The sequence below is a fragment of the Edwardsiella sp. EA181011 genome, assembly GCF_000800725.1.
GTDB classification, from domain to species: Bacteria; Pseudomonadota; Gammaproteobacteria; order Enterobacterales; family Enterobacteriaceae; genus Edwardsiella; species Edwardsiella anguillarum.
Map to the genome: position 1 here is coordinate 2584714 of NZ_CP011364.1, position 115343 is coordinate 2700056.

At 59.6% G+C, this 115343-nt stretch carries 95 protein-coding genes and 8 pseudogenes (2 of these 103 only partly in view); 55 read left to right on the forward strand and 48 right to left on the reverse strand.

The window, feature by feature from the left end:
- Positions 1–375 carry the 3' portion of an MmcQ/YjbR family DNA-binding protein gene (locus QY76_RS17985; protein ID WP_256379298.1) on the forward strand. It extends 30 nt beyond the left edge of the window, so the window shows 375 of its 405 coding nt (coding positions 31–405); its start codon lies off the left edge, out of view; its stop codon occupies positions 373–375.
- Positions 376–588: 213 nt separating this feature from the next.
- Here QY76_RS17985 and agp read toward each other — a convergent pair whose 3' ends face one another.
- The 6 genes from agp to folM form a co-directional block, all read right to left on the reverse strand.
- Positions 589–1827: a bifunctional glucose-1-phosphatase/inositol phosphatase gene (agp, locus tag QY76_RS11350; RefSeq protein ID WP_034163399.1), complete on the reverse strand. Its 1239-nt coding sequence runs from the start codon at positions 1825–1827 to the stop codon at positions 589–591.
- A gap of 259 nt (positions 1828–2086) precedes the next feature.
- Positions 2087–2569 carry a GNAT family N-acetyltransferase gene (locus QY76_RS11355; RefSeq protein ID WP_045428362.1) on the reverse strand — a complete coding sequence of 161 codons (483 nt, stop codon included), beginning with the start codon at positions 2567–2569 and terminating at the stop codon, positions 2087–2089.
- A 387-nt stretch (positions 2570–2956) separates the two neighbouring features.
- Positions 2957–4471 (reverse strand): carboxypeptidase M32, encoded by a 1515-nt coding sequence (locus tag QY76_RS11360; RefSeq protein ID WP_045428359.1) that lies wholly within the window; start codon positions 4469–4471, stop codon positions 2957–2959.
- A gap of 49 nt (positions 4472–4520) precedes the next feature.
- Positions 4521–5831 carry a two-component system sensor histidine kinase RstB gene (rstB, locus tag QY76_RS11365; protein WP_034163402.1) on the reverse strand — a complete coding sequence of 437 codons (1311 nt, stop codon included), beginning with the start codon at positions 5829–5831 and terminating at the stop codon, positions 4521–4523.
- 5 nt (positions 5832–5836) lie between these two features.
- Complete coding sequence (gene rstA, locus QY76_RS11370; protein WP_034163403.1) at positions 5837–6559, reverse strand: two-component system response regulator RstA; 723 nt, start codon at positions 6557–6559, stop codon at positions 5837–5839.
- Between the two features lie 22 nt (positions 6560–6581).
- On the reverse strand, positions 6582–7304 hold the full coding sequence (folM, locus tag QY76_RS11375; RefSeq protein ID WP_034163404.1) for a dihydromonapterin reductase: 723 nt from the start codon (positions 7302–7304) through the stop codon (positions 6582–6584).
- A gap of 655 nt (positions 7305–7959) precedes the next feature.
- Here folM and QY76_RS11380 point away from each other — a divergent pair.
- Positions 7960–8361 (forward strand): hypothetical protein, encoded by a 402-nt coding sequence (locus QY76_RS11380; RefSeq protein WP_034163405.1) that lies wholly within the window; start codon positions 7960–7962, stop codon positions 8359–8361.
- A 268-nt stretch (positions 8362–8629) separates the two neighbouring features.
- Here QY76_RS11380 and QY76_RS11385 read toward each other — a convergent pair whose 3' ends face one another.
- Positions 8630–10021 (reverse strand): amino acid permease, encoded by a 1392-nt coding sequence (locus QY76_RS11385; protein ID WP_034163406.1) that lies wholly within the window; start codon positions 10019–10021, stop codon positions 8630–8632.
- A gap of 242 nt (positions 10022–10263) precedes the next feature.
- Entirely contained in the window at positions 10264–11214 is a 951-nt protein-coding gene (gene ydgH / locus QY76_RS11390; RefSeq protein ID WP_034163407.1) for a DUF1471 family protein YdgH, read from the reverse strand.
- 554 nt (positions 11215–11768) lie between these two features.
- Between ydgH and pntA the strand changes: the two genes are divergently transcribed.
- Positions 11769–13295: a Re/Si-specific NAD(P)(+) transhydrogenase subunit alpha gene (gene pntA, locus QY76_RS11395; protein ID WP_034163408.1), complete on the forward strand. Its 1527-nt coding sequence runs from the start codon at positions 11769–11771 to the stop codon at positions 13293–13295.
- 12 nt (positions 13296–13307) lie between these two features.
- The gene (pntB, locus tag QY76_RS11400; protein WP_034163409.1) at positions 13308–14699 is read left to right on the forward strand and encodes a Re/Si-specific NAD(P)(+) transhydrogenase subunit beta; all 1392 of its coding nucleotides are present in this window, start codon (positions 13308–13310) and stop codon (positions 14697–14699) included.
- A 74-nt stretch (positions 14700–14773) separates the two neighbouring features.
- On the opposite strand, the gene uspE is transcribed toward pntB, so the two are convergent.
- Complete coding sequence (gene uspE, locus QY76_RS11405; protein ID WP_034163410.1) at positions 14774–15733, reverse strand: universal stress protein UspE; 960 nt, start codon at positions 15731–15733, stop codon at positions 14774–14776.
- 188 nt (positions 15734–15921) lie between these two features.
- On the reverse strand, positions 15922–16680 hold the full coding sequence (locus QY76_RS11410; RefSeq protein ID WP_012848584.1) for an FNR family transcription factor: 759 nt from the start codon (positions 16678–16680) through the stop codon (positions 15922–15924).
- 541 nt (positions 16681–17221) lie between these two features.
- Here QY76_RS11410 and QY76_RS11415 point away from each other — a divergent pair.
- The 7 genes and pseudogenes from QY76_RS11415 to QY76_RS11445 all read left to right on the forward strand — a co-directional run bounded on the left by QY76_RS11415 (position 17222) and on the right by QY76_RS11445 (position 23797).
- Positions 17222–19195, forward strand: coding sequence for a U32 family peptidase (locus tag QY76_RS11415; protein WP_045427745.1), 1974 nt, complete (start codon positions 17222–17224; stop codon positions 19193–19195).
- A gap of 274 nt (positions 19196–19469) precedes the next feature.
- Complete coding sequence (gene asrA, locus QY76_RS11420) at positions 19470–20519, forward strand: anaerobic sulfite reductase subunit AsrA (protein WP_045427742.1); 1050 nt, start codon at positions 19470–19472, stop codon at positions 20517–20519.
- Positions 20519–21337 carry an anaerobic sulfite reductase subunit AsrB gene (gene asrB / locus QY76_RS11425; RefSeq protein WP_034163413.1) on the forward strand — a complete coding sequence of 273 codons (819 nt, stop codon included), beginning with the start codon at positions 20519–20521 and terminating at the stop codon, positions 21335–21337. The genes asrA and asrB overlap by 1 nt, the downstream gene beginning before the upstream one ends.
- Positions 21338–21348: 11 nt before the next feature.
- Positions 21349–22355 (forward strand): annotated as a pseudogene (asrC, locus tag QY76_RS11430) (sulfite reductase subunit C).
- Positions 22356–22506: 151 nt separating this feature from the next.
- Positions 22507–22803: a DUF406 domain-containing protein gene (locus QY76_RS11435; RefSeq protein ID WP_045427735.1), complete on the forward strand. Its 297-nt coding sequence runs from the start codon at positions 22507–22509 to the stop codon at positions 22801–22803.
- Between the two features lie 18 nt (positions 22804–22821).
- Positions 22822–23181, forward strand: a complete 360-nt coding sequence (locus tag QY76_RS11440) for a helix-turn-helix transcriptional regulator (protein ID WP_012848578.1) — start codon at positions 22822–22824, stop codon at positions 23179–23181.
- A gap of 37 nt (positions 23182–23218) precedes the next feature.
- Positions 23219–23797: a Slp family lipoprotein gene (locus tag QY76_RS11445; protein WP_181937468.1), complete on the forward strand. Its 579-nt coding sequence runs from the start codon at positions 23219–23221 to the stop codon at positions 23795–23797.
- A gap of 48 nt (positions 23798–23845) precedes the next feature.
- Here the strand turns inward: QY76_RS11445 and QY76_RS18765 are convergent, their stop codons facing one another.
- Positions 23846–24460, reverse strand: a complete 615-nt coding sequence (locus QY76_RS18765; RefSeq protein WP_144418110.1) for a hypothetical protein — start codon at positions 24458–24460, stop codon at positions 23846–23848.
- A 150-nt stretch (positions 24461–24610) separates the two neighbouring features.
- Here QY76_RS18765 and QY76_RS17995 point away from each other — a divergent pair.
- The 3 genes and pseudogenes from QY76_RS17995 to QY76_RS11465 all read left to right on the forward strand — a co-directional run.
- A pseudogene (locus QY76_RS17995) lies at positions 24611–25072 on the forward strand (helix-turn-helix domain-containing protein); the annotation flags it as partial.
- Between the two features lie 461 nt (positions 25073–25533).
- A complete protein-coding gene (locus QY76_RS11460; RefSeq protein ID WP_034163418.1) occupies positions 25534–25845 on the forward strand; it encodes a helix-turn-helix transcriptional regulator in 312 nt (103 codons plus the stop codon).
- Between the two features lie 53 nt (positions 25846–25898).
- The gene (locus QY76_RS11465) at positions 25899–26828 is read left to right on the forward strand and encodes a cation diffusion facilitator family transporter (RefSeq protein ID WP_034163419.1); all 930 of its coding nucleotides are present in this window, start codon (positions 25899–25901) and stop codon (positions 26826–26828) included.
- A 141-nt stretch (positions 26829–26969) separates the two neighbouring features.
- On the opposite strand, the gene QY76_RS11470 is transcribed toward QY76_RS11465, so the two are convergent.
- Complete coding sequence (locus QY76_RS11470; RefSeq protein WP_034163420.1) at positions 26970–28457, reverse strand: C69 family dipeptidase; 1488 nt, start codon at positions 28455–28457, stop codon at positions 26970–26972.
- A gap of 258 nt (positions 28458–28715) precedes the next feature.
- On the opposite strand from QY76_RS11470, the gene QY76_RS11475 reads away from it, so the two are divergent.
- The 3 genes from QY76_RS11475 to QY76_RS11480 all read left to right on the forward strand — a co-directional run bounded on the left by QY76_RS11475 (position 28716) and on the right by QY76_RS11480 (position 32187).
- Positions 28716–29141 carry a universal stress protein gene (locus QY76_RS11475; protein ID WP_034163421.1) on the forward strand — a complete coding sequence of 142 codons (426 nt, stop codon included), beginning with the start codon at positions 28716–28718 and terminating at the stop codon, positions 29139–29141.
- A gap of 86 nt (positions 29142–29227) precedes the next feature.
- Positions 29228–30220 (forward strand): hypothetical protein, encoded by a 993-nt coding sequence (locus QY76_RS19320; RefSeq protein ID WP_235439383.1) that lies wholly within the window; start codon positions 29228–29230, stop codon positions 30218–30220.
- Positions 30220–32187, forward strand: a complete 1968-nt coding sequence (locus QY76_RS11480) for an HD domain-containing phosphohydrolase (protein ID WP_235439384.1) — start codon at positions 30220–30222, stop codon at positions 32185–32187. The genes QY76_RS19320 and QY76_RS11480 overlap by 1 nt, the downstream gene beginning before the upstream one ends.
- A gap of 46 nt (positions 32188–32233) precedes the next feature.
- On the opposite strand, the gene wzzB is transcribed toward QY76_RS11480, so the two are convergent.
- Entirely contained in the window at positions 32234–33187 is a 954-nt protein-coding gene (gene wzzB, locus QY76_RS11485; RefSeq protein ID WP_034163423.1) for an LPS O-antigen chain length determinant protein WzzB, read from the reverse strand.
- Between the two features lie 266 nt (positions 33188–33453).
- Here wzzB and ydfG point away from each other — a divergent pair, with 266 nt between their 5' ends.
- The 3 genes from ydfG to QY76_RS11500 all read left to right on the forward strand — a co-directional run bounded on the left by ydfG (position 33454) and on the right by QY76_RS11500 (position 34962).
- A complete protein-coding gene (ydfG, locus tag QY76_RS11490; RefSeq protein ID WP_034163424.1) occupies positions 33454–34203 on the forward strand; it encodes a bifunctional NADP-dependent 3-hydroxy acid dehydrogenase/3-hydroxypropionate dehydrogenase YdfG in 750 nt (249 codons plus the stop codon).
- A 136-nt stretch (positions 34204–34339) separates the two neighbouring features.
- Positions 34340–34675, forward strand: coding sequence for a DUF1283 family protein (locus QY76_RS11495; protein ID WP_081854131.1), 336 nt, complete (start codon positions 34340–34342; stop codon positions 34673–34675).
- Between the two features lie 14 nt (positions 34676–34689).
- Positions 34690–34962: a DUF1161 domain-containing protein gene (locus QY76_RS11500; RefSeq protein ID WP_034163426.1), complete on the forward strand. Its 273-nt coding sequence runs from the start codon at positions 34690–34692 to the stop codon at positions 34960–34962.
- A 28-nt stretch (positions 34963–34990) separates the two neighbouring features.
- On the opposite strand, the gene QY76_RS11505 is transcribed toward QY76_RS11500, so the two are convergent.
- Both QY76_RS11505 and QY76_RS19325 read right to left on the reverse strand, forming a co-directional pair.
- Positions 34991–36472, reverse strand: coding sequence for an MDR family MFS transporter (locus QY76_RS11505; protein ID WP_034163427.1), 1482 nt, complete (start codon positions 36470–36472; stop codon positions 34991–34993).
- Between the two features lie 139 nt (positions 36473–36611).
- Positions 36612–36842 carry a CAT RNA binding domain-containing protein gene (locus tag QY76_RS19325; protein ID WP_235439385.1) on the reverse strand — a complete coding sequence of 77 codons (231 nt, stop codon included), beginning with the start codon at positions 36840–36842 and terminating at the stop codon, positions 36612–36614.
- A gap of 824 nt (positions 36843–37666) precedes the next feature.
- On the opposite strand from QY76_RS19325, the gene QY76_RS11510 reads away from it, so the two are divergent.
- Positions 37667–39133, forward strand: coding sequence for a cytochrome-c peroxidase (locus tag QY76_RS11510; RefSeq protein ID WP_034163429.1), 1467 nt, complete (start codon positions 37667–37669; stop codon positions 39131–39133).
- Positions 39134–39207: 74 nt separating this feature from the next.
- Here the strand turns inward: QY76_RS11510 and bioD are convergent, their stop codons facing one another.
- The 3 genes from bioD to QY76_RS11525 all read right to left on the reverse strand — a co-directional run bounded on the left by bioD (position 39208) and on the right by QY76_RS11525 (position 42328).
- A complete protein-coding gene (gene bioD, locus QY76_RS11515; RefSeq protein WP_045427713.1) occupies positions 39208–39873 on the reverse strand; it encodes a dethiobiotin synthase in 666 nt (221 codons plus the stop codon).
- Positions 39874–40047: 174 nt separating this feature from the next.
- The gene (locus QY76_RS11520; protein ID WP_045427711.1) at positions 40048–41271 is read right to left on the reverse strand and encodes an ROK family transcriptional regulator; all 1224 of its coding nucleotides are present in this window, start codon (positions 41269–41271) and stop codon (positions 40048–40050) included.
- A 115-nt stretch (positions 41272–41386) separates the two neighbouring features.
- On the reverse strand, positions 41387–42328 hold the full coding sequence (locus QY76_RS11525; protein ID WP_034163461.1) for a LysR family transcriptional regulator: 942 nt from the start codon (positions 42326–42328) through the stop codon (positions 41387–41389).
- 162 nt (positions 42329–42490) lie between these two features.
- On the opposite strand from QY76_RS11525, the gene QY76_RS11530 reads away from it, so the two are divergent.
- Positions 42491–43768: an MFS transporter gene (locus tag QY76_RS11530; RefSeq protein ID WP_045427708.1), complete on the forward strand. Its 1278-nt coding sequence runs from the start codon at positions 42491–42493 to the stop codon at positions 43766–43768.
- A gap of 284 nt (positions 43769–44052) precedes the next feature.
- Here the strand turns inward: QY76_RS11530 and QY76_RS11535 are convergent, their stop codons facing one another.
- Entirely contained in the window at positions 44053–44490 is a 438-nt protein-coding gene (locus QY76_RS11535) for a glyoxalase/bleomycin resistance/dioxygenase family protein (protein WP_045427704.1), read from the reverse strand.
- Positions 44491–44846: 356 nt separating this feature from the next.
- On the opposite strand from QY76_RS11535, the gene tus reads away from it, so the two are divergent.
- Positions 44847–45776, forward strand: a complete 930-nt coding sequence (gene tus, locus QY76_RS11540; RefSeq protein WP_034163434.1) for a DNA replication terminus site-binding protein — start codon at positions 44847–44849, stop codon at positions 45774–45776.
- 15 nt (positions 45777–45791) lie between these two features.
- On the opposite strand, the pseudogene fumC reads toward tus, so the two are convergent.
- Positions 45792–47175, reverse strand: a pseudogene (gene fumC / locus QY76_RS11545) (class II fumarate hydratase).
- A 195-nt stretch (positions 47176–47370) separates the two neighbouring features.
- On the opposite strand from fumC, the gene manA reads away from it, so the two are divergent.
- The 3 genes from manA to add all read left to right on the forward strand — a co-directional run bounded on the left by manA (position 47371) and on the right by add (position 51418).
- Positions 47371–48549, forward strand: coding sequence for a mannose-6-phosphate isomerase (gene manA / locus QY76_RS11550; protein WP_049648821.1), 1179 nt, complete (start codon positions 47371–47373; stop codon positions 48547–48549).
- Between the two features lie 128 nt (positions 48550–48677).
- The gene (locus QY76_RS11555) at positions 48678–50156 is read left to right on the forward strand and encodes a YdgA family protein (protein ID WP_045427698.1); all 1479 of its coding nucleotides are present in this window, start codon (positions 48678–48680) and stop codon (positions 50154–50156) included.
- Positions 50157–50416: 260 nt separating this feature from the next.
- Complete coding sequence (add, locus tag QY76_RS11560) at positions 50417–51418, forward strand: adenosine deaminase (RefSeq protein WP_034163437.1); 1002 nt, start codon at positions 50417–50419, stop codon at positions 51416–51418.
- Between the two features lie 24 nt (positions 51419–51442).
- On the opposite strand, the gene QY76_RS11565 is transcribed toward add, so the two are convergent.
- Positions 51443–52429, reverse strand: coding sequence for a bile acid:sodium symporter family protein (locus QY76_RS11565; RefSeq protein ID WP_034163438.1), 987 nt, complete (start codon positions 52427–52429; stop codon positions 51443–51445).
- Between the two features lie 237 nt (positions 52430–52666).
- Here QY76_RS11565 and ydgT point away from each other — a divergent pair, with 237 nt between their 5' ends.
- The 12 genes from ydgT to gstA all read left to right on the forward strand — a co-directional run bounded on the left by ydgT (position 52667) and on the right by gstA (position 65091).
- A complete protein-coding gene (gene ydgT, locus QY76_RS11570; RefSeq protein ID WP_034163439.1) occupies positions 52667–52882 on the forward strand; it encodes a transcription modulator YdgT in 216 nt (71 codons plus the stop codon).
- 558 nt (positions 52883–53440) lie between these two features.
- Positions 53441–55171, forward strand: coding sequence for a formate--tetrahydrofolate ligase (locus QY76_RS11575; protein WP_034163440.1), 1731 nt, complete (start codon positions 53441–53443; stop codon positions 55169–55171).
- 84 nt (positions 55172–55255) lie between these two features.
- On the forward strand, positions 55256–55687 hold the full coding sequence (locus QY76_RS11580) for a DUF2569 domain-containing protein (RefSeq protein ID WP_034163441.1): 432 nt from the start codon (positions 55256–55258) through the stop codon (positions 55685–55687).
- A 154-nt stretch (positions 55688–55841) separates the two neighbouring features.
- The gene (rsxA, locus tag QY76_RS11585) at positions 55842–56423 is read left to right on the forward strand and encodes an electron transport complex subunit RsxA (RefSeq protein ID WP_015461468.1); all 582 of its coding nucleotides are present in this window, start codon (positions 55842–55844) and stop codon (positions 56421–56423) included.
- Positions 56423–56998 carry an electron transport complex subunit RsxB gene (gene rsxB, locus QY76_RS11590; protein WP_034163442.1) on the forward strand — a complete coding sequence of 192 codons (576 nt, stop codon included), beginning with the start codon at positions 56423–56425 and terminating at the stop codon, positions 56996–56998. Before rsxA ends, rsxB begins: the two co-directional genes overlap by 1 nt.
- Entirely contained in the window at positions 56991–59261 is a 2271-nt protein-coding gene (gene rsxC / locus QY76_RS11595) for an electron transport complex subunit RsxC (RefSeq protein ID WP_038631584.1), read from the forward strand. Before rsxB ends, rsxC begins: the two co-directional genes overlap by 8 nt.
- Positions 59262–60299 carry an electron transport complex subunit RsxD gene (gene rsxD / locus QY76_RS11600; protein ID WP_045427695.1) on the forward strand — a complete coding sequence of 346 codons (1038 nt, stop codon included), beginning with the start codon at positions 59262–59264 and terminating at the stop codon, positions 60297–60299.
- A 9-nt stretch (positions 60300–60308) separates the two neighbouring features.
- Entirely contained in the window at positions 60309–60938 is a 630-nt protein-coding gene (gene rsxG / locus QY76_RS11605) for an electron transport complex subunit RsxG (protein ID WP_034163445.1), read from the forward strand.
- Positions 60935–61645 carry an electron transport complex subunit E gene (locus QY76_RS11610; protein ID WP_034163446.1) on the forward strand — a complete coding sequence of 237 codons (711 nt, stop codon included), beginning with the start codon at positions 60935–60937 and terminating at the stop codon, positions 61643–61645. The genes rsxG and QY76_RS11610 overlap by 4 nt, the downstream gene beginning before the upstream one ends.
- On the forward strand, positions 61645–62286 hold the full coding sequence (gene nth / locus QY76_RS11615) for an endonuclease III (RefSeq protein WP_034163462.1): 642 nt from the start codon (positions 61645–61647) through the stop codon (positions 62284–62286). The genes QY76_RS11610 and nth overlap by 1 nt, the downstream gene beginning before the upstream one ends.
- A 575-nt stretch (positions 62287–62861) precedes the next feature.
- The gene (gene dtpA, locus QY76_RS11625) at positions 62862–64334 is read left to right on the forward strand and encodes a dipeptide/tripeptide permease DtpA (protein ID WP_034163448.1); all 1473 of its coding nucleotides are present in this window, start codon (positions 62862–62864) and stop codon (positions 64332–64334) included.
- A 151-nt stretch (positions 64335–64485) separates the two neighbouring features.
- Positions 64486–65091, forward strand: a complete 606-nt coding sequence (gene gstA, locus QY76_RS11630; protein WP_034163449.1) for a glutathione transferase GstA — start codon at positions 64486–64488, stop codon at positions 65089–65091.
- An 82-nt stretch (positions 65092–65173) separates the two neighbouring features.
- Here gstA and pdxY read toward each other — a convergent pair whose 3' ends face one another.
- The 5 genes and pseudogenes from pdxY to anmK all read right to left on the reverse strand — a co-directional run bounded on the left by pdxY (position 65174) and on the right by anmK (position 69948).
- Positions 65174–66040: a pyridoxal kinase PdxY gene (gene pdxY, locus QY76_RS11635; RefSeq protein ID WP_034163450.1), complete on the reverse strand. Its 867-nt coding sequence runs from the start codon at positions 66038–66040 to the stop codon at positions 65174–65176.
- Between the two features lie 73 nt (positions 66041–66113).
- Positions 66114–67388, reverse strand: a complete 1275-nt coding sequence (gene tyrS / locus QY76_RS11640; protein ID WP_034163451.1) for a tyrosine--tRNA ligase — start codon at positions 67386–67388, stop codon at positions 66114–66116.
- 198 nt (positions 67389–67586) lie between these two features.
- Entirely contained in the window at positions 67587–68240 is a 654-nt protein-coding gene (pdxH, locus tag QY76_RS11645) for a pyridoxamine 5'-phosphate oxidase (protein WP_034163463.1), read from the reverse strand.
- 252 nt (positions 68241–68492) lie between these two features.
- Positions 68493–68798: an MliC family protein gene (locus QY76_RS11650; protein WP_081854130.1), complete on the reverse strand. Its 306-nt coding sequence runs from the start codon at positions 68796–68798 to the stop codon at positions 68493–68495.
- A gap of 20 nt (positions 68799–68818) precedes the next feature.
- A pseudogene (gene anmK, locus QY76_RS11655) lies at positions 68819–69948 on the reverse strand (anhydro-N-acetylmuramic acid kinase).
- Positions 69949–70330: 382 nt separating this feature from the next.
- Here anmK and QY76_RS11660 point away from each other — a divergent pair.
- Entirely contained in the window at positions 70331–70798 is a 468-nt protein-coding gene (locus QY76_RS11660) for a glycine zipper 2TM domain-containing protein (RefSeq protein ID WP_034163465.1), read from the forward strand.
- 70 nt (positions 70799–70868) lie between these two features.
- Here QY76_RS11660 and slyA read toward each other — a convergent pair whose 3' ends face one another.
- The gene (gene slyA / locus QY76_RS11665; RefSeq protein WP_034163466.1) at positions 70869–71300 is read right to left on the reverse strand and encodes a transcriptional regulator SlyA; all 432 of its coding nucleotides are present in this window, start codon (positions 71298–71300) and stop codon (positions 70869–70871) included.
- An 843-nt stretch (positions 71301–72143) separates the two neighbouring features.
- On the opposite strand from slyA, the gene gloA reads away from it, so the two are divergent.
- The 3 genes from gloA (at position 72144) to QY76_RS11680 (ending at position 74832) form a co-directional block, all read left to right on the forward strand.
- Positions 72144–72551, forward strand: coding sequence for a lactoylglutathione lyase (gene gloA / locus QY76_RS11670; protein ID WP_034163467.1), 408 nt, complete (start codon positions 72144–72146; stop codon positions 72549–72551).
- Positions 72552–72684: 133 nt separating this feature from the next.
- Positions 72685–73350: a ribonuclease T gene (rnt, locus tag QY76_RS11675; protein ID WP_034163468.1), complete on the forward strand. Its 666-nt coding sequence runs from the start codon at positions 72685–72687 to the stop codon at positions 73348–73350.
- Between the two features lie 159 nt (positions 73351–73509).
- Positions 73510–74832: a Na+/H+ antiporter family protein gene (locus QY76_RS11680; RefSeq protein ID WP_049648822.1), complete on the forward strand. Its 1323-nt coding sequence runs from the start codon at positions 73510–73512 to the stop codon at positions 74830–74832.
- A gap of 68 nt (positions 74833–74900) precedes the next feature.
- On the opposite strand, the gene QY76_RS11685 is transcribed toward QY76_RS11680, so the two are convergent.
- Positions 74901–75245, reverse strand: a complete 345-nt coding sequence (locus tag QY76_RS11685; protein WP_015461457.1) for a Grx4 family monothiol glutaredoxin — start codon at positions 75243–75245, stop codon at positions 74901–74903.
- Between the two features lie 451 nt (positions 75246–75696).
- On the opposite strand from QY76_RS11685, the gene QY76_RS11690 reads away from it, so the two are divergent.
- Entirely contained in the window at positions 75697–76551 is an 855-nt protein-coding gene (locus tag QY76_RS11690) for a C40 family peptidase (RefSeq protein ID WP_034163470.1), read from the forward strand.
- 265 nt (positions 76552–76816) lie between these two features.
- Positions 76817–77395, forward strand: a complete 579-nt coding sequence (gene sodB, locus QY76_RS11695; protein ID WP_045427688.1) for a superoxide dismutase [Fe] — start codon at positions 76817–76819, stop codon at positions 77393–77395.
- 62 nt (positions 77396–77457) lie between these two features.
- On the opposite strand, the gene QY76_RS18770 is transcribed toward sodB, so the two are convergent.
- On the reverse strand, positions 77458–77547 hold the full coding sequence (locus QY76_RS18770) for a YnhF family membrane protein (RefSeq protein WP_095666566.1): 90 nt from the start codon (positions 77545–77547) through the stop codon (positions 77458–77460).
- Positions 77548–77901: 354 nt separating this feature from the next.
- Here QY76_RS18770 and purR point away from each other — a divergent pair, with 354 nt between their 5' ends.
- The 4 genes from purR to QY76_RS11710 are packed head-to-tail and all read left to right on the forward strand — an operon-like array spanning position 77902 to position 81158.
- Positions 77902–78927: an HTH-type transcriptional repressor PurR gene (purR, locus tag QY76_RS11700; protein ID WP_034163472.1), complete on the forward strand. Its 1026-nt coding sequence runs from the start codon at positions 77902–77904 to the stop codon at positions 78925–78927.
- Between the two features lie 4 nt (positions 78928–78931).
- Entirely contained in the window at positions 78932–79483 is a 552-nt protein-coding gene (locus QY76_RS19330) for a hypothetical protein (protein ID WP_235439386.1), read from the forward strand.
- 6 nt (positions 79484–79489) lie between these two features.
- Positions 79490–80548, forward strand: a complete 1059-nt coding sequence (locus QY76_RS11705) for a hypothetical protein (protein ID WP_235439387.1) — start codon at positions 79490–79492, stop codon at positions 80546–80548.
- Positions 80535–81158: an ATP-binding cassette domain-containing protein gene (locus QY76_RS11710; protein ID WP_034163474.1), complete on the forward strand. Its 624-nt coding sequence runs from the start codon at positions 80535–80537 to the stop codon at positions 81156–81158. The genes QY76_RS11705 and QY76_RS11710 overlap by 14 nt, the downstream gene beginning before the upstream one ends.
- Here QY76_RS11710 and punR read toward each other — a convergent pair.
- The gene (gene punR / locus QY76_RS11715; RefSeq protein WP_034163475.1) at positions 81139–82053 is read right to left on the reverse strand and encodes a DNA-binding transcriptional activator PunR; all 915 of its coding nucleotides are present in this window, start codon (positions 82051–82053) and stop codon (positions 81139–81141) included. The two genes, QY76_RS11710 and punR, sit on opposite strands and share 20 nt — an antisense overlap.
- Positions 82054–82192: 139 nt before the next feature.
- Here punR and punC point away from each other — a divergent pair, with 139 nt between their 5' ends.
- Together punC and cfa are read left to right on the forward strand one after the other, a co-directional pair.
- Positions 82193–83407, forward strand: a complete 1215-nt coding sequence (punC, locus tag QY76_RS11720) for a purine nucleoside transporter PunC (protein ID WP_045427682.1) — start codon at positions 82193–82195, stop codon at positions 83405–83407.
- A 209-nt stretch (positions 83408–83616) separates the two neighbouring features.
- A complete protein-coding gene (gene cfa, locus QY76_RS11725; protein WP_045427679.1) occupies positions 83617–84768 on the forward strand; it encodes a cyclopropane fatty acyl phospholipid synthase in 1152 nt (383 codons plus the stop codon).
- A 52-nt stretch (positions 84769–84820) separates the two neighbouring features.
- Here the strand turns inward: cfa and QY76_RS11730 are convergent, their stop codons facing one another.
- The 4 genes and pseudogenes from QY76_RS11730 to QY76_RS11745 all read right to left on the reverse strand — a co-directional run bounded on the left by QY76_RS11730 (position 84821) and on the right by QY76_RS11745 (position 91144).
- Positions 84821–87985: a CusA/CzcA family heavy metal efflux RND transporter gene (locus QY76_RS11730; RefSeq protein ID WP_045427676.1), complete on the reverse strand. Its 3165-nt coding sequence runs from the start codon at positions 87983–87985 to the stop codon at positions 84821–84823.
- A pseudogene (locus QY76_RS11735) lies at positions 87978–89284 on the reverse strand (efflux RND transporter periplasmic adaptor subunit). The gene QY76_RS11730 and the pseudogene QY76_RS11735 overlap by 8 nt, the downstream one beginning before the upstream one ends.
- 97 nt (positions 89285–89381) lie before the next feature.
- Positions 89382–89729 (reverse strand): copper-binding protein, encoded by a 348-nt coding sequence (locus QY76_RS11740; RefSeq protein ID WP_034163479.1) that lies wholly within the window; start codon positions 89727–89729, stop codon positions 89382–89384.
- 32 nt (positions 89730–89761) lie between these two features.
- A complete protein-coding gene (locus QY76_RS11745) occupies positions 89762–91144 on the reverse strand; it encodes a Cu(I)/Ag(I) efflux RND transporter outer membrane protein (RefSeq protein WP_045427672.1) in 1383 nt (460 codons plus the stop codon).
- 194 nt (positions 91145–91338) lie between these two features.
- On the opposite strand from QY76_RS11745, the gene QY76_RS11750 reads away from it, so the two are divergent.
- From QY76_RS11750 to QY76_RS11760, 3 genes are all read left to right on the forward strand, one after another.
- Entirely contained in the window at positions 91339–92022 is a 684-nt protein-coding gene (locus QY76_RS11750) for a copper/silver response regulator transcription factor (RefSeq protein ID WP_034163481.1), read from the forward strand.
- Positions 92012–93490 carry a Cu(+)/Ag(+) sensor histidine kinase gene (locus QY76_RS11755; RefSeq protein ID WP_045427670.1) on the forward strand — a complete coding sequence of 493 codons (1479 nt, stop codon included), beginning with the start codon at positions 92012–92014 and terminating at the stop codon, positions 93488–93490. Before QY76_RS11750 ends, QY76_RS11755 begins: the two co-directional genes overlap by 11 nt.
- Before the next feature lie 223 nt (positions 93491–93713).
- Positions 93714–93998 (forward strand): hypothetical protein, encoded by a 285-nt coding sequence (locus tag QY76_RS11760; protein ID WP_045427668.1) that lies wholly within the window; start codon positions 93714–93716, stop codon positions 93996–93998.
- Between the two features lie 38 nt (positions 93999–94036).
- On the opposite strand, the gene putP is transcribed toward QY76_RS11760, so the two are convergent.
- The gene (gene putP / locus QY76_RS11765) at positions 94037–95551 is read right to left on the reverse strand and encodes a sodium/proline symporter PutP (protein ID WP_071844164.1); all 1515 of its coding nucleotides are present in this window, start codon (positions 95549–95551) and stop codon (positions 94037–94039) included.
- 525 nt (positions 95552–96076) lie between these two features.
- Here putP and putA point away from each other — a divergent pair.
- Positions 96077–100002 (forward strand): annotated as a pseudogene (gene putA / locus QY76_RS11770) (trifunctional transcriptional regulator/proline dehydrogenase/L-glutamate gamma-semialdehyde dehydrogenase).
- A gap of 143 nt (positions 100003–100145) precedes the next feature.
- Here putA and htpX read toward each other — a convergent pair.
- The 9 genes and pseudogenes from htpX to QY76_RS19335 form a co-directional block, all read right to left on the reverse strand.
- Positions 100146–101036: a protease HtpX gene (gene htpX / locus QY76_RS11775; protein WP_045428324.1), complete on the reverse strand. Its 891-nt coding sequence runs from the start codon at positions 101034–101036 to the stop codon at positions 100146–100148.
- A 185-nt stretch (positions 101037–101221) separates the two neighbouring features.
- Positions 101222–101995, reverse strand: a pseudogene (locus QY76_RS19070) (alpha-amylase family glycosyl hydrolase); the annotation flags it as partial.
- Positions 101984–102928, reverse strand: a pseudogene (locus tag QY76_RS19075) (ABC transporter permease); the annotation flags it as partial. The pseudogenes QY76_RS19070 and QY76_RS19075, both read right to left, overlap by 12 nt.
- 11 nt (positions 102929–102939) lie before the next feature.
- Positions 102940–104487: a sugar ABC transporter ATP-binding protein gene (locus QY76_RS11785; protein WP_045428308.1), complete on the reverse strand. Its 1548-nt coding sequence runs from the start codon at positions 104485–104487 to the stop codon at positions 102940–102942.
- 51 nt (positions 104488–104538) lie between these two features.
- Positions 104539–105468 (reverse strand): substrate-binding domain-containing protein, encoded by a 930-nt coding sequence (locus QY76_RS11790; protein ID WP_045428305.1) that lies wholly within the window; start codon positions 105466–105468, stop codon positions 104539–104541.
- Between the two features lie 29 nt (positions 105469–105497).
- Entirely contained in the window at positions 105498–106493 is a 996-nt protein-coding gene (gene iolG, locus QY76_RS11795) for an inositol 2-dehydrogenase (RefSeq protein WP_045428302.1), read from the reverse strand.
- Between the two features lie 276 nt (positions 106494–106769).
- Entirely contained in the window at positions 106770–108695 is a 1926-nt protein-coding gene (gene iolD / locus QY76_RS11800; RefSeq protein ID WP_034163494.1) for a 3D-(3,5/4)-trihydroxycyclohexane-1,2-dione acylhydrolase (decyclizing), read from the reverse strand.
- A gap of 11 nt (positions 108696–108706) precedes the next feature.
- The gene (locus tag QY76_RS11805) at positions 108707–110212 is read right to left on the reverse strand and encodes a CoA-acylating methylmalonate-semialdehyde dehydrogenase (RefSeq protein ID WP_045428299.1); all 1506 of its coding nucleotides are present in this window, start codon (positions 110210–110212) and stop codon (positions 108707–108709) included.
- A 172-nt stretch (positions 110213–110384) separates the two neighbouring features.
- Complete coding sequence (locus QY76_RS19335; RefSeq protein ID WP_045428296.1) at positions 110385–110651, reverse strand: hypothetical protein; 267 nt, start codon at positions 110649–110651, stop codon at positions 110385–110387.
- Between QY76_RS19335 and QY76_RS18010 the strand changes: the two genes are divergently transcribed.
- A complete protein-coding gene (locus QY76_RS18010) occupies positions 110559–110843 on the forward strand; it encodes a YadA C-terminal domain-containing protein (RefSeq protein WP_235439488.1) in 285 nt (94 codons plus the stop codon). The genes QY76_RS19335 and QY76_RS18010 overlap by 93 nt on opposite strands.
- Here the strand turns inward: QY76_RS18010 and QY76_RS11815 are convergent.
- The 4 genes from QY76_RS11815 to QY76_RS17425 all read right to left on the reverse strand — a co-directional run.
- Positions 110761–112206 carry an HlyD family type I secretion periplasmic adaptor subunit gene (locus tag QY76_RS11815; RefSeq protein WP_158409691.1) on the reverse strand — a complete coding sequence of 482 codons (1446 nt, stop codon included), beginning with the start codon at positions 112204–112206 and terminating at the stop codon, positions 110761–110763. The genes QY76_RS18010 and QY76_RS11815 overlap by 83 nt on opposite strands.
- A gap of 1 nt (position 112207) precedes the next feature.
- Positions 112208–112426, reverse strand: coding sequence for a hypothetical protein (locus QY76_RS19340; protein ID WP_235439388.1), 219 nt, complete (start codon positions 112424–112426; stop codon positions 112208–112210).
- Positions 112423–114393 carry an ABC transporter transmembrane domain-containing protein gene (locus QY76_RS11820; RefSeq protein WP_235439389.1) on the reverse strand — a complete coding sequence of 657 codons (1971 nt, stop codon included), beginning with the start codon at positions 114391–114393 and terminating at the stop codon, positions 112423–112425. The genes QY76_RS19340 and QY76_RS11820 overlap by 4 nt, the downstream gene beginning before the upstream one ends.
- An 89-nt stretch (positions 114394–114482) precedes the next feature.
- On the reverse strand, positions 114483–115343 hold the 3' end of the coding sequence (locus QY76_RS17425) for a glycosyl hydrolase family 18 protein (RefSeq protein ID WP_158409692.1). It continues 2367 nt past the right edge of the window; only the last 861 of its 3228 coding nucleotides appear in the window; its start codon lies off the right edge, out of view; its stop codon occupies positions 114483–114485.

A 115343-nucleotide genomic window follows, 5' to 3' on the forward strand; every position in this document is an offset into this window, starting at 1 on the left:
GAGCTGGAATTTTTATGGCCGCGCACGCCTGATAATGTCATCTCCCGATGGGAAGGCAATGGAAAGTGGTACGGCGCCATACTGCGCGTAAAGAGCGAAAAGCGGGGCGGTATCGACAAGCGCATGGTTGAAATTATCAATGCAAAAATGGCTCCGGACGATATTTCTACGTTGGTCGATGGCAGAAGATATTTTCCTGGTTATCACATGAACCAAAAATACTGGAGCACTATTCACCTAGACGGCGGGGTTCCTCTCGCTGAGATTTGTAGGCGCATAGGCAATAGCTTCGCGCTGGCGGCCACGCGTGCGATGACTTCGCCACCTAACTTCGCCGGTGGGCTGCCTGTGTGGTGGGTGACATCATCACGGTAGGTGAGCCGATGGTTAAACACGCCCTACGCCCTGACCGATCCGCGCGCTCACCGTTTTATCACGCTGTAAAATCATCCGGTGATATTGATATGTTCGCTCCGGCGACAGGTGATAACCCCGGTGCGAGACAGGGCGCCGGGCGGCATTTTACCTCTCCAGTCGCAGGCCCGGGGAGGGCGCTGAGCGTCATCCCCGAGCCGTATCGGTGTAAGATTACTGCGCCGCGTGATTAAGCACCGCATTAAATTGTTCGACCGGACAAAAGCCGTTGGCATCTATCGGACAGCCGCTGAGCGCAAGCGTCACCCGCTGCGGCGGTGACGCCAGCGTCAGGGGCGCGGCATCGCGTAGCTGGCGGGTGCTTTGATACAGGTACTCAATCTTCATCATCTCTCGGTTTTTTGCCGTATCCCGCCAGCGCTGGAATACGATTTTTCCGCCGATGGGCGTACGTTCATACTGGTCATGCAGCCGGTAGGGTTTGAAATCCAGCGCCGTCAGCAGCGAGGCGATATTCGAATCATGTCCCACCAGTAGGGTTATCTTCGGCGCTTTCGCCGCGTCGGTCACCAGCGCCTTATCCAGGTATTTTACCAGCGGCTTGGCGACGTTACGCGCCACCGCCGGGGAGGTAAACAGGCTGTCTTGATAGCCGTTTTTCAGCTGCGACAGACGCTGCCACTGCGCGTCGGTGTTGATCTCGCCCCATGCGACCTGATCCGCCGGAAAACCTTGGTAATACTGCAGGGTAAATGCATCGACCAGCGAATTACCGATCTTCAGCGGCCCGGAGACGCTCGGCTCCTGCCCCAGGTTAGCGCTAAAATGATCCTTTCCGTCCGCCAGCGAACACAGGTGCTTCTCTTTGCATGCCGGGGAGTCTTGATAGTCTACGATCTTCGCCAGCAGCCTGTAGCTATCGCCCAGCTGCATTTTCTGCCGCTCACTCTCCATCGCCTTCAGCGCCTGTTCGCGAAACGCCGGAGAGGCATCCGTAATCACCGGATTAAACGTGGGATCCATGGTGCCCATCTTATCCTGGTGATGCACCGCGATATCGCACCCCGGAAACGCGCCGGTAATGAAGAACTGCGCAGTAGCGACGGTGCGCTGCAGGCTGTTGGCGTAGGCATACACCGCCTCGGGGGCAGGACATTCGCCGCTGTTGATAAGCCCCTGCTGCGCCAGCCATTCACGCACATAGTGCCCCATGTACACCTCTAGCACGCCGCCTTTGGTGGTGAGCTGTCCGCCCGGGACATCCCACTGCGGCCAGGCTTTGGCTGTTGATTGCTCCAGCACGCTCCCGTTATTGGCCAGTGGGGCTCGTAGATTGTGCCGGCTCATGATCAGCACCTGCTGCAGCTGGTATCCCTGCGGTTCACCTTGCGCCTGCACGGCGCCGGCCGCTAGCAGTGCCCCGACAACGACTGCGACTATCTGTTTTTTCATCCCTAACTCCTTCGCTTTTTTAATACGCCGCAAAAGTGTGACAGGTTGGCGATAATTTGCCTGGCGCTATACCGCAAAGTTACACCTACGCTGCGTGTAGACTTTACCGGCAAGCGCGGGCCATCGCATAAGCGGCGGCGTCTCTCAGCCGGAAAGGCACCCGCGGCTTTGCCGCTTTATCTCCACAGGGACGGCGCCTAGGCGCCATTGGGGCAGAGTGTGCGCTCAGCGTGCAGGTTAGGCATGCAGGAGATAATGTTTATGTGTTATTTTGTTGTTTTGTAATGTTTTTTCTCATTGTGGCCTGCTGTAATCTCACGCCCCGGCAGACAGGGAACCCTCTCTTCACCACATGAAAACCATGTCGCATAAAGAACCGTTCGGCAGCCTGGCTTACATTTGACGTAAGCGCACTCACTCCGAGCCGGATGGCCTCTTCATGAAGGCGATTCATCAATAATGTCCCGACGCCTTGGCCGGAGCAGGTTCCCGAGACAAAGAAATGGTCTATGTATCCATTGGGCTGAATATCGGCGTATCCAGCGATTTCGCCATTTATCTCAACGATAAAGGGACGCAGCTCCCGCATGTGGCTGGCCCATTGTTCTGGGTCGATATCGGCGGGAGCCCAGGCTGTGATTTGTTCACGAGTGTAGTAGCGTGATGCAATGGTATGTACAGAAGAGAGAAAGACGCGGAATAACGTCATTTCATCCCCATGTCTAAACCTTCTTATTTTCATCAAACCTCGCTGGTCAGGTGGGGAGATCCCGGCTGATAAATTCGTCGTTTATGGTGTTAGCGCTGCCGTTTCAGCGTTATTCCGGCGCTTCCAGCGACAACCAACCTAGACCTGACAAGGGACGGCTGTGCTTGGCACGGCCACGCCGATATAGCGGGGCGTTATAACGACCTCTCTGATGCAGAAAAAACGGAGCCGCCACCAAATAGAATGGACTTGCGGCGCTGCGGCGCATTGTGCAAACGCTGTTTATACCCAACAGGCTCCGCGATCCCGCGCGGCGTCGGCAATAACGCCGAGAGTGGGATCGCATCGCGATTTTCTAGGCTATCGAGAAAGACGATAATCGCCCATGCCCTCCCGTAGCGCGGAATATGCACACATGCCTTATCGTAAACTATCTTCTGTTTCCTGCGGAGAGCCAAGATAGCGCTGCTCCAGGTGGCGTCGCAGGTAGTCTGGGTTCAACGGCTCACCGCAGACGTTGCGGATCAGGGTATCGGTGTCCCAGCGTGAGCCGTGGCACCAGATATGTTGACGCAGCCAGTGGCCGATCGGTGCGATATCGCCGGCGGCGATCTGCGCCGGGAGATCGGCGATATCCCGGCGGGCGGCGGCGTACAGCTGCGCAGCATACATCGCGCCGAGGGTATAGGTGGGGAAGTAGCCAAAGGCGCCGTCAGTCCAGTGAATATCCTGCATGCAGCCGTCGCGGTAGTTGCCGGCGGTGCTCAGCCCCAGCGTACGGCGCATCTGGCTATCCCAGAGCGCCGGAATGTCCTCTACCTCAATCTCGCCCTCAATTAGCGCCCGTTCGATCTCATAGCGCAAAATGATGTGCGCCGGATAGCTGACCTCATCGGCATCGACCCGGATATAGCCGGGCTTGACGCGCTGATTGAGGCGGACAAAGTTTTCCGCGCTGAAGGCCGGATCGGCGCCGAAGGCCTCGATAACCCACGGGCGCAGGAAGTTCAGAAAGCCGTGGCTGCGCGCCAGCTGCATCTCAAAAAACAGGCTCTGGGACTCATGGATGGCGGTAGAGCGCGCCTCGCCCAGCGGTTGCCCCGCCCAGGCCTGCGGGAGATTTTGCTCATAGCGGGCATGACCGGTTTCATGCACGACGCCCAGCAGCGCGCTAAGAAAGTCATCGCGGCTATAGCGGGTGGTGATACGAACGTCCTGGGGGACGCCGCCGCAAAAGGGATGGGCGCTGACGTCCAGGCGACCGTGGACAAAGTCGAAGCCCAGCTGCGTCATGATACGCAGCCCCAGCCGGCGCTGCGCCTCCTCATCGAATGGCCCGCGCGGCAGCCGTGGCGGCGTGCGCTGCTGCCGTTCCACTACTTGCTGCAGCAGCGTGGGCAGCCAGCCTTTAATCTCGCCGAACAGGGTGTCGAGGCGCGCGCTATTCATCCCCGGCTCATACAGATCTAGCAGGGCATCATAGCGGCTGCATCCGGCGTGGTCGGCGCGGATTTTGGCCTCTTCCCGGCTTAGCCGGACGACCGGGCGCAGATTCTCCATAAATCCATGCCAGTCATTATTGGCGCGCTGCGTCCGCCAGGCATGCTCGCAGCGCATTCCGGCCAGGGATTTCTCCTCGACCAGGGCGGCGGGGAGCAGGCTGGCCTGCGCGTAGCGGCGCTGCATTTCGGCCAGATTAGCGCGCTGCTCATCGCTGAGGCTCTCCTGCGCGGCGCGCTGCAGCCAGACGCCGGTCTCCTCGTCGCACAGGATCCGGTGCATTAGCAGACTAAGCTCGGTGAGCGCCTCTGAGCGGGCGACGCTGCCGCCGGGCGGCATATAGGTCTGCATATCCCAGCCGGCGATGGCTGAAAGGTGGTCAAAGCGCGCCAGGCGCTGAAAGATCGTTTCCAAACGTTGGTAGGCACTGGTCATATATAGCGACTCCACGGCCCACCGGGGGCCGTTAGTAGGGGGATGGGGGTCAGGCTGAGGCGGCGGGCGCCAAAGGAAGCGTAGCGCTATGACGTGGCCAGGTAAACAGGAAACAGGCGCCGCCCAGCGACGAACTGCTAATCGCGATCTGCCCCTGATAGGCCTGCACGATACTGTAGACGATGGCCAGCCCCAGGCCACAGCCGCCGGTGGCGCGATCGCGGCTGGGATCCAGCCGGACAAAGGGTTCGAAGACCCGCTCACGCTCTGCGGCGGGAATACCGGGCCCATCATCCTCCACCTGGAGGCAGCCATTATCGCCGTCAAACCACAGCCCGATACGGAGCTTGTCCTGATTATAGCGCAGGGCGTTGTTGATCAGATTATCCAGCAGGCGCTCGAACAGGCGGATATCGATAGCACCGAAATCACCCCGATGGGGGATATCCAGCAAGATCTGCTGCTGAGGATGCATCTGGCGCAGCTCATTGGCCTTATCCTCCAGCCAGGCGGGCAGGTCGATCGCCTCCAGATGGGTGCTGACCTGGGGACGATCGAGGCGTGCATAGGTCAGCAGCTCATCGATCAATCCCTCCAACTGACCGATATCACGATTGATCGCCGCCTGCTCCTCGGCGCTGAGGCCATCGCTCATGGCCAGCCGGTAGCGCAGGCGTACCAGCGGTGTCCGCAGCTCGTGGGCAATCCCGTCAATCAGCTGCTTCTTGCTGGCGATCAGGGTATTAATATTGTCGGCCATACGGTTAAACGCAACCCCGAGGCGATGCAGGCTGGAGGTGCTGTCAAAGTGCGTTCGCTCCTGCAGATGTCCTTCGCCCAGGCGCTGGGCGGCGTTTTCCAGCCTGAGCAGGTCCTGCCAGTGGGGGCGCATCCACAGAAATACCGGCAGCGCCAGCGAGAGTCCGATAAGCAGCATCAGGGCAAAATCAAACAGGCGCATCTCATGCAGGAAAAACAGGTAGGGGATTGGTCCGACCGCCAGGACATAGTGGCTGCGTGGAATGCGCTGTAAAAAAGTGTATTCGCTGTCCAATGCGACGATCTCGCCCTCGCGCAGTTTACGATCCTGTCCAGGGGAGAGATGGCGCTTGCCGAGAGGCTCGATATGAAACTGAAACGATAGATTCCAGTCGAGTTTGTCGATGGTCTTGTTCCAATCGCGCGGCGGGATCTCACGCAGCTGGCTGCGGATCAGATACAGCGAGCTTTTCATCAGATCATCCATCGACTGACGGCCGGCGCGCTCGGCGGTGACCTTATAGACCAGCCCGACCAGCATCGCCATCACCAGGAAGCAGACGAACAGCAGCAGGTAAAACTGAATGAACAGTTTGCGCATCGGTACTATTCCCAGGCGTTAGGCGCAAACAGGTATCCCTTATTGCGTACGGTCTTGATGCGTACGGGCTCGGGCCCGGTATCGTGCAGCTTGCGGCGCAGACGGGAGATGGCCACATCGATACTGCGATCCAGACCGTCATAGCTGACGCCGCGCAGATTCTGCAGCAGGGCATCGCGATCCATAATGGTGCCGGCGTGGGTCGCCAGCTCCCACAGCAGGTCAAAATCGGAGGTGGAGAGATGCACCTCCGCGCTGGCGAGGCGTACCTCGCGGTTGACCGGATCGATACAGAGTTGACCGAGCTGCAGCGGATTGAGGCGGGCCGACGGCGCCGGTGCGCGGCCCGTACTCTCCGGCTGCGGCGTCGCATGCTGGCGCAGATGCAGACGCAGGCGCGCCAGCAGCACCGCCGGCGGCGTCGTTTTCAGAATATAGTCACTGGCACCCATCTCCAGCGACAAGATATGGTTCATATCGCTGTCGAGCGAGGTCAGTAGCACGATGGGCCCAGCGTAAGCCGGCCTCAAGTCCCGGCATAGGCTCATACCATCCTTACCCGGCAGCATGATATCCAGCATCACCAGATCCGGCATTAGCCGAAGGATGGTGTCAAAGGCGGTATCGCCGCGCGGCTCCAGCGTGACATCAATGTCATGTTTTCCCAGATAGGCGGCAATCAGCTGGCCTACGTCGGGATCATCCTCAACAAATACAATTCTGCTCATCGTCTCTACACCTGGTTAACGGCTAGCGCAGGGGGCGGCCACCGTCTACCCCTATGGTACGACCGGTAATGAAACGACTATTCAACAGGAAGTCAATGGCATTGACAATCTCTTGTTCGCCTGCGGCAATTTTCATCAGCGACTTATCCAGCGCTTTTTGTCGATAGGCCTCATCATCCTGCGGGTTGAACAGGATCAGCGCCGGGGCGATGGCGTTGACTTTGACCTCTGGTGCCAGCTTGCGAGCAAAGGAGCGCGTCATATTGTCCAGCGCGGCCTTACCGGCGGCATAGGCGATATGGCTGTCGCTGCCGCGCTCGACAACATAATCGGTCAAATGGATGATATCGGCGCCGGCGTCACCCTGTCCACGCAGCAGGGGCTCCAGCAGCAGATTCAGCAAGTAGGGCGTGTGGACGTGGATCTGCAGCATAGCATTGAGCGTCTGCTCCGGCGCGACGTCGGGGCGTTCGGCCTGCCAGGCGCTGGCGTTGTGTATCAGCGCCCTCAAGCGCGGCGTGATGCGTTGCACCCGCGCGGCGAAGTCATAGATTCCCTCCGTCGTCGAGAAGTCACACTGTAGGCAGAGCGCCCCGGCCTGACGCAGCGATGCTAGGGCCGGGTATTCACTGCGGTAGGCTACCAATACGGGGATCTCTCTGGCCAGCAGGGAGAGGGCCAGCGCCAGTCCGACGCGGCGGGCGCCGCCGGTGATCACCACCGGTGGCATGGACTGCGTATCCATCTGCGATTTCCTTAACTGAAAAAGGTATGCGGCTGTGCGATACCGTTACGGTCCAGCGTATTATCAGTGCGCTGGATATGTACCGTAAAGGTTAAAATACGCCGGGCAATTATGTCATTTGCTATATACCAACGCCCATGGCGTTAATAGAGTGTAAATGAATAGGGCGCAATAGAGAAAGCATCCGTGCGTCAGAGGATATGATCATGATGCTACTGATGTGCGCTTCATCACAAAATATTTATCGTTACAAACAGGATAGAAAAGGTTACGCCAAGGGGATAACTATAATATCTCTCATTTTGTAAATAAAAATAAACAAGGCGTGGAGAATATGTCGTTATTTCTTTAAAAAAGTTTTCCCTATCGCTGCAATACATTTTGCCTATTGGATTACATTAGTAAAATCAGTTAATTGCATTTATTTTTTGCTTTTATAAATGTTAAGCTACTGATAATAAAAAGCGCGCCAGGTTAATCCATCGCTAAATTGTGAGGTGGATTTTGTATGTTTGCCGTCTCCGCCAGAGGAGACGCCAACTTTATATTGAACTCTCCGCAACGAGTTGGAATAATAGTCCGACACCGCAGAAATAAAGCCACGCTGTCCATGGATGCTCTAAGCGTTGGCGTGATGCGATTGGGAGCCTGGAATATGTCTGATCTTTATCGGTCTGTCGGAAAACAAGAGCGGGTTTGTTTCGACTACACGCATTTTCTGTCCGCATCGTGTAATAAACGCTGGCGTTTCGTCGATGCCATTTGTGGGGTGATGCCGCTGTTCGGCATGGTGACCCGCGACACGGCGCAGAGCAAACGCAGCACCCAGAGCGCGCGCATTCGTCAGCTAGCGCTGCAGGTGCTCTCAACCCAGGTCAGCGATGAAACCAATATCCTGCGCCTGATTGAGCTGGTAAACCATCAGGGGCTGCCGGAGATCGAAATCCAGCTGCCCTATGCGCTAGAAGAGTCCCAGCTGAGCGCGATCCGCGCTCAGTCCGTGATTCCAGTCCGCATCGAGCCGCGTGGCGAACGACTGCTGATCGCGCTGAAGTAGCGACGGGAAAGAGCGCACTCAGTCCCATGACCGTTCAGGCAGGGCGCGGTGGTGCGCGTCGAAGCGAAAACACGGATCCGCACGCCCTCTGGGCGTGCGGATTTTTTTGTCTCTTTCCTTCGGCTCGGCAGGGGGCGGCTTATTGGCTAGCGCCTGCCGAGCCGGACCGCCCAGAGACCACTCCCAAGCGCGACACATAAAAAAGGCCGCAGCGGATAGCGCTGCGGCCTTCTGAAACCTCTCACGGGCCTCGCCGTGGGGGGCGCACTCAGTGCAGCATAAACCATCCCGCGGGCAGGGTTGCCATCAGAAGCAGGCAGATCCCGCTACGCTCCAGCAGGCTCATCCGCTGGCGATCGCACTGAGAGCGGCGCGCGTGCATAAAGACCAGCAGGCCCGGCGCATACAGCAGCACCGACATCAGCAGGTGCGTCAGTCCAGAGGCATACAGCAACCACAGGCCATAGGCACAGGCCCCGATGGCCGCCAGCGTAATCCAGCGATCGCCTTTTTCCCGCGCGACCTTATACAGGAAGGCGCCGACCAGGAAGTAGGGAACCAGGATCATCTCGGAGGCGATGGTCAGCAGGTTGTTGTAGTTTGCGCCGGTTGCCCAGATGATGATCAGCGTCACCTGCACCGCGCCGTTGGTCAGCCACAGTGAAGAGGCCGGAGCTTCTTTGGCATTCTGCTTACCAAAGATTTTCGGAAAGGCTCCGTGCTGCGAGGCCAGGAACGGCACCTCTGCCGCCATGATAGTCCAGCTCAGGTAGGCGCCGCAGACGGAGATAATCAGTCCGCCGGCGATCACGATTTCGCCAATCGGGCCGATCATCTTCACCATCAGTCCCGCCATGGAGGGGTTGCGCATTTCCGCCAGTTCGGCACGCGGCACCACGCCGAGGGAGAGCAGGGTTATCAGCAAATAGACCACCAGCGCGGAGACGACGGCCAGCATCGTCGCCCGACCCACATCTCGCTTATGGCGGGCGCGGGCGGAGACCACGACGGCGCCCTCCACGCCAATAAAGACCCACAGGGTAAACAGCATGGTGTCCTTGACCTGCTCCCAGACCGGGACGCCCATCTTCAGCCCGGTAAAGTCGATCTTAAACGTATCCAGACGAAAGGCGATGGCGGCCAGGATCACAAACAGCCCGAGCGGCAGCAGCTTGGCCAGCGTAGCGGCCAGGTTGATCCCCGCCGCGGTTTTAACCCCGCGCAGCACCATAAAGTGCACGACCCACAGCAGAATGGATTCGCCGATCACCGCCTGCCAGGTGTTCCCATCGCCAAACAGCGTCTGCTGCGGCGAATCGGTGAAAAAACTCAGGGCGGCAAACACGATGACCAGGTAAGAGACGTTGGCGATCACGGCGCACAGCCAGTACCCCCAGGCCGAGCAAAACCCCACCAGCTCGCCGAACCCCTCTTTGGCGTAGGTAAAGATACCACCGTCCAGATCGGGACGTAAGCGGGTCAACAGCAGCATGGCCAGCGCCAGAAACAGAATCCCGACGCCGGTAATTACCCAGCCGATCAATAAAGCCGCAGGGCTTGCCACATCCGCCATATTTTGCGGCAGGCTGAATACGCCGGCGCCGAGCATGGAGCTCAATACCAGCGCCGTCAGGGCGGTAAGTCCGAGTTTTTTTTCCAAGGCAAAATCCAAAAATAGATGAATTAACCAATATTTTACATTTCTACGATGTAAAAACTGACGATGACGGGCTCAGCGGGGGCTGGCCGGTAAAAGTGGCGCCGATTGTACGAAGAGAGCGCCTGGCGCGCAATGGAATACTATGCAATTTGAGTAAAAAATTATTCAAAAACAGCGGGCTTAGGCCGCGGAAAGCGTAAAAAAAAACGGCCCCGCAGGGCCGTTCGTCATACAACCGGCGTTTATTTAAACAGATCGGCGCTGACGGTCAGGTTGCCGCCGCTCTGATTTTGCCACTGGCGGGTGATGTGGTAGTACTTGGCACCCTTCGCCGCCGCACGCTTGGCGGCTTCCGTTGACATATCGGTCATGCTGTTAAAACGACCGGTAAAGGTGATGGAGTCAAAGGGAACCATCTGGGCGGCGGTGGCATTGTTCAGCTCTTCGATTTTGGTGCCGTTCGGTAATGTTACAGTGTAACGGTGACCGGAAGAGGACTGCGTCTGCCAGAATTGACCGACGTTGCTGCTCAGGGTCGAGGAGGAGGCGACGCCCGGGATCTCGACGTTGGCGGCCGCGGCACCGCCGGCGGCCAGCGCCGCGCGACCCGCGTCAGAGTCGGCGGGGATCGCATCGGGACTCTGCACCTGACGCTTCGGCGCATCGGCTTTAAAGACGTAGGCGGTGATCGTCTGGTTGCCACCGTTATTGGTATCGATCTGACGCACGATGTAAAACGCCGCGGCCTCTTTCTTCTTGGCGGCGCGCGCGACGGCGTCATTGACCTCTGGCTGACTGTTAAAGAAGCCGCTGACAGTCACGGTATCGAAAGGCTGTAGCGCAACGGCCTCTGCTTTCGGCAGCTCTTTAACCCCCTGGAAGTAACGGTAGCTTTGGCTCTTGTCGACGGTTGCCGCATCTTTCTTATAGACGTTGGCCACGACGCGCCAGTTGCCGCCGTCGTTGCTGGCGTTGGTATCCAGAATATAGAAATAGGCGGCGCCCAGCTGATCGGCCCGACGAGAAACGGCGTCCGCCGCCTCGCTGAGCATATTGAAGCGCCCGCTGATGGCGATTTGTTCGAAAGGCTTCAGCTCCGCGGCTTTTTGCGGCGTGAGTTCTTGGGCCGCCTGGACAGAAAATGCCGTGGCAGAGAGCAGGGCCGACGCAACGAGGGTGGTTTTCAGCTTCATATCAAAAAAATCCTTTACGCCTTATAAGGTTGTTTTGGTTAGCGGCAGAAGCCTACACCGGGGCGTCCGGCTTTTGCCAAACCTTGCCGCGATTGACAATGACAGCACATAATAATGCGCCAGATTATTACACGTAATGCTGCCCCTTGCCTCAGGATTTTATGCGATCAATGCGCTCGTCCGCTGTTATTGCAGCGGCTGCCATCTTCTCTGAGAGGGGATGGGCAATCCACCTGGCTGCCGGACAGCCTCTCTGCCTGCGGCGATAACTCGGCTGATAATTAATTGATTTCGCGTTTTCTTTTTTAAAACACCGCCGCATCCTTTGCGTGGGCAGGGGCATAAACAGCCGTAAATCAGGCATTAGCGGTTATCTCAATGACAAATGCGAAAGTTTTGCCGATTTTGGCACCGGACGTGACGATCAGTAGTGGATCGGCGCACCTGTTTTCAGTAGTTTATAGCAAGCTATCAGCAATTTTCGCTAACAGCATACAAGGTCATCGCAGGGTATGGATGACGCTCATCTTATTGACAGGTGAAAAGGGACGATTATGCGTATTGGTGTACCAAAAGAGCGGTTGGCCAATGAAGCCCGCGTAGCGGCGACGCCGAAGACGGTAGAGCAGCTGCTAAAGCTGGGCTTCACGGTGGCTATCGAAAGCGGCGCAGGAAAACTGGCCAGCTTTGAAGATGCCGCCTATCAGCAGGCCGGCGCCGAGGTAGTGGAACTTGACGAGGTTTGGCAGTCTGACGTGATTTTAAAGGTCAACGCGCCGGATGATGATGAAATTGCCCGCATTAAGGCTGGCGCTACCCTGATAAGCTTCATCTGGCCGGCGCAGAACCAGGCGCTGCTGGAGAAGCTGACCGCGCGCCAGGTCACGGTGATGGCGATGGATTCGGTGCCGCGTATTTCGCGCGCCCAGTCGATGGACGCCCTCAGTTCCATGGCAAACATCGCTGGCTACCGGGCCATCGTGGAGGCGGCTCATGAGTTTGGCCGCTTCTTTACCGGTCAGATCACGGCGGCGGGTAAGGTGCCGCCGGCGAAGGTGATGGTGATCGGCGCCGGCGTTGCCGGTCTGGCCGCCATCGGCGCTGCCGGTAGCCTCGGCGCCATCGTACGCGCCTTCGATACCCGTCCAGAAGTCAAAGAGCAGGTGCAGAGTATGGGCGCCGAGTTTCTGGAGCTGGACTTTGCAGAAGAGGCCGGCAGCGGCGACGGCTATGCCAAAGTGATGTCGGAGGCCTTTATTAAGGCCGAGATGGCGCTGTTCGCCGCCCAGGCGCAGGAGGTGGATATCATCGTCACCACGGCGCTGATCCCGGGGAAACCGGCGCCGCGCCTGATCACCAAAGAGATGGTCGCCGCCATGAAGCCGGGCAGCGTGATCGTCGATCTGGCGGCGCAGACCGGCGGTAACTGCGAGCTGACGCAGGCGGATCGGGTGGTGACCACCGAAAACGGCGTCAAGATCATCGGCTATACCGATCTGCCGAGCCGTCTGCCGACCCAGTCATCCCAGCTGTATGCCACCAACCTGGTCAATCTGCTTAAGCTGTTGTGCAAAGAGAAAGATGGCACCCTTAACGTGGACTTTGAGGATGTGATCATCCGCGGAGTGACCGTGGTGCGGACGGGAGAGATTACCTGGCCTGCGCCGCCGATCAAGGTTTCCGCCCAGCCGCAGGCTGCCAAGGCAGAGCCGGTAGCCGCCCCCGTGGCCAAGCCGACGTCGCCGCTTAAGAAGTACCTGCTGATGGCCCTGGCCATCGTGCTGTTCGGCTGGATGGCCAGCGTGGCGCCGAAGGAATTCCTATCGCACTTCACCGTATTTGCGCTCTCCTGCGTGGTGGGCTACTACGTGGTCTGGAACGTCAGCCATGCGCTGCATACGCCGCTGATGTCGGTCACCAACGCCATCTCCGGCATCATTGTGGTCGGTGCGCTGCTGCAGATTGGGCACGGCGGTTGGATCACGTTCTTTGCCTTTATTGCGGTGCTGATCGCCAGTATCAACATCTTCGGCGGTTTCACCGTCACCCAGCGCATGCTGAAAATGTTTCGTAAGAACTGAGGGAGGTAACAAATGTCTGGAGGATTAGTCACCGCAGCATACATTGTTGCCGCCATCCTGTTTATTTTTAGTCTGGCCGGGCTCTCCAAGCACGAGACGTCCAAGCAGGGCAATACCTTTGGCATGGTCGGTATGGCCATTGCGCTGATCGCTACCATCTGTGGTCCCGACGCCGGCAGCATCGGTTGGATCATCGTGGCGATGGTGATCGGCGGCGCTATCGGCATGCATCTGGCGCGTAAGGTCGAGATGACTGAAATGCCGGAGCTGGTCGCTATTCTGCATAGCTTCGTCGGTCTGGCGGCGGTTCTGGTGGGCTACAACAGCTACATCGAGCATCAGCCGGGCAGCATGGAAGCGGTGCTGGAAAATATCCACCTGGTCGAGGTGTTCCTGGGGATCTTCATCGGGGCCGTCACCTTTACCGGCTCTATCGTCGCCTTTGGCAAGCTGCGCGGGATTATCTCATCCAAGCCGCTGATGCTGCCGCATCGCCATAAGCTGAATCTGGCGGCGCTGGTCGTCTCGTTCCTGCTGATGCTGTGGTTCGTCAATACCGGCTCCAGCGTGGCGCAGGTGTTTGCCCTGCTGCTGATGACGCTCATCGCGCTGGCCTTTGGCTGGCACTTGGTGGCCTCTATCGGCGGCGCGGATATGCCGGTGGTGGTTTCCATGCTGAACTCCTACTCCGGCTGGGCGGCAGCAGCGGCGGGCTTTATGCTGAGCAACGATCTGCTGATCGTAACCGGCGCCCTGGTCGGTTCGTCCGGTGCCATTCTGTCCTACATCATGTGTAAAGCGATGAACCGCTCCTTTATCAGCGTGATCGCCGGTGGCTTCGGCACCGACGGCTCATCCACCGGTGATGAGGGCGAAATGGGTGAATACCGCGAGGCCAGCGCGGAAGAGGTGGCCGACATGCTGAAGAACTCCTCAAGCGTGATCATCACGCCGGGGTATGGCATGGCCGTCGCGCAGGCGCAGTATCCGGTCGCGGAAATCACCCAGAAGCTGCGCGATCGCGGGATCAAAGTGCGCTTTGGCATCCACCCGGTGGCGGGGCGCCTGCCCGGTCACATGAACGTCCTGCTGGCGGAGGCCAAGGTACCGTACGATGTGGTGCTGGAGATGGATGAGATCAACGATGATTTCGCCGATACCGATACGGTACTGGTGATCGGCGCCAATGACACGGTCAACCCGGCGGCCATGGAAGATCCGCGCAGCCCGATCGCCGGGATGCCGGTGCTGGAAGTATGGAAGGCTCAGAACGTCATCGTGTTCAAGCGTTCCATGAATACCGGCTATGCCGGGGTGCAAAATCCGCTGTTCTTTAAAGAAAATACGCAGATGCTGTTCGGCGATGCCAAAGACAGCGTCGAGGCCATCCTGCGCGCCCTGTAAAGGGTCGTCGGGATGAAAACGCAAGCGCCCCTATGTGGGGCGCTTTTTTCATTTAAGGGCGAGGTGCCGTCGGCTTACTCGTCATCGTGCTCATCTTCGCAGTCCACCTCCAGCGGCGAGGCGTAGCCGTCCGGCTTAATCGCCAGCAGGTCGCATTTCAGATGATCGATCACATGTTCCGCCGTATTGCCGATAAACGCCGCGGAAATACCGGTGCGCCCCAGGGTGCCGAGCACCACCACGCCGGCATTGAGCCGGGCGGCGACCGCGGGGATCACATCCTCCGGCAGTCCTTTCTCTACGTGGGTCTGCGTCTCTGGGATCGAAAACTTCTGCCGCAGCGCCTTCATGGCGACCAGATGCTGGCCGCGAATGGCCTCGTTGTAGATACGCGGATCAAAGTCTGGAATTTCGATAGCAGCATTGATCGGCGTCACCGGATAGGCCGCCACCAGGTGAACCGCCGTCTGGTTCACCTTCTCCGCCAGCGCCAGCGTCTCCCGTACCAGCTTGATATTCAGCGGATCGTGATAGGGCTCCTCGCTGGAGAGGTTCACCGCAACCAGCGCCACGCCATTCTCCGGCCAGGGCTGATCCTTCACCATCCATACCGGGCAGGGGCATTTGCGCAGCAGATGCCAGTCGGTGGGGGTAAAAATGACCGACTCCAGCCGATCGTGCTGGTGAGCCATCTTCAGCAGCAGATCGTGACCGCCGCGGATCACCTCCTGGATGATGGCCTCGAACGGGCGATTATGCCAGATCACCTTAATCTCAATGGAAATACCCGCCTCAAGGTAGTAGTGGCACTGCTCGCGGATCCAGGCGGTGCGCTGGCTGACGACGCCTTGGCGCATGGTCACCCGCTCGCTGGGCGACAGCAGGGTCGTCATCTCGTAGGAGAGATCGTAGATAGGCAAAAATGCCAGGATCTGGCCGCCGTTACGCTGCACCAGGTATACCGCGCGCCGTAGCGCTGGCTGATCGTTTTGGTTCGGATCGATAGCCACCAGTATTTTCTGATATTGGGCCATATGGACTCTCCTTACTGCCTCATCATTAACGTGTTTTTACGCGAACTTCACCATTCACCATACAATAGAATAGATAAGGAAAATGCCGACGAGCAACAAATCAGAAAATATAATCGAGGGAGGCCTGGGCAGGGAGGGTGACACTAAAAAACGGCCCGCAGGCCGTCTTCTTTATTCGCAGCGGGCGTTCATTCGCCGCAGGGCGTACGCGGATTACCGGCCAGATGGGCCAACGCATCAATATCTTGAATCGTAATATATTTACCCTTTACGCTGAGAATATCGCTTTTCTGAAAGCGTCCCAGCAGACGGCTGATAGTCTCTACCGTCAGGCCAAGATAATTCCCGATGTCGCCGCGGGTCATGGTCAGGCGGAATTCACGCGGTGAGAAGCCCCGCTGGGCAAAGCGCCGCGACAGGTTATAGATAAAGGCGGCCAGACGCTCTTCGGCATTCTTCTTGGAGAGCAGCAGGATCATGTCCTGATCGCCCTTAATTTCGCCGCTCATCAGGCGCATCATCTGCTGACGCAGACTGGGCATTTTACCGGACAGGTCGTCCAGCGTTTCAAAGGGGATCTCGCACACCATGGAGGTTTCCAGCGCCTGGGCAAAGCTGGGATGCATCTGCGCGCCGATGGCGTCAAACCCCACCAGGTCGCCCGCCAGGTGAAACGCCGTGATCTGCTCGTCACCCTGTTCGGTGATGGTATAACTCTTAATGGTTCCGGAGCGGATCGCGTACAGCGACTTCAGTTCATCCCCCGCCTTAAACAGCGCCTGACCTTTCTGAATCGGCTTTTTACGCTCAATGATGTTGTCGAGCTGATCCAGCTCATGCTCATTAAGCGTAAACGGGATACACAGCTGGCTGATGCTGCAATCCTGACAGTGGATCGCACAACCACCAGACTGGATACGGCGAATGACACGTTTTTCCGGAATCATAGGTGTTGCCTAAATAATATTGATATCGGTCAATTTTAACATCTTTTACGGGGGATAATAAACCCTATTGTTGATCCAGATTTGGGGATGCGAATTAAGGCACGTTTCGTGTATAAGCTGTGATGTATAGCACATTATTTATTGGTGACATTGTCACGATAATATGGTTAGCGCCATTAATTATGTTAGTGCTATGATTTTTCCTGTTGATATCGTGTTAGCCACGGCGGGGATGGCGGCGTAAAAATACGCGCAGAGCGAGACGGCGCGGGGCTTGGCGCGGAGGGAACGATCGGAGCGGAAATTAAAAATTACAGCGCGGGCAAGAATAAAATCACACAAATAAATAAAGCGGCGCAGCGCCATTTAAGTAAGTAATTTGTTTATAATAGCACGCCGGGGCGCCGAAAAAATAGCGCAGCGGTGAGCCTAACGGCGGCCGGCGCGGGCGACGCGGATAAGAAATTCACAGCGCTAGCCTTGTAACTGTGTCCGGCGCGACTACAATAGCGCCGTTTCAGAGACTAACCACGGTAACCGCATGCGCCAACCCACACACAAGCTTGAACTCCTCAGTCCCGCCCGCGAGGCGGCCATCGGCCGTGAGGCCATTCTGCACGGCGCCGATGCGGTTTATATCGGCGGACCCAGCTTTGGCGCGCGCCATAACGCCGGTAACTCCCTGAGTGATATCGCCGCCCTGAGCGATTTTGCCCACCGCTATGGCGCCAAAATCTTCGTTACGCTCAATACCATACTGCACGATAATGAGCTGGAGCCAGCGCGCAGCCTGATCCACCGTCTCTACGACGCCGGCGTGGATGCGCTGATCGTGCAGGACATGGGGATCCTGCAAATGGACATTCCCCCCATCGATTTACATGCCAGCACCCAATGCGATATCCGCAGCGTGGAGAAGGCCCGTTTCCTATCCCTGGCCGGCTTCTCCCAGATCGTGCTAGCCCGCGAGCTGAGCCTGCCGCAGATCGCCGCTATCCGCGACAGTATCGATGCCAATATCGAATTCTTCATCCACGGCGCGCTGTGCGTAGCCTATTCCGGGCAGTGCTATATCTCTCATGCCCAGACCGGGCGCAGCGCTAACCGCGGCGACTGCTCCCAGGCCTGTCGTTTACCCTATACCCTGAAAGATGAGCAGGGGCGCGTCGTCGCCTATGAGAAGCATCTGCTGTCGCTCAAGGATAACGACCAAAGCGACAACCTGACGGCGCTGATCGATGCCGGCGTGCGCTCCTTTAAGATTGAGGGGCGCTACAAGGATATGAGCTATGTGAAAAACATCACGGCCTACTATCGCCAGCGCCTGGACGCCATCCTGGAGCAGCGGCCAGACCTGAGCCGCGCCTCCCTGGGCCGCACCCGTCACTTTTTTACGCCGTCGCCGGACAAGACCTTTCACCGCGGCAGCACCGACTACTTTGTGCGTGAGCGACAAATGGATATCGGCGCGTTTGAGTCGCCCAAATTTATCGGGGTTCCCATCGGTGAGGTTACCGCCGTTGCCGCCGGGCACCTGGATGTCAGCGTCCACGAGGCGCTGCACAACGGCGATGGACTGAACGTACAGGTGAAGCGAGATATCGTCGGGCTGCGGGCCAATACCGTAGAGGCGCGGGGCGAGGGGCGCTACCGTATCTGGCCTAACTGGCCTAACGAAATGCCGCCGGCGCTGGCTACGCTGCGGTTGCCCCATCCCCTGAACCGTAACCTAGACCACGATTGGCAGCAGACGCTGCTGAAGAGCTCCAGCGAGCGCCGCGTCGGCCTGAAGCTGCGTTTAAGCGGCTCGGCACAGCGGCTGCAGTTGACGCTCACCTGTGAGGATGGCGTCAGCGTTAGTCACTCTCTGACGGGTCACTTTGAACCGGCGCGCCAGGCCGAGCGGGCGCTGCAGGGGCTGCGCGAGGGGCTAAGCAAGCTGGGACAAACCCTGTATCAGGCCGATGAGGTCGAGATTGCGCTGGCAGAGCCCTATTTTGTCCCCAACAGCCAGCTGAACCAGCTGCGCCGCGAAGCCATCGAGCGGCTGGATCAGGCCCGGGCCTGCCAGGACAAGCGTCTGCGGCGCAGGGCCGCGCTGACGCCGCCGCCGCAGTATCCGCAGAGCCATCTGACCTATCTGGACAATGTGTATAACCGACTGGCCCGTGAGTTTTATCACCGGCATGGCGTCACCCTGATCGACGCCGCCTATGAGGCGCACGTGGAGAAGGGCGAGGTTCCGGTTATGATCACCAAGCACTGCCTACGCTTTGCGTTTAACCTCTGCCCCAAGCAGGCGAAAGGGATCCAGGGCGTTAAGGGAAGGGCGTCGCCGATGCAGTTGGTGTACCAGGATGAGCTACTGACGCTGAAGTTTGACTGTAAACACTGTGAAATGCAGGTTATTGGCAAGATTAAACCCCACGTGCTTAAAATGGCGCTGCCGGGGAGCGTATTGGGCGCCATTACACCGGATGAGCTGCTAAAAACGCTGCCAGGAAAGCAAAGATAATTCTGGAATATCCGTAAAATAACCAATTATTTTCATTTTATTTACCCCTCGGCGGGAGAGATCTCCCGCCAAAAATGCGATCTGACTTGCATTTCTGACTGTCTATCTACCGCTGCCATCGCGCGAAAATAAAATAATTTATTGTTTTCATAAGATAAATTTCATTTACCTCTTTTTACTTTATCGCTAATTCGCATTTCGCGTAAGTCGACGTCGCGCAGGCGTTATATATTCATATTCAGAAAATCCATACAATTAACATGGAGAAGTCATTATGTCACTTCGTTTGTCTGAAGCCGACGCCGACGCGGCGCTGACGCGCCTGCGCAGCCACTACCGGGTTTATGCGCCGGTGGCGGAGTATCGCGGCGGACGCTTTTCTGATACTGATAATATCGTCTACCAGGAGGTGACTCGCTGGCGGGATATTGTCTGGCAGGAAAAGTCCCATATGGCACCCAGCACGATTATATCCCCGATTACCGAGACACTGTTTCACTTCGATAACGATGTGATTCAGATTGCCGATGTCGATCGCCGTCCACGTCTGATCCTGGCGCGCGCCTGTGATATTAATGCCATGAGCCGCCTTGACTATATGTATCTGAAGAACGGCAATAATGCCGACTACAGCTACGCATTAGTGCGCGACAGCATCAAGTTTGTGCTGATGGAGTGCGCATCCAGCTTTGAAAACTGCTTCTGCGTTTCCATGGGAACCAACCGAACTGACAGCTACAGCGCCGCGATGCGTTTTGATGAGCAGGGGGTGAACGTCGAGATCACCGATCCGGCGCTAGAGGCCGCCTTTTCCGGGCTGGGGCAGGCGTGTAACTACCGCGCTGGGTTCGTCAGCGAGAACTCAGAGAACGTGGTCACCCCGGACCAGGTATGCGATGACCCTAAGCGCGTGCGCCAAATCCTACAGCAGAGTCCTCTGTGGGATGACTACCAGCACCGCTGCATCGGCTGCGGCCGCTGCACCACCGGTTGCCCAACCTGTACCTGCTACAGCCTCTTCGATGTCGCCTATGCCGAAAATCCACAGCGCGGCGAGCGCCGTCGTCAGTGGGCCAGCTGTATGGTGGCCGGATTTACCGATATGGCCGGTGGCCACCAGTTCCGCGACAAGGTCAGCGAGCGTCTGCGCTTCCGCGCACTGCATAAGGTCAACGACTACCGCGCCCGTGCCCAGGAGGGGGAGCATATGTGCGTCGGCTGCGGCCGCTGCGACGATCGCTGCCCGCAGTATATAAAATTTTCAAATATTATTAATAAGATGAGTGCTGAAGTCGCCCGGGTGCTGCAGGAGGAGCAGGAATAATGTGTAACGGTAACTGTGAACATCGTCACCAGGTGCTGCTGCCGGCGGCATACCCGATTCTGGAGATTGAGAAACATACGGCGCTGGAGTGGAACTTTCGCGTTGCCTGCGACTTTCCGCTGCACTATGGCCAGTTTGTGGAGGTCTCTCTGCCGCTGGTCGGCGAGGCGCCGATATCCGTTTCCGACTATGGCGATGGCTGGGTTGATCTGCTGATCCGCCGGGTAGGGCACGTGACCGATGCGCTGTTTGCGCTGCAGATCGGCGATAAGGTCTGGCTGCGCGGCGCCTACGGTAACGGCTATGACCTGAGCCAGTTTTACGATAAGCGCCTGATCGTGGTCGCCGGCGGCACCGGCGTAGCGCCGGTAAAAGGGCTGATGCGTCATTTTTGCGAGCATCCGCAGCAGGTAAAAAGCCTGGATATGATCTTGGGCTATAAGAATCAGGACAGCATCCTGTACAAACGCGAGCTCGACTTCTGGCGCAGCCGGCACAACCTGTGCCTGACCCTGGATGAGGGCGACACCATCGCCGAATATTATCACCTGGGGCGGGTGACCGACCATCTGCCGTACCTGGACTTCAGCGCACCGGAGGAGATCCAGGCCATCGTGGTCGGGCCGCCGGTGATGATCCGGGCGACGGTCGCCATGCTGCAGGAAAATGGCCTGCGGGATGAGCAGATTTGGGTCGACTATGAGCGTCGCATGGCCTGCTCTGTCGGCAAGTGCGGCCACTGCCGCATGGGAGATGTCTATATCTGTGTCGATGGGCCGGTGTTTAACTATGCCGACGCTCGCGCCATGGTTGACTGAAGGAGCCAATAATGAGTATCGATGTCGATATTTACCGCGCTCGGGCGCTGAATGAATACCGTTTCTCCAAGGTACGCTCTGAGGCCATGGTTAGCGTCAGGATCCCCGGGGGATCCTGCCCGCACGTCTGCTGAGCGTAGCCCAGCAAATCGCCGAAGAGTATGGCAACGGGCTGATTCACCTGACGACCCGCCAAAAATTGGCGATGCCCGGTATTCGCTATGAGGACATGGACAAGGTTAACGCCGCACTGGAGCCCTTTATCCGCGAGATTGAAATTGAAACCTGCGGGATTGAGGTCGAGGATCCGAAGGCCGGCTATCAGGCTATCGGTGGGCGTAACATCGTTGCCTGTCAAGGCAACCGCATCTGCCAAAAGGCCAATACGGATACCACCGGCATGGCGCAGCGGCTGGAAAAGCTGATCTATCCCAGCCGCTATCATCTCAAGGTGGTGATGGCCGGCTGCCCTAACGACTGCGCTAAGGCCACCATGGCCGATCTGGGGATCCTGGGGGTCGCCCGGATTAACTTTACCCCCGAGCGCTGCATCGGCTGCGGCGCCTGCGTTCGCGCCTGTAAACACCATGCCGTCGACTGCCTCTCCCTGCTGAACGGTAAGGCCACCAAGCAGGAGAGTCTGTGCATCGGCTGCGGCGAGTGCGTGCTGGCCTGCCCAACGCTGGCCTGGCAGCGGCGTCCGGAGCAGCTGTACCAGGTGCGCCTGGGCGGCCGTACCAGTAAGAAGACACCGCGCGTCGGTAAAGTCTTTCTTAACTGGGTCACCGAAGAGGTGATCCAGGCCGTCATCGGCAACATATTTGAATTTGAACGCGAGATGCTGGACGGCACGCCGGTGTATCTGCATATGGGGCATCTGATCGATCGCGCCGGCTACAGCGACTTTAAAAAGCGGGTGCTGCGTGGCGTCACCCTGAATCCGGGCGCCCAGGTCGCCGAACGGATGTATTGGCAAGAGGACACCTACGTCGGCAACGTCCACCTGAAATCGGTGTAGCGTGCCCAAGAGGGATCAGGTCCGCTGCGGCGGGCCTTTTTTATAAATTAATTTATCTGTAAAAGTGGCTGTATATATTATAATTAATCGTTTTTGTTAATTATTAATTTGTTTTACTCTAGAAACAGTTGATAATAATGAGGGCAATGTGATGAAAGACGTCGTCGATAAATGCAGTAACAAAGGCTGTGCCATCGATATTGGCTCTGTGCTCGATAACGATAATTGCACCACCATCATTACACAAGCCTACGCCAGCCGTGATGAGGCCGAGAAACAGCTGGCTCAGTTAACCGCTAAAGCCCAGCGCGTCGCGCAGCAAGAGTACCCTTGCATCATTACCCACGACATCGCTGAAAAAGAAGGGGAGTTTGTTCTTAACGCCCATTTCAATTTTTCATGCCAGGCAGAAACCGTTATTTTTGAGCTTTCACTACGCCACGCATAAACGGTAGGATATTGCACTATGGTTAGAGATAAGTTTATTTTAAAAAGTTTTTCAACCATTAAGCTCTGGATTGCCAGCCACGTTCATCTTGGAATTAAAAGCGCTGACGTGGTCGCGATTTCAGGTTATTCTCGCTCTTATTTTCTCCGCGAATTTGAGCTGGCGATGGGGATGACGCTGGCGAACTATATTCGTCTCGAACGCCTCAAGCGTTCGCTGCAGCAGTTAGAAGAGACGGACCTGCGCATTAAGGAGATTAGCCACGCACTTGGCTATCCCAGCCAAAGTACATTCTGTCAGATCTTCAAGAATCAGTATCGCGTCTCGCCGTCAGAGTATCGCCTACTGTGCCGCAGGACCTCTCGCCTGGCAAGCTAACCATCGCCTGCCCATAGCCACGCCGCAGAGAGTCATGATGAAGTGCCGACATTCACTATTCGCCGCTGCGCTCTGTGCACCGCTAATACTCAGCGGGTGCGCCGCCATTCCTGGCGATATACAGGGTAACAACAGCCCGATACTGCAAAAAGACTTTAACCAGATCCGCATGACGCCCAATCTCTACACGGGTCAGCAGGTTCGCCTGGGTGGGCGGGTCATCAACGTGATTAATCAGCCCAAACAGACGTTGCTGGAGATTGCCGTGCTGCCGTTAAACAGCGCTGCCAGACCGCAGCTAGATCAGCATTACCAAGGAAGGCTTATCGCCCGTAGCGATCGCTTCCTCGATCCAGTCAGCTACCGTCATCATCTGGTCACGGTATTGGGCACCCTAAGCGGTAGCGAGGTGGGTAAAATAGGCTCGTCACCTTACACCTTTGTCATGCTGAACATTCAGGGCATTCAACTCTGGCAGGTGAGCGAAACGCAGCCACCGGTGGCTGCCTGGGACTACGGCATTGGCCCCAACTGGCCGCTGAGCGGGCAAAACCATAAGGATCCAGGCTGGGGATGGTACCCGGTGCTGCAGCCGGAAACGGCCTCAGCGCACTAAAAACGCGCTGAGCTGTATCCGCTGCGTATAAATCATACGATGCGGCCGTCAAAACAACCGACGGCTGCATTTTTTATGCGCAAGCGCGGTGTCGCTAGAAAAAATCAGCAGGGTAACCCTGTTAATCGACGCGCAGATTTCACGTAGCGACGCCAACGCGCAGGGCGGCTGCATCGACCACTGCGCGACCGACAACGCGGGCACTGTCAGAACATTTATCTGATGCCTAGGAATATCGGCTGTGAACGGCGCATCATAAAATGCGGTGTTATGGAGCCGCCGGCAAATGCGTTGCGTAGCGAGGAAACCAGAGGGAAACCTTGAGCGGAACAATCGGCCGCGATAACGACGGGTGATCTCTGCGACGAGGCATGTTGCCGGGGGACGGGGATGACGAGAGACGTCACCACGATAACACGCTGCAGAATGCCATCTCATTCGTTGCGGACTCAGCGGAAAAGATGCGGCCGCAGCGATAGCAATGATACGGCGAAAGAAAGAGGCTGCGGCTGTCGTGATATGCGCCGCCGCAGCGATAACGATGTAAAAGGCTGGTCGGATCATTATGCGCGTCGGGAAGATTAACGCCGCAGGGGAGGTGTCAATATGGCGAGGCAACAACGGTACGTATTCGATGAGAACACTCCCCATTTCTCTGTTCATTCGCAATTTAACATAATATACATTATACGCACCAACATTGTAGAGGCTCAATGCTAATGTCTATTTGTGGCTCATTAGGAATGTCCAGGCTATAGTTTTCAAATCTGTATGTCTGGTCAACGACTCACTTTTCCTGATGAGGAGTTTTCTATGGCTATACATGACGCCGGGATGTTCACCGTGAAAGAAATCAACCGCCTCAAAATCCTTCAGGATGTCATTGAACGTAACCTGCGTCCTGGTCAGGCTGCGGACATGCTCGGCATCACACCACGCCATTGCAGCCGTTTGCTGAAGCGTTATCGCCAGTCCGGGCCGCTTGGTATGAACAACCAGAGTCGCGGTCGCACTGGCAACCGCCTGTTGCCAAAATCACTGACTGACCAGGCGCTGAGTATCATACGAGAACGCTACCGCGATTTTGGCCCCACGCTGGCCCGGGAAAAACTGGAGGAAGTTCACGGTCTGGTCCTGGGCAAGGAAACAATCAGACGCCTTATGATAAAAGCCGGACTCTGGATCCCCCGAAGACAACGCGCACCGAAAATTCATCAGCCCCGTTACCGGCGGCCATGTACTGGCGAGCTGATACAGATTGACGGCTGTGACCATCCCCGCGGTTCACCTTATACGCTCGCACTCATCGGCAATTGCGCGACGCCGATAAAATAAGTGCCGCGAGCCTGGCACTCGATGACCACGCTAACCCGGACTTCGCAATTCGCCCTCGCTGAGTGATGTAATGCGATACCTCAGACTATTTTATCGGCGTTATTTGCCATAGCGCTGGCGATACGCTCACTACGCGGTCAAATTGCCGTAAAATTCGCCATACCGCCTCGCTAAAAATGGTGTCGCTGCGTGAAATCTGGAATGGAAACAGGGATAAACCCCTGCTCATTTCGCCTAGCGCATCCTAAACTTTGAACAGAGAAGGTCAAAGAACAGTCTTAACGTACCATAATTTTCGATATCCAAATTGCCCCCTAAAACTCATCTCCTGATGATTCGTCGTATTGACAACGCTATCAACTAGAAATAACATATGAACACATATTCATGTGTTGGTATTAATGATGTTAACTATCGCAGAAGGCACCGTCGCTGAGCTGGCAGATATTTTCCGTCTCTTGGGGGATACCACCCGGCTACGCATTACGCTCTGCTGTCGAGCGCATCCGATTGCCGTCGGTGATATTGCCGCTTCGCTGGATATCAGCCCATCGCTGGTTAGCCACCATCTGCGCCTTCTCCGCGCCGCCCGGATAGTGACGGCCGATCGCCAGGGTAAACAGGTGTTCTACTTCGTGTCGGACTCACATATTTCCCGGATGGTGGCCAGCATGCTGGAGCATCTGGATGAGCCGCGCCTGGATCTCGACTGAGGACGAGCGGCCTCGCTCTCTTCTCTCTTTCGCCAATCCAGGAGCTTTATGCCATGAGTCAACCGCAGCACATGCCGTTTTCCCGGGGCCCCAGCGTGGATCAGAGCCGTGAGGCGGCCAGTAAACGCAGCACCTGGATCAGCGTGGTCGTCAATATCGCTCTGACGGTGTTTCAGATCGTCGCCGGCGTTTTCTCCGGCTCTCAGGGGCTGATCGCCGACGGTCTCCATTCGTTATCCGACTTGGCGGCGGACTTTGTCGTCCTCTGCGCCGTTCAGCGTAGTCAGCGGGCCCCGGATGTGCATCATCACTATGGACATCGGCGCTACGAAAATGCGGCCTCGTTGATCCTGGGAGGACTCCTGCTGGCCGTCGGTATTGGGATGATCGTTTCAGCCATCAATAAGCTCAGCGATCCGGCGGCCATCCCCCGCGTGCACTACGTCGCGCTAGGTGTGGCGGTTGTTGCACTGCTGGCGAAAGAGATACTCTTTCGCTACATGCTCGCCGTTGCCCACCGGGTTGGTTCTGGGATGCTGGTCGCCAACGCCTGGCATGCCCGTTCGGACGCGGCCTCATCGTTGGTTGTCGCCATCGGGATCGCTGGAAATCTGCTGGGGTTCGGATTACTCGATCCCATCGCTGCGCTGATCGTCGGGGTAATCGTGAGCCGTATGGGGTGGCGCTTTAGCGCGGATGCGCTGCATGATTTAACCGATCGGGCCGCCGACGCGGAGCAGAACGATGCCATCCGACGGGCCATTTTATCTACCCCCGGGGTCATCGGACTGCATGCGCTGAAAACCCGCAAAAGCGGCGATCTGATCCTGGTCGATGTCCATCTGGAAATCGATGGCCGGATTAGCATCACCGCAGGACATCATATCGCCAGCGAGGCGGAGCGCAGGGTTATGGCAGAACATCCGGTACTGTGTCTGATGACGCACGTCGACCCTGTCGTCTGCGTAAACGCCAACGGCTAAGATGAGTGACACAACGAAAAGCCCCTCTCTTCCATTACAGCCATCGAGGATCTGCCCTGATGGCAGCGCCGCAGCAGACAATACGTGACAATGTCACTATTTGACTCACGTTTAGCGGCGCACCGGCGAGATAGCGCCTATCTAGGCGCCGGCGAACAGGTATTTCGCGTTAACATCCTGCGCCAGCTGGGTAAACAGCTGGTTGGTTAGCGTCTGCGTCGTCTCTAGCGCCTCCGCAAACACCTGCTCACCGAAGCGTTGAAGCAGACGGTCAGCCTCAGCTATATCCTCTTGATAAATTTTGATATATTCAGACTCCATCGCCTGCTGCAGATCGCTAAAGCGTGATTCCAACCGTTGATACGCCTGCTGAACGCTCGGCGCATAGCGATAGTAGTTCACCATAATCAGCGTCTGCAGCTTGCGAAACTGCCACTGCGCCGAGAATGTATCGGCCTCCCCGGCGGTAACCTCGCCATAGGCGGCCGGCACATCGCCCCCGGCGTTGGGATAAAACGGAATATAGAGCGAGATACTGGGCATACCGTAGGATAGATATATCACATCGCTCAGCGCGCGCGGCAAACCGCTGCGCGATTGCAGGATATGGGACTGTTGGGTGCGGAACAGGGAGATCGGCCGCCAGGTATAGTCCGGCGTATCCGCATAGGGCTGTCTCCCCAGATTATCGTATGTGTTGCGCAGCCCTCGCTTAACCGACTCCACATCCAGCGCATCGCTGGGCGCTTCGAAGACCGCAAACCGTTGCGGCTGCTGCAGCGTTCTGTCCGGATCGGGGCGATATAACTGCTGCAGGGCATACACCCGCGGGTAGTTGTAATAGCCGTCGAGGCGATCGTCATGACGCGTATAGGCCCGCTCAAAATTGAATGGACCATCGCGCTGGGGATCATACAGCCCATGCTGAAGGGCAAAGTCGATCAGCGAGGCCGACGCCATATAGCCGTCACGGTCGTCGGGATCATAGTCGCGCAGGCGTCCCTGGTTGCCGGTAACAAAATAGCAGTGCGGCGCCAGTTTAGCGGCCAGCCACTGGTGCGCACTGCCGGTCTCCAGATACCAAATCTCATTCTGATCGATAAAGGCAACGCCAAACCCTTCGCCGGCGCCCTGCTCTTCGATCATTTTTCCCAGGCGAGACACTCCTTCCCGTGCGGAGTCGATATAGGGCAGAACAATATCGACAATGCTGTCCTCGGTGATCCCACTCTCGCTCAGATAAGGATCGTGTAACAGAGCCTGTTCACTGGCAAAAATCGTCTCGGTGGCGCTCATTCCGACGCCGCGCTGATTAAATCCGGCGGCGCCCCAGGTCATCTGCGCCGCCGTTTTTCCGGGCTTACCGTTGGCAAATGCGCTATAGCCCTGCGCCGTTTCGGGTAGCGGCCAGCTAAAGGCATTTTCATTGGCGTGGAACAGTCCGCGCTGATTCGCCTGCGGCGGATGCTTGAGCAGCACCTTCGACAGCAGCGGATCGTGATCCTCGGTGCGGGCAATAATACGTGAACCGTCGCGGGTCGCCGCCGCGCCAATGAGGATCGTGGTACACGAATCCTGGCTTAGCGGAACGGCCGATGGGGAAGCAGCAGAGACAGAAGAGAGCTTCATTGTTCAACTCCTCGTAACCTGAGGGAAATGGCGTCAGCAACGACGCATGACGTTGCAATTATCAGCTTCAGCATACGCCATATATTGCCATGGCGCATTTAGGCGCCGGCAATAATGTCTCTAGCCCCCCACCGCTTATCCGCCTGCGCAGGAACCAATCGTTATGACTATTTTCCATACATTAAACAGTTATTTTTTGTTACCGGATCGCGAGTAATACGGCTAAATTTAACAATAGGGCCAATAGGAGAAACAATTATGTACAGAAATATTTTGGTACTACTTGACCTTAAAACCGGATCCCAAGAGGACATTCAGCTATTGAGCAAGGGCGTTCAGCTGGGCGGATGCCTGCAGGCAACGCTGCATCCGGTGCATGTCGTGCTTGATATCGATCCGGGTGACGACGGCGGAAACTCACCCTACTTTTCTCAGTTGGAAGATCAGGCCACCGCACTGCAGCAAACCGTTGGCGCCGCATGTCCAGAAATTACCATTATGATCAGCAATGATTTTTCTGCATCCCTGGAAGACTTTATTCAGCAGCAGCAAATCGATTTGGTGATTTTGGGGCATCACAACAGCGCGTTTGCCCAGAAGTTTGTCTCCTTTCTTTCCGTGGCTAAGAACACCATTGACGCCATTAACATTGATACGCTGATCGTGCCGTTAAAAGGTAACTGAGTCAGCTAATCCAGATAGGCCCGGCATCTTTACCGCCGGGTGCTATCCTTAAGTTAACTGAATCTTGACCCGTTGCCTGGATCACCATGAAGCCTCCGCGCGCGATTCCCTTTTATTTGCATATTGCCTACCTGTTTGTCGGGCTGCTACTGGTCTTCTCTTGCCTGATCCTCTGGTATCAATATCACGCCAGCACCCGCCTGCTCCTGAGGACGACGTACAATCATTATCGCAGCGTCGTCAGTGAAACCGCTAATGAAATGGAACAGGCCTACCACAGCGGCTCGCTGCTGGTCGAGCTGCTGGCCAACCAGCGCAACGAGATGGCGACGCAGCCATTGGCAGATCGCCTGCAGCATCTGCCGTTCTATGTCACCGCATTACGCAATAGCCCCAAATTAGCTGCGCTCTATACCGGCTATGATAACGGTACGTTTTTTCTAGTCCGTCGCTATATTCCGTCGGCCGAAATGATCCGTCAGTTCGATCCGCCGGCGGGAACCGCCTGGATGGTGCAGAGCCAAACGCTGAGCGGTGATGGTAACATAGCAGGAAACTATCTGTTTTATAATGATAATTTAACCCTCCTGGAGCAGCGCGGCGTTGCCGCCTACCGTTTTGATCCGCGCACGCGCAACTGGTATCAGATGGCCACCGACCCGGGCACGCTGCACGGTACCCCGCCATACCGCTTTGCCAGCGGTGGCCTGCTGGGGATCACGCTCTCAGCACGCATGCTCAAGGCCCCCGGCGTCGCGGGAAGCGATATTCAGATTAATGGGTTAGATGCCATGCTGCAGGCGGCCCGCATTACGCCCAACAGCCACCTGGTTCTCCTTAACGCACAGGGACAGATCCTCGCCAGCGATCTGGGCCTGCCGGGGCTACTGACCAACGGCCAGGGCATTGCCCACCTGCCTACGTTGGCCGATACTGACAACCCGCAGCTGCTCCCGCTGGCCCAGCTTAGCCGGATGCCGCCCTTACAGCCCGTCTCGCTGGATCTTGCCAACGGTGAACGCTGGGAGGGGATGCTCTTTACCTTTAAGGTGCTGGGGGAGAGACGCTACGCCTGCTGATGGCCTCGCCCACGGCGGAGCTGATGGCCAGCGCCCGGCAGGACGTCGGCCGAATGCTGCGGATCTCGCTGCTGATCCTGGGGCTGGGGCTGGGGCTGATCGGTGCGATATGGCTGGCGCACCGCGCATCCAAGCCGTTGAATCAGCTGGTTGATGAAGTTAAGAAAATCGAAGAGTTCCGTTTTGATGAGCCGGTCAATGTCCAGAGTAACATCGTTGAAATTTACCGACTGGCAAAAGCGTTCGGAAAAATGAAAGAGAGCATCGACCACTTTATGGCGATCTCTCAGGCATTGGTCGGTGAGCGTCACCAGCCCGTACTGCTGGCGCGGATCCTTGGTGAAATGACCAGCCAGACCCATGCGATGGGAGGATTAATCCTGCTATCCCAACAGGGAGGGCTGCACCCGGTTCAGTCACGCTGGCTGGATACGACCACGACAATCGATAAACGTCATACCTGGGTTTCTACCGCCGGGATGAGTCTGCTCCAACGGATGCAGCAGCAGCAGCTCATCCGGCGTACCATTGATCCGCCGACGCTGGCGGCGGCCTTCCCGGCTTTCCCACCGGTGATCCGACCGCTGACCCTCCTGCTGCTTCCCCTGAGAAATGCCGATCAAGAACTCCTGGGGCAGCTGATCCTGTTCATCGATCATCAGCACTTTCCCGTTTCATCGCGCATGCTGGCCTTCGCCCAGGCGCTGGCCGGAACGGCCGCCGTCGCGCTGAATACCCAGCGTCTGCTGGATGAGCAAAAGCGTCTGCTGGAGGATTTTATTCGGATCATCGCCGGCGCCATCGATGCGAAAAGCCCACATACCGGCGAGCATTGCCAGCGGGTGCCCGTGCTGGCCAAGCTGCTGGCGCAGGCGGCCTGTGACCAAAAACAGGGGCCCTTTGCTGACTTCTCCCTCTCTGACGACGAGTGGGAGGCGCTGCGCATTGCCGCTTGGCTACACGACTGCGGCAAGGTGACGACGCCGGACTTCGTGATGGAAAAGGCCACCAAGCTGGAGACCCTGTATGACCGTATTCATGAGGTCCGTATGCGCTTTGAGCTGCTAAAGCGGGATGCTGACGTCGCCTACTGGCAAGGCATGGCGGAAGGCGACGATCCGACGATGCTGGCGCACGTGCGCGATACGCTAAAATCACAGCTGGATGAGGAGTTTGCCTTTGTCGCCATCTGTAATCGCGGCAGCGAATCCCTGTCACCGGACGCGATTGAGCGCCTGCGTACCATCGCCCTGCGAACCTGGACCCGCACCCTTTCCGATAGAATCGGCCTCTCCGCCGATGAGATGCAGCGCAGACAGGCGACGCCAGAGTCGCCGCTGCCGGTGAATGAACTGCTGCTGGCCGACAGAGCGGAGCATCTCCTGCCGCGCCACGGCAACGAGCCGCTTGAGGCCTATCGCCAGCAGGGATTTACCATGGATATACCGCAGTATCAGTATCATCGCGGTGAGCTGCATAATCTGACGATCGCGCACGGAACCTTAACTCACGAGGAGCGCTTTAAGATCAATGAACACATTATTCAGACGATCCTCATGCTGAATCAGCTTAGCTTTCCTCGCCACCTGCAGCAGGTTCCCGATATTGCCGGCAGCCATCACGAACATATCGACGGCTCCGGCTACCCCCGAGGGCTGATCCGCAGCCAGATGTCGATACAGGCCTGTATTATGGCCGTTGCCGATATTTTTGAGGCGCTAACCGCCAGCGATCGCCCCTATAAGCCGGCCAAGACGCTATCGCAGACGCTCGCGATCATGGGTGAGATGTGCCGTAGGGAGCACATTGATGTCGATGTATTTTGCCTGTTTCTACAAAGCGGTGTCTACCTGAACTACGCTAAGCGCTATCTGCGCCCAGAGCAAATGGATCGGGTAGACATTACTATGCTGATAAATAATTGCCGGGGGAAACCGGAACGGGGAACGGAGGCTTCATCGGTATAAAGAAAAAAGGCATGCCAAGCGATGCACATGCCTTTATGAATAGCTCTTACTTGTTAGCGCTGCGCAGTGCGTTTCTCAGCAAAATATATCCACAGCTTAAAATTACGCCAAGCAATAAGGATAAAACCAAAATCAAAGCGCGCTTTTGCCCGACTTTATCCACGGAGATATTTGTCGCATTAAATATGGATAGGTTGTCGCCAGTTAGCTTAAAACCATTAATCGAAGCGAACATCTCCTGCATATCAAAATAACTGGCATTAAACTTAAGCGGCAAGTTTTTTTCATGCTCAATCATTGTATTTAAGATTGGGACACCAAGCATAAATAGCATGTCGTCAGATATTTCTCCGGATACAGGGTTAAGCTTGGTCTGTTGAATATTCATCTGATGCGCTAACTGCAACGCATTTTTCAACACGCTAACACGGTAGTCTCGCTGGGCCTTGGCGCTATTCTCCTGAGCTTGCATCTGTATTTTCAGGCTATTAGCTCGTTCACGCAGCGAGCTGTACATCGACGCATCCAGCTGCTTACGAGTCTCATCACGCAGCGACATTAAGGCCGATTGCAAATTCTCCTTTGCCGATGCCGGATCGTTTGCCGTTGAGGAGATAATATATGTATCGGCGGTGGCGCCGGGGCGAATGCTGATGTTGATACCTGAGAGAATTTGGGCACTGGCCGTGGCGACAAAGGTATTAAATACATTGCTGGTTGTTTTTTCACCATCGATGGCAGGAGTGTTATCCCCCTCATTCATCGGCCAGGCCTGGCTCAACATGACCCCCGCGGGATAATTTGCCAACTGGTTAAGATAAGGCTTCGAAAGCGTTGACTCCGCCGTCCATTTTGGCGTAGCTAACATGATATAAATGCCTGCGATAGCGAGAAACACGATTGAAACACAAAAAACAATCACTTTCCCTTGCCATAGCTGCCTAATGATATCAAGCAGATCGATCTCATCATTGACATGGTTTACTGGTTTTTCATGCATCTTGCATAGTCCTTAATATGTCGCATGTTTATACGTAGTAACGTAAATCCCTGCTAAGAATATCTCGATTTTAATAAGACAGATAGTATATTACGAATAAAAACCATAGAATCTTAAAATATGAACTGTATCGAATTATTATCATGATTACATATTAGGATAATTCTGGCATTCTGATAGGCAGTGTTCCAATAGGGTGCGTAACGCCGACGGTTGTGAAACGTTGTAAAGGCGCGCCGAATTTATCCACACGCGAGGGAGTGAGTATGAACGTTTTCATTACCGGTGCTAGCGCCGGGTTTGGCGCTGCAATCGCCCGTAAGTTTATCCGTCATGGCCATCACGTCATCGCCGCCGGACGGCGCCTAGAACGGCTGGAGGCGCTGCGGGATGAGCTGGGCGACGCGCTAACGGTCGTTCAGCTGGATGTCCGTAATCGGGCCGCGATCCAGGATGCGATCGCGCACCTGACGCCGGCGCAGCGCACCGTCGATCTGCTGGTCAATAACGCCGGTCTCGCTCTGGGGCTGGAGCCCGCCCATCGGGCGGATATCGATGACTGGGAAACCATGATCGACACCAACGTCAAAGGCGTAGTGAACATGACCCGTGCCCTGCTGCCTGAAATGGTCGCCCGCAACGCGGGTCATATCATCAATATCGGTTCAACGGCGGGCAGCTGGCCCTACGCCGGCGGCAATGTCTATGGCGCAACCAAGGCCTTTGTCCGCCAGTTCAGTCTTGGTCTGCGGGCCGATCTGCACGGAACCCGAATCCGGGTGAGCGACATTGAGCCCGGTCTGGTTGGCGGTACCGAATTCTCCAGCGTCCGCTTTAAAGGCGACGAGCAGCGCGTCACCCGTACCTATCAAGACGCGCACGCTCTAACCGCCGACGATATCGCCGAGGCGGTGTTCTGGGTGGCCACGCTGCCCCCTCACGTCAACATCAATACGATGGAGATGATGCCAGTCTCCCAGTCGTTCTCACCTCTGGCGATCTATCGCGGCGAATAGGCATTCGCCGATTACGGCTATGGCGTCATAGAGAAAATCATGGCAGATTGAATCAATGACGCTCTGCGCGGTCTGAAGAGTGCATTTCGCTGAGGACAACACTGTGAAGATAGAGAAACGACATCGACTCGCCCGTTTGATTCCCCTGCTGCTACTGCTCGGCGGCGTCGGTTGGCACAGCGCCGCGCAGGCCGCCAGCTGCGAGGCCGGTAGCACCTGCGTCTTTGGCTCCAGCGGTGGACAAGACAACTCGCTGACCAAAGAACAGGCGCGTGAACAGCGGGAGCAATGGGATCAAACCCGCCCGTTGCGTAACAAGGTCAACAGCCACGTTGAGAAAGAGTTTGATAAGGCCGATCGGGCCATCGAGCAGCGAGAGCGCTGTGAGCGCAGTCTGAACGTCAACGCCTACTGGGAGCCAGAGACGCGCCGCTGCCTGGATCGCCAGAGCGGGCGTCCGTTAACCCCCTAACTGACAGGTATCCTATGCATAAACCTATCTTATTGTCCGCCCTGCTCCTGGCGCCGTTGTTCTCTTATGCCGCCGCCTCCTCCTGCGAAAGCATTCGGGATGAGATTAGCCAGAAGATCGTGGCCAACGGTGTCCCCCAGGAGGCCTTTACGCTAGAGATCGTCCCCAACGATCAGGTACAGCAGGCAGGCGGTCAAGTTGTGGGTCACTGCGGTAACGACACTCAGAAAATTGTCTATATCCGTACCGACGGCGCCGAGCCAGGCGCCCATGTGAATCCACGCTAAACGCCCAGGCCGCCGTCGGCGGCCTGGACTACTTATTATCCCCGATCTCTTCAATCCGCTCGCGCAGCCCCGCCCCCGCCGGGATCAGCCATGCCGCCAACAGGGCCAGCCACGCCAATAGCGCCGCCGCAATAAACACCGCATGCAGCGACGCCGCGACCGGCGCCAACAGCGCGCCGACCTCCTCTGCCGCCGGCTGAGTACGCAGGGTCATCAGCCGCTGTACCGGATCGCTCACCTGCGGTAGGCGCCAGGCCAGATTCAGGTTGAGCGTCGCACCAAGCACGGCGGTGCCCAGCGCAGAGCCCAGCATACGGGTAAACACCGTGCAGGCCGTCGCAATACCGCGCATGGAATGCGGCGCGCTGTTCTGGACGGAGACCAGGAAGGTGGTATTGGTCATTCCCATCGCCGCGCCGATGATAAAGGCCGAAACTCGCCCCCACCACAGGCTCCCCTGTGGAGTCTGCCACAGCAGACACAGGCTTCCCGCGATCAGCAACAGGGCGCCCAGCAACGCCGTGGTCCGGTATGACGTATGGGCCATCAGCCGGCCGCTGAGCGTGCTCGCGATAGGCCAGCCTATCGACATGAGGGCCAGCGTCGTACCGGCCTCCAGGGCCGAATATCCCATGACGCCCTGCACATAGGTGGGTAAAAATGCGGCGACGCCCATCATGGCGGCCCCCACGACCAGCCCGCCGATGTTGCCGGCCACCATAATGCGCTGGCGCCAGAGTACGGCCGGAAACAGGGGCTCTGTCGCGCGCAGCTCCTGACGCCACAGTAAAAAACCACTCAGCACGGCGATGGCCAGCAGCAGCAGCACCCACCACCCCAGCCACTCGGCCTGAAGCAGTGACAGCAACAGCGCGCTGATGCCGATGGCGAGCCAGGCGGTTCCGGCCAGATCCAGCGCATGGCGCCGCGGATGTCGCTGTTCGGGAAAATAACGCCATAGCAGATACATCGCGCAGCAGCCAATGGGCAAATTGATCCAAAAGACCAGGGACCAGTGGAAATGCTGGACGATAAATGCCCCCATCAACGGCCCGACGATCGCCGATACGCCCCAGACGCTGGAGAGATAGCCCTGAATGCGGGGACGCTCAAGGGGGCCATAGACATCGGCAATAATGGTGACCGCGATCGGTGTAATCGCGCCAGCGCCAGCCCCCTGCAGCGCGCGGAACGCGATCAGCCACAGCATGCTGTGGGCAAAGCCGCAGAGCACAGAGCCCAAAAGGAACAGCGAGGCGCCGATATAAAACATCCGCTTGCGGCCATGCAGATCCGCTAACCGCCCATAGATAGGAATAGAGATCGCCTGCGTCAGCAAATAGGCGGCAAACACCCATCCCAGCAGGGAGAAACCGCCCAAATCGGCAATGATGGTTGGCATGGCGGTAGAGACAATCGTTACCTCAATCGCCGCCATGAAGGTGGCAAGCATGCAGGCTGCCAAGACCAGTACCCGCTTCGGGCTTATCGATGTCGTATCCGTACTCATAGGGCCTATGTCGTCGAAAATCCTGCGGCTATACTAGCATGGAGAGATAAGGCGATTCCTACTTACTTTCCTTTCCTACGTCTTTCCGCAGCGTTCCCGTAAAAGTTCATTGTGAATAACAGCCCCTCGGCGATGTCGCTCAATGGCGCAATAGCAGTACTCCGCCAATGCGCTGGCGAGCCCGACCTGCGCCAGTATAAGCCGATAAAATAATGCGCTCGCAGGTGGCTATAGCATCCAGGGGAAGGTGTAGAATCATGTCATGAGATCGACAGTTTAATCTATTACATTGAAGTGTAAATATTTTCTCTATTCTACCCTCATCCAGGATATCCCCTACGCACTGATGAAAAGCAAGGCCTCGCCCCAATCACCAGCTCGCGTTGCCGGCTATCCAACGCCAGTATCACATTATTATTCAGGATGTTGGCAATATGCGCATCATCCCCCCGAGCGCTCTCCCGCCGCTGTCGATAGGTCGGCCGCAGCGACAAAACAAAAAAAATCTGACCTTTGACATCATCGCCAACGATCAGGTTTTGCCTGCAGGTGCCGTAACAATCCAGTGTTTTAATACTGTAATTGCACCCATAACAACTTCCACTATCTTAATAAAAAGTGTGAGGCTGATTGGTAATTTGTCTCTATGTTAGCGTCTATTTAATATCTCCCCAACAATTCATAAATTAAATAAATTCATGCATTTCAAAACTGATGCGCTATTGTTGGCGATCACCATGCAGACCTATATCAACGGCGAACATCATAATGCAATTAAGTACGGTGAAAAGGAATTCATTATCGGCGTAATCTCTTTATCCAACTAATGCCATAATAAGTCGGCGTTTACTGACGATGCGATCACCGCGGCGTCAGCGCCGGGGTCTATCGCCACACCGCCGTCCAGACGACGGCGGTTGCGCGCTGGGTAAAGATCATCTGTCAGGAAAAGATAATATTGCCATGTAATATACAAACTTATCGCCGAATCTTGCCTGAAAGGCAGTATATGCATCTAAAAAAACATCATTAATTGTCGGTTCCTATCTTAATGATAGGCCGTCCCTGCATCTATCGTTGACACTTATCAAATATCGCTGCGAGACCACCCTGCACTATGGTCGCGTCGGTTCGCCGATATTTGTCGGCTGCCTCCGCAGCCGTATTGACACTCTCAAAAGGAGTTCTGTAACAATGAAAAAAATAACGAAATGGGTGGGAGGCATCGTCATTGTCGGTATCGCCTGCTACTTAGGGTTGGTCGGCTATGTCTATAATCATGACAAACAGCGTAATACCGTACCGAGTGAACCGGCAAGCTCACCGCTTAATGCTCAGGTATTGGGGATCCTGAGCGAAAAGGGCTGTGACTACTGCCATACGCCGTCGGCGAATTTGCCGTTTTATGCCAGCGTTCCCGGCGTGAAGCAGCTAATGGAGTATGACATGTATCAGGGATATAAGGCGTTCAACCTGACCCCCCTGCGCGAAAGTCTGCTGAAGCCCTCCCCGTGGAAAACCGCCAGCGGCCAACCGCCGACCCTGACGGATCTCAATAAGCTGGAGTGGGTGGTTCAGCATCAAACCATGCCGCCCACCCGCTATACCGCGATGCACTGGGCCGGCAGGATGTCACAGGCCGATCGCGATACCCTGCTGAAGTGGGTGAATGAGCAGCGGCAAAAATATTACACAACGCCAGATATGGCACCCTCACTGCGCAATGAGCCGATACAGCCGATCCCCGAGTCCTTACCGGTCAACGCCGAAAAAGTTGCGCTGGGATTCCGTCTGTACCACGATCCGCGTCTATCCGGCAATGACACCGTGGCCTGCGCCCACTGTCACCAGCTGGGTGCCGGCGGCGTCGATGGGCGGAAAACATCGCTGGGCGTCGATGACCAGGTTGGCCCCATCAACGCGCCGACGGTGTTTAACTCTGTGTTCAACATCGCCCAGTTCTGGGATGGCCGCGCGGCAACCCTGCAGGATCAGGCCGGAGGGCCACCGCTGAACCCGATCGAGATGGCGTCCACGTCGTGGGAACAAATCATCGGTAAGCTGAATCAGGATCAGGCGTTTAAGCAGGAGTTTCTCAAGGTGTATCCGCAGGGGTTCAGCGGAAAAACCATCACTGACGCCATCGCCGAGTTTGAAAGGACCCTGATTACGCCGAACTCCGCGTTTGATCGCTATCTGCGCGGCGACAGCAGCGCACTCACGGCCCAGCAGCAGCATGGCTATCAGCTCTTTAAGGATAACCGCTGTGCAACCTGCCACGCCGGCGTCGCCATGGGCGGGGAGTCTTATGAGCCCCTCGGGTTGATCAAAGCCTACCCGTTTGGCGAAGTGACCAGCGCTGATATCGGCCGGATGAACGTGACCCAGGATCTGCGCGATAAGCTGCGCCAGAAGGTACCGACGCTGCGTAACGTTGAGCTGACCGGCCCCTACTTCCACCGTGGGGATGTGAAGACGCTGGATGAGGCGGTGAAGCAAATGCTGCGCTATCAGGTCGGCGTCACCCTGCCGCAAAGCGATGTCGACGATATCGTGGCCTTCCTGAAGAGTCTGAACGGTGTCTATACGCCGTATCCGATGAACACGGCCGCCGCCGCAGAGAGCCTAACGACGGCGCCGCGGGAGACGGCCCATCCATAACCGTTGACCGAAAAGCAAACGGGCGTGCACTGTGCACGCCCGTTTCAGTCACAAAATCGTGTCCTTACGCGGCGTCAGACCAGCGCAGACAAATCGATATAGCGCGCCAGCGCTTTTTCCTCTGGACGGTACAGATAGGGGATCTCTCCCAGCTGCGGCGCCGGCAGTTTCTGCCGCAGAGCATCAATGGTCTCAGCATAATGCGACAGGCCGGGGTTAATCCGGTTCGCAATCCAGCCGACAAACGGAAGGCCATCATTAATAATGGCCTGAGCGGTCAGTATGGCATGGCTGATACAGCCCAGCTTAATCCCCACCACCAGGATCACCGGGAGTTGCTCCTGCACAACCCATTCAGAGAGCGGACGCAAATCCTGCATCAATACCCGCCAGCCGCCGGTTCCCTGCACCACGACATGCTGCGCCTTCGCGCTCAGATGCTGCAGCCCACGGCTCATGGCGCCATAGTCCAGCGCCTCGCCGGTATAGGCATTGGCTATCTCTTCGCGCAGGGTGACAGGATTAACCTCGTCATAGCTGAGCGCCATGGAAGAGGCCTCGAGCAGCGTGACGGCATCCCGATTGCGTAATCCCTGCGGGGTCTCATCGCTGCCTACGGCGATAGGTTTATACCCCACCGCGCTGTGCCCCGCCGCCTGAATAGCTTGTAATAACGCACGGGAGGCCACCGTTTTACCCACCTCGGTGTCGGTTCCCGTAACGAATACGCGTTTTAACATGGAATAGTGCCCGCGATCGCTAATAAACCAGGAAGTCTAGGCGAAGCGCTTCTTAGGCGGCTTGCGTTAGCTCAAATTTTTATTTATCGCGCGGATCATTTTCCTACCCAGCGCGCGAATTCACGGGCGATGAGTAACCGTTCGGCAAACAAAAGCGAACAATTATGCGTACAATTACCCTTGCAGCAGCTGTACCAGCAGCGAACCGTTATATAGCGCTTCTTTGACCAGCGCGGCAGCGGGCATCGTACCATGGTTGTGAAAATGGCTGGCCTCAACCGAAAGATGCTGGGTGTAATGGGGCAGCGCCTGCTGCCGAATTGCGCTGGCGATGGAGGGGAACAAGACCTCCGCGGCCTGGTTCAGCGGTGAGCCTATCAGGATTTTTTCCGGGTTAAACAGGTTAACCATCACCGCAGCGATGCGCCCCACGCTATGACCGACGCTATTGATCAAGTCCCGTCCTAGCTGATCTCCCTGCAGCGCGGCCTGACACAGGGCCTCAATATTCAGCGGACTGACCGCGTGCAGCTGTGACGACGGCGACAGCGCGAGACGCTGCTGCGCCAGCGTCAGTATATTGCCCAGCCCGGCGATCGTCTCCAGACAACCATGGTTTCCGCAGTAGCACTGCTTGCCATAGGGATCGACCTGGGTATGCCCTATTTCTACCAAACTTTGGCGACTTCCGTTCAGCAGACGCCCTTCGCTGATCACGCCGGCGCCCACGTTATGGTCAATGACAATCTGAATCAGGTTGGCGCAGCCCGCGCCGGCGCCAAACAGCGACTCGGCCATGGTCCAAGCGCAAACGTCATGCTGCAGATATACCGGCAGCCCCGTATGGCGCGAGAGCTCGGCGCTCAACGCCATGTCACACACCTCAGCATAGTACGGCATCCGGTGTACGATCCCCTGGGCGGCGTTAATCAGCCCCGGCAGCGTAATGGCAATCGCCGTCAGACGCTCCAGCTGACGCTGGTGGCGGGTGAAAAACAGATCGATCTCTGTCACGATGCGGGTCAGCAGCGGCAGTTCACCCTGCGCCGGCAGCGCGATCTCCTCTTCGGCGACCAGCGCGCCGCTCAGATCGCGCAGCGCTAGCGTCATCGTGCCCAGCCCAATCCGCACGCAAAGATAGTGCCAGGATGCGGTATCCAGCGTGAGCCCCACGGCAGGACGTCCGCGGCTGCCGGGCTCCTGGAATTCCGTCTCCTGCACCAGGTGAGCCTCAAGCAGCTCACGCACGATTTTGGTAATGCTGGCGGGTGCCAGCTGTGCGCGTTTTGAGAGCTCAATGCGCGAAATGGGGCCAAAACGATCGATAAGGCGGTAAACCGCCCCAGCATTTATCTGCTTGATTTGATCAATATGCCCCGGCTGACCGTCAGCAATCACTACCGCTACTCCCAGTTATTTTTCGCGCTTCAAAATAAATCTTACCGGGTATGGCGGGGATTTTACAAAAAGGCGTCAACCATTTGATTAGTTATGTGATTAAGTGCACAAATACTTACCCATTCGGCGCGTTTTCCATCATCGATGGCGGCGCCATGACGTCGGAGGGTGGCGCGGTCAGCAGCGCGATCAGCGCATTGGCCTGTGCGCTCAGCGGCCGCTGGCGGTGGTAGGCGAGCCACACCTCGGTATAGGCGTCGGGCTCATCCAATGCGCGATAACACACACCGTCCACCTGAATACGAGTATAGGACGCAGGCAGAATAGAGATGCCCAGGCCCGCCGAGATCAGCCCGACGATCGTCATCGCCTCACCGACCTCCTGCGTAATATACGGCACAATGCCGGCCCTCTTCAGCAGCGACAGCAGCTCATCGTATAGCGCCGTACCATCACCGCGGGAAAAAAAGACAAAGGGTTGGTCGGCCAGGTCGCTGAACCTCAGCGCCTGCCCCCGCAGCGCCAAGGGATGGTGACGATGCAAAACCGCAACCAGCGGCTCACGCTGCAGCACCCGGTGCGTCAGCACGCCGGGCAGCAGCGTATTGCGCAATATGCCGATGTCCAGCTTGCCATCAACCAACGGTTCGATCTGCTGCTTGGTATTTAGCTCGCGCATCTGCAGATGTACCTGCGGATAGCGCTGGCGATAGGAGAACAGGCTGTGTGCCACCCGGGGAATAAAGGGAACCGATGAGGTAAAGCCAATGGTTAGATCCCCGGTCTCCCCCCGATGGGCCCGGGCCGCCTTTTCGGCCGCCTGCTCCAGCTGACTGACGATCGCATAGCACTCTTTTAGAAAAAGGCTCCCCGCCTGCGTCAGGCTGACGCTGCGGTTGGTGCGCATCAGCAAACAGGCGCCCAGTTCGCGCTCCAGCGCCTGGATCTGCTGGCTCAGCGGCGGCTGCGAGATATTCAGCCGCTCCGCCGCCCGGTTGAAATGTCGCTCCTCGGCGACGGCGATAAAGTACTTAAGATGACGAATTTCGATGCGCATGGCCATTGATACTTTAAATATATTATTGGTTCTTATTAATATATTAGACATTCAACAGGCGTAATTCTATGCTCGCTGTCCTGCAGCCTGGTTTCGCGTCGATATCGCAGATCGTGATGTGGCCTAGGCTGACTCTCTGTTTGTCCCGTATAAGGATATTGTGTGAATACCTCCCCGGCTGAAGCCGCGCCGGATACCGTCTCTCCGGCATCCACCGCCATCAGCGATGACCTTAATGGTAAACCCCCTTTTATCACCCGCGACCGCCCCGATTTCAAGCGGGTCACGCTGGCCCTGTTTTCCGCGGGGCTGGCCACTTTTGCCCTGCTGTACTGCGTACAGCCCATTCTACCGGTGCTATCGCAGGATTTCGCCATTACTCCGGCGACCAGCAGCCTATCGCTGTCGGTTTCCACCGGTATGCTGGCCATCGGACTGCTGTTTACCGGCCCGCTCTCCGATGCCATCGGTCGTAAGAATGTCATGGTCACGGCGCTGCTGCTGGCGGCTGTCTGCACCCTGATCTGCGCCCTGATGAGCAGCTGGGATGCCATTCTGGTGATGCGAGCCCTGGTGGGGCTGGCCCTGAGCGGCGTAGCTGCCGTGGCCATGACCTATCTCAGCGAAGAGATGGATCCCTCGGTAGTCGCGTTCTCCATGGGGCTGTACATCAGCGGAAACTCGATCGGCGGCATGAGCGGCCGCCTGATCAGCGGCGTCCTGACGGATTACTTCTCCTGGCGGGCCACCCTGGCCGTCATCGGGCTATTTGCGCTGTGCGGCGCGCTGATGTTCTGGAAAATCCTGCCGCCCTCGCGCCATTTTCGCCCGACCTCCCTGCGCCCGCGCAACCTGCTGCTCAATCTGCGCCTGCACTGCCACGATCGGGGGCTTCCGCTGCTGTTCGCCGAAGGCTTCCTGCTGATGGGCAGCTTTGTCACGCTGTTTAACTACATTGGCTACCGCCTGCTGGCCGCCCCCTATGACCTCAGCCAGGCTATCGTCGGCGTGCTATCACTGGTCTATATCAGCGGCACCTACAGCTCGCCCAAGGCCGGGGCGATGACCGCCCGCTTTGGCCGTGGCCCGGTGCTGAGCGTCGCGATAATCATCATGCTGCTGGGACTGCTGATCACCGCCTTCTCCGCGCTGTGGCTGGTGTTTATTGGCATGGTGCTGTTTACCACCGGCTTCTTCGCCGCCCATTCCGTGGCCAGCAGCTGGATCGGCCGCCGGGCGCGCCGGGCCAAAGGCCAGGCCTCCTCACTCTATTTGTTCAGCTACTACGTCGGATCCAGCGTCGCCGGTACGCTAGGCGGCGTGTTCTGGCACAGCCATGGCTGGAACGGTATCGTCGTCTTCCTGGTCGCCATGCTGCTGCTCGCCTGGCTGCTGGGGCGTCGTCTACAGCGTCTCCCTGAAGCCACCCCGCTATCATAGCGTCCATCGCATCCTTGCCGGGCGGCCCGCCGCTCGGCGAGCGTACGAACGATCCCGGCCCAGGTATTGCGGGGGCCAAAGCAGCCGGAGTGCGGTTTGGCCCTCCTCCCGCGCGGAATGAAAAACGGCCGCTGACGACGACTGCTCATATTGGCGCTCGGGGAGTCTCGGTGCCATTGCACCGGAATTTAATTCCCCCTTTTAGCCTATTGGCGGGAACGTCATCCTCTTGAATGTCAGACATTCGGGTTGGCTATCCGCTCAGTGCCAAAAACGAACACGGTTTACCCACGAAGCCAAGGGGTCATCGTAAGCCCGGTGAGCAACCCTTCGGGGCTGAGCAGACGCGTGACAGTTTGTCCCCACGGCTCTATGCGGTTAGCCACAAACAGGCTATAGCCCTTCTCTACCAATATCCGGGTAGCAGAATCGAGATCCTGTACCTCATATTCAATCCATCCCTGAGGGATCGGGTGTTCCGTTGGCCATAACCCAACGCCAAAGCATGAGGTTGCAGCCTGTGACAGTGGCCAGACGGCAAAATGTTTAACCCCTTTCAGCAGGCCCTCTTCCGACAGCAGGTAATCGCAGTTACCCTCCATGGGGTTAAGCGGCAGACCGAGTGTCCGCACATAAAACGCGGTGCTGGATTCAGTATCCTGCGCAATGGGCCCAAACCCCGCGACAAACAACACGTCAATTTCCGGTAAATTCTGCGCCATGCCGGCATCCTTAATCCGCTGGAATGAATCCTCAATGTATATTACGACTCAGCGAGTATCCAGGGGGATGCGCTGACGGCTCCATGTGATATGGGCAGTAACCAGAACATCCGCTGCGCGCCCAACGCGGTCCGGGCTGAGAAACCGCCTTAGCGTAGGATACCTCTCGCGTTCCAAGCGCCCACCCCTGCCATCCTGAGGATGCTATCGCCGCCGGGGCCCCCCTCCATCGATGGACATCAATCCTGCTGGACTCCCGCTATCCGCGGGATGGTAGGGGTAAAATGCGTTGCTGCAGACAGCGCAGTGTGTCATCATCAAATGTATGTTGTAACTAATAAAGACATCTATCCTCAATGACCACCAGCAGCGTTATCGAACGACTTCATCTCTGCTTCCGTCAACTGGAGGAGACGCTAGCGCATGTCGACCACCAGCTGGCTGCCCTCACCCCGCTGCAGGCGCAGATATTTGCGCTACCGGAGATAGAAAAAGGCAAAGAGCATGAGGAGATCCGCCGCATCGCCGTCCTCCCCTGTGCCGCCGGGGAGGCTTTTGACGCCGGACGCCGTCACTTTCGCCGCCTCTTCCTTCACCACCACAGCCAGCATGTCAGCAGCAAGGCCGCGGTACGCCTGCCCGGCGTGCTGTGCTACCAGGCCACGCCCCGGCAGCGCAGCGCGCTGCGCGACGCGATCGAGAGAGTCAACCGCCACAAACAACAGCTGGAGCAGATCATCGCCGTGGAGACCGGACTGCCTCCGGAGCAGCGCTTTGACTTTGTCCACCGCCAGCTCAAAGGGCTGCTGACCCTCAGCGCCTACCGCACTCTGACGCTACTAGACGATCCCAGCAGCGTCGGCTTCGGCTGGGCAAACAAGCAGGTGATCAATAATCTCAGCCGCGCCGAGGTACTGACGCGCCTGGATAAAAGCCTGCGCGCCGGACGCGCCGTTGCCCCCTACACCCGTGAACAGTGGACGCAGCGCATTCTGCAGGAACGGGATACCCTGCTGGCGCTGCCCGGGGATGTCAAACTCAAAATTCGCCGCCCGGTCAAGGTTCAGCCGATTGCCCGCGTGTGGTACAGCGCTATCCAGCGTCAGGTACAGCACCCCTGCAGCATGCCGCTGATCGCGCTGTGCGAGTCTGCTGAGCTGGCGCCGCGCATCGGCACGCTGGCCGACTACGACGCCGACAACATCGCGCTGCGCCATCGCCCGCGGGCCAAGAAGCTGATTCCGGTGATCCCCCGGCTGCATCTGTACCGTGAGGTCGATGAGTAGTGACGTTGTCACAGATCAATCGCCCCACGCCGGATTACCCACCATCTGCGCGGGTTGAACCCACTGGTCAAACGCCTGCGCGCTGACATAGCCGAGCGCTAGCGCCGCCGCCCGTAGCGTCGTCCCCTCTCGGTGCGCCTTCTTGGCGATCTCGGCCGCCCGATCGTAGCCGATGTGCGGGGCCAGCGCCGTCACCAGCATCAGAGAACGCTGCAGCAGCTCATCGATACACTCCCGGTTCGGCATCAGCCCCTGCACACAGTGCTGGTTGAAGCTCTCCATGCCATCGGCCAACAGGCGCAGGGACTGTAAGACATTGCGGATCACCAGCGGGCGAAAGACGTTCAGCTCAAAGTTACCGGAGGCGCCACCGATATTCACGGCGGTATCATTCCCCAGCACCTGCGCACACACCATGGTCAGCGCCTCACACTGCGTCGGGTTGACCTTACTGAGCATGATGGAGCTGCCCGGCTCATTCTCCGGCAGCCCCAGCTCCCCTATCCCACAGCGGGGGCCAGAGGCCAGCCAGCGCACATCGTTAGCGATCTTCATCAGGGAGCAGGCCAGCCCCTTCAGCGCGCCGTGCCCTTGCACCAAGGCATCACAGGTCGCCAGCGCCTTGAACTTATTAGGAGCGCTGACAAATGGCAGACCGCGCTGGTCAGCGATCTCGGCGGCGACACGCAGGGCAAAGCCCGGCGGCGTATTCAGTCCGGTTCCGAGCGCCGTTCCCCCCAGCGCCAGCTCGTACAGGTGCGGTAGCGCGTGGCGGATATGCTGCCCACTGTGCTCCAGCACCGCCACCCAGCCGGAGATCTCCTGCCCCAGCGTCAGCGGCATGGCATCCTGCAGATGGGTGCGCCCAATCTTCACAATGGAGGCGAAGCACTGCGCCTTATGCCGCAGGGTATCGCTCAGTTGGGCGATCCGCGGCAGCAGATCGCGCTCAATGCCCAACACCGCCGCCACGTGCATCGCCGTTGGAAACACATCGTTGGAGCTTTGGGTGCTATTGACGTCATCGTTGGGATGCACCAAGCGCTGCTCGCCGCGGACGCCCCCCAGCAGCTCACTGGCGCGGTTCGCCAGCACTTCGTTCATATTCATATTGGTCTGCGTGCCGGAGCCCGTCTGCCAGACCGACAGCGGAAACTCCCCGGCACGCTGACCGTCGATAACCTCCTGCGCCGCCAGTATAATAGCGGGCGCCCGGCCTCTCGGTTTACTCGCGCAGCACACAGTTTGACCAGCGCCAGCGCCGTAATCAGCGCCGGCGGCATCTTTTCTACCGAGATACGAAAATGCGCCAGAGAGCGCTGCATCTGGGCGCCCCACATACGATCCTGAGGCACCTCACCTGTCCCATCGCGTCTCTCTCTATACGCATCGCCGTCATCGTCTCTCCTCGGTTCTCCGTTGGCCCATCGCCCGCGCGGTGAGAAATTAACCGCCTCTTTTTCAGTATACTGCCTTGCCAATGGCCTCATTGAGGATGCCTTCGTCATTTAGATGATCAATCCCCTTGCCGAGGCGGGGGCTGTTCCTGTTTACTGAAGAAAATTCACGTTTCACTGACTCGCGGAACCGACAGATGCAAAAGATGATCAATGCCATACAGCACTATGCCTGGGGCAGCCACGACGCGCTGAGTAACCTCTATGGCATCGCTAACCCGGATGACCAGCCGATGGCCGAACTGTGGATGGGGGCCCACCCGTTGAACAGCTCTCGGGTGCAGGATGCGCACGGCGCCGAGCTCAGCCTGCGCGATCAAATCGCCGCCGATCCACGCGCCCAGCTGGGCGATGCCGTCGCTCATCGCTTTGGCGAGCTGCCGTTTCTGTTCAAGGTGCTATGCGCCGCCCAGCCGCTCTCCATTCAGGTACATCCCAACAAACGCGCCGCCGAGGCCGGCTTTGCGCGTGAGGAGGCCGCCGGCATCGCGCGAAATGCCCCTAACCGTAACTACAAGGACGCCAACCATAAGCCGGAGCTGGTATATGCGCTGACCCCCTTTGCGGCAATGAACGGCTTTCGCGAATTCGATCGGATAGCCGCCTTGCTGCAGCCGCTGGCCGATGCCCACCCGGATATCGCCGGTTTTATCGCGCACCCGACCACCGACACGCTGCGGACCCTGTTTGCCAATCTGCTCAATATGCAGGGCGAGGAAAAAGCCCATGCGCTGCGCCGCCTGCGCGAGGAGATGGCCCACCAGCAAGGTGCGGTCTGGGACACCCTGCGTACCATTATCCCTATTTACCCGGATGACAGCGGCCTGTTCTCCCCGCTGCTGCTGAATGTGATCGAGCTGGCACCGGGCCAGGCCATGTTCCTGGATGCCGAAACCCCTCACGCCTATCTGCACGGCGTCGGCCTAGAGGTCATGGCCAATTCGGATAACGTACTGCGCGCCGGCCTGACCCCGAAATATATCGACGTCGCCGAGCTGCTGGAGAACGTCCGCTTCGTCGCCAAACCGCTCGAGACGCTGCTGACGGCGCCGAGCACCGCCGGCGCAGAGACCCGTTTTCCGGTGCCGGTCGCCGATTTTTCCTTCGCGGTCCATACCCTGAGCGCACAGCCGCAGCCGCTGCATCAGGAGAGCGCCGCTGTGCTGTTCTGTATCCGTGGAGAGGCCCGGCTGCAGCAGGGGGCACAGACGCTGATCCTGCACGCCGGCGAGTCCTGCTATCTCAGCGCCGCCGACCGCCAGGTTTCGGTGACCGGTCACGGCGAGCTGGCGCGCGTGTTTAATCAGTTAGATTAATTTTCAACGAATTATTTGCCAATTACACCCCCTTGCCGCCACAATAAAAACGCCTGCGGGCGTTTTTTACCTTCCGGCACCGATGCGCTTGAAGCCGGTGCCCGATTCTGGCTACAGAAGGACAGAGTATGAAAAAATCAGCCGTCGCCGTTGCGGTCATCGTGGTGTTGGGCGCAGCCTGGAGCGGCGCATCGTGGTATACCGGTAAGCTTATTGAGCAGCGTATGGACGGTGAGGTTGCCCGCCTTAACGAAAGCCTCACTCAGCGCCTGCCTCAGGCCGGCCTGAAGATCAGCTACCAGGATTACCAACGCGGCGTTTTCTCCAGCCGGGTTCGCTACATTATCCAGGCCGATCCCGCCGCCAAACAGGATGCACTGCTGAAGCCGGGCCAGCAGCTGGCGCTGAATGAAACCATCAGCCATGGCCCCTTCCCGCTGACCCACTTCTCCCTGGAGCCCAGCATGGCCGTGGTGCACAGTGAGCTGGCCAACACACCGCTGGTCGCCCCGCTGTTTACAGTCAATAAAGGGCAGTCGCCGCTCGATGCCTATACCCGGATCGCCTATAGCGGAGATAACCGCTCCGAAATAACCCTGCTGCCGCTCTCTCTGCAGGCGGGCGAGAATAAAATCGACTTTGGCGGGGCGCAGATTAAGGCCGATGTCGCCCGCGATCTCAGCCGAATGGATCTGGCGGCGGAGGCCAAGAGCCTGAGCATCGACGCCCCGAACGGTGGACAGCGTGAAACCCTGTCGCTGACGGGCGCCACCTTTACCACCCACAGCAAGATGGGCAAGTTCGGCCTGAATATCGGTGAACAGCAGATCGCCGCCAAGCGTCTGAGCCTATCGGTCGATGGCAAAGAGAGCGCCGCGCTGGACGATCTGGCAATGAACGCCAGCCTGAAAGAGGGTGAGCGTACGCTGGACGCCCGGGTGGACTATCGCCTGGGCGCGCTGCAGATCGATGGCAAAGCCTTCGGCGGCGGCGCCATGACGCTGGACCTGAACGGGTTCGATGGCCATGGCGTGAAAACGTTTGCCGATGAATACAACGCCTTTATCAGCCGCCAGCTCAGCAGCGGCCACAGCAGCGACAGCGCCGCCTATCAGCAGCAGCTGACCAGCATGCTGGATGCCGCCCTGCCCACCCTGCTGAGCGGCAATCCCCGGATCGATCTCAAGCCGGTCACCTGGAAAAACAGCGCCGGCAGCAGTCAGTTTGACCTTAGCCTGTCCCTGGGCGCACCGGCCAAGACCGAGGCCGCCGCCGCGCTGCCGCCGCTGTTGCAGGCCGTCCGTACGCTAGATGTCTCCCTTAACCTCTCCATGCCGATGGCGACGCAAATCGCCGCCAATGCGGCCGAGCTCGAGGGCTACCAGGCCGATGAGGCGCAAAAGCTGGCGGCACAGCAGGTGCAGGGCGTCTCCGCCATGGGCCAGATGTTTAAGCTCACGACGCAGCAGGATAACGCGATCGTCAGCCAGCTACGCTATGCCGACGGACAGGTCACCCTAAACGGTAAGCAGATGACCCTGGCTCAGTTTGCCGGCCTGTTTGGCGTGCTGGGCGGTATGGATTCAGCGCCCACGGGCGCGCAGTAATCCTCTCCGCTGCCATCGACAACGCCCGCCGCTCGGCGGGCGTTTTTTTTCCCTTTCCGCACAGTGCGTAACATTGTATATAAACACAGCATTTCCGCACAGCGCGCCATACTGTATATAAATACAGCATGGCAGCAAAGCGAGACATTGATGGATTTTTAGTGATATTCATCACACTTTTATGCAATTAGATGGCGTTTTACATCGTGTTATTTTTATACTGTTGCGCACTTTAATCAAAATAACTGAGAGTGCCCATCATGATCGATTCGCGTTTTCCCCTGACCGACCTGCACCGCCATCTTGATGGCAATATCCGACCGCAAACCATTCTAGAGCTGGGGCAACAGTATCAGCTGGCACTGCCGGCGGATGAGCTGGAGGCCCTGCGCCCCCATGTCCAAATCAGCGATACGGTTCCGGATCTGGTCAGCTTTCTGCAGAAGCTGGACTGGGGCGTCGCCGTTCTGGCCACTCTGGACGCCTGCCGCCGGGTGGCCTACGAAAACGTGGAAGATCTGAAGCACGCAGGCATCGATTATGCCGAACTGCGCTTCTCCCCCTACTACATGGCACAGCGCCACGGCCTGCCGCTGCAGGGGGTGGTTGAAGCCATCATTGACGGCGTCAGCGCCGCATCGCGCGACGTCGGCGTTCCGGTCAAACTGATTGGGATCATGAGTCGCACCTTTGGCCAGGAGGCCTGCCGCCAGGAGCTGGAGGCGCTGCTGAGCTGCCGTGAGCGGATCGCCGCGCTGGACCTGGCCGGTGACGAACTGGGCTTCCCGGGCGATCTGTTTATGTCGCACTTTACCCGAGCGCGTGACGCGGGATGGCACATTACGGTACACGCCGGCGAAGCCGCGGGGGCGGAAAGCATCTGGCAGGCCATCCGCGAGCTGGGGGCCGAACGCATTGGCCACGGCGTGAAGGCGATCCAAGATGCGCGCCTGATGGATTATCTGGCGGAGCACGCCATCGGCGTGGAGGCCTGCCTGACCTCCAATCTGCAGACCAGTACGGTGCCCTCTTTGGCACAGCATCCGCTGAAGCATTTCCTGCAACACGGCATTATCGCTAACCTCAATACGGATGACCCTGCGGTGGAAGGGATTGAGCTGCGTCACGAATACCAGACGGCCGCCCCGGCGGCGGGCCTGAGCGCCGAGCAGATCCGCCAGGCGCAGTACAACGGCCTGACTATGGCTTTCCTGAGCCCGGCGGAGAAGCAGGCGCTGCGCGACGCCAAGCAGGTAGGCTAATCCCCCAGCGCCCTGGGCGCCTCGCTATTCAGCGCGCGCCTGCGCCTGACGGCCGCGGGCGTAGCGCTGGGCCAGCCAGGCACAGACCATCAGCTGCAGCTGGTGAAAAATCATCAGCGGCAGCACCATCATCCCGACGGCCGCCGCCGGAAATAGCACGTTGGCCATCGGGATACCGTTGGCCAGGCTCTTTTTAGAGCCGCAGAACACAATGGTTATCTCATCGGCCTTATCGAACCCCAACGCCCGGGCGACGACGGTGTTAATCAGCAGCACAATCGTCAGCAGCAGGCAGGAGACCAGCACGATCACCCCGAGAGAGCCGGCGTCAATACGCTGCCAGATCCCCTCGATCACCGCCTCACTGAACGCGGTATAGACCACCAACAGGATCGATGAACGGTCGGTTACATTGATCAGACGCCGGTGACGGGCCACCCAAGTCGCCGTCAGCGGACGCGACAGATGTCCCAGCAGGAACGGCAGCATCAGCTGCAGCACAATCGCGCCGATAGCGTGCAGGCTATCGATATTGTCGCCCTGCGTATGCATCAGCAGCCCCACCAGCAGCGGCGATAAAAACACCCCCAGCATACTGGAGGCCGAGGCGCTGCAGATGGCCGCCGCCACGTTGCCGCCGGCCATCGAGGTATAGGCAATGGCCGACTGCACCGTCGCTGGCAGCGCGCACAGATACAAAAAGCCCAGATAGACCGCGGGGCTCATCAGCGCCGGCACCAGCGCCCCCAGCCCCACGCCCAGCAGAGGGAACAGTGCGAAGGTGCTCAGGAATACTACGAGATGCAGCCGCCAGTGGCCGATACCGGCACCGATCGCCTCGCGCGACAGCTTGGCGCCATGCATAAAAAACAGCAGCGCGATAGCCGCGGTCGTCAAGTGACCAAACAGGGTTTTGGCTTCGCCACGACAAGGAAACAGCGATGCCAGCAGCACCACCAGGATCAGAACCAACAGAAATGGATCAATGCGTAAACGCCGCAGCCAGGACATAACACCGGTTTCCTTGTCAATCGATGGGATCGCCCCATCATAGCGGGGTTTCCTCCGCCTGCCACGCCCCTGTTACAGACCCTGACAAAATCCCCGCCGCCGCGGTGGCGCAGAATGGCATCGTTGCCATCAACATTTCATAATTTTGCAATCTATATCACTAATATCTCGCTGGACTCATTAGAATAATTGCTGAATACTGTTCTTTTATTATACATATCGAACAATGACGAAAATATGAACGTTGACGAATTCCTGCACAAATTCCGCAAGGTGAATAATAGCGACAGTCTGGAAAAACTCTTCGACCATTTAAATTATTCTCTGCGCGATGAAAGCGACATTATAAATATGTATCGCGCCGCCGACCATCGGCGCGCCGAACTGGTCAGCGGCGGGCGTCTGTTTGACGTGGGCTGCGTGCCGAAAGAGATTTGGCACTATGTCGTCTAGATCGGCCGACGCCGCGCGCGTTGGCCCTGTGTCCGCGCCCGCCGCCGCGCGGCGTACCGGGTTAACCCGTCCCCTGCTCGCCCCCTCCCGCTAAGCCCGTCGCGCGGCCTCCGCCACGCAGGTCATCCCGCCGAAATAGCGCGCGACGGACGAACCGGGCAGAGTCAGTGACTTTAAATTAGATGCTCTGAATTATTCCGTCCGGTTAATCGTTTACCTCGCTTTTTCTATTAACGCGAAGCGTAATGAAAATTAAGCGTAAATACCCGGCCCCGCGGGAATTCCCCCGCCTCACCGCGCTCAGCGAGATGATAAATCAGCCGGCTTTATAAAATAGCCCTCGCAGGCGGTGCAGTCTCTTCTTTATCCTTACCGGCGCCGTTTTCCCCCTCCCGGTTACACTATTCCGACATTTAACAAGGCAAACGTTTGCGCACTGTGGCATAGTACGCACCTGAGCCCGTCCAGGCGTATAATCGATGCCGCTCAGCCCACTTAGCGGCCTGCTGCCGGCAGCGCCTGTGTTTACTCTGTCTATGTAAAGGATCACGACACGCCATGATATCCCGCTGCGAACCGATGCCTTCATCTCAGCCTGCCCTGCTGCCGATCGCCGCCGTTGCGACCCGAATCGGCATCGCCTCTGAAGCCCTGATCCCCTACGGCCAGTATGCGGCCAAGGTGGATATGCGACAGCTCACGCCCCGTCCCCCACGCGGTAAACTGATCCTGGTCTCCAGCATCACCCCCACGCCGCTCGGCGAAGGGAAAACCGTCACGACCCTAGGCCTGAGCCAAGGGCTGAACCATCTGGGGCACAGCGCCATCGCCTGTATCCGCCAGCCCAGCCTCGGCCCGGTGTTCGGCGTTAAGGGCGGCGCCGCCGGCGGCGGTGCGTCGCAGGTGCTGCCGATGGAGCAGCTCAATCTGCATCTGACCGGTGATATTCACGCCATCAGCGCCGCACATAACCTGGCCGCGGCGGCGCTCGATGCCCGTCTATTCCACGAACAGCGCCTGGGCGATGCGTTCACCGATCAGAGCGGGCTGCCGCGTCTGGATATCGATCCCCAGCGCATCGTCTGGAAACGGGTGATGGACCATAACGATCGGGCGCTGCGCAGCATCGACGTTGGCGTCGGCGGCGGCAATAACGGCGTGCCGCGTCACGATGGCTTTGACATCAGCGCCGCCTCAGAGCTGATGGCCATTCTGGCGCTCTCCGACGGTCTGGCCGATATGCGTACGCGCATCGGCAAGGTGATCCTGGCCTATTCCCTGCAAGGTGCGCCGATCACCGCGGAGGATCTGCAGGTGGCCGGTGCCATGACCGTTGTGATGAAAGCGGCGATCCACCCGACCCTGATGCAGAGCAGCGAGCAGACGCCGGTGCTGATCCACGCGGGTCCCTTCGCCAATATCGCCCACGGCAACTCCTCCGTGCTAGCCGATAGACTGGCCCTGCAGCTAGCCGACTATGTGGTCACCGAAGCGGGCTTCGGCTCCGACATGGGAATGGAGAAGTTCTTCAATATCAAATATCGCCAGTCGGGGATCGCCCCCTCCTGCGTGGTGCTGGTCGCCACGCTGCGCAGCCTGAAGGCCAACAGCGGGCAGTTCAATATGAAGCCGGGACAGGCGCTACCGGAAGAGGTGAAGCAGCCGAACGCCGATCTGCTGCGCACCGGCTGTGAAAACCTGGGCTGGCATATCGCCAACGCTCGCCGCTATGGTCTGCCGGTGGTTATCGCCGTCAACCGCTGGCCGGAAGATACGCCGCAGGAGCTGGCCATACTGCGCGACTATGCGCTCAGCGCCGGCGCATTCGGCGTCGAATTCAGCGAAGCCTTTGCTCTCGGCGGGCGCGGCGCGGCGCGCCTGGCAGCCTGCGTCACCGATGCCTGCAGCCAGGCGGCCCAGGTCAACCTACTGTACCCGGACGCGATGCCGCTGGCAGAGAAGCTGCAGACCCTGGCGCACAGCTACGGCGCCAGCCACGCCGAGCTGACGGCGCAGGCGCAGCAGGAGCTGGATGCACTGGAGCAGGCCGGATTTGGCCAACTGCCGCTGTGCATGGCGAAGACCCCGCTCTCCATCAGCGCCGATCCGGCGTTGAAAAACGCCCCGCGCGGCTTTGTGCTGCCCATCCGCAGCCTGCAGGTCTCCGCCGGCGCCGGTTTTATCCGCGCCTATGCCGGTAACATCATGACGATGCCGGGGCTTAGCACCCTGCCGGCCTACCGCCACATCGATATCGACGCCGACGGCAATACCGTTGGACTAAGCTAACGCCCGCCCCCGATCCCTGCTCCCTCCGGCGCCGGGATCGGGTATACTCCCCCGCATTCGCCCTTTTATCCGGTATTGCATACGATGAAAACTGACCGTATCGGCGGCTGGCTGTTTGCGCCATTGGCCTACATGATCCTCTCTCTCATCTCCTCCAGCCTGATGCTGGCGCTGTTCATCATGACGCTGCTGCAGCACGGCGGCGGCGGACGCCTGTGGTCCCACGGCGGCACCTTTTTCTCGCAGTGGGGGCTCTCCCTGCTCATTACCCTAGGCGTATGGTGCTTCTCACTGCACGTGCTGCGCCTGTTTTTTAAGCGCTCGCGGCGCTTCCCCAAGCATTTCATCGCCTGGCTGCTGGTCATGCTGCTGCTGGCGCTGAAGTCCTTCGCCTTCTCGCCGATCAGCGATACCCTTGCGCTGCGCGGGATCGTCATGCCGCTGCTGGCCGCCGCCGTGTTTGTTCCCTATATCAAGCGTTCGGCCCGCGTGCGCCAGACATTTATTGAGCAATAGCGTCAATTTACGCCGGCGCCGCCGCCCTCATCGTGGGTAATTTGCGCAAATCGCAATAACCCTACGTTTGATCTGTTGTCGTCAGCCGGTTAAACCCCGATAATACAGCGGTTTCATCTTCCGGCTGATCTTTCTGCTTTGTAGGTTTTGTGTGATGACCGATTACCTGTTGTTGCTGGTCGGCACCGTCCTGGTCAATAACTTCGTCCTGGTTAAATTTCTCGGCCTGTGCCCCTTTATGGGGGTATCGAAAAAGCTTGAGACGGCGATGGGCATGGGACTGGCAACCACCTTTGTACTCACCCTGGCGTCCGTTTGCGCCTGGGCCGTAAACCAGTTTATTTTGGTGCCGCTGGGGCTGACCTATCTGCGCACCCTGACCTTTATTCTGGTCATCGCCGTCGTGGTACAATTCACCGAGCTGGCGGTGCGTAAAACCAGCCCGATTCTATATCGTCTGCTGGGCATCTTTCTGCCGCTGATCACCACCAACTGCGCGGTGCTCGGCGTGGCGCTGCTCAACGTCAACCAGTCACACAACTTTCTGCAGTCGGCCGTGTACGGGTTTAGCGCCGCCGCCGGCTTCTCGCTGGTGATGGTGCTGTTTGCCGCCATCCGTGAGCGACTGGCGCTGGCCGACGTCCCGGCGCCGTTTCGCGGCGCGTCCATTGCCCTCATCACCGCCGGGCTGATGTCTCTTGCCTTTATGGGCTTTAGCGGATTGGTGAAATTCTAATGTCTTCATTGTGGATAGCGATCGCCGCCGTCAGCGCCATCGCGCTGCTCTCCGGCCTGATCCTGGGATTTGCCGCCCGCCGTTTTCAGGTGGAGGCGGACCCCATCGTAGAACGTATTGACGCCCTGCTGCCGCAGAGCCAGTGCGGCCAGTGCGGTTACCCTGGCTGCCGCCCTTATGCCGAGGCCGTCGCCAACGGGGAGAAGATCAACCGCTGTGCGCCGGGCGGCGACGCGGTAATGCGTAATATCGCCGCCCTGTTGGCCGTCGATCCGCAGCCGCTGGAGGGCGAGAGCGCCCAGCGCGAGCCTCAGCGCCAGGTCGCGCTGATCGACGAGGCCAACTGTATCGGCTGCACCAAGTGTATTCAGTCCTGCCCGGTCGACGCCATCGTCGGCGCGACGCGAGCGCTGCACACCGTCATCAGCGATCAGTGTACCGGCTGCGGCCTGTGTCTGCCGCCCTGCCCGACGTCGTGTATCCAGCTGGTGCCCGTCCCTACCACGACCGCCACTTGGAAATGGGATTTGCAGACCATCCCCGTACATATTCTGGAAGTTGAGCGCCATGTTTAAGCTGTTCGCCGCACTGCGTAAAGAGAGACTGTGGGACTTTACAGGGGGGATCCATCCCCCTGAGATGAAACAGATCTCCAGCGAGATCCCGCTGCGCCGCATTCCGCTGCCGAATCTGCTGATCATTCCGCTGCAGCAGCACCTGGGACCCGAGGGGGACCTGCTGGTCAAGGTGGGCGAACGGGTGCTGAAAGGCCAGCCGCTCACCCATGGCAATGGCCGCACCCTGCCGGTACACGCGTCGACCTCCGGCACCATCAGCGCCATCTCGCGCCAGGTGACCGCCCACCCCTCCGGCCTGCCCGAGCTGTGCATCAGCCTGGTTCCCGACCAGCAGGAGCGCTGGGGAGAGCGCCACCCGCTGCCCGACTATCGCACCCTGACGCCCTCGGCGCTGATCGACCATATCCATCAGGCCGGGATCGCCGGACTCGGCGGCGCCGGTTTCCCGACCGCCGCCAAGCTCAACGGCGGCGTGGATCGCATCAATACCCTGATCATCAACGCCGCCGAGTGTGAGCCCTACATCACCGCCGACGATCGCTTGATGCGCGAGCAGGCCGCGGATATCGTCACCGGCTGCGCGATACTGCGCCACATTCTGTCGCCTGAGCGGGTGCTGATTGGCATCGAAGACAATAAGCCGCAGGCGATCGCCGCCCTGCGGCAGGCGTTACAGGGTCACGATCAGATACAGCTGCGGGTGATCCCCACTAAGTATCCCTCCGGCGGGGCCAAGCAGCTGATCAAGATCCTGACCGGCATGGAGGTTCCCCACGGTCGACACTCGGCCTCCATCGGCGTGCTGATGCAAAACGTGGCGACGGTCTACGCCATCAAGCGCGCCGTCATCGACGGAGAGCCGCTGATCGAGCGCGTGGTCACCCTGACCGGCGAGCAGATGCACCGCCCGGGAAATGTCTGGGCCGCCATCGGTACGCCGGTGAAGCATCTGCTGCAAAACGGCGGGTTTATTGCACAGAACAAGCACCCGATGGTGATCATGGGGGGCCCGCTAATGGGGTTTACCCTGTCGCGCCTCGGCGTCCCGGTGGTCAAGATCACCAACTGTATCCTGACGCCTTCGCGCGATGAATTCAGCGCCAGCGCGGCGCAGGCGGAGCAGCCCTGCATTCGCTGCGGCGCCTGCGCCGACGTCTGTCCAGCGCGCCTACTGCCCCAGCAGCTGTACTGGTTCAGCCAGGGCAAGGAGCACGATAAGGCGCGCGACTACCATCTGCAGGAGTGCATCGAGTGCGGCGCCTGCGCCTATGTGTGTCCCAGCAACATTCCGCTGGTGCAGTATTATCGACAGGAGAAGGCCGAGATCCGCGCATTGGACGATGAGGCCCGACGCGCCGCCGAGGCCAAGGCGCGCTTTGAGGCCCGTCTGGCGCGACTGGCGCGGGAAAAGGCGGCGCGCGAGCAGCGTCATAAACAGGCCGCCGTCAGCGTCAGCAACAGCGATCGGGAGACCATCCAAGCCGCGCTGCAGCGCATTAACCTGCGTAAGGCGGGGCCGACCGATGACGTCACCGCCGCGGTAAGCGATCCGCGGCAGGCGGCGCTGGCTGCTGCCATCGCCCGCGCCAAGGCCAAGCAGGCAGCGGCCCCATCGGCCGCGAACAGCGACGCCGACGCTCCGGCGCCGCAGGACGATCCGCGTAAGGCGGCCATCGCCGCCGCCATCGCCCGCGCCAAAGCCAAGCAGGCCGCGGCCCCATCGGCCGCGGACAGCGACGCCGACGCTCCGGCGCCGCAGGACGATCCGCGCAAGGCGGCCATCGCCGCCGCCATCGCCCGCGCCAAGGCCAAGCAGGCAGCGGCCCCATCGGCCGCGAACAGCGACGCCGACGCTCCGGCGCCGCAGGACGATCCGCGTAAGGCGGCCATCGCCGCCGCCATCGCCCGCGCCAAGGCCAAGCAGGCCGCGGCGAGCGAAGCCGACGCCGAGCCACCGGCGGCAGACAAGGGTGAAAGCCCTCGCCGTCAGATCCACCGGGCAACGCTGCAGGCAGCCTACGCGCCAGGATCCGACGCGGATACACCGGCAGCCTCGGAAAAAGAGACGCCGACGTCCGATCGCCAGGCCGCCATCGCCACGGCAATCGCTCGGGTGAAAGCCCGCCAGGCATTGGTCAGCGGAGAGGCCCCTCAGCCCGCCTCTCCATCCACCCCCACGGATGCGCAGAAAGCGGCCGTCGCGGCCGCTATCGCCCGCATTAAGGCAAAGCAGGCGTCCGCAGCGCCAAGCGAGGAATAAATGGCCTTCAGAATCGCCAGTTCACCCTTTACCCATAACCGCCAGAACACGGGGCGCATCATGTTCTGGGTCGTTGCCGCCGCCCTGCCTGGCATCGTGGCGCAAACCTACTTTTTTGGCTACGGCACGCTTATCCAGCTCACGTTGGCCATCCTCACCGCCTGCCTCTGTGAGGCGCTGGTGCTGCGTCTACGCCGACGCCCGCTCAGTACGCTCGGCGATAATTCCGCGCTGCTGACCGGGCTGCTGCTGGGCATCAGCCTGCCGCCGCTGGCGCCCTGGTGGCTCGTCGTGCTCGGCAGCGCCTTTGCCATCATCATCGCCAAGCAGCTGTACGGCGGGCTGGGGCAGAACCCCTTCAACCCGGCCATGGTCGGCTATGTCATGCTGCTGATTGCCTTCCCGGTGCCCATGACCACCTGGCTGCCGCCGCAGAGCCTGCTGAACCAACCGCTGGATCTCAGCCATACTCTGTCACAGATCTTCGGCGGTCACGCCGCCGATCTGCACGCCCTGCTCAGCGTGGACGGCGTAAGCTCCGCCACGCCGCTCGACAGCGTGAAGACCGGGCTGCGCAGCGGCCAGACGCTGACGGAAATCTTCCGCCAGCCCATCTGGCAGGGCGAGCTGGCCGGTTTAGGGTGGCAATGGGTCAACGCAGGGTTCCTGCTCGGTGGCCTGCTGCTGCTGCTGCGCCGCATTATTCACTGGCAGATCCCGCTAGGCTTCCTGGTCGCCATGGCGCTATGCGCCGCGCTGGGCGGTGGGTTGGCGCCGCAGAGCATTGCGCCGCCGCTGACTACCCTGTTCTCCGGCGCCACCATGCTGGGCGCGTTTTTCATTGCTACCGATCCGGTCACCGCGGCCACCACGCCGCGCGGCCGCCTGATCTTTGGCCTGCTCTGCGGCGTACTGGTCTGGCTGATCCGCACCTATGGCGGCTACCCCGACGGCGTCGCCTTTGCGGTGCTGCTGGCCAACATCTGTGTGCCGCTGATCGACCACTACACCCAGCCGCGCGTTTATGGCCATCGCTAAGGAGTCTTCATGCTAACCACTATGCGCCGCCACGGTATCCGCCTGGCCCTGTTCGCCATCCTCGCCACCGCGCTGACGGCCATCGTGCATCAATTGACCACCCGCACCATCGCCCGTCAGGCGGCGCTGCAGCAGCAGCGACTGTTTGATCAGGTGATCGCACCGGGCGACTACGACAACGACCTGCAGCGTAGCTGTCTGCTGCTGCGCGACCCGCGCCTGGGCGACGGCGCGGAGCACCGGCTGTATCTGGCCCAGCGTCAGGGCCAGCCGATCGCTGCGCTGGTCGAGGCCACCGCGCCCGATGGCTATGCCGGCGCCATTCGCCTGCTGGTCGGCGCCGATTTCAGCGGTAAGGTTCTAGGCGTACGGGTGCAAGAGCAGCACGAAACCCCAGGGCTCGGCGATAAAATTGAAATCCGTATCTCCGACTGGATCGACAGCTTTCGCAACAAGGTCGTACACGGCGCACAGGACCCGGCGTTTCGGGTAAAGAAAGACGGCGGCGAGTTCGACCAGTTTACCGGCGCTACCATCACTCCGCGGGCGGTGGTTAACGCCGTTCGCCGCACCACGCTGGCAATCCGCGATATCCGACCGCATCTGGCCAGCCTGCCGCGCTGTGGAGAAAGTGAATGAGTGAGGCCAAAAATCTATTCATCAACGGGCTATGGAAGAACAACTCGGCCCTGGTACAGCTGCTCGGCCTCTGCCCGCTGCTGGCGGTCTCCTCGACCGCCACCAACGCCCTGGGGCTGGGGCTGGCCACCACGCTGGTGCTGGTCTTGACCAACAGCGCCGTTTCGGCGCTGCGCCGCTGGGTGCCCAGCGAGATCCGTATTCCTATCTATGTGATGATCATCGCCTCCGTCGTCAGCGCGGTGCAGATGCTGATCAACGCCTACGCGTTCGGCTTGTATCAATCCCTGGGGATCTTTATTCCGCTGATCGTCACCAACTGCATCGTCATCGGGCGCGCCGAGGCCTATGCCGCCCACCATCCCGTCGGGGTAGCGGCGCTGGACGGCCTGGCCACCGGACTAGGCGCGACCGCGGCGCTGTTCGTTTTGGGCGCCCTGCGTGAAATCCTGGGCAACGGTACCCTATTCGACGGCGCCGACCTGCTGCTCGGCCACTGGGCCCGCGCGCTGCGCATCGAGCTGTTTCATACCGATACGCCGTTCCTGCTGGCCATTTTGCCGCCGGGCGCATTTCTTGGCCTTGGGTTTATGCTGGCGTTCAAATATGTTATCGATCAAAAGCTACGCCGGCGTCAGGCGCAGCGTAGCGCCGTTGGCCAAGCGCAGCGCAGCGCGGCGCCCACGGACAACCATGAGCAGGCATGATGAATCAGGAAAAACGCATCGAGATACTCCGGCGCCTACGCGACGCCAATCCGCAGCCGACCACCGAGCTTATCTACAGCAGCCCGTTTGAACTGCTGATCGCCGTGCTGCTGTCGGCCCAGGCGACCGACGTCAGCGTCAATAAGGCAACCGCGACGCTGTTTCCGGCGGCCAACACCCCCGCGGCGCTGCTGGCGCTCGGCGTGGACGGTGTCAAGCGGCACATCAAGACCATCGGTCTGTATAACGGCAAAGCGGAAAACATTATCAAGACCTGCCGTCTCCTGCTGGAGCAGCACGGCGGCGAGGTACCGGAGGATCGCCCTGCGCTGGAGGCGCTGCCCGGCGTCGGACGCAAGACCGCCAACGTCGTGCTCAATACGGCCTTCGGCTGGCCGACCATCGCCGTCGATACCCATATTTTCCGCGTCTGTAACCGCACCCGCTTTGCGCCGGGAAAGACGGTCAACGAGGTTGAGGAGAAGCTGCTTAAGGTGGTACCGGCGGAGTTCACCCTCAACTGTCATCACTGGCTGATCCTGCACGGGCGCTATACCTGCATCGCCCGGCGCCCGCGCTGCGGCTCCTGCCTCATCGAGGATCTGTGCGAATTCCGCGATAAAGTCTACCCCGAGCAGTAGGCCCTTTCCCGGTGCCGCGCACTGCTTATCCGGCGGTGCGCGCCGCCCTCTGCTGTGATCTCTCCCCCGTTTTTACCTCTGCTAGCGCAGTTTCACTTTATTTGCCACAGCGCAAGCACTTTCGTTGTCGTAATTTTGAGGTTGATCACATTTAAATCGTTAATATTATTCTTCGATTGATGCCGATATGTTGCTCTATTTGATGATTTTGGAAAAAGACGATAATTTAGTACAATCAAATACAATTATTGCGAACAACCAGATAATAACCCTGCTTTTTTATAAAAATAGCGAAATATACAACGAAATTGCTTTTGTACAGCAATTCGGCAAAATTTTACATCGGAAAATGCATTTTAGGCGTTAGTTCCCTCTGAGTAACATTTGTAACATTATCGGATTATTCCATAGAATGTTTGTGTAACAGAATATGACAAAGCTATTGTCAGCCTGCAAAATATCGTTAAGAGTACCCCTCTTCCTGCCGCGTATAACAATGTAAACAGTATGTTTTTTAAACATGCGCCGCGGCCGTTACCCGTCGTCAGACGGGCGTGAAAAACCAGAGGTAACTTGTGTCAAACGCAAACAACAACCAACCGGAAAACGTGAGTCTTAACGCGTTTAAACAGCCCCGTGCTTTCTATCTGATCTTCTCTATCGAACTGTGGGAACGTTTTGGCTATTACGGCCTGCAGGGCATCATGGCCGTTTATCTGGTCAAGATGCTGGGCATGACCGAGGCCGACTCCATTACCCTGTTCTCCTCCTTCAGCGCCCTGGTATACGGCTTCGTCGCTATCGGCGGCTGGCTGGGTGACAAGGTGCTGGGTGCCAAGCGCGTCATCATGCTCGGCGCGCTGGTTCTGGCCATTGGCTATGCCTTTGTCGCCTACTCCGGCCATGACCTGTCGCTGGTCTACGTGGGGATGGCGACTATCGCGGTCGGTAACGGCCTGTTTAAGGCTAACCCCTCCTCGCTGCTCTCCACCTGCTATGAGAAAAACGATCCGCGCCTGGACGGCGCCTTCACCATGTACTACATGTCGGTGAACATCGGTTCCTTCTTCTCTATGCTGGCAACCCCGTGGCTGGCGGCCCGCTTTGGCTGGAGCGTCGCGTTCTCCCTGAGCGTCGTGGGCATGCTGATCACCCTGGTCAACTTTATGATGTGCCGTCGCTGGGTGAAGGATCAGGGCTCCAAGCCGGACTTCGCAGCGCTGCAGGTCGGCAAGCTGATGATGACCCTGGTCGGCGTTGTGATCCTGGTCGCCATTTCAACCTGGCTGCTGCATAACCAAACCATCGCGCGCTGGGCGCTGGCCATCATCTCCGCCGGCATCATCCTGATCTTCGCGAAAGAGACCTTTGCACTGCAGGGCGGCGCGCGCCGTAAGATGATCGTCGCCTTCCTGCTGATGCTAGAAGCCGTGGTCTTCTTCGTGCTGTATAGCCAGATGCCGACCTCGCTGAACTTCTTCGCCATCCATAACGTTGAACACAGCATCTTCGGCATCGCGTTCGAGCCGGAGCAGTATCAGGCGCTGAACCCGTTCTGGATCATGGTCGCTAGCCCGATCCTAGCCGCAATCTACAACAAGATGGGCGACCGCCTGCCGATGCCGCACAAGTTTGCTATCGGTATGGTGCTGTGCTCCGGCGCGTTCCTGGTGCTGCCGTGGGGCGCATCCTTCGCCAATGAAGCGGGGATTGTGTCGGTTAACTGGCTGATCCTGAGCTATGCGCTGCAGAGTATCGGCGAACTGATGATCTCCGGTCTGGGTCTGGCCATGGTGGCGCAGCTGGTGCCGCAGCGACTGATGGGCTTTATCATGGGCTCTTGGTTCCTGACCACCGCCGCCGCGGCGCTGATCGCCGGTAAAGTGGCGGCGCTGACCGCCGTGCCGGGGGGCGAGGTTGCCGATCCCCACGCGTCACTGGCTATCTATAGCCACGTATTTATGCAGATCGGTATCGCTACCGCCGTCATCGCCGTGCTGATGCTGCTGACCGCGCCGAAGCTGAACCGCATGACCCTGGGCGATTGATTTCTCTCCCTCGCGAAAAAGGCGCCCCTGCGGCGCCTTTTTTTTACCGCGGGCGCGCCGCGTATAAATTCTATCTGCCACACAGACAGACCGCCGCTGACGGACTACGCTAAAGGTCATCTACCCAGCGGAAACGTCCAAGGAGCGAGTGATGAAATTGTTCTATAAATCCGGGGCCTGCTCTCTTTCACCGCATATCGTACTGCGTGAGGCCGGTCTGGACTTCACCATCGAAAGTGTGGATCTGGCCAGCAAACGTACCGAGCACGGCAGCGACTATCTGCGCATTAATCCCAAGGGACAGGTGCCGGCGCTGCTGCTGGATGACGGCAGTCTGCTGACCGAAGGGGTGGCCATCGTGCAGTACCTGGCCGATCGGGTGCCAGACCGCGCGCTGATCCCGCCGCAGGAGACGCTGGCGCGCTATCACGCGATCGAATGGCTCAACTATATTGCCACCGAGATCCATAAGGGATTCAGCCCGCTGTTCAATCCGCGCCAGCCGCAGGAGAGCAAGGCGATAGCGCGCGCGGCGCTGGAGAAGCAGTTCCACTACCTCAACGGCGTACTCAGCGAGCGTCCCTACCTGCTGGGGCCCAGCTTCAGCGTCGCCGACGCCTATCTGTTCACCACGCTGTGCTGGGCCAAGGCGATGCACTTCGATCTGGCCGTCTGGCCGGCGCTGGCCGACTATATGGCGCGTATCGCCGCGCGGCCGGCGGTCGATGCTACGCTCAGCGCCGAGGGGTTGAAGTAGCGCGATCGACCCTGAGCGCGCAGCAGACAAGTAAAAAAAAGGCCTCCCAGGGGAGGCCTCGTTTTTTGCGGATCGTCCGGGATCAGCCGTGCAGCGCCCGCGCCGTATAGCGGTGCTGCGGACAGGCGATGCGATCCTGGGCGGCGACCAGCTGCAGCTCGTACTCCCCCATCGCCTGGGTCGTCAGCATCACCTCATAGACCGCCGCCGTAACGTGCTCCAGCGCGCTCTGCAGCGACTCGCCCTTCAGCAGGTTCACCAGCAGCAGACCACTGGTCAAATCGCCAACGCCCACCGGCTGGCGGGCACCGAAGTCCACCAGCGGACGGGCGATGTGCCAGGCCTCGTCGGCGGTGACCAGCAACATTTCAAAGCGGTTGCGATCGTAGCCAGCATTGTGCAGGTGTTTGACTAAGACAATGCGCGGGCCACGGGCGATCAGCGCGCGGGAGGCCGCCAGGGCCTCCTCAACGCTGGTTATCTTACGATCGGTCAGCGTCTCCAGCTCCAGCAGATTGGGCGCCATGATATCGCTGCAGGCGACCGCCTGCTGGCAGAAGAACTCAGCCACGCCCGGCGCGACGATGCACCCTTTTTCCGGGTGTCCCATCACCGGATCACAAAAATACCATGCGTCGGGGTTACTCTGCTTCACCTGTCGAACGATCTGCAAAATATGCTCGCCCTGCTGCGGCGAACCAATGTAGCCGCTCAGCACCGCGTTGCAGCGCGTCAGCTCCCCAATATCGGCAATCCCTTGCACAATCTCGGTCAGATGATTAGCCGGCATCACGCTGCCGGTCCAGTGACCGTACTGAGTATGGTTAGAAAACTGAACGGTATTCAGCGGCCATACGTTAACGCCCATGCGACGCATCGGGAAAACGGCGGCGCTGTTGCCGGCGTGGCCAAACACCACGTGAGATTGAATGGAAAGGATATTCTTCATCGTATTTTTGCTTATCTGCCCACTGGGCAGTCGTTGGTATTAACGGGGGCCGCAGCCCCCTTGATTGCTGTGATTACTTCCAGCAGATCAGGCAATAGTTCTTCTTGCCGCGACGCAGCAGCGTATAGCGGCTAAACAGACGATCGCCGTCGCTGAAAGTGTATTCAGGGTCGGACTGTTTCTCACCGTTGACGGTGACCGCGTTAGAGGCGATGGTTTTACGCGCCTGGCCACGCGACGGCTGCAGTTCGGCGTCAACCAACGCCTGCTGCAGATCGGCGCCTTTATCCATTTCGACCATCGGCATGCCATCCTGTGCCAGCTGGGCAAAGTCGGCCTCGGTCATCTCGCTCAGGCTGCCGGAGAACAGGCTATGGGTGATGCGTTTCGCCGCCTCCAGCCCCGCCTCGCCGTGCACCAAGCGCGTCACCGCCTCGGCCAGCACATACTGCGCGCGCGGCGCCTTGCCGCTGTTCTTATCTTCCTCTTCCAGCGCATTGATCTCCTCAATGTCCATAAAGGTGAAGAATTTCAGGAAACGGTATACGTCGGCATCGGCGGTATTGATCCAGAACTGGTAAAACTTGTACGGGCTGGTCTTTTTCGGATCCAGCCATACCGCGCCGCCTTCGGTCTTGCCAAACTTGGTCCCGTCGGCCTTGGTGATCAGCGGGACGGTCAGCCCCCACACCTGCTGCTGGTTCATGCGGCGGGTCAGGTCGATGCCGGAGGTAATGTTCCCCCACTGATCGGATCCGCCGATCTGCAGTTCGACGCCGTGCATACGGTTCAGGCTGGCAAAGTCATAGCCCTGCAGCAGGTTGTAGGAGAACTCGGTGAAGGAGATCCCCACATCGTCACGGTTCAGACGCTGCTTAACTGCCTCTTTGTTAATCATCTGGTTAACAGAGAAGTGCTTGCCGATATCGCGCAGGAAGGTCAGCACATTCATGCCGCCAAACCAATCGTAGTTATTGGCGGCAATCGCGCTGTTGCTCCCACAGTCGAAGTCCAGAAACGGCGCTACCTGACGGCGGATTTTATCCACCCAGCTCTGCACCGTCTCTTCGGTGTTCAGCTTACGCTCGGTCGCCTTAAAGCTCGGATCGCCGATCAGACCGGTCGCCCCGCCCACCAGCGCCACCGGCTTATGCCCGGCCTGCTGGAAGCGCTTAAGGCACAGCAGGGGAACCAGATGGCCCAAGTGCAAGCTGTCAGCGGTCGGATCGAATCCGCAATACAGTGCGATGGGCCCCTGCGCCAGTCGCTCTGCCAACGCTTCTTCATCCGTAACCTGGGCAACGAGGCCCCGCTCTTGCAGTTGTTTAATCAGGTTGCTGCTTGCCATTAATAACTCCATTAGTGTTAACACACACCGTTACCCTCGCGGGGCGGTGTCAAGGCGGATAATAAACGCTATAGGATAAAGCGCCGCGCTCCGTCACGCCAGCCTTTACAGGGGAAATTACGCCGTTAGGCTGTGTCCGTAACCGTTTGAGGGTTAAGGCGTAGCCAAATGGCCGCCGCCGCCGTCCCTGTCCCCAACCTAGGGCGCCAGGCGGTCAATTTGCCAACCACCCCCATCGCGCTGATACAGAAAACGATCGTGCAGGCGGCTTTCGCGTCCCTGCCAAAATTCGATGGTCTGCAGCGATACCCGATAGCCGCCCCAAAAGCTAGGCAGTGGGATCTCACCCTGCAAAAACTTCTGCTTCAGCTCCAAAAACTTGCTCTCCAGGATCCCGCGGGTGGAGATGCGCGCCGACTGGTGTGACACCCAGGCGGCAATCTGACTGTCCTTCGGTCTGCTGTGAAAATACTTCATCACCTCCAGGGCCGAGAGACGGTGAGCCGTGCCGGTGATGCTGACCTGTCGATCCAGCATATGCCAGGGGAAGTGCAGGCTAATACGCGGATTCTCCTCCAGCTGCTGAGCCTTATTGCTGCCCAGATTGGTATAAAACACCATGCCCTGCGCATCGTAGTGCTTCAGCAGCACGATGCGCTGATGGGGTTGGCCGGACTTATCCACCGTCGCCACGCACATGGCGGTCGGATCGGCCAGACGCGCATCGCACGCCTGACGCAGCCAGCGTTCGAACAGATCTAGCGGATTGGCGGTTAAATCACGGCGGCGCAGGCCGCCGCGCACATAGTCGCGGCGCAGATCGGCAATATCAAACTCGTTGTTTTCACTCATATTCAACGTCCTGCCAGCGGAGATAGGTTCATTCTGCACGCTGGCCGTCACAATCTCAATCGCCTGCGTTTCCCCGCCCCCCGTCAGGCGGGAGGGATCGGGGATTTTGCCATACAAATTCCTCCCGAGCGGCGCTAGGCGACGATCGGGAATGAGATGTAATTCATTGATAATAAACATGATAAGCTCACCACCTGCCGCAGGGCGAGCCGGACGGTGACAGCAGGGGGGAAACTATAGGGACAGTCGGGCTCAGCGCTGCAGCCGGCAATCATTCAGGATTAGATGCCCGTCACGCTCGACAAAAGCGCCCTCGCCCTTAGACCAGAAGGTATAGCGGCCATCGCTGTAGCGCACGCCCGATGCCGAGAGCGTCTGTGGCAGCGTCAGCGCGTTGCCGTCCAGCACCAGACGCACCTGGCGCCGGGCATTATCCTGTTGTAGGGTCAGCGGCAGCGTGCCACAGCGATAGTGCAGCGTCTGTGGCGGGGTGACGCCGAGCCACTGACACCCGCCCAGCGTCAGCATGGCGGTTACCGCGAGGGAAAAGCGCATCATAGAGCCCTCCGTTGATAAAGCTATAGAGCGATACCGGCATCGTAGGGATTGACCGGGTAGATGGCGCCCAGCAGCGTCGGACGATCGGCGCCGGTCACCGACGGCAGGTTGCCGGGCAGTCCCGAGAGCGTCCGGTAGGCCAGCCAGGCAAAGGCCAGCGCCTCCATATCATCCGCGCTGACGCCGTATTTATCGGTCGACGCGACCTCGGTGCCCGGCAGCAGGGCCGCCAGCCGGGCCATCACCAGCGGATTGTGAACGCCGCCGCCGCAGACCAGCAGGCGCTCGCAGCCGCCGGCCAGCTGTACCTGATCGGCGATGCTGCGCGCCGTCAGCTCCGCCAGCGTCGCCTGGACATCCCGGGCGTCCACGCCGGGCCAACGCTGCAGGTGCCGCTCCAGCCAGCCGAGATTAAACAGCTCCCGTCCGGTACTTTTCGGCGCCGGACGCGCAAAATAGGGATCCGCCAGCATCTGCGCCAGCAGCGCGCTAAGAACGCGACCGCCGCGCGCCCAGACGGCGTCGGCGTCGTACGGACGTCCGCACCGGCGCCAGATCCAGGCATCCATCAGCATATTGCCCGGCCCGGTATCAAAGCCGCGTACCGCCGCGCCAGGCAGCAGCAGCGATAAATTGGCGATCCCCCGATATTCAGCACCATGCGTCGCTCGCCGGGGTGGGCCAGCAGCGCATGATGAAACGCCGGAACCAGCGGGGCGCCCTGCCCGCCATAAGCCATATCGCGCCGCCGAAAATCGCCCACCGTGGCGATCCCTGTCAGCGCCGCTACGCGGTTATTATCCCCCAGCTGCAGCGTAAACGGCGCGCTCCCGTCGGGCTGATGCCAGACGGTCTGCCCATGGCAACCGATGGCCACGATATCATGGGCCGTCAGCCTCTGGCGCTGCAGCAGCTGATTGACCGCCTCGGCATACAGCGTGCCCAGGACCCGATCCAACTCGCCCACCGCCGCCAGCGTCGTCTCCTGCCCCTGGCTCATGGCCAGGATCGCCGTCTTGACCTCATGGGGAATGGGGTGAACGTAGCGTCCCTGGTGTGCCACCAGCGTTTCATCGATCGCGGCCAGAACCACATCAATACCGTCCAGGCTGGTGCCGGACATAATGCCGATATAGCGTCCCGTTTTCATTTTCTCTTCCGACTCCGGTGGTGCGACGCGCCGCGCAGGCCGTCGCCGGTATTTCGTCCAGCCTATCACCCAACTCACGGATCGACTTAACTTTTATCAATATCGGCGCCAATTGCGGATAAATCCGACGCCAGCAAAAAGCTGCAACATAATTTCCGGATTCCGACTTCTTAAGCTACCGTTTTATCATTAGAATAACATTATACATGCCATACTGATGGGCAGTACGCCACCGTCGGCGACGGTTTACCCACGGTTAAGCCATTTTGACATACACTGAAGCTACGCTCGTCCCGCGGGCGCGTCCGGTCATGAGGCTCAGCCATCTCACCGCCGCCCCCTGGGAAAGAACACGGGTAATGGTAATAAAAGGAACCTAATCATGATGAAGCGTCTTATTATTGTCGCTATTGCCACGGCAACCCTGGCGGGCTGTGCCAATACCAGCACCCTGTCCGGTGACGTGTACAGCGCCAATCAGGCCAAGCAGGTACAGCAGGTAACATATGGCACCATCGTCTCCATGGAGCCGGTACAGATTCAGGCCGGTAACGAGGCGAACGTGATCGGCACCATCGGTGGCGCCGTCATCGGTGGTCTGCTGGGTAACACCATCGGCGGCGGCACCGGACGCAGCCTGGCGACCGCCGCAGGCGCCGTCGCGGGCGGCGTGGCTGGCAACAGCATTGAGGGCGCGGTCAACCGTACCAATGGCGTCCAACTGGTGATCCGTCTCGACAGCGGTAAGACCATCGCCGTGGTGCAGAAAAACGACAAGCAGGCTTTCCGGGTTAATCAGCGCGTGATGCTGCTGAGCAACGGCAGCACCGTTAACGTCTCGCCGATGTGATCCCGCGCCAATAAAAAAAACCGGAGGCATGCCTTCCGGTTTTTTTTTGACTGCTCGAACGCGGCGCTGTTTATTTATTCTGTAAATGAATAATGTTCTGCTCCAGACGTTCGACCAGACTGGTCAACAGCGAGACCTCATCCGCTGAGATACCGTCCAGGATTTCACTGCGCGTCAGCGAAATCACGTCGGTCACTTCCTTAATCACGGGTTCGGCACCGTCCGTCAGCTTAATGCGTTTGGCGCGGCGATCGTTAGCACAGATATGTCGAGTAATCAGCCCTTTATCTTCCAGCTGATCCAGCGTACGTACCAGTGACGGCTGTTCAATGCCAATCGCCTTGGCCAGCTGAATCTGTGACTGCTCAGGCGGCAGGCGATGAATGTTATACAGCGTCACCCAATGCGTCTGCGTCAGCTCCAGCGGCTTCAGTCGCTGATCGATCAAGGCGCGCCATACACGCACCAACCGTGATAAATCCGACCCCAATGTTGATTCCAATTTAATCTCCTTATAATGAGCGTGCTAATCCATAAACCCGATACACCGTCATCACCGTCCCGTGTCCAGAAGCCACGACTCAGCGTGCTGCTCCCCTATGGACCGGATCCGGCGGCGCGATGCCCGTTGGTTTCCCCCTTCCGGTGAAACGCAGCGGTCAGGCTTCAGGCGGCGAGCTCCTTTCGGCTATGGCACCGAACGGTAACGCATCATCATCCCGATGCCCGTGCCGGGTACATATCGGCCAATTCCTTTGTGATGCACTCCCCCACGTCTATGGACGCCAAAAGCATCGATAGCCGAGCGGTTGCGTGCGAATAATATTAACCAGTTAGCTAAACAATATAAAGCAAAATAATGAAAAAAATCTTATTCATGCTTATTGTTTGCTCATTAATAAACATACATATTGCAAATATATCAAAATTAATCGTGGCCTATCACATAATACACCACGAGAATGCGCTAGGCCTGCTACGCACAGGCTGGGCGGGCGATCGCGCCGTCGCCCCCGCCCACCGACGCCTCATTTATTGATTTAACCTGCATGATAAAAATGCAACATAAATATCTATCACACAAATTTCATCCAATGCCGGGAAGAAACATCAAATAATTATTTAAGCCATTATGATAACAATTAATCTATTAAAAGTGTTAAAGCGCCTCTGGGTCCGTCACCGCCCTACGCCACCCGCGGATCGCCGCGCCGGTGACCCGCCGGGATCCACGCAATAGACGCTTCGCCAAACCACCCAGCCCTGCGGGTTTGGCGTTGCCAAGCCGGCGGCCGCTGTGACACTATTGAAACGTCTTTTTACTTTGTCAGCGTTGAGGATAACTATGCGTGTACTTCATACCATGCTGCGGGTCACTGACCTGAAGCGCTCCGTCGACTTTTATACCCAGGTACTGGGCATGCGCCTGCTGCGCACCAGCGAAAACGAAGCCTATAAATACTCTCTTGCCTTCGTCGGCTATGGCGATGAGAGCCAAGGCGCCGTGATCGAGCTGACCTATAACTGGGGCGTCGATAGCTATGAGATGGGCAGCGCCTTCGGCCATATCGCCCTCGGCGTCGATAGCGTCGCCGCTACCGTTGAACAGATCCGCCGCGCCGGCGGCAACATTACCCGTGAGGCGGGCCCGGTCAAGGGCGGCCATACGATCATCGCCTTTGTCGAAGATCCCGACGGCTATAAAATCGAGCTGATCGAAAACCGCTCGGCCAGCGAAGGGCTGGGCCGCTAACGCCCCGTCCCTTTCACCCGGGCGGACGCAATATGTGCCGCCCGCCCCCCTTCTCATTGGCCATCCCCGTGTAAAACACGGCGAAATTTGCCATAATACGCGCTGCATTCAAAATAAAGACACCAACGAACCCATGGCTGACACCTCTAATCTCAACGCGCTGAGCGCGCGCTTTCGTGGCTTTTACCCGGTCGTCATCGACGTCGAAACCGCGGGCTTTGACGCCAATTGCAACGCCCTGCTGGAAATTGCTGCCGTCACTCTGCGAATGAGCGACGACGGCTGGCTGGAAACCGATCAGTGCCTGCATTTTCATATCGCTCCCTTTGAGGGCGCCGTGCTCTCGCCAGAGGCGCTGGCCTTTAACGGTATCGATCCACACAACCCGCTGCGCGGCGCCGTCAGCGAATATACCGCGCTGCACGCCATCTTTAAGATGGTGCGCAAGGGAATTAAAGATCAGGCGTGCAATCGCGCGGTGGTGGTGGCCCACAACGCCCACTTTGACCACTCCTTTCTGATGGCGGCCGCAGAGCGCGCCGGGCTGAAGCGCAACCCATTCCATCCGTTCGCCACCTTCGATACCGCCGCTCTCAGCGGGCTGGTTCTCGGCCAAACGGTGCTGGCCAAGGCCTGCATCAGCGCGGAGATCCCCTTCGACAGCGCCCAGGCCCATTCGGCCCTGTATGACACCCAGCAGACCGCCACGCTGTTCTGTGAGCTGGTGAACCGCTGGAAACGCCTGGGCGGCTGGCCCCCGGCTGGCCTGAACGATGCCGACCTCTCCGCGGAGGCATAGCCGCCCCCCGCAGACCACGCCCGCTCCGCGGGCGTTTTTTATTCCGCCCCGCGGCGGCGGGGAAAAGGTCACGCCAGGGTATTTTTTTGTCGTGCCACGCACGGAAACATGCTAATAATCCTGCTATTGCCTTGAACGACTTTTAGGACATTGACGTCTATGAATGCTGTTGTAATTGCCGTGGTCGTAATGCTGCTCCTCAGCCTGCTGCGGGTCAACGTGGTGATCGCCCTGATCGTCGCCTCGCTGGTTGCCGGCCTGAGCGGCGGTCTCACGCTGGACACCACGATCGCCACCTTCAGCGGTGGGTTGGGCGGCGGCGCGGAGATCGCCCTCAGCTACGCCATGCTGGGTACCTTCGCCGTCGCGATTTCGCGCTCCGGGATCACCGACGTGCTGGCCCACGGCGTGATCCGCCGCATGGGGCTGGCGCCGAGCACCCACCGCCTGTTCTGGTTTAAATACGGTCTGCTGCTGATCCTGACGCTGATCGCCATCTCGTCGCAGAACCTGATCCCCATCCACATTGCCTTTATTCCCATTCTGATCCCGCCGCTGCTGCACCTGTTTTCGCGGATGAATCTCGATCGGCGCGCGGTAGCCTGCGTGCTGACCTTTGGCCTGATCACCCCTTATATGGTGCTGCCGATCGGCTTTGGCGGCATCTTCCTGAACAATATTCTGCTGAAAAACCTCAATGAGAATGGGCTGCAGGTCACCGCCGCCCAGGTGCCCAGCGCCATGCTGCTGCCGGGGCTGGGGATGCTGTTCGGTCTGCTGTTGGCCATCTTCTTCAGCTACCGCAGGCCGCGCCGCTATAGCGAAGGGCGCATCCTCTCCGCCGAGCCGGAGCATAAGCGTATTCATTTACGGGCCGTATGGGTCGCCGTTGTCGCCATCATCGCCGCCCTAGGAGTACAGCTGGCGACCAACTCCATCGTGCTCGGAGCGCTGATGGGTTTTGTGGTGTTTATTCTCGGCGGCGTGATCCACTGGCGGGATACTCAGGATGTCTTTACCCGCGGGGTGCATATGATGGCGATGATCGGCTTTATCATGATCACTGCCTCCGGGTTCGCCGCCGTGATCAAAGCCACCGGCAGCGTAGATACGCTGGTGACCTCCATCGAGGGGGCGATCGGCGGCAGCCGGGGACTGGCCGCGTTTCTGATGCTGGTGGTCGGGCTGGTCATCACCATGGGCATCGGCTCCTCCTTCTCCACGGTGCCGATCATCGCGGCAATCTATGTGCCCCTGTGCATTGCCTTTGGCTTCTCCCCCATGGCGACCATCGCCATTATCGGCGTCTCCGGGGCGCTGGGGGATGCCGGATCGCCGGCCTCTGACTCCACCCTGGGGCCAACCTCTGGGCTGAATATGGACGGCCAGCACGATCACATCTGGGATTCGGTGGTGCCCACCTTCCTGCACTACAACCTGCCGCTGCTCGGTTTCGGCTGGGCGGCGGCGATGATCCTCTAGCAAGCGGCCCCTGCCGATATGCAAAAGGCGCCCTGCGGCGCCTTTTTACATGGCCTAACGCCGCGCGATCAGGCGTTGTCCTGCGCCGCTGAGCCGTGGCGCGCCGCGGCCTCTTTGATCAGCGTCTGCAGCTCGCCGCGCTGATACATCTCCAGCACGATGTCACACCCGCCGATCAGCTCACCCTCGACCCACAGCTGCGGAAAGGTCGGCCAGTTAGCAAACTTCGGCAGCTCGGCGCGGATGTCCGGGTTCTGCAGGATATCCACGTAGGCAAAGCGCTCGCCGCAGGCAGACAGCGCCTGCACCGCCTGCGCAGAAAAGCCGCAGCTCGGCAGCTTCGGTGAGCCTTTCATATACAGCAGAATCGGGTTCTCGGCGATCTGGCGCTGAATCTTTTCGATAGTAGTCATGGTCTTTACTTCCTTAAATATCCAGTGTTATAGCGGTAACGCAGTATATTGTCATTATCGCCCGCGTCGACCGCGGCAGACAAGGGATGGGGCACGAAAGGCGCCTCCCCCGCCCGCCGCAGGACGCGCGGCGTCGGATTGCACTATTGTAGCGGCGGGCGAGGCAGGAAAAAAACACCATCTTTTGCAGGGTCTATTGCACAGCGCGCTGCCGCGGCAGCGCATCGCCTCTCCGCCAGCCGCACATTATTCGCCCATTATCCTGCTCAAGCATTTTTTAATAGGTAATCTCACTGTAAAAAAGCCCTCTCTGTCGCTAAATCAGACAATTGAAATATTTACTCACAATTAGACGCGAATACGTAAACATCAGTACTGTTATGTTCAGCATATTTTAATTAATACTGTTTCAGCGTTTTTATTTTAGTTTTTAGCCTGGAAGCGACTGATCATGCGTCTATTCGTTGCGCTCTTTGTATTGCTGTTTACCCAATGGTTTACCACCTCAGCGACTGCGTCACCGGCACACAAAGTCATCGCCGATCAGCGAAAAGCCACGGCTGGCCACAGCCAGAGCGGCGAGCGTAAAAAACGCAGGGCAGATGCCGGGGCGCAGAAGAGCCGCAGCGCGGCGTCTCATCTCCCCGCCCGGGAGAAGCGCGCGGCGCACACTCCCCACCGCACGGCGGCTGCGCCGCAGCACGCCGCCGCCGAGCACAGGGCAAAAGCGCGCCACCGCGGCGAGAAACCCCTTGCGCGGCACGCAAGCGCACAGGCGGCGTCGCACCGGGGCAAAAAAGCCTATGGCCGCCCCTCGGCCCTTAAGACGGCCCGCCACGCAGCCGGCCGCCATGAGGATAGCCAGCCGATCCACATGAGTCCGCTGCACAAGAAGCGCTATCAGCACGCCAAACAGACGGCGATGAATAAGCTGATGCGTCAGATAGGTAAACCCTACCGCTGGGGCGGCACCTCTCCCCATACCGGCTTTGACTGCAGCGGCCTTATCTATTACGCCTACCAGGATCTGCTGAACATCAAAATGCCGCGCACCGCTAACGAGATGTACCACCTGCGCGACGCCGCGCCGGTCAAGCGCGCCGAGCTGCAGCGCGGCGATCTGGTGTTCTTTCAGATCCACGGGCGCGGCGCCGCCGATCACGTCGGCGTCTATCTGGGCAACGGCAAATTTATTCAGTCTCCGCGCACCGGCGAGGAGATTCGCGTCAGCTATCTGGGCGATGACTACTGGCAGGATCACTACCTGGGCGCCCGCCGCGTCATGACCCCGAAAACCATCCGCTAACGCTCTCGCCACGGCATCTCCCCCCGCGGTGGCCCCCGACACCCGGCTTCCACGCGCCGTTTTCACCGCGTGTCTGCTACACATTTCGCCACTCAGTCAGCTAAAATACACCTGCCCCCTGTCTTTCACGGCAAAACTTGCTAGAATCACAAACCATAACAAGCGGACAACAAGATTTTTTCATTTTTGTCTAACCGCCGGCGGCGTCTTACGTGCGTTGCTTACGGATTAACCGTCTTGCCACAGAAGCATTAAGGAGAGAGCTATGTCATTTGAATTACCTGCATTACCGTACGCCATGAATGCGCTGGAACCGCATATCTCCGCCGAAACGCTGGAATACCACTACGGTAAGCACCACAACGCCTATGTGGTCAACCTGAATAATCTGATCAAAGGCACGGAGTTCGAAGGGAAATCGCTGGAAGAGATCGTGAAGAGCGCCTCCGGCGGTATCTTTAACAACGCCGCTCAGGTGTGGAACCACACCTTCTACTGGCACTGTCTCTCCCCGAACGGCGGCGGCGAGCCACGCGGCGCCCTGGCTGACGCCATCAACGCCGCCTTCGGCTCATTTGCCGCGTTCAAAGACGCGTTGACCAAGTCTGCCGTCGGCAACTTCGGCTCCGGCTGGACCTGGCTGGTGAAAAAGGCGGACGGCACCCTGGCCATCGTCAACACCGCTAACGCCGCGACCCCGCTGACCGGCGACGACAAGCCGCTGCTGACCGTGGACGTATGGGAGCACGCCTACTACATCGACTACCGTAACGCTCGCCCGGTGTACCTGGAAAACTTCTGGGCGCTGGTAAACTGGGAGTTCGTCGCCCAGAATCTGGCGTAACCGGCCGCAGAGATAAAAAAGGCGCTCACCGAGCGCCTTTTTTATTTATGCCACCCGCTGACTTAGTGCAGTGCGGCGATCAGGCTGGCCACGACGATCAGCGCCAGCGCCACCACCGTTGTTACCAGAGAATACTTCAGATCGTTTTCCATCCTGACACCTCATGTTTTACGTTCCGGATCAATTTTTACTGACTTGAAAGTTCGCACAAAACCCGTGTTAAATCATTTTTACATAAATCACATCTTAAAACACGCAGAAAATCTTATGATTACATCCTGCGCAAATCGCCAATTAGTGCTTCCCCTTTTGCCTGAGATCAGACAGAATTTGCGGTTTACTGCCGCGTGCCGACGCTATAATTCTAAACAAGAAATGGCAAACGTCACCCTATTGCGCAAACGCGCCGGCGCCGAGCCGCGCTGTCAGGCGTATTTTCCGATGCACGCAGGCAAACGATTAACAAAACGGCGACGCAGCGCGTACGCCCAGGAGTCATTTGTTTCATGGCAACGATTAAAGATGTGGCAAAGCGCGCAGGCGTATCGACCACCACGGTGTCTCACGTCATCAATAAAACCCGCTTTGTCGCCGACGAGACCAAAGCCGCCGTCTGGGAGGCCATTAAAGAACTACACTACTCCCCCAGCGCCGTTGCCCGCAGCCTGAAGGTCAACCACACCAAATCCATCGGCCTGCTGGCGACCTCCAGCGAGGCGCCGTACTTTGCCGAGGTCATCGAATCGGTAGAGAATAGCTGCTACAGCCAAGGCTATACCCTGATCCTGTGTAACTCCCACAATAATCTGGAGAAGCAGAAAGCCTACCTGGCCATGCTGGCGCAGAAACGCGTCGACGGCCTGCTGGTGATGTGCTCCGAATACCCGGAAAACCTGCTGGAGATCCTGGAGGACTACCGCCACATCCCGATGGTGGTCATGGACTGGGGAACCCGCCGCAGCGACTTTACCGACGCTATCCAGGACAACGCCTTCGAGGGAGGCTATCTGGCCGGCCGTTACCTGATCGAGCGTGGCCACCGCGACATTGGCGCCATCACCGGCCCGGTATCGCGCAACACCGGCGGCGGTCGACTGCGCGGCTTCCTCAAGGCGCTGCAGGAGGCCAATATCACGCCGCAGGAGTCATGGCTGGTCGAAGGCGACTTCGAGCCGGAGTCCGGCTATGCGGCGATGCAAAACATTCTGGCGCAGAAACAGCGTCCGACGGCGGTGTTTGTCGGCGGCGACATCATGGCGATGGGCGCCATTTGCGCAGCGGATGAGATGGGACTGCGCGTACCGCAGGATATCTCCGTCATCGGCTACGATAACGTGCGCAACGCCCGCTACTTTACCCCGGCGCTGACCACCATTCATCAGCCCAAGGAGCGCCTTGGCGCCATGGCGTTCGACATGCTGCTCGATCGCATTACCAGCAAGCGCGAGGACGCCCAAACCATCGAAGTACATCCTAAGCTGGTTGAGCGCCGCTCCGTGGCCGACGGACCGTTCATCGACTACCGCCGCTAAGCGCGTGTCTCGGCTAGTCCTGTTTCCCGCGCTGGTGCTGCTGTCCGGCGCGCTGCCGCTGGCGGCGATGGTCCCGGCAACCCTACTGCCGCTGACCGGACAGGATGCAGGACAGGCGCTGCAGCGACTGCTGCAGTGGCCCGCGCTCGGTCACAGCCTCGGTCTGTCGCTGTGGATAGCGCTGGGGGCCAGCGCCGGTGCCCTGCTGCTGGCGCTGGCGCTGGCCGGGTTCACCCTGCGGCGTCAGCGTCAGCATGCGCTGGCGCCGGCGCTGCTGTTGGCGGCCCCCCACATCGCCCTGGCCACCGGCCTGCTGATGCTGCTGGCGCCAACCGGCCTGCTGTGGCGCCTGATGGCGCCGCTGTTTGGCTGGCAGCAGCCGCCCGACCTGCCGCTTCCCAACGATCCCTACGGCCTGAGCCTCTCGCTGCTCCTGCTGTTAAAAGAGACCCCCTTTTTCTATTTGCTTACCCTGAATCTGGCCGCCCGCTGCGCGGCGCCGCGGCAGCTGCGTATCGGCGCCGCGCTGGGCTATCCCCCGGCGCAGGGCTGGTGACGTATCGTGGTTCCGCAGCTGCTGCCGGGGCTACGCCTGCCCATGTTCTGCGTCCTGGCCTTTGCCCTGTCGGCGCTGGATCTGGCGCAGTTGCTCGGTCCGCAGCGGCCGCTGCTGTTTGCGCAGCTGCTGTGGCAGTGGATTGCCGACGGTGGGCAGACGGCGCTAGCGGCCCTCGGGGCGCTGCTGCTGATGCTCTTAAACGCGCTGGCGCTGCTGCTCTGGTATGGCATAGAGCGCCTGTGGGTCGCCGTGGGCCGCCGGCCCCCGCGACGACGCGTCGCCCTCGGCGGGTCAGCGGCCTATGCCGCCTTTTGGCCCCTGGCGCTGACCGCTGCGGCCTACCTGATGCTGGTGCTGATTTCGCTGGCCCAGCGCTGGCCCTTTGCGCAACGCTGGCCGCAGCAGTGGCGCTATGACAGCTGGCTGTACAGCCTCAGTGACTGGAGCGCCCCGCTGTGGCATACCCTGTGCATCGCGCTGGCGGTCAATCTGCTGGCGCTGATCCTGGCGCTCGGCACGCTGGAGTGGTATGCCCTGAGACGGCGGGCCCCCGGTGCCTGGCTGCTGTTGCCGCTGCTGCTGCCGCAGATGGGGCTGATCTTCGGCCTGCAGTATTTCGCCGCCCGCAGCCAGCTGCTGGGCAGCTACCCGCTGGTTATCTATGGCCAGCTGTTGTTCGTCACCCCCTACTACCTGCTGACGCTGTCCGGCGCCTGGCTGCGTTTCGATACGCGTCAGATCCGGGTAGCGCTGGCGTTAGGTAAGACGCCCTGGCAGGCCTTTTACCGGATTAAGCTGCCGCAGATGCTGCCGGCGCTGCGGCTGACGGTGGCCTTTGGCATCGCGGTCAGCGTCGGCATGTATCTGCCGACGCTGGGGCTGGGCGCCGGGCGGCTGCCGACCCTGGCCACGGAAACCGTCGCCTATGCCAGCGGCATCGATCGCCGCCTGGCCGCCATCGGCGCCCTGTGGCAAACCCTGCTACCGCTGCCGGCATTTTTGCTGGCGCTGTGGCTGCCGCGGCGCGGTATACGAGGAGCAACGTCGCATGACCACCCTTAATCTCCGCCAGCTGAGCGTCGAACTGGCCGGGCGTCCCCTGCTGGCACCGTTGACGCTGACGGTCGCGCCGGGGGAGATCGTCACGCTGATGGGCCCCAGCGGCTGCGGCAAATCCACCCTGCTGGCCGGGATCGGCGGCCATCTGCAGCCGCCGCTGGTCGCCCGCGGCGAAGTCTGGCTGGATCGGCGCAGCCTGAGCCGCGTGCCGCCCTGGCGGCGCGGGATCGGGCTGCTGTTTCAGGATGATGTTCTGTTCCCACACCTGACTGTAGCGCAGAATCTGCGTTTTGCCCTGCCGCCGGGGGTATCGGATGAGGCGGTGACGCGCGCGCTGCAGCAGGCGGAGCTGGCCGGACGGGGCGCCAGCTATCCCGCCGCCCTCTCAGGGGGGCAGCGCGCGCGCATCAGCGTACTGCGCACGCTGCTGGCCGCGCCCTCGGCCCTGCTGCTCGATGAGCCCTTCTCCCGCCTGGACGCCCCGCTGCGCCGCCGTTTTCGCCGCTGGGTCTACGGGCAGATCGCCGAACGCGCCATTCCCGCGATCCTAGTCACCCACGATCGCGCCGACGTTCCGCCCGACGGACGGATCGTCACGCTGGCTGCGGCATAAGCCACTCCTGATTCATGGTACGGGTATCGCCCAGATACTCCAGCAGCCACTCAAGGGCCGGCGAACGGCTGTGATCCTGCCAGGTCACACAGCAGGCGCTGTCGGGAAACGACTGGCACAGGCGCAGCGCATGCAGGCGCCCGGCGGCAATTAGCGGCTCGGCGGCGTGGGCCGGCATCAGGCCGACGCACAGCCCGGCCTCCAGACAGTCGATGGCGCACGGCCAGTCCGGCGCCACCAAGCGCCGCTGGTTATCGAGCAGCCAGGTATCCCGCTTGGGCAACGTCCGTGAGGTATCCTCGATGCTCAGCGCCGGAAAAGGGCGCAGGCGGTCGTCGTCCACCTCGCCGTCAAACGCGGCCAGCGGGTGGTCGGGGCTGACCACGCAGCGCCAGCGCAGAAAGCCCATATCGCGGAAGGCGTAGCGCCCGCCGGCGGGTACCGCCCGCGTCGCGCCGATCGCCACCTCAACCCGCCCGTTGATCAGCGCGTCCCACACGCCGTTGAACACCTCGCTGTGGATCATCAGCTCCATATCGGGGAAGTGACGGTAAAAGTCCACTACTAGCTGCTGGCAACGCTGCGGACGGACGATGCGATCCACCGCGACATGGAACTGACCGCGCCAGCCGTTGGCGACCTGCTGACACTGGCGCCGAGTGGCATTCATTTTTTTGATAATACTGCGGGCCTCATCGACAAAAAACGCCCCGGCCTCGGTCAACTCAACGTCACGGTGACGTCGTTCAAACAGCGGTACCGCCAGCCAGTTCTCCAGCTGACGTACGGTATAGCTAACGGCAGAGGGCACCCTATGCAGCTCCTGCGCCGCCGCGCTGAAGCTCCCGGTGCGGGCAACCGCATCCACCACCTCCAGCGAATATTCTGACCACATGTTCAGCCCCTCGATATTATGCTTTCAAAAATTTTCATCCATCATGCCAAATAATAGCGTTTCACAACGCTGACGTCAGCCCATAAACTCTCACCCGTCACATTCTCCGCCTGCAACATATTCATAACGAGTCAAAATAATGAGAAGTAAATCAGGTTTTATGATCTATCTGGCTGGCCTCAGTATGCTGGGGTACCTGGCCACCGATATGTATCTGCCCGCCTTTGGCGCCATGCGCCACGACCTGGGCGCCTCCGCTGGCGCCATCAGCGCCAGCCTGAGCATCTTTCTGGCCGGCTTTGCCTTTGCGCAGCTGCTGTGGGGACCGCTCTCCGATCGCATCGGACGCAAACCGGTTCTGCTGTTAGGGCTGGGCATGTTCGCCCTGGCCTGCCTGGGGATGCTGTGGGTCGGCAATACCACCCAGCTGCTGATCCTGCGCTTCGTGCAGGCCGTCGGGGTCTGCTCCGCGGCGGTCACCTGGCAGGCTTTGGTTATCGATCGCTACAGCAAAGGGGTCGCCAACCGCGTCTTCGCCACGGTCATGCCGCTGGTCGCCCTGTCGCCGGCGCTGGCGCCGCTGCTCGGCGCCTGGCTGCTCAACCACTTTGAATGGCAGGCTATCTTCGCCGTGCTGTTCGCCATCACTCTGCTGCTGATGATCCCGACCCTGTGTCTGCAGGAGCACCGGGCGGCGGCTAACCGTCAGGCGCCGCGCATCGGTTTCCTGCGCCTGATGCGCTCTAATGTCTTCAGCGGCAACGTGCTGATCTACGCCGCCTGCTCCGCCGGCTTCTTCGCCTGGCTGACCGGCTCGCCGTTTATTCTGGGCGAGATGGGCTATAGCCCGAACGATATCGGCCTGAGCTATGTACCGCAGACCATCGCCTTCCTGCTGGGCGGATACGGCTGCCGGGCGCTGCTGAGCCGCATCGGCGGTACCCTGCTGCTGCCGTGGCTGCTGGTGATCTACTCGCTGAGCATGCTGGCGATGCTGGTGATGGCCCTCAGCTACCAGCCCGGCCTGCTAACGCTGCTGGTCCCGTTCTGCGTCATGGCGATGATGAACGGCGCTATCTATCCTATCGTGGTGGCCAGCGCCCTGACGCCCTTCCCAAACAACAGCGGCAAAGCGGCGGCGCTGCAGAACACGCTGCAGCTGGGCGTCTGCTTCCTGGCCAGCCTGCTGGTGTCGGCGCTGATCCACATGCCGCTGCTGGCGACCTCCGCCATCATGGCCGGCACCATTCCGCTGGTTGCGCTGGGGTATTGGCTTAAAAGTGACAGCGTCACAACTATGCTGGAAAAACGCCGCGAACAGCAGCGCGGTCAGCACGCCCTCTCCCGCCGCTGATTTCCACGCCGACGCGCTGGGTCTCCCGGCGCGTCTGGCAATGTCTCCTCCCCGCCTTGAGCCTCTTTTCCCTCCGGCCTATACTGAACAGAATGTGACCAGCCTTGCGTTTTACGCAGCAGGCCGTGGACAGCAACAGCCCTCCGCTCGCTGAAAAGCCGGCGACGCCATCAGGCTGACCGTCCATCCGATTTGGCGAGGGAGCAACGATGAGCGCATCATGTGTAGAAGAGATCAGCGAACAGAATGACACCTGGCAACGCATCGCCAGCGAGATGCTGGGCCGGGCCGGGATCACACTCAACGGTGAGCGGCCCTATGATATCCAGGTTATCCATCCGCATTTTTACCGCCGTGTACTGCAGCAGGGGTCGCTGGGGCTCGGCGAAAGCTATATGGATGGCTGGTGGCAATGCGAACGACTAGATATCTTCTTTCATAAGGTATTGCGCGCCGGCTTGGAGCGTCAGCTACCGTACCATTGGCGCGACACCCTGCGCGTCGCCGGCGCCCGCCTGACCAACCTGCAGTCTCGCCGCCGCGCCTGGACGGTGGGGCGCGAACACTACGATCTGGGCAACGACCTCTTCAGCCAGATGCTTGATCCCGAGATGCAGTACTCCTGCGCCTATTGGAAGCAGGCCGAGAGCCTGGAGCAGGCACAGCGGGATAAGCTGCGTTTGATCTGTGAGAAACTTCAGCTGCGTCCCGGCATGGCCCTGCTGGACATCGGCTGTGGCTGGGGGGGGCTGGCCGCCTACGCCGCCCGCCACTACGGGGTGCGGGTCGATGGGGTGACCATCTCGGCCGAACAGCAGAAGCTGGCCGCCGCACGCTGCCACGGGTTGGATGTACGCATCCTGTTGCAGGACTACCGCGATCTGAACGCGCGCTACGATCGCATCGTCTCCGTCGGCATGTTCGAACACGTCGGACCAAAGAACTATGCCACCTATTTCGCCGTCGCACGGCGCAATCTCAAGGATGACGGGCTGTTCCTGCTGCATACCATCGGCGCCAACCGCACCACGCCGGATGTCGACCCCTGGATCAATAAGTATATCTTCCCCAACGGCTGTATCCCTTCGCTACGCCACATCGCCCGGGCCAGTGAGCCGCTCTTTGTGATGGAGGACTGGCATAACATCGGCGCCGACTACGACCGTACCTTGATGGCCTGGCAACAGCGCTTCCTCGCTGCCTGGCCGGCGCTGCAGCAACGCTACTCCGAACGCTTCTTCCGCATGTTCAACTACTATCTGTGTGCCTGCGCCGGGGCGTTCCGCGCTCGCGATATCCAACTCTGGCAGGTTCTGTTCTCCCCACAGGGGATCGCTGGAGGAATACGCGCCGCGCGCTAGGGAAAGGGATGCGCCAAGCGGGCGGCATGCTCAAGGCGTGCCGCCCGTTTTTCTACGCTGAAGTGTCCGTCCGGCGCGTAGCTCGGCGTTGGCGATGCAGCCAGATCAGCTTATAGGCCGCCGGGATGATAAACAGCGACAGCAGCGGCGCAGTGATCATCCCGCCGATCATCGGTGCGGCGATGCGGCTCATCACCTCCGAGCCGGCGCCCGTTCCCCACAGAATCGGCAGCAGACCGGCGATGATCACCGCCACGGTCATCGCCTTGGGGCGCACCCGCAGCACCGCGCCGTGATACAACGCCTCATCCAGCGCGGCCGGGGTAAAGCGCTCAGCGTGGCTCAGCGCCGGATCCTGCTCGATGGCCTGGCGCAGGTACATCAGCATCACCACGCCAAACTCGGCGGCCACGCCGGCCAGGGCGATAAAGCCGGTGCCGGTGGCGACCGACAGATGGAACCCCTGCCAGTAGAGAAACCAGATGCCACCCACCAGGGCGAAGGGCAGACTCATCAGGATCAGCAGCGCCTCTTCTACTCGCCGGAAGGCCAGGTAGAGCAGCACGAAGATGATCACCAGCGTCATCGGCACCATCAGCATCAGCTTGCGGTTGGCATGCTCCAGCAGCTCGAACTGGCCGGAGAAGCTGACGCTGGTGCCCGGCGCCAGGGTGACCTCGCGCTGGATCGCCGTCTTCAGATCTTCGACCACCGACACCATATCGCGCCCGCGGGCATCGATATAGATCCAGCTGGCCGGGCGCGCATTCTCCGTCTTCAGCATCGATGGCCCAGAGACCACGCGCACCTCGGCCACATCGCCCAGGGTGATCTGTTGATTGAGCGGCGTCAGGATCGGCAGCCGGCGCAGCGCCTCGGGCGAATCCCGCCAGCTCTGGGGATAGCGCAACGCAATCGGATAGCGCGCCACCCCTTCGACGGTCTCCCCCACCATCGCCCCGCCGATGGCCGATGAGACGAACAGCTGCACATCGGCGACCGTCATCCCGTAGCGGGCGGCCCGCTGGCGCTGGATCTGAATATCGAGGTAGCGCCCCCCCTCCAGGCGCTCCGCCAGCGCCGAAACCACCCCGGGTACCCCCTTAGCCACCGCCTCAATACGCTGGGCCGTGACGTCGATGTCGCCCAGCACGGTACCCGACACCTTGATGCCGATCGGGCTCTTGATGCCGGTCGAGAGCATGTCGATACGGTTGCGGATCGGCGGAACCCACAGGTTAGCCAGCCCCGGCAGACGCACCGTGGCGTCGAGTTCGGCGATGATCTTGTCCATCGTCATTCCCGGACGCCACTGATCCTGCGGCTTCAGCTGAATGGTGGTCTCGATCATCTCCAGCGGCGCCGAGTCGGTCGCGCTCTCCGCCTTCCCGCTCTTACCAAAGACGCTGGCCACCTCCGGCACCTGCCTGATCAGTTTGTCCGTGGTCTGTAGCAGCTGCGCCGCCTGAGCCGGCGAAATCCCCGGCAGCGTCGAGGGCATGTACAGCAGATCGCCCTCGTTGATGTTCGGCAAAAACTCGCCGCCGAGGCGCTCCAACGGCCAGATCACCGTCACTATCGACAGCGCCGCCGCCAGCAGGGTGAGCCGCGGCCAGCGCAGCACGGCGAGCAACAGCGGATGATAGATCCTGATCAGAAAACGATTCAGGGGATTGCGGCTCTCCGGCGGGATGTCGCCCCGGATCCAGAACCCCATCAGGATCGGAATGACGACGATCGCCAGCGCCGCCGCGCCGGCCATGGCATAGGTCTTGGTGAAGGCCAGCGGGCCAAACAGCCGCCCCTCCTGCCCTTCCAGAGTGAAGATCGGGATGAAGGAGAGCGTGATGATCAGCAGGCTGATAAACAGCGCCGGCCCCACCTCGACCGCGGCATCCGTGATCACCCGCCAGCGCGTCGCGTTGTCGATAGGGCTGTCGGGATGACGATGCGCCCACTCCTCCAGGCGCTTATGGGCGTTCTCGATCATCACGATCGCCGCATCGACCATCGCCCCCACCGCAATGGCGATCCCCCCCAGCGACATGATATTGGCGTTCAGCCCCTGGTAGCGCATGATGATAAAGGCGATGCACAGCCCCAGCGGCAGGGAGACGATCGCCACCAGCGCCGAGCGCACATGCCACAGGAACAGGGCACAGACCAGCGCCACCACGATAAACTCCTCGATAAGCTTGGCGCTAAGGTTGTCGATGGCCCGATCGATCAGCTGGCTGCGGTCATAGGTTGTCACCACCTCCACCCCCGGCGGCAGACTGCCCTGCAGCGCGGCCAGCTTCGCCTTCACCGCCGAGATCACCTGGCGCGCGTTCTCGCCCGAGCGCAGGATCACCACCCCGCCGGCCACCTCGCCCTCGCCGTTCAGCTCGGCGATCCCCCTGCGCATCTCCGGCCCGATCTGGACCCGCGCGACGTCCTGCAGATAGACCGGTACGCCATCCTGGCCGCTCTTCAGAACGATGTGGTTAAAATCGTCGAGGGTGCGCAGATAGCCGCTGGCGCGCACCATATACTCCGCCTCGGCCAGCTCCAGCGACGCGCCGCCCGCCTCCTGATTGGATGCCCCGACGGCCTGCTTCACCGCCGCCAGGCTGATGCCATACTGCGCCAGCTTCAGCGGATCGACCTGGATCTGATACTGCTTCACCACCCCGCCGACCGAGGCAACCTCGGCGACGTTGGGGATGGTCTTCAGCTCATACTTCAGGAACCAGTCCTGCAGCGAGCGCAGCTCGGCCAGGTCGTGTCGCCCGCTCTTAGCCAGCAGCGCATACTCGAAGATCCAGCCGACCCCGGTGGCATCGGGGCCGATCTCCGCGCTGACGCCCGCCGGCAGCTTACCCTGCACCTGATTCAGGTACTCCAGTACCCGCGAGCGCGCCCAATAGAGGTCGGTGCCATCGGCGAAGATCACATAGACGTAGGAGGTGCCGAACTGGGAGAAGCCGCGCACCGTCTTGGCCCCCGGCACCGACAGCATGGTGGTGGTCAATGGATAGGTGACCTGATCCTCCACCAGCTGCGGGGCCTGCCCCGGGTAGCTGGTCTTGATGATCACCTGGACGTCGGAGAGGTCGGGCAGCGCATCCACCGGCGTGTTGGCGATGGTCCAGGCGCCCCAGATACCGAGGAACAGGACGCCCATCATGACCAAGAAGCGGTTCGCCACCGCGCGTCGAATAATCCATTCAATCATGGCGCGCGTCTCCGTGTCCGGCGTGCGACGCGGAGGGAGCCGGTGCGCCAGGGGATGACGGCGCATCTCCCCCACCCGCCTGACGCATACGCGCCAGCGCGCCGCTGATACTGGCCTCCGAATCGATCAGGAACAGGCCGTTGACCACTACCGATTCCCCCTCCGTCAGCCCCGCGGCGATCCCCGCCTGCTGCTGCGCCTCCTGCGCCACCGCGACGCGCTTCGGCAGGAAGCGCCCGTCCTGCGTCACGGTGATCACATGCTGCTCGGCGCCGCTATCGACGATCGCCTGGGCGGGGATCAGCAGCAGCGGCCGGCTCTGCGTCTCAAGATGCAGCGTGGCGTTCATGCCGGGCTTCAGTCTGCCGTCGGGATTGGCCACCGCAAGGCGGATCTGCAGGGTGCGCGTCGCCGGATCGGCGCTGGGCAGCGTGCGCCAGTCGCGCACCGAGAAACGCTGCTGTGGATAGGCGGGCACCGTCAGCTCGAAGCGGCTATCCGCGTTCAGCTGCGCGGCCATCGCCTCCGGCAGCGCAGCGCTGACCCAGACTGGGTCGATACCCTGGATCTGCGCCACCGTCTTATCCTTGGAGAAGTTCATCCCGGCGCGCAGATCGAAGGCGGTAATCACCCCGTCGATCGGCGCGCGCAGGGTAAAGCGCGTCTGGATGCGCCGGGCGGTGCGCAGGCGCTGAATATCCTCCTCCGGCATCCCGCTCAGGCGCAGACGCTCCAGCACCCCTTGGCGCTGCGCCTCCTGGCCGCCCCCCGGCTGAGTCAGCAGCAGATATTCACTCTGTGCCTCGACCCAGGCCGGGATGGTGATATCGACCAGCGGGCTGCCGCGCGCGATCCGATCGCCGTTGGTCAACGGGTAGACCTTCTCGACAAACCCCTCCGCACGCGCCTGCACGATCGCGTATTGATACTCGTTAAAGCTGATGGTGGCGGGCAGCGTAAGTGCGTCGCGCAGCGTCCCCCGTCGCACCGCGGCCGTCTTCAGCCCCAGATTCTGCCGCTGGGCGGGATCGATGCGTACGCCGCCATCCTGCCCCTCCGCGCCGCCCTCGTCGGCGTATTTCGGCACCAGATCCATGTCCATAAAGGGGGATTTCCCCGGCTGGTCGAATTTGACATCGGGTTTCATCGGGTCATACCAGAACAGCACGCGGCGTTCGGCCGGCGCCGTGGCGGCTGACGATGTCAGATTCAGATAAGGATACAGGGCGACGGTGATCGCCCCCCCAGAATGAGGCCGCCGGCAAGCGCCGCGGCATACTTTATATTTAGAGCGGGCATGACAATCCCCATTCGCGAGCCGGTCATTCACGACGGACGCAGAGTCGAACGGCCGGAGTCCCCTCGGGAACCTCCGGCATCAATAGCATCGCTGCGATCAGATGGCATGGATGGCGGTTAACCGTGAGATCGCGCCCTGCTGAACAAACGAGAAGGAGACCCGATCGCCGGCCTTTACTCCCGCGACCTGGCTCGCCTCATCGAAGGTAAAGCGCATGGTCATCGCCGGCCAGTCCAATTCGGGGATCGCCGGGTGACTGATGGTGATCTTATTACTCTGCAAATCAATCGCCTTCACCTCGCCGCGGGTCGTTACCTGTGGCGTCTGCACCTGATCGGCCGCCGCCGGCTGAGCGTGTTGATGGCCATTCTCCGCCGCCAGCGCTGGGACGCTGCCCGCCATGATGAAAGCCGTACATAAAGCCACTTTGATCGCTGTTTTCATACAATTCACTCCATTGGATTAAGGGTCAGTTGTTATGCCTGCCAACCGCCGCCCAGGGCGGCAAAAAGCGCTATCTCATTCGCCTGCTGGGCATAGCGCAGATCGAGTAGCGTCTGCTGGGTGGTAAATAACGCGCGTTCGGCGTCCAAGACCTCGAGATAACTCAGCGCACCGTGGGCGTATAGGCCGCGGGCGCGCCCTAAGGTCGCCTGCAGCGCGTCGAGATAGCGCTGCTGCGCCGTTAATTGATCGGCGAGGCTCCGGCGCGTGGAGAGGGCATCGTCCACCTCCTTAAACGCCGCCTGGATCCTATTTTCATAATTCACGATGGACTGCTGCTGGCGTAGTTCGGCGAGCTGCAGATTGGCGCGGTTACGCCCGCCGTTAAAGATCGGCAGGGTAACCTTGGGGACAAAGCTCCACATTCCACCGGCCGCGCTGAATAATCCGGCTAAATCGCTGCCGCTGGCGTTCAGTCCGCCGCTCAGCGAGATCGAGGGAAAGAATGCCGCCCGCGCCGCGCCGATATCGGCATCCGCCGCCCGCAGCTGATGCTCCGCCTCCATAATGTCGGGCCGCTGCAGCAGGATCGTCGATGGCAGCGGCACCGGTAGCGCGACTGGACCGACCGGGCTTTCCAGCCCGCGCAGATCGCGGGGGGCTCCGCCATAGACGCCGACGAGCCGCTGGATAGCATGGTTGGCCTGCGCCACCTCCCCCTCGCGCCGCGCCAGCGTCGCCTGGGTCGTATCGATCTGCCCGCGCGCCTGCTCCAGCGCCAGCAGGTTATTACTGCCGCTTTGCACCTGCCGTTCAATCAGGGTGTAGGATTGGCGGTAGCTCTGCAGCGTCTCTCGGGCGATACGTTGCTGGGCGTAGGCCAGCTGCTGGGTAAAATAGGCCTGGGCGACATTGGAGACCAACAGGATATGCACCGCACGCTGTGCCTGCTGGCTGGCGAGAAAGTTCTGCCGTTCCCGCTCGCTCATCGACTGGAGCCGACCGAACAGATCCAGCTCGACCCCCAGCGCGCCGCCCAGCTGATACTCTCGGCTGCTGGCGCCGCCCTGGAGCGGAGCGCGATAGTTCGCCTGCGAGGAAACATCGAGCTGGGGATAGCGGTCGGCCTGCTGCAGTGCCAGCTGGGCGCGCGCCAGACGCACATTGAGCACCGCCTGCCGCAGGTCACGGTTGTTACGCAGCGCCTCGTCGATCAGCTGTCTGGCCTGCGCATCGCGAAAAAACTGGCGCCAGCCCAGATCCCAGTCGTACGTCGCCGCCGTGGCGCCAGCCGCCGCCGCCGAGGAGAACTGCGCGCCTACCGGCAATGCCGGACGCTGATACTCTGGCGCCAGAGAGACGCATCCCGTCAGAGTCAATACCACGCTGACGCTTAATTGCTTTAACTTAACCATAACGCTGATAGCCCAAACATGCCGATGGGGGTGTGGCACCCATAAGGCCGCCAAAGGATAAGGCACCTTAACAAACCGATACGGTTTGCCCGGTGACAGCCAAATGACAAAGCTGTCATTTTCCCGTTCATCGATTGATCTCGCCCTCAACCCCTCTACAATGGCCGGGAGAGCATGAGATAACGGAGCACAGGGTGAAAATACTGATCGTCGAGGATGAGGTAAAAACCGGGAAATACCTGTGTAAGGGACTGACAGAGGCAGGATTTGTCGTCGATCTCGCCGACAACGGTTTGACGGGATACCACCTGGCGATGACCGCCAGCTACGATCTGATCATCCTCGATATTCTGCTGCCCGACGTCAACGGCTGGGACATCGTGCGCATGCTACGCAACGCCAACCAGGGGCTGCCGATCCTGCTGCTGAGCGCGCTGGGCACCATCGAACAACGGGTAAAGGGGCTGGAGCTCGGCGCCGACGACTACCTGGTCAAGCCCTTCGCCTTCGCCGAGCTCTTAGCGCGGGTGAAAACCCTGCTGCGCCGCGGCAGCACCCACATTCCCGAGAGCCAGCTGCACGTGGCCGATCTCACCCTGGATCTTCTCTCCAGAAAGGTGACCCGCGGCGCTAAGCGCATCACGCTAACGGGCAAGGAGTTCACCCTGCTGACGTTCTTTATCCGCCACCAGGGCGAGGTGCTGCCCCGCTCCCTGATCGCCTCGCAGGTTTGGGACATGAACTTCGACAGCGACACCAACGCCATCGACGTGGCCGTGAAGCGGCTGCGGGCGAAGATCGACCTTGACTTCGAGCCCAAGCTCATCCAGACGGTGCGCGGCGTCGGCTACCTGCTCGAGGCGCCGGATGTGGGCTAAGCGCGTGCGGCGCCCCATCTCCCTGGCGGCCCGCCTGACCCTTACCATCTCGCTGGCGACCAGTCTCGCCTTCGTCGCGTTCACCTGGATCATGATCTACTCCGTCGAGCGCCATTTCGCCGAGCTGGACAACGGCACGCTCCAGCAGGTGCGCAGCAGCGTCCTGCGCGTCCTGCAAGAACCGCCCCGCCCCGGCATCCAGCGCCTCGATACGCTCAGCCGGGTGCTGGCCGGCTACCCGAACATCAGCGTCGCGCTGCGCGCCGGCGATCGGCACTTTCTCTATCGCTACCGCGCGGAGGCCGCCGCCGATCTCGACGCGGTCTGGCAGCTGCCGGAGCTGCAGCGCTATCTGCAAAGCGGTCAGGTCTTTCTCTGGCCAGACGGCCGCCACGCCGACGGCCCGCGCGAGGCGACGGATCGAAACGCCTACCGCCTCATCGCCAGCACGGTCTATCCGGCGGGCGATCCGCGCACCCCCTACACCCTGCTGATCGCCCTCTCCATCAATGTACACCTGCACTATCTTGAGCAGCTGAAGGCCAATCTGATGCTCTGCGCGGCCCTCATCAGCCTGCTGATCATTTTCATCGTGCTGCTCGCCATCTACAGCGGACACCGGCCGCTGCGCGATCTCAGCGGGAAGATCAAGGCCATCACCGCGGAGAATCTCGATACCCGCCTCGCCCCCGGCGCGGTGCCGATCGAGCTGCAGCAGTTGGTGCTCTCCTTCAACCAGATGCTCGCCCGCATCGAAGACGTCTTCACTCGGCAGGCAAACTTTTCTGCCGACATCGCCCACGAGATGCGCACCCCGATCACCAACCTGATCACCCAGAGCGAAATCGTACTGAGTCAGCCCCGCACGCAGAACGAGCTGGAGGAGGTGATCTATTCGAACCTTGAAGAGTACCAGCGCATGGCGAAGATGGTGAACGACATGCTGTTTCTGGCGCAGGCGGACAGCCAGCGTCTTCGCCTCAGTCGCGTTCCCCTCGATCTGCGCCAGGAGACCCTCAAGGTGTTCGACTTCTTCGAGGCCTGGGCGGAGGAACGCCAAGTGACCCTGCGCGTTGACGGCGAGGGCCCCGCCGCCTGGGGCGATCCGTCAATGCTGCGACGGGTCATCAGCAATCTGCTATCCAACGCCATTCGCCATACCCCGGCGGGCCACAGCGTGACCGTGCGACTCAGCGGGACGGCCGATGAAGTGCGACTCTGCGTCGCCAATCCCGGCACGCCCATCGCGTCGCGTCACCTGGCGCGCCTATTCGACCGCTTCTATCGCGTCGACCCCGCACGCCAGCGTAACGGCGAAGGGAGCGGCATCGGCCTGGCCATCGTCAAATCGATCATCGGCGCGCATCAGGGCCAGATCTGGGTTAGCTCGGATCCCGATGCCACCCGCTTTACCTTCTCCCTGCCTCGCGCCTCGGAAAGCGGGAACACCCCGGGCTGCAAAAAATAATAGATTAGTAATCAATGCAATAAATCATTACGCGATCGTCATTCTCCCGTCACGCGCGGCTGCGGATCCCCCGGTATACTGGTACGCATCGGAGGAGAGACGCCCGCGTAACGGCGCTCCATCCCCCGCGCGCCGGGGCGTTTTCCGACGCAACATTCCCCCCGTTCGCGTGACCGACGCCGCCGGCGTTGCACGCAGAGATTACCGATATGGAGTCATACCGATGAAAAGACTGCTCTACACCGCCTTGCTCACCCTGGGCCTCAGCAGCGCAGCCCTGGCCGCCAGCGGGCAGGACAACGCCCCACCGGCGGCGCCTCAGCGCCTCGCCTCAGCCCACGGCGCGGCGACACCGTCAGCGGGACACGACAGCGCTCCTCTGGATAAGCATCAGCGGGCGATCATCGCCCACCGGGCCATGAACAACAGTAGCGCGGCCGCGCATCAGCAGATCATCCAGGGCCACCAAAGGATGCACGATGCCGAAACGCAGGGACGCGGCAAGTAGCGTCAGGGGGAGTGGCGTCCGGCTCGCGGCGGGCGCCGTCACTCCACCTCCGGCCGCAGAGCGCGCGGCGGCGGGGAGCGATACTCGGCATCGGCGGCGGCGAAGCGCCGCTGCACCGCCGCCGAGGGTGCGCGATCCAGCAGGCTGACCACCAGGATGCCGACGCCGGCAAACAGGAAGCCCGGAATGATCTCATATAGGCCCAGCCAGGCGTACTGTTTCCAGACGATCACCGTGAGGGCGCCGATGGCCATCCCGGCCAACGCGCCGTTACGGGTCATCCGCGACCAGAGCACCGAGCCGATCACCACCGGACCGAAGGCGGCTCCGAAGCCGGCCCAGGCATAGCTCACCAGCCCCAGCACCCGGTTTTCCGGGTTGGACGCCAGCGCGATGGCGACCAGCGCCACCAGCAGCACCATCGCCCGTCCGACCCACACCAGCTCCCGCTGTCCGGCCTGCTTGCGCAGGAAGGCCTTATACAGATCCTCGGTAATCGCGCTGGAGCAGACCAACAGCTGGCAGCTGAGCGTCGACATCACCGCCGCCAGGATAGCGGACAGCAGGATCCCGGCAATCCACGGAGAAAACAGCAGCTGTGCCAGCGCGATGAAGACCCGCTCGGCGTTGCGATCCACCGCGCCGGCCAGCGCGGGATGGTTGCTAAAGTAGGCGATGCCGAAAAAGCCGACGGCGACCGCGCCAAGCAGGCAAAGGACCATCCAGGTCATGCTGATACGCCGGGCATTGACCAGGCTATAGTGCGAGTCGGCCGCCATAAAGCGCGCTAATATATGCGGCTGGCCAAAGTAGCCTAGCCCCCAGCCCATCAGCGAAAGGATGGCCACCAGATTGAGCCCCTTCAGCATATCGACGCTTTCGCTGCTCTTCTGCCTGATCACCTCCAGCGCGTCATCGAAACCGCCGACGGAGATCATCACCATCACCGGCGTCAGGATCAGGGCGAAGATCATCAGACTCGCCTGCACCGTGTCGGTCCAGCTGACCGCCAGGAAGCCGCCAATAAAGGTATAGATGATGGTCGCCGCCGCCCCGGCCCACAGCGCCGTCGAGTAGCTCATGCCGAAGGTGCTCTCAAACAGGCGGGCGCCAGCCACGATCCCAGAGGCGCAGTAGATGGTGAAAAATAGCAGGATCACCAGGGCGGAGATGATACGCAGCAATCGACTGTCATCAGCGAAGCGGGCGGTAAAGTAGTCCGGCAGGGTCAGGGCGTTATTGCTCGCCTCGGTGTGCACCCGCAGGCGTCCCGCCACCAGCCGCCAGTTTAGCCAGGCGCCCAGCGTCAGGCCGATGGCGATCCAGCTCTCCGAGATACCGGCGACGAACACCGCGCCGGGCAGGCCCATCAGCAGCCAGCCGCTCATGTCCGATGCCCCGGCCGACAGCGCAGTCACGAAGGGGCCGAGGCGGCGCCCACCGAGAATATAGTCATCGAAGCTGTTCGTCGATCGCCAGGCGAGGAAGCCGATTAGGATCATCCCCAGGATATAGATACAAAAGGTCACCAACATGGGCGTGCTCATTGTCATTGTCGCTCTCCCGAAAGTCTCGTCTGGCGCACCGGGCCGTCATGACGCCGCCGTCGAGGCCGCGCCGGCGAACGCGCCCGCCCAGCCGTTTCCGCCGCGGATTCAAATATCAACCATTAATTAACACATCATTTACATAAAACCCATGCGCGGCAGAGAGAAAATGAGCACAAACCGTGCTGGATCACATTAACACCGGTTGCACCCTTTCATTTTGAGATCATTCGCACGGAAACCTGGCGCAACCTGCTATCCATACTTTCTATAATGACATTAACGCCGGGGTAAATATCATTTTCAAACCTGTAGGCCACGTCGCATTTAACAAGGTTGCACAAAGTTGCAACATAATGGATATTTTTTGCAATGCGGCGCCGCCATGAAACGACGAGCGCCGGGATCCGACTGCGAATTCCCGCCGTCTGCCCCGTGCGACGGCCTATCCTTCGCGCTGCGGCGCTGCAGCGCCATCCCAAACGGCTGGCCTCACCCGCGCGACAGACAGAGCCAAAAGGAGTAAATGCGATGGCAACGACAACCATGGGGGTTAAGCTCGATGACGCCGCCCGCGAGCGTATCAAGGCGGCCGCCAGCCAGATTGACCGTACGCCGCACTGGCTGATCAAACAGGCCATCTTCAGCTATCTGGAGCGTCTGGAACAGGGCGAAACGCCGCCGGAGCTGGCGGCCGTCGTCGATCCCCCGCAGTGGGTACGCCGCCGCCGCCGGAGGGACAGCCGCCCTTCCTGGCGTTCGCTGAACAGATTCTGCCGCAGTCGGTGCTGCGGGCCAATATCACCGCGGCCTACCGCCGCGCGGAGACAGAGGCTCTCCCGGCGCTGCTCGAACAGGCCCGCCTGCCCGCCCCCCTGGCCGAGCAGGCGTATCAGCTGGCCTACCGCCTGGCACAGCAGCTGCGCGGCCGGAAGAACGCCGGCGGACGAGCCGGAATGGTACAGAGCCTGCTGCAGGAGTTCGCCCTCTCCTCTCAGGAGGGCGTCGCGCTGATGTGCCTGGCCGAGGCGCTGCTGCGCATTCCCGATAAGGCCACCCGCGATGCGCTGATCCGCGACAAGATCAGCGGCGGAGACTGGCAGGCGCACCTCGGCCGCAGCGCCTCGCTGTTCGTCAACGCCGCCACCTGGGGGCTGCTGCTCACCGGCAGGCTGGTCGCGACCCACAGCGAGGCCCACCTCTCCCACGCGCTGAGCCGGATCATCGGCAAGCGCGGCGAACCGCTGATCCGCAAGGGGGTGGATATGGCGATGCGCCTGATGGGGGAGCAGTTCGTCACCGGCGAGACCATCGCCGAGGCGCTGGCCAACGCGCATCGCCTAGAGGAGAAAGGCTTCAGCTACTCCTACGACATGCTGGGCGAGGCGGCGCTGACCGCCGCCGACGCGCAGGCCTACCTGCACTCCTACCAACAGGCGATCCACGCCATCGGCAAGGCCGCCAACGGACGCGGCATCTATGAGGGGCCGGGGATCTCGATCAAGCTCTCCGCCCTGCATCCGCGCTATAGCCGCGCCCAGTATGAACGCGTGATGGAAGAGCTGTATCCGACCCTCCGCGCCCTCACCCTGCTAGCGCGCCAGTACGACATCGGCATCAATATCGACGCCGAGGAGGCCGATCGCCTGGAACTCTCCCTCGATCTGCTGGAAAGGCTGTGCCATGAGCCCGATCTGGCCGGCTGGAACGGCATCGGCTTTGTGATCCAGGCCTACCAGAAGCGCTGTCCCTCGGTGATCGACTTCCTGATCGATCTCGCCGCCCGCAGCCAGCGCCGCCTGATGATCCGCCTGGTGAAGGGGGCCTACTGGGACAGCGAAATCAAGCGCGCCCAGGTCGAGGGGCTGGAGGGCTACCCGGTCTATACTCGCAAGATCTATACCGATGTCTCCTACCTGGCCTGCGCCAAAAGGCTACTGAGCGTGCCCAGCCTGATCTACCCGCAGTTCGCCACCCATAACGCCCATACGCTGGCGGCCATCTATCAGTTGGCCGGACAGAATTACTACCCGGGGCAGTATGAGTTCCAGTGCCTGCACGGCATGGGCGAGCCGCTATACCAGCAGGTGGTCGGCAAGGTCGCCGACGGCAAGCTCAATCGCCCCTGCCGCATCTATGCGCCGGTCGGCACCCATGAAACGCTGTTAGCCTACCTGGTGCGCCGTCTGCTGGAGAATGGCGCCAACACCTCCTTCGTCAATCGCATCGCCGACGCCAGCCTGCCGCTGGAAGCGCTGGTCGCCGACCCGGTCGCCGCCGTGGATACGCTGACGGCGCAGGAGGGGTGCCTTGGGCTCCCCCATCCGAAGATCCCGCTGCCGCGCGATCTGTATGCCCCGGGGCGCGCCAACGCCGCCGGACTGGATCTGAGCAATGAGCAGCGCCTGGCCTCCCTCTCCTGCGCCCTGTTGAACGACGCCCATCAGCGGCGGGTGGCGATACCGCTGCTGGAGCAGCCCTGCGCCGAAGGCGACCTGCGCGCCCTGCCTAATCCCGCCGAGCCGGGCGATATCGTCGGCTACACGCGCGACGCCAGCGAGCAGGAGGTCGCGCAGGCGTTGACGGATGCGCAGCGTAGCGCCCCCATCTGGGGGGCCACGCCGCCGCAGGCGCGTGCCGCCATCCTGGCGCGCGCCGCCACCCTGATGGAGCGCCAGATGCCGACGCTGATGGGGATTCTGATACGTGAGGCAGGCAAGACCTTTGCCAACGCCGTCGCCGAGGTGCGCGAAGCCGTCGACTTCCTGCGCTACTACGCCGAGCAGGTGCGCGTCAGCTTCGACAACGAGAGCCACCGTCCGCTGGGCTGCGTGGTCTGCATCAGCCCGTGGAACTTCCCGCTGGCGATCTTTACCGGCCAGATCGCCGCCGCGCTGGCCGCCGGCAACAGCGTACTAGCCAAGCCCGCCGAACAGACGCCGCTGATCGCCGCCCAGGCCATCGCTATCCTGCACGACGCCGGCGTCCCCCCCGGCGCCGTACAGCTGCTGCCGGGGCGCGGCGAAACCGTGGGCGCCCAACTGGTCAACGATAGCCGGGTGCGCGGCGTTATGTTTACCGGCTCGACGGAGGTCGCCAAACGGCTGCAGCGCGCCGTCGCCGACCGGCTCGATGCGCAGGGTCGGCCAACGCCGCTGATCGCCGAGACCGGGGGGCTCAACGCGATGATCGTCGACTCGTCGGCGCTGACCGAGCAGGTCGTAAGTGACGTTGTCACGTCAGCCTTCGACAGCGCCGGGCAACGCTGCTCCGCCCTGCGCCTCCTCTGCCTGCAGGAGGAGATCGCCGACCGGACCCTGACCATGCTGCGCGGCGCCATGGCGGAATACCGCCTGGGCAACCCGGAGCGGCTGGACTGCGACATCGGCCCAGTGATCGATAGCGAGGCCCAGAGCAATATCGAGCAGCATATCCTCGCCATGCGAGCCAAGGGATACCCGGTATTCCAGGCGGCGCACGCCCAGGACGACGCCCAGCGCCGCGCTCGGGGTCACTTTGTGCAGCCCACCCTGATCGAGTTGGACAGCCCCAATGCGCTGCAGAGGGAGATCTTTGGTCCGGTGCTGCACGTGGTGCGCTACCGCCGCGGGCAGCTGGATGCGCTGCTGGCCCAGATCAACGATTCCGGCTACGGCCTGACCCTCGGGGTACATTCGCGCATCGACGAAACCATCGCCCGCATCGCCGAGCGCGCCCACGTCGGCAATATCTACGTTAACCGCAATATCGTCGGCGCCGTCGTCGGCGTACAGCCCTTCGGCGGTGAGGGGCTCTCCGGCACCGGCCCGAAAGCCGGCGGCTCGCTCTATCTCTACCGCCTGCTGGCCCGCAGTCCGGAAAATGCGCTGACGCTGGGCACCGACGCCGCTCAGCGTCAGCCGCACGACGCCACCTCGCCGCTGCAGGCCCTGAATGACTGGGCCACCGATCGCCCGGCGCTCCAGATCCTGTGCCAGCGCTACGCCAGCCTGTGCCCCGCCGCCGTCCCACGCCCGCTGGGGGGGCCGACCGGTGAGCGCAACACCCTGCGCCTTGTCCCGCGCGAGCGGGTGCTGTGCGTGGCGGAGAGCGAGGACGATGCGCTGATCCAGCTGGCGGCGGCCGTGGCGGTCGGCTGCCGCGTCCTGTGGCCCGATACCCCGCGACACCGCGCGCTGCACAAAGCGCTGCCAGCGACGGTCGCGGCGCGCATCACGCTGAGCCCGGCGGATAGCCTGATGGCGCTGGAGTTCGACGCGGCGATCTACCATGGCGACAGCGATCGACTGCGCCTCCTCGGCAGGCAGATTGCCACCCGCCGCGGCGCCATCGTCCCGCTGCAGGGCCTGGCGCCCGGCGACACGCGGCTGCGTCTGGAGCTGTTGGTCCACGAGCGCGCGCTGAGCGTGAATACCGCGGCAGCCGGCGGCAACGCCAGTCTGATGACCCTGGGCTAACCCCGCCTCGCGCCCCTTCACGGGGCGCGCCTTCACCCGGCTATTCACGGCATCCCAGCCCCATCCGCAAAAAAATACCGCCCACCTGATGGTGAGCGGTATTTTTACCTTACCTCATACCGTCGCGCGCGGCGCGCGATCGGTCATGACTTCAGATACTGACCGCTACGCAGCGCCTCGATGCGCTTATCCAGCGGCGGGTGTGACAGGAACAGCTCGCCAAAGGTACGATTACCGCGACCGTTGATACAGAAGGCCATCATGCTGCCGGCCTCCTGCGGCTCATAGCTGGTCTTCAGGCGCTGCAGGGCGGCGATCATCTTCTCTCGGCCAACCAGGCCGGCCGACCCGGCATCGGCGCGGAACTCGCGGTAGCGCGAGAACCACATGGTAATGATGCTGGCCAGGATGCCAAACACCAGCTCCAACACCATGGAAACGGCAAAGTAGATCATCGGGTTACCGCTGCTCTCGCCCTCGCCCTCATCGCGATTGCCAGAGAGGAAACCCGCCGCCACCTGGGCAATCAGGCGGGAGATAAAGATCACGAAGGTGTTCACCACACCCTGCACCAGCGTCATCGTCACCATGTCACCGTTGGCGACGTGGCTGATCTCATGCGCCAGCACCGCCTCGGCCTCATCGCGACTCATACTCTGCAGCAGACCGGTGCTCACTGCGACCAGCGAGGCGTCGCGCCGGGCGCCGGTGGCGAACGCATTGATATCCGGTGCGTGATAGATGGCAACCTGCGGCATGCCGATACCGGCCTGCTGGGCCTGACGGCGTACCGTCTCGACCAGCCAGCGTTCGGTTTCATTGCGCGGCTGCTCAATCACCTCGCCGCCAACGGAGCGCAGCGCCATCCACTTGGACATCAGCAGCGAAACAATGGATCCGCCAAAACCGAACAGCAGCGCCATGATCATCAGTCCCTGCACGCTGCTGGACCGAATGCCTGTCAGGCTCAGCACCAGGCCGAACACCAGCATCACGGCCAGGTTGGTCAACAGGAACAAAGCAATACGCATCATATCGTCGTCAATCCTCTCAAACATATCGCACCATGCGATGATCAGATGGTAAGGCCATCTGCGCCGGTTTCAAGGGCTGTGGTGCGATAACCGGGTAAAGAAACAAAACTTTACATTTATGCTGCGCATAGCGGCTACTTTTCACTCCGCTCCGGCAAAAATCAAATGGTTGCCGGAGCCGCGCCTCAGAATTTTTGTAACAGCTGGCGCGGCCGGCGCGACTCCGGCTGACCGGCCCAGACCACCATCACCCGATCCCGCCCGTCATTGCGGATAAAGCCGTAGCCCTGTGGCATCGCGACGGTCGTCTGCTCTCCCTTGCCGATAGCGGGATGGCGGGCGCGGAACTGCCCCAGGCGCTGCCAGTGCGCGACCTGTGCCGCCGCCGGGCCGCGGATATCCTGCCAATTCATATCCGAACGAGTGCCCTGCAGCGGATCGGATCCCGTTGGCCCGGGCGGACGCCCCGACTCATCGCCGTAGAAAATCTGCACCGCGCCCGGCGCCAGCAGCAGCAGCGCAGCGGCGCCGCTGCCGTCGCTGCGGAACAAACGGGTATCATGGGACGACAGATAGCTCAGCACGTTAAAATCCTGCAGCTGCGCCGCCATCTGCTGCCACAGCGGATCGATATCGGCCAGGCAGCCCTGCGCCTGTGCCGCCTGCTCCTGATAGTCAAAATTGATCATCGCATCGAAGCCGTGGCGATAATAGGCGCTGCGCATCACGCCGTGCCCCCAGGCCTCGCCGGTCATCCAGAAGGGTGCATCGTCCAACGCCTGCTGCGGATTAGCCCGCTTCCATTCGGCCAAGGCCGCGCTGGCCTGCTGCTTCAGCTGTTGCCAGGCCGCCGGCTCTACGTGCTTTGCCGTGTCGATGCGAAAGCCATCGATGCCGTATTCACGCACCCACTGACTGAGCCAGTGAGTCAGGTAGTCTCGCGGCGAGTAGGCGGACACATTCATCAGCACCAGACCGTTAATCAGGATGCCCATAATGATCGAACCGATAATGGTGCCACCGATACGTCCATAGCCGCCCATCAGTGACGTCCCGCCGATCACCACCGAGGCAATCACGCGCAGCTCAAACGAGATCCCGGCGACCGCCTCGGCGCTCCCCAGACGCGCGCTGAGGATAAAACCCGCCAGCCCTGCCAGGCAGCCGATCAGCACATAGACACTCACCAGCACGCGTTTGACGTTGACCCCGGCCAGGCGCGCGGCCTCCGGGTTACCGCCGATAGCGTACACAAAGCGGCCCCAGCGCGTTTTATGCAGCGCCAGATAGCCGCCAATGGCCACCAGCGCGAAGATCCAGATAGGAATAGAGATACCGAGCAATTCGCCGCGCCCCCACCAGCGGTAGCCGGGATCAAAACCGGCGATCGGCGCACCGTCATTAATCACCAGCGTCAGCCCGCGCCAGATAGTCATCCCACCAAGGGTGACGATAAACGGCGGCAGGCGCAGGCGGGTCACGCCAAGGCCATGCAGAAAGCCAATAGCCGTGCCCATCGACAGGCAGATCCCCAGTCCAATCAGCCAGCTCATGCCACCCCAGGCGCTGACATCAACGGTGGTGAAATTGTCACCCTTGATAACGTAAGCCGCGGTCATGGCGCAGACCGCTAAAATGGAGCCGACGGACAGGTCTATGCCTGCGGTCAGGATGACAAACGTCATGCCCACCGCCATGATCCCGTAGATGGATACCTCGGTCAGAATATTGACGATATTGCGCTCAGAGAAAAAATTGCCGTTCTGCGACTGAAAGAAAATCAGCAGCAGGATCATAAAAATCAGCACCCCGAAGCGCTCGAAGAAGGCGATGGGATCGAAACGTCCCGTGCGCGTTACCGGCGTCGGCGTTTTGGAAATCATCTGCGTCATGGGAAACTCCGTTATGCCGCGTTCAGGGCGTTGTGATTGATGGCCATCATCGTCATCAGGCGCTCTTCGGTGGCGTCATCGCCGTGAATTTCGCCCGTTACCCGGCCTTCGCTGAGGGTAATAATGCGATCGGACACCGCCATCACCTCTGGCAGATCGGACGAAATCACGATCACCGCCACCCCTTGCTTTGCCATATCAAACAGCACCTGATGCACTTCTGACTTGGTGCCGACATCGATGCCACGGGTCGGCTCATCCACGATAAGCACCCGAGGGTTGAGCGCCATACAGCGCGCGAGAATGACCTTCTGCTGGTTGCCGCCGGAGAGCTTGCGTACCGCCTGATCGCTGCTCACCATTTTGATTTGCAGCGCCTGACGATAAGTGGCGATCAGCGCATCCTCTTTACGGGTGTTCACAAAATAGCGCCAGCGCAGCAGCGAGGAGAGGCAGGAAAGCGACAGATTGTCGCGAATAGACAGACCCAGCATCGCCCCCTCTTTTTTGCGATCCTCCGGCACCAGCGCCATCCCCTGGGCAAGGGCATGCCGCGGGCTGCGCGGCTGATAGGCCACGCCATCGATCTCAAACTGGCCAGAGGTGAAACCGCCGGCGCCGAACAAACAGCGGGCCACCTCGGTACGCCCGGCACCGACCAGCCCGGCAATGCCCAGCACCTCGCCTGCGTGAACGTGGAAACTGATGTCATGCAGCGCAATACCGTGCGGATCCAGCGGCGGCTTTTCACGGCACAGCCCTTTCACCGCCAGGCGAACGGGGTTATCTTCATGGTGGGTTTCATAGGATGGACGACGGTTGAACGCCACGTCACGCCCGACCATCAGGCGGATCAGCTGCTCTACGGTGGTGCCCGCCACCGCGCCGGTGCCGGTAAAGTGGCCGTCTTGAAACACGGTAAAGTTGTCGCAGAGCTGAAACACCTCGTGCAGGCGGTGAGTGACATAAATAATGCTCACCCCTCGGTCTCTGAGCTCCCGCACCACCCGATGCAGGCTTTCTACTTCGCTGTCGCTCAGCGCCGCGGACGGTTCATCCATAATGATCAGTTTGGCATTCAGCGTCAGCGCGCGGGCGATCTCCACCATTTGCTGCTGTGCCACGCTCAGGCGTGCCACCGGCGTCGTCGGCGCAACGTTGAGCTGCAGGTAGCTCAAGATTACCTGCGCCTCCTGGTTTACCGCCTTTTCATCGACGATCAAATTACGCTTACGCGGCTCGCGGCCGAGGAACATGTTTTCCGCGACGGTCATATTGGGCAGCAGGTTAAATTCCTGATAGATGGTAATAATGCCCCTATTCTGCCGCTCGACCGGAGACTCATCCACCGGAAGCTCTGCGCCGTTAAACCAGATTTCGCCGCTCGTCTGCGGCTGCGCCCCGGCCAGCGCCTTCAGCAGCGTGGATTTTCCCGCGCCATTCTCCCCCAGCAGCGCGTGGATCTCACCCGTGCCAACGGTCAGCTGCGCGCTGCTCAGCGCCCAGACGCCGGAGAAGCTTTTCGCCAGATGGGTAACGTTGAGTAAAGGTTGCGACATCGGCCTGCTCCTTCTTCATAGTGGGCCGCCGCGACGGCGGCCCAGGACAAATCAGTTACCGGCCTCGTTAATCCGCTCGGCCTGCTGCAGGTTTTCACGGGTGATCAGCGTCGGAGGATAGTCTGCGCCAACGATCGCCTGCTTCTCACGCACGCTGGCCACCAGCTGGCCCATTGCCGTCTGTACCGCATAGCCCGGGCGCTGATCGGCCGTCACCGCCATCCAGCCGTCGCGCACCCGCGCCAGGGCCTCCGGCACGGCGTCAAATCCCGTCACCAGCACATCCCCCGGCTTGAGCCCCTGGCTTTGCAGCGCCTCAATCGCGCCCAGCGCCATATCATCGTTGGCAGAAAGGATCACCTGCGGACGCTTGTCCAGAAACGGCAGGACGCTCTCGACAATGCGCATCCCTTCAGAACGCATCCAGTTACCGGTCTGATCGGCGACGATCCTGTACTTATCGCCCCCCGTCGTCAGGCTGTCGCGGATCCCCTTGCTGCGTTCGATGTTAGACGACGACCCAGGCTGCCCGGTCAGCAGAATAATGTCCGCGCCGTTGGGGAACTGGGCCTTCACAAAGTCGCCGATGGCCTGGCCGCCTTTGTAGTTGTTCGCACCGAAGTGCGGCACCTTATTCTGACTGTCGACAGAGCGGTCGAGGGTCACCACCGGCAGCCGGGCGGCCTGAATCTCATCAACCGCGCCGGAAACGGCGTTAACGTCATTGGGCGACACGATAAACCCCTGTGCACCGCGGGTAATGGCGTTTTCAAGATCCGCCACCTGCTTTGGCGAGCTGCCCTGTCCGTCCAGTACCTGCAGCTTCACCCCCATCTCTTTGGCGGCTTTGACCGCCGTGCGCTGCATGTGAACTTCAAACGGCATCGCCAGGTTTGGCGTACTGAAAACAATCTGCTCGTTCTCGGCCTGGGCCGCTCCGGATGTCACGGCGATGAGGACGGCAAAGATCAGTTTTTTCATTGTTATGCCTCTCTATGTAAGGGACGTTATCACGCTTCGTAGAGGGAGATCTCTCGCTGGCTGAGCAGTGACTCCAGTGCTTTATCTGCCAGATACAGCGCCTGTTCACCGTCATCGCCGCTGCATTCAGGCACCGCCTCGCCGTGCAGAACAGCGACAAAGTGCTCCCATTCCGCGGCATAGGCAGCTCGGTAACGCTGCAGGAAAAAGTGCTCGGGCAGCGCATGGGTAGCGCCGTTTGGACCATAGTGCTGCACCTGGTTTTCCAGAATATTACCCACGCAGAGCAGCCCTTCGGAGCCGTGCAGCTCAAGGCGCTGATCGTAGCCATAGGCCGAGCGGCGACTGTTAACGATGGTCGCCATCGCACCGGAGGCATACTTAAGCACGATAAAAGCGGTATCGATATCGCCCGCGGCGCCAATGGCCGGATCAACCAGATTGCTGCCCTGGGCGTACACCGATACCGGCTCTTCGCCCATGATAAAGCGTGCCATATCAAAATCGTGGATGGTCATGTCGCGGAACATACCACCGGACACCCGCACATATTCCGCCGGCGGCGGCGATGGGTCGCGGGAAATAATCACCAGCGACTCCGGCGTACCGATACGCCCGGCCAGCACATCGCTTTTCACGCGGCGGAACTGCGGATCGAAACGACGGTTAAAACCGATAAACAGAGGAACGTCGTACTTCCTGACCACCTTCAGACAGTCACGCACCCGCGCCAGATCCAGATGGACCGGCTTTTCGCAGAAGATGGCTTTGCCGTGGCGGGCGGCCAGCGCAATCAGATCCGCGTGGGTGTCGGTTGCAGAGGCGATCAGCACCGCGTGTACGTTGGGGTCGGTCATCGCCTCATCGAGGCCCTGCTGGCGGGCCTGATACTGCGTGGCCAGACGCGTGGCAAATTCATGGTTGGGATCGACGACGGACCATAGCGTCGTCTCTTGGTGGATGGCGATGTTAGCTGCGTGTACCTGACCTATACGGCCAGCGCCCAGTAAAGCGATGTTAAACATAGCGGCTCCTGGTGTGGGTGAATACGGTGAACTAACGCACCACAAATAAAACATTTATTTTATTTTAATAAAAAGTGAAAATTATGTTTTTGCGCTAAAGTTAACATTTTTTCAATGAACACGACAAATTATGCTATCAAAATCACAACATTTTGCATGCGTCAGTCGGTAAAAGAGAGGATGCGGCAGCAACTGCCGCCTGCACCTACTCCCTTTTGACGAGTGGGCGATGAGGAAAAGAGAAAATGGAATAAAAATTTCGCCACGCTGGCAAACTCAATACTGACGAGCGCTTTTCACCCGCGCCTGCGTCTGCTCCGCCGCGTCACGTACCGCGGGCGATGTTGCAACCTGTGCATCGCCGGTTCGCCACCAGGCGGCATAGTCGTGCGTCATGGTCTTCGGCAATACCTTGATATCGATAAGCGTCGGCCCAGGATGCTGCTGGGACTCCGTCAGCGCCGCCAGCAGACTTGACTCATCGTGTACCCGCCACGCACGGCAGCCGTAGCTTTCGGCGTTCTGCGCGAAATCCACCTTCACCAGCGGACCGTCCAACCGCCCGGTTTGTGGATTACGCCGACGGCTCTCTGTACCAAAGCTGCTTATGCCGTGCCCCATCTGCAGGTTGTTGATACAGCCAAACCCGGCGTTATCAAATAGCAGCACGGTAATCTTAATTCCCTCCTGCACTGCCGTTTGCAGCTCAGAGTGCAGCATCATGTACGAGCCGTCGCCCACCATGGCATAGACCGGCTGCTGCGGCATGGCGAGCTTAGCGCCAATGGCGGCGGCAATCTCATAGCCCATGCAGGAGTAGCCATACTCCAGATGGTAGCTGTCGGGCGTCTTCACCTGCCACAGCCGCTGCAGATCCCCCGGCAAAGAGCCCGCCGCACCGACTACGATGGCGTCCTCTTCAATATGCTGGTTGATAAGCCCCAGCACCCGCGTCTGGGTCAGACGGGTGTTGAGCGTCTCGCCATATTCACCCAGCTGCGCATCAAGATGCCCGGCGATTTCAGGCGTATCATCGGGCGACCATGTCCGCGCCCACAGGCGGCGGCATTCGCTGCGCCAGGCCGCCATCGCCCGGCAAACCGCATCGCCCCACTGACTTCGGTAATCGGTAAGCGTTGCCGTCAGCGCCGAAAGCCCTGTACGGGCATCGGCCACCAGCGCCGTGGCGTCGAGCTTGAGTGCGTCGAACTCCGCGACGTTGATCAGCAGGAAGTCGACGTCAGGATGGGAAAACAGCGCCTTCGAACCGGTGGTGAAATCGGTCAGGCGTGTACCGACGCCGATCACCAGATCCGACTGCGACGCCAGCTGATTCGCCGCCAGCCCGCCGGTAACGCCAATACCACCGAGGTTCAGGGGATGATCACTTGCCAGTGCGCCTTTTCCAGCCTGCGTTTCGGCAAACGGCAGCTGCAGCGTCTCGACAAACTCGCGAAACGTATCGTGAGCGCCCGAGTAGCGAACCCCGCCACCGCACACCACCAGCGGCCTGCGCTTGCGGGCAATCAGTGCCTGCGCTATCGCCAGACGCTGAATGTCCGGCGGGCGACGTTCAATGTAATGCATGCGGCGGGCGAAGAAGCTTTGTGGGTAATCCCAGGCTTCGCCCTGTACGTCCTGCGGCAGACAAATCGTCACCGCGCCAGTGGCCGCCGGGTCGGTGAGCGTACGCATGGCATTCAGCATCGCGCTCATCAGTTGCTCCGGGCGGTTGATCCGATCCCAGTAGCGGGAGACCGGACGAAAGCAGTCGTTAGTGCTGATGCTCAGATCGTGGAACTGCTCGATTTGCTGTAGCACCGGGTCCGGCTGGCGGCTGGCGTAAATATCCCCCGGCAGCAGCAGCAGCGGAATGCGGTTCGCCGTGGCGGTGGCCGCCGCCGTCACCATGTTGGCCGCTCCCGGGCCGATCGACGTGGTAACAGCAAAAATACGCAGGCGGCGGTGCTGCTTTGCGAACCCGGTCGCCATGTGTGCCATTCCCTGCTCGTTGCAGCCCTGCATGACCTTCAAGTGACCCACTTCCTGCTCCAGCGCCTGCCCGATACCGAGCACGTTACCGTGGCCGAAAATTGTCGCAATGCCTTCCACAAAGGGCGTCTCCAGCCCATCGACACAGACATATTGCTGATTCAGAAATTTGATCAGCGCCTGCGCCATGGTCATACGTTCGGTTTTCATGCCCCCTCCTGTCAGCCCAGCGTCGGCATGGAAAACGCGGCGCCGGTATCCTGTTGCATCTCAGGCCAGCGGGCGGTAACGGTCTTCATCCGGGTATAGAAGCGTACACCGTCATTACCGTGAACGTTGAGCGGGCCAAAAATAGAGCGCTTCCAGCCGCCGAAGCTGTGAAACGCCATGGGAACCGGGATCGGAACGTTGACGCCAACCATCCCCGCCTGAACCTCATCGCAGAAGCGGCGCGCGCAGCCGCCGTCACGGGTGAAGATAGCCGCACCGTTACCGTATTCATGACGGTTAATCAGTTCCACCGCGCTGCCGTAATCGGCAACGCGCACCACGCAAAGCACCGGGCCAAAAATCTCTTCCCGGTAGATGTCCATGTCGGCGGTCACATTATCGAATAGCGTAGGGCCGACGAAATACCCCTGCTCATACCCTTGAGTGTGAAAGCGGCGGCCATCGGCGCGCAGCGTCGCACCCTGCACTACGCCGCTGTCGATATAGCCCAGCACCTTGCTGCGATGGGCGGCGGAGATCAGCGGCCCCATCTCATTTTCCGGCGTTTGGTCGAGCCCCGGGCCGATCCGCAGCGCGGCAATCTGGCTCGCCAGCCGCGCGCATAACTCATCGGCCACTCTATCTCCCACCGCCAGCACCACGGAGAGCGCCATGCAGCGTTCACCCGCCGCACCGTACGCGGCGCCCATGATCGCGCTGGCCGCCATCTCCATATCCGCATCCGGCATCAGGATGCAGTGGTTTTTGGCCCCGCCCAGCGCCTGACAGCGTTTGCCGTGCGCAGATGCGGTCTGATAAATATATTCAGCCACCGGCGTCGAGCCGACAAAGCTCACGGCCTGAATGCGCGGATCCGCCAGCAGGAGATCAACGGACGCCTTATCGCCCTGCACGACGTTGAACGCACCGTCCGGCAACCCGGCCTCCTGCAGCAGTTTCGCCAGCGCTAGCGCCAGCGAAGGGGCTTTTTCTGACGGTTTAAGCACAAAGGTGTTGCCGGTCGCCAGCGCAATGGGGAACATCCACATCGGCACCATTGCCGGGAAGTTAAACGGCGTGATCCCAGCGCAAACGCCCAGCGGCTGCATCAGCGAGTGGCTGTCGACGCCGGTGCCCACGTTGGCAGAGTGTTCCCCTTTTTGCAGGTGCGCTATCCCACAGGCGAACTCGACCACTTCAAGACCGCGAGTCAGCTCCCCCACCGCATCTGAGTACACCTTGCCATGCTCTTCGCTGATCAGCCGGGCCAGCGTATCCATGCACTGCTCAAGCAGCGCTTTAAAGCGAAACATCACCCGCGCGCGCTTTAGCGGCGACTGGCGAGCCCAGGCAGGGAATGCCCGTGCGGCGGCGGCAATGGCCTGTTCTGTTTCCTGCGCCGTACTCATCGCCACTTGGCGGATCTGTTCCCCTGTGGCCGGGTTAAAGATCGCCTGCACGCGCTGGCCTGAACCAGTGACGCTCTCGCCATGAATAAAATTCGCTACCGTCTCCATCCTGCACCTCTCACTATTGATATGTGGCTGTGACCCGGACACCGTACATAAAATAAACATTTCATTTTAGCGGAAAACAAAACAAAAATTGATTGTTGTGATCAAGGATGTGTTTTTATGTTAACGACATGAATCACGCTGACCAGCCGCGTTATTGGGGACAGTTTGGATATCAAAAGTTATTGTACGCGGAGGCTGTTTTTTGACCTTTCGGCTTTAGCTGATCTCGGGCGCCGAAACTTACCGGAGGCCGGTACCCCATCATCTGGGTGCCATACAGCACCAGATAGACAATAACCGCCATAAGATGCGACAGATTGCCGCCAAGGATGCTGGACTGGCCGGGCTGTTTCAGCCCGACACTGTCGGCGGATTTAATGCCAGCGCCGCACGGGGATGCTATAAGGATCAACACGCTGTCTCCGTCGGGATGGGGCATCGCTTTCCCCATCGGCTGACGGCCAAAGCCGACGCTGCCTTTAATGATAACGCGCTGGAGTACAGTGTGGGGATCAACTACGAATTCAACGGAGCCCCGCCCCCGGCCATCAGCGCTCCCGCAATGAACTGGAAGTCAGGTCATAAATCGGCGATACCAGATAATCAATCAGACGCCGGCGATCCGTTTTAATCTCGACGCTCACCCCCATTCCAGACACCAGACTGATCTGTTGGTTATCGACCAGAATATGATCCTGCTCCAGCGCAACCGTCAGGGGAAACACCAATCCCTGAGTACTTTGCCCGCCACCCGTTTTGGTGTTACTGCCAAGACGGGTGGGATCCATTTGCACCTGCTGTGCATCTGCTGCCGGGATGGCATCTTGGGAAATATGCTGTACCACGCCATTCAATGTGCCATAGCGGGTGTAGGGAAACGCATTGATTTTTACATCGACATGCTGTCCCGGCCGAATAAAGCCAATATCCTGATTGGGGACATAGGCAATGATTTCCAGTCGGCTGTTGTCCGGCACAACACGCATGAGCTCTTCACCCGGTGTCATCACCTGCCCCTGTGACACCAGGCTGGATGCCACAATCGTTCCGTTGATCGGGCTTTTGAATGTCATCAGCGCCAGCTGCGCCTCCCGCTGGTTCAGCTGCTCCCGCAGACTGTTGCTTTGCTGCTCAAGCTGCCCAATATTTTTCAGGTTTTCAGAGATAAAATCATGGCGAATTTTCAGCAATGCGATATGCAGAACGTCCCGGGCGGCCTGAATATCGTGCAACTGAGCCAGCGTAGACTGCAATGTACTTTTGGCCTCTTTGACATCCGTCAATATCTGTAACCAGTCATCCTTGGCGACCACCTGTTTTTCCACCAGGGTCCGCCGGATCTGCAGGCGCTCATTAAGTGTCTCAATCAGGCTTTTTTGGCTCGCAATGGTTGCCTTCATGCCCTGTTCACGGGTTTTATTTTGCGCCAACTGCGCACGTATATTCTGTAAGTCCGTATTTAACTGCGTCAGCTCTCCATGCATGGTACTGGTTTCACGGAGTTTAATTTCCTCCGGCAGGGCCGGCTGTGCCGGCCATTCGACGGTAAAATCCGTTAGCGCCCGAGCCTCCACCGACAAATCCCGGGCTAGCCTGTCCTGGGTTTTTCTGCGCCATAACTCTGCATAAAAGGAGGAAAAATTATAGAGGGTATCGTTGTATTTCGCCTGGCTATCGGCGGCCTCCAACAGGGCTACCGTCTCTCCCTCACTGACGCGATCCCCATTTTTCAGCAGGATCTGGGAAACCTTTCCGGTCACCTCCGATTCAATCACCTTAACGTATCCCTGCGGCTGAACTTTCCCCGGCGCCGTGGCTATGACATCGATGCGACCAAAGAACGACCAGACAAACGCCAGAACCGTAAATAGACACAGCGTATATAACAACTGGACCCTGATCGGTGAGGGCGGAGATTCTATCACCTCAATAACTGAAGGCAAAAAGGCCATGTCATCCGTAAAATTCTTATTTCTCCAGTTTAATAATTTCACGTTACGCTTCCCCGACAATGGACGCATCATCAACGCCATACTGGCTGTTTTGCAATGACCATAAGTGGAAATAAATACCTTTGGCGGTCATTAATGCAGCATGAGGCCCCTGTTCGACAATTCTTCCCCGCGCCATGCTAATAATCCTGTCACATTGACGCACCGTCGATAAGCGGTGTGCAATAATAATGACCGTACGCCCCTCCACAATATATTTCATGTTTTCTCTGATGATATTTTCACTTTCATAATCAAGGGCACTGGTTGCCTCATCAAAAATAAGCACGGATGGATTGGTGGCCAGGGCCCGGGCAATCGCAACACGCTGGCGCTGCCCCCCGAAAGATTTCCGCCCCGCTCCTCAATGATCGAATCATAGCCCTGGGGCAGCGTAGAGATAAACTCATCGGCTCCAGCCAATTTTGCAACCCGGATAACATCCGCCCGTGACATTCCCGGATTGGCAAAGGCAATGTTCTCATGGATTGTGCGATTAAACAGAACATTTTCCTGTAGCACCACCCCAATATTACGGCGCAGCCAGGAAGGATCGACATTATTCATTTCAATCCCATCAATGAATATCTTCCCCTCCACCGGCATATACAACCGCTGGATCAGCTTGGTCAGCGTTGATTTCCCCGAGCCGGATGCACCGACAATACCAACCACTTCTCCGGCCTTGATCTCCAGATCGATATCCCGAATGACATAATGATCACTTTTCCGATAGGAAAAACAGACACTCTCCATCCGGATATGACCCTGTAAGGGAGGAAGTTTACCCTGTTGCGTTTGAATAAACTCCGGTTGGTTATTAATGATATCGCCAAGCCGCTCAACAGAAACCTGCGTCTGCTGAAAATCCTGCCAGAGTTGCGATATTCTCAGAATCGGCTGCACAACCTGCCCGGAGATCATATTGAATGCGATCAACTCCCCTACCGTTAACTCTCCACCAATGACAGCGGCGGCCCCAAATGCCAAAATAAATATTGAAAATATTTTATTGATAAGCAAGATTGAATTCTGCCCGATGGAGGTAAGCTGGGAGGCCTCAAACGAGGTGTGAACATAGTGTGCCAGGCGCTCCTCCCACTGTTTGCGGAACATCGGCTCCACCGCCGAGGCCTTGATTGTCTGAGCCCCGACCACAGCCTCGACCAAAAACTTCTGGCTTGCCGCATTGGCATAGAACTTATCGTCAATCCGTTTTTTGATCGACGGGCGCAAAATCGCAGAGATGAGGACATACACCGGAATACTGACCACGGTGATCATCGCCAGCGTCCAGGAGTAAAAAAATAAAACACCAATAAAAATAAAGATGAAAAATAAATCGATAGCAGAAAAGAGCGCCTGTCCGGTAAAAAAATTACGGATATTCTCCAGCTCACGGATACGCGCAACGGTGCTCCCGGCACTGCGTGACTCCAGATAGCTCATCGGCAGGGAAAACAGGTGATGAAAGAGTCGGCGCCCCAACTCCACGTCAATCCTGTTAGCCGTATGGGCTAATACATATGTCCGCAAATAGCGTAATATGACATCAAACACCCCCACGACCAGCATCCCAATTGCGATGACAACCAGCGTTTCATAACTTTTATGCACCAAAACCTTATCGATAATAATCTGGAAAAAAAGCGGGCCGAGCAGGGCAAACATCTGAATAAAGAAGGATGCGACAATAACGTGCGTCAGCGGATTTTTATAGCGCTTAATAGTCGGCAAAAACCAGCGGATAGAAAAGCCGCGGGGATCGCGGCCTGCTCCCATCATGTGTCGCTGAACCAGCACCACATGTTCCCCCAACTGGGCCAGCACAGAATCTTCATGCTCGTCAAAAACTTTACGTCGGACCGGATCAAAAAGCCTGAAAACCCCATTTTCATTTCTGTCTGTAAGAATATACCAACATCTATTTTTAAGCTGAATTAATGATGGCAGCGGGATTTTTCTGATCCTTTTGAGCGTCACCCCCGTTATCACCCGGGCTTTCATTTTTATCATTACTGCCGCCCGGACAATATCGCCGGGCACGACTCCCTGCGCTTCCAGCCCCAGTTCCCTTATCAGAAATACCGGATCGGAGGCAATATTATAAAACTGTGACACTGTACATAGAGCAACCATTTCCTCACCAGGAACATATTCCCTGGAATTATCATTTATTTTTTCTCTCATTATTAATTCTTAATCGAAATTATGTGTAACGCCGCCGAAGCGGCGTTAGTGAAAAAAAGGCGGAAATAACTCCTGCCTAAAGATAATGATTAACCTGCAAATGCCTTGGCAAAATCATGATCACTCTGCTCCAGTCCGCGGGCCAAACTAGTTGCCCATGACTGATCGGATGCAGTGCCGTTATCCTGCCCGATGGACCGCCCGATATCTGCATTGGAGTCGGCGTAGTCCGCCAGCTCCGCCGCATCGGCCAGCGTGAAGATTTCATTGCTGTCATCATTCACACCGATCATCGGCGTAGTGCCGCTGCCGTCCATACCGATATCATGCATCTGAGACAGCGTAGAGTTAGCTGCAGAAATAGCCGTATCCTCCATATCCGGACTATTGTTATGCAGGCTGTCATAGGCGCCGCCGTAATCCATAGCCATTATGTTGACAATATCAATACGGGCATGGCTATCAACGGCGCTCTGCAGCAGATTCCCCCCATCCAGATTCAGCCCCGCCGGCAACACCGGCAGCGTATAGGAGACATCCAGCATCGGGTTATTACTCTCCAGAATGGTCATCTCCTGCATCACGGTATAATCGCTGGGCGCCGTGCCCGGGGCTGCCGCATCCACCGCCGGCTCTACCGGAGCCACCAGAGCGCTCTCCAGGGCCGTCACGCTGCTGTCCGGACTTACCGCTCCCTGATCTGGGGTGCTGACGGGCACCATGGCATCCGCCCCGCTGCCGCCGAGGAGTCTGGCAAAATCATAGCTGCCCTGCTGCAGGCCGCTGGCCGAACTGCTGGCCCATTGCTGACCAGCGCCGCTACCGTTATCCCGCCCGATGGACCACATGGACAGGCGACCGACATCCGGATTACCTTCGGCATAGGCCACCAGCTCGGTGGCGTCCTCCAGATTGAAGATCTCCACATTGACATCGTTGACACCGATCAT

Excerpts from the sequence above, each read along its gene's own strand:
- agp (WP_034163399.1), bottom strand. The coding sequence starts at position 1,827 with ATGAAAAAACAGATAGTCGCAGTCGTTGTCGGGGCACTGCTAGCGGCC.
- QY76_RS11355 (WP_045428362.1), bottom strand. The coding sequence starts at position 2,569 with ATGAAAATAAGAAGGTTTAGACATGGGGATGAAATGACGTTATTCCGC.
- QY76_RS11360 (WP_045428359.1), bottom strand. The coding sequence starts at position 4,471 with ATGACCAGTGCCTACCAACGTTTGGAAACGATCTTTCAGCGCCTGGCG.
- rstB (WP_034163402.1), bottom strand. The coding sequence starts at position 5,831 with ATGCGCAAACTGTTCATTCAGTTTTACCTGCTGCTGTTCGTCTGCTTC.
- rstA (WP_034163403.1), bottom strand. The coding sequence starts at position 6,559 with ATGAGCAGAATTGTATTTGTTGAGGATGATCCCGACGTAGGCCAGCTG.
- folM (WP_034163404.1), bottom strand. The coding sequence starts at position 7,304 with ATGGATACGCAGTCCATGCCACCGGTGGTGATCACCGGCGGCGCCCGC.
- QY76_RS11380 (WP_034163405.1), top strand. The coding sequence starts at position 7,960 with ATGTCTGATCTTTATCGGTCTGTCGGAAAACAAGAGCGGGTTTGTTTC.
- ydgH (WP_034163407.1), bottom strand. The coding sequence starts at position 11,214 with ATGAAGCTGAAAACCACCCTCGTTGCGTCGGCCCTGCTCTCTGCCACG.
- pntA (WP_034163408.1), top strand. The coding sequence starts at position 11,769 with ATGCGTATTGGTGTACCAAAAGAGCGGTTGGCCAATGAAGCCCGCGTA.
- pntB (WP_034163409.1), top strand. The coding sequence starts at position 13,308 with ATGTCTGGAGGATTAGTCACCGCAGCATACATTGTTGCCGCCATCCTG.
- uspE (WP_034163410.1), bottom strand. The coding sequence starts at position 15,733 with ATGGCCCAATATCAGAAAATACTGGTGGCTATCGATCCGAACCAAAAC.
- QY76_RS11410 (WP_012848584.1), bottom strand. The coding sequence starts at position 16,680 with ATGATTCCGGAAAAACGTGTCATTCGCCGTATCCAGTCTGGTGGTTGT.
- QY76_RS11415 (WP_045427745.1), top strand. The coding sequence starts at position 17,222 with ATGCGCCAACCCACACACAAGCTTGAACTCCTCAGTCCCGCCCGCGAG.
- asrA (WP_045427742.1), top strand. The coding sequence starts at position 19,470 with ATGTCACTTCGTTTGTCTGAAGCCGACGCCGACGCGGCGCTGACGCGC.
- asrB (WP_034163413.1), top strand. The coding sequence starts at position 20,519 with ATGTGTAACGGTAACTGTGAACATCGTCACCAGGTGCTGCTGCCGGCG.
- QY76_RS11435 (WP_045427735.1), top strand. The coding sequence starts at position 22,507 with ATGAAAGACGTCGTCGATAAATGCAGTAACAAAGGCTGTGCCATCGAT.
- QY76_RS11440 (WP_012848578.1), top strand. The coding sequence starts at position 22,822 with ATGGTTAGAGATAAGTTTATTTTAAAAAGTTTTTCAACCATTAAGCTC.
- QY76_RS11445 (WP_181937468.1), top strand. The coding sequence starts at position 23,219 with ATGAAGTGCCGACATTCACTATTCGCCGCTGCGCTCTGTGCACCGCTA.
- QY76_RS18765 (WP_144418110.1), bottom strand. The coding sequence starts at position 24,460 with ATGAACAGAGAAATGGGGAGTGTTCTCATCGAATACGTACCGTTGTTG.
- QY76_RS11460 (WP_034163418.1), top strand. The coding sequence starts at position 25,534 with ATGATGTTAACTATCGCAGAAGGCACCGTCGCTGAGCTGGCAGATATT.
- QY76_RS11465 (WP_034163419.1), top strand. The coding sequence starts at position 25,899 with ATGAGTCAACCGCAGCACATGCCGTTTTCCCGGGGCCCCAGCGTGGAT.
- QY76_RS11470 (WP_034163420.1), bottom strand. The coding sequence starts at position 28,457 with ATGAAGCTCTCTTCTGTCTCTGCTGCTTCCCCATCGGCCGTTCCGCTA.
- QY76_RS11475 (WP_034163421.1), top strand. The coding sequence starts at position 28,716 with ATGTACAGAAATATTTTGGTACTACTTGACCTTAAAACCGGATCCCAA.
- QY76_RS19320 (WP_235439383.1), top strand. The coding sequence starts at position 29,228 with ATGAAGCCTCCGCGCGCGATTCCCTTTTATTTGCATATTGCCTACCTG.
- QY76_RS11480 (WP_235439384.1), top strand. The coding sequence starts at position 30,220 with ATGGCCTCGCCCACGGCGGAGCTGATGGCCAGCGCCCGGCAGGACGTC.
- wzzB (WP_034163423.1), bottom strand. The coding sequence starts at position 33,187 with ATGCATGAAAAACCAGTAAACCATGTCAATGATGAGATCGATCTGCTT.
- ydfG (WP_034163424.1), top strand. The coding sequence starts at position 33,454 with ATGAACGTTTTCATTACCGGTGCTAGCGCCGGGTTTGGCGCTGCAATC.
- QY76_RS11500 (WP_034163426.1), top strand. The coding sequence starts at position 34,690 with ATGCATAAACCTATCTTATTGTCCGCCCTGCTCCTGGCGCCGTTGTTC.
- QY76_RS11505 (WP_034163427.1), bottom strand. The coding sequence starts at position 36,472 with ATGAGTACGGATACGACATCGATAAGCCCGAAGCGGGTACTGGTCTTG.
- QY76_RS11510 (WP_034163429.1), top strand. The coding sequence starts at position 37,667 with ATGAAAAAAATAACGAAATGGGTGGGAGGCATCGTCATTGTCGGTATC.
- bioD (WP_045427713.1), bottom strand. The coding sequence starts at position 39,873 with ATGTTAAAACGCGTATTCGTTACGGGAACCGACACCGAGGTGGGTAAA.
- QY76_RS11525 (WP_034163461.1), bottom strand. The coding sequence starts at position 42,328 with ATGCGCATCGAAATTCGTCATCTTAAGTACTTTATCGCCGTCGCCGAG.
- QY76_RS11535 (WP_045427704.1), bottom strand. The coding sequence starts at position 44,490 with ATGGCGCAGAATTTACCGGAAATTGACGTGTTGTTTGTCGCGGGGTTT.
- tus (WP_034163434.1), top strand. The coding sequence starts at position 44,847 with ATGACCACCAGCAGCGTTATCGAACGACTTCATCTCTGCTTCCGTCAA.
- manA (WP_049648821.1), top strand. The coding sequence starts at position 47,371 with ATGCAAAAGATGATCAATGCCATACAGCACTATGCCTGGGGCAGCCAC.
- QY76_RS11555 (WP_045427698.1), top strand. The coding sequence starts at position 48,678 with ATGAAAAAATCAGCCGTCGCCGTTGCGGTCATCGTGGTGTTGGGCGCA.
- add (WP_034163437.1), top strand. The coding sequence starts at position 50,417 with ATGATCGATTCGCGTTTTCCCCTGACCGACCTGCACCGCCATCTTGAT.
- QY76_RS11565 (WP_034163438.1), bottom strand. The coding sequence starts at position 52,429 with ATGTCCTGGCTGCGGCGTTTACGCATTGATCCATTTCTGTTGGTTCTG.
- ydgT (WP_034163439.1), top strand. The coding sequence starts at position 52,667 with ATGAACGTTGACGAATTCCTGCACAAATTCCGCAAGGTGAATAATAGC.
- QY76_RS11575 (WP_034163440.1), top strand. The coding sequence starts at position 53,441 with ATGATATCCCGCTGCGAACCGATGCCTTCATCTCAGCCTGCCCTGCTG.
- QY76_RS11580 (WP_034163441.1), top strand. The coding sequence starts at position 55,256 with ATGAAAACTGACCGTATCGGCGGCTGGCTGTTTGCGCCATTGGCCTAC.
- rsxA (WP_015461468.1), top strand. The coding sequence starts at position 55,842 with ATGACCGATTACCTGTTGTTGCTGGTCGGCACCGTCCTGGTCAATAAC.
- rsxB (WP_034163442.1), top strand. The coding sequence starts at position 56,423 with ATGTCTTCATTGTGGATAGCGATCGCCGCCGTCAGCGCCATCGCGCTG.
- rsxC (WP_038631584.1), top strand. The coding sequence starts at position 56,991 with ATGTTTAAGCTGTTCGCCGCACTGCGTAAAGAGAGACTGTGGGACTTT.
- rsxD (WP_045427695.1), top strand. The coding sequence starts at position 59,262 with ATGGCCTTCAGAATCGCCAGTTCACCCTTTACCCATAACCGCCAGAAC.
- rsxG (WP_034163445.1), top strand. The coding sequence starts at position 60,309 with ATGCTAACCACTATGCGCCGCCACGGTATCCGCCTGGCCCTGTTCGCC.
- QY76_RS11610 (WP_034163446.1), top strand. The coding sequence starts at position 60,935 with ATGAGTGAGGCCAAAAATCTATTCATCAACGGGCTATGGAAGAACAAC.
- nth (WP_034163462.1), top strand. The coding sequence starts at position 61,645 with ATGAATCAGGAAAAACGCATCGAGATACTCCGGCGCCTACGCGACGCC.
- gstA (WP_034163449.1), top strand. The coding sequence starts at position 64,486 with ATGAAATTGTTCTATAAATCCGGGGCCTGCTCTCTTTCACCGCATATC.
- pdxY (WP_034163450.1), bottom strand. The coding sequence starts at position 66,040 with ATGAAGAATATCCTTTCCATTCAATCTCACGTGGTGTTTGGCCACGCC.
- tyrS (WP_034163451.1), bottom strand. The coding sequence starts at position 67,388 with ATGGCAAGCAGCAACCTGATTAAACAACTGCAAGAGCGGGGCCTCGTT.
- pdxH (WP_034163463.1), bottom strand. The coding sequence starts at position 68,240 with ATGAGTGAAAACAACGAGTTTGATATTGCCGATCTGCGCCGCGACTAT.
- QY76_RS11650 (WP_081854130.1), bottom strand. The coding sequence starts at position 68,798 with ATGATGCGCTTTTCCCTCGCGGTAACCGCCATGCTGACGCTGGGCGGG.
- QY76_RS11660 (WP_034163465.1), top strand. The coding sequence starts at position 70,331 with ATGATGAAGCGTCTTATTATTGTCGCTATTGCCACGGCAACCCTGGCG.
- gloA (WP_034163467.1), top strand. The coding sequence starts at position 72,144 with ATGCGTGTACTTCATACCATGCTGCGGGTCACTGACCTGAAGCGCTCC.
- rnt (WP_034163468.1), top strand. The coding sequence starts at position 72,685 with ATGGCTGACACCTCTAATCTCAACGCGCTGAGCGCGCGCTTTCGTGGC.
- QY76_RS11680 (WP_049648822.1), top strand. The coding sequence starts at position 73,510 with ATGAATGCTGTTGTAATTGCCGTGGTCGTAATGCTGCTCCTCAGCCTG.
- QY76_RS11685 (WP_015461457.1), bottom strand. The coding sequence starts at position 75,245 with ATGACTACTATCGAAAAGATTCAGCGCCAGATCGCCGAGAACCCGATT.
- QY76_RS11690 (WP_034163470.1), top strand. The coding sequence starts at position 75,697 with ATGCGTCTATTCGTTGCGCTCTTTGTATTGCTGTTTACCCAATGGTTT.
- sodB (WP_045427688.1), top strand. The coding sequence starts at position 76,817 with ATGTCATTTGAATTACCTGCATTACCGTACGCCATGAATGCGCTGGAA.
- QY76_RS18770 (WP_095666566.1), bottom strand. The coding sequence starts at position 77,547 with ATGGAAAACGATCTGAAGTATTCTCTGGTAACAACGGTGGTGGCGCTG.
- purR (WP_034163472.1), top strand. The coding sequence starts at position 77,902 with ATGGCAACGATTAAAGATGTGGCAAAGCGCGCAGGCGTATCGACCACC.
- QY76_RS11710 (WP_034163474.1), top strand. The coding sequence starts at position 80,535 with ATGACCACCCTTAATCTCCGCCAGCTGAGCGTCGAACTGGCCGGGCGT.
- punR (WP_034163475.1), bottom strand. The coding sequence starts at position 82,053 with ATGTGGTCAGAATATTCGCTGGAGGTGGTGGATGCGGTTGCCCGCACC.
- punC (WP_045427682.1), top strand. The coding sequence starts at position 82,193 with ATGAGAAGTAAATCAGGTTTTATGATCTATCTGGCTGGCCTCAGTATG.
- cfa (WP_045427679.1), top strand. The coding sequence starts at position 83,617 with ATGAGCGCATCATGTGTAGAAGAGATCAGCGAACAGAATGACACCTGG.
- QY76_RS11730 (WP_045427676.1), bottom strand. The coding sequence starts at position 87,985 with ATGATTGAATGGATTATTCGACGCGCGGTGGCGAACCGCTTCTTGGTC.
- QY76_RS11740 (WP_034163479.1), bottom strand. The coding sequence starts at position 89,729 with ATGAAAACAGCGATCAAAGTGGCTTTATGTACGGCTTTCATCATGGCG.
- QY76_RS11745 (WP_045427672.1), bottom strand. The coding sequence starts at position 91,144 with ATGGTTAAGTTAAAGCAATTAAGCGTCAGCGTGGTATTGACTCTGACG.
- QY76_RS11755 (WP_045427670.1), top strand. The coding sequence starts at position 92,012 with ATGTGGGCTAAGCGCGTGCGGCGCCCCATCTCCCTGGCGGCCCGCCTG.
- QY76_RS11760 (WP_045427668.1), top strand. The coding sequence starts at position 93,714 with ATGAAAAGACTGCTCTACACCGCCTTGCTCACCCTGGGCCTCAGCAGC.
- putP (WP_071844164.1), bottom strand. The coding sequence starts at position 95,551 with ATGACAATGAGCACGCCCATGTTGGTGACCTTTTGTATCTATATCCTG.
- htpX (WP_045428324.1), bottom strand. The coding sequence starts at position 101,036 with ATGATGCGTATTGCTTTGTTCCTGTTGACCAACCTGGCCGTGATGCTG.
- QY76_RS11785 (WP_045428308.1), bottom strand. The coding sequence starts at position 104,487 with ATGTCGCAACCTTTACTCAACGTTACCCATCTGGCGAAAAGCTTCTCC.
- QY76_RS11790 (WP_045428305.1), bottom strand. The coding sequence starts at position 105,468 with ATGAAAAAACTGATCTTTGCCGTCCTCATCGCCGTGACATCCGGAGCG.
- iolG (WP_045428302.1), bottom strand. The coding sequence starts at position 106,493 with ATGTTTAACATCGCTTTACTGGGCGCTGGCCGTATAGGTCAGGTACAC.
- iolD (WP_034163494.1), bottom strand. The coding sequence starts at position 108,695 with ATGAAAACCGAACGTATGACCATGGCGCAGGCGCTGATCAAATTTCTG.
- QY76_RS11805 (WP_045428299.1), bottom strand. The coding sequence starts at position 110,212 with ATGGAGACGGTAGCGAATTTTATTCATGGCGAGAGCGTCACTGGTTCA.
- QY76_RS19335 (WP_045428296.1), bottom strand. The coding sequence starts at position 110,651 with ATGCCCCATCCCGACGGAGACAGCGTGTTGATCCTTATAGCATCCCCG.
- QY76_RS19340 (WP_235439388.1), bottom strand. The coding sequence starts at position 112,426 with ATGAAATATATTGTGGAGGGGCGTACGGTCATTATTATTGCACACCGC.
- QY76_RS11820 (WP_235439389.1), bottom strand. The coding sequence starts at position 114,393 with ATGAGAGAAAAAATAAATGATAATTCCAGGGAATATGTTCCTGGTGAG.